The sequence below is a fragment of the Lunatimonas salinarum genome (genome assembly GCF_017811155.1).
Taxonomy (GTDB): Bacteria; Bacteroidota; Bacteroidia; order Cytophagales; family Cyclobacteriaceae; genus Lunatimonas; species Lunatimonas salinarum.
This window is the reverse complement of the sequence record NZ_JACVCV010000017.1, coordinates 1-94,554: the sequence shown is the minus strand read 5'-3', so window position 1 is coordinate 94,554 and position 94,554 is coordinate 1. Positions and strand designations below refer to the sequence as shown.

The window sequence follows — 94,554 nt, the reverse complement described above, 5'->3', positions numbered from 1 at the left end:
AAAGATCCAAACCCTTTACCGGAAAAAACAGATGGGGATGGGCGTTCGCTTACGTACCAATGCGGATGTAACAGCCCTTCTCGGTCATACCGTATTTCTTTTTGAAATAAGGTTTCTCGCTGCCACTGGCAACTATGATTTTGATGATGTCATGCCCATCTCGTTTTTCAGTCACAACATCAAACAGTCCCATGGCAGAAGGAGCGATGTTGTTTTTTATACGGTCTTTGATTTTTAGCATATCGCCATCTAAATATGATACACCAAGGGTATTCCCGTTTTTGTCAATACCGACATATACCAAGCCGCCCTCCGGATAGTTGAGAAAAGCTACCACTTCCTTCTCCAAATCCAATTCTTTGGTGAGTTCTGCTTTGTTGTATTCTATGCGGTTGGTTTCTGACATTATGCTATCTTTTCACCTGATTTAAATGACTATTTACTGAAGCTAAATTTCTGATATCCACCTTCGGTTCGAACTATCCGGAATTTCCGGACAGTTGCACTTTTCTCCAATTCACCCTCACTGTAGATATTGCTGATTTGCTCGCTGATGGTGCGTTTGTCCTTGCCAAACAATTGCCCCATCTGCGCCTGGGTAAGCCAAACGGTTTCTTCCTGCAAGCGAACATCTATTTTGATGTTGCGGAAGTGGGCGTATCCACCACATTAGATGGTGGCATTTGCTTTCTCCGTCTTTCCTTTACCCGCAGCCCGTTGGGCCTGCTTTGCAGTAGGCTAATCCCGGACTTACTGGGAAAGGATGCGGGCTTACCAAGTTCCGCTAGGATAACGGACGGGGTTAGGTCCTGCCTCTTTGCCGGGGGAATCGCAATCCATGTGGCAGGAACCGAAAAGCCTGCCAACTATACCCCTTACCGTTTTGGTCACAGCGTGTCAACGTCTTTCGCTGTCTACACGTCACGACATTTACAGGACAGTTCACCTATGTTGACCATACCCATGACTCCCCCGCACCTGACGTTGGTGCGCAACAGGTATTCTTCACAGAATCCCTTTACGGGCTATATTGTCAGGATAGCACCGCACAATCCCGTGGCCAGAAATGCACGTATCCATAGGCTACTTGTGATGGAACACAAGGTTTAATCGTTCATTGAACGTCAAACAGTTATCAAAGCGACTTCTTGTCGCATTCCGGTGGTCCCGAGGGTCGGGATAAATAGTGAGGGCCTCAACCTGCGCTTTTTAGCTCAGGTCGGGCTACTCGATTGGCAGCTGGCATTATTTTCGAGTAGGTTTGTCTGTCCACCATTTTTTCAAATTATCTTTAAAAATCAGTCTTTTGGGTACAGTTAAATCTTCATTTTCAGGTGTCCACTCTTTAGCCTCTTCAACAATAAAATCCTTAGTAATATCAATTGTGTTTTGATAAAAAACTGGTTCACGAATTGTTTTGAATACTTTCCAATATCCTCCTGCATCTCTTTCCTCTTGTTGTTCTACGTCATACCAATTCGTTTCTTCTATCCATCTTTCTGCTCGTCCAAAATGAGTTGCTATTACTTTTGTGCCAAAACCTTTGAGCCAATAATATGTTCGACTGAAATACATTGAATGTAAAAATTTTTCAAACAACCTTGGTCTAAAATAGTCGGAGCCTAATTCTTCTTTGAGTGGAATGACCCATAAAATTGCGACACCTCTTTTTGTGTATTCTTCAGTTCTTTTAGTTATTGTCTTTACATTCAAAAAACTACGTTGTACTTCAATTGCAATAGCTTTGCCGTTAATTCTTCCACTAATATCAGGAACTAAAGGTGCAAAACCTTTTTCTTTATTTTCTTTAATTGGTCTTTCAGCTTCCCATTTGCCTTCTGGAAATGCCTTTTGTAATTCTGTCAATATTTCTTGTTTACAGTCTTTGTGTAATTGAGATTCACTACTGCCAAATAAATTACTTAGTCTACCTTTATGTGCAAAATGGTCATTTTTATCAATACATTTTCTAACAATTACGTCTGACAGACATTCTGGACAGTAAAAAGGGCCATCTTTTTTATAGGCAAAGTCAGCGTGTATAGTTTTATTTCCTACTACTTGTTTTGCTGTACGTTCAACCAATCCACTACACATTGAAGAACGTATATCCCTTTTTATTTTCGGGTCGATATAACTGTTTTCATCTTTCATTGTTAGTTTGTTGTCATCTCTGTTATGCTTGCTGCCAACGGCTGGGGGTTTGACCAGTTTGGGTGAACGGAGCCGAGATTTCATCATGCGATACTGCGCCCCGCTGCGAGCCGACCCGAACGCCTAACCCATTCACCCCAAATTGGTTACACCCCTTGTGTGTGCCCGGCATGGGCATTTAGTATCGAAGATACCATAATATTCCAGAGGGTGCAATGCCTGTGCTGATTTCTCAGCATCCCTTATCCCGAAGATCGGGACAGGCTGTGCGGGGGTAACGCCCCGAAGCGTTAGTCCCGCTAAGGCGGGATTTCCACTTCGTTCCATCCGCTAGGATAACGGACGGGGTTAGGTCCTGCCTCTTTGCCGGGGAATCGAAATCCATGTGGCAGGAACCGAAAAGCCTGCCAACTATACCCCTTACCGTTTTGGTCACAGCGTGTCAACGTCTTTCGCTGTCTACACGTCACGACATTTACAGGACAGTTCACCTATGTTGACCATACCCATGACTCCCCCGCACCTGACGTTGGTGCGCAACAGGTATTCTTCACAGAATCCCTTTACGGGCTATATTGTCAGGATAGCACCGCACAATCCCGTGGCCAGAAATGCACGTATCCATAGGCTACTTGTGATGGAACACAAGGTTTAATCGTTCATTGAACGTCAAACAGTTATCAAAGCGACTTCTTGTCGCACTCCGGTGGTCCCGAGGGTCGGGATAAATAGTGAGAACCTCAACCTGAGCTAGTTAGCTCAGGTCGGGCCACTCGATTGGCGGCTGTTATTGTCTGTTTAAAGCTTCATCAACCAAAATTTCACTTGAGCGATTCATTAAAACTTCGTCACTGTCCCTAAATACGTTATAGTACAAATCTAAAATTAATGGACTTTTACCTCTATGTTCAAAAATTTCATCTTGCAGACGTCTTGAGTTAACCTTTAATAAGTCATCGGAATATTTGTTTTCTAACGCGTCATCCCATATTTGTCTAGAGTAACTCACAAGTTCATTTAGTCTGTTAGCTGCATCTATATTTTCATTGCATTGTTTGATACAAAACTGAAAGAACGGAACTAATCCTCCGGCAATTAATGTAATTTCAATTAATGATATATTCGAAATGTATCCCGCAGCCATCATAACCACAAAAACAATTAAACTAGTATATTTTAGGAAAGACGAATATCTTTCTCTAAGTTTTGAGTCCCACCAACAATTTGTTCTTTGGCAAAGAATTCTTGCAATTTTTATTGGTAGCTGTGAGACTTTCGGAGAGTACCAATCTTTAATTTTCTCAACGTTCGTAGCAATTTTTATGTGAGCATTATAATATAATAATACTTCTTCGACAGTAATATCGTCTACGGTTTTTAGGGGAGATTTTGGCAGCTGTAAAATATCACAGTCAAATAACTCTTGAATCTTTGCAGCTTTTGTTTTTCTTTTTTTAATTACCGGCTCAATGACTGAACTGTCAATTAAAAACGATGCTACACCAAAGATTGCTGCGATAACAGCAAATTCATTAAATATAAAAGCAAGCCCAGCTAAAACGACCGGAATAATAACTGTAAGCACAATCTGGAATCCATGCCATTTTTTAGCTGAAGAATACAATTCCCGCTGTGCGGCAAGTCTTTCTAGCTGCTTCTGGCTATTTTGTTCGCTAGCAATTTGATTCATCGATTTGGGAATTCATTGTTATAAAAAAGGTTCCACCAATAGAAGGCATCATCCACATTTGACTCTCTTTTTTCAACAGCTTTTTCAGCCCTTGTATAACCAGTTTTAACTTTTGATAATGCATTTTCTCTTTTCGCATCTGTTGAGCATGCCCTAACATACCCAGAAATACCCATAGGGTCTTGAATGCTCGGCAAGTCATTATCATAAAGAATTTTCATAACCCTCTTTACATCTATGTCGTAAACTATCGAGGATTCTCCTTCTGCATACTTGGTCGTTCGCAGTTCTAAATAGAAAGAGCTTATCGGAACATTGTTATAAAACTTCCATGCTTTTATTAATCGAATTAATGGCTTTAACTTACCACCCAATCGGTCATTCTCTCGCTTGACATATGCATTATGAGCACCTGGGCTAGACTGCATCCATCCTCCGTCACTATTTGGTATGTCATAAGAATATTTGTTTCCTACTGGAGTTGAGACAAGTCCATTTCTAGTGGCTGGAGTAACTTCTAATGTTTCCGAAGCATAATTACCAAAAGGAATTCTAACAGCAGGACTTCTAACTTCAATCCCTTCAGTTTTCCAAAATGTATTTTGTAATGCCTCCTTTACTTTTCTAAGAGTATATCCTGAATCAGTCCAAAATTCAGAAGAAGGACAAACTGCAAAATAGTCGGTGTCGCTATGATGTCTTACACCTGTTCCATTTCCAAAAGAACCCGTCTCGAAAAAGTTTGAACATTTGAAATTATTTATCATGCAACTGTTAACTGAATCTTTATGTGATTTGGCTTTGTCGTGTTCGGATGAGAGTGGAACGAGCCATGATAAAAAGGTATCGAATCCTTGGTCTAATGTTTTTGCCATAAGCTTATATTTTTGTCAGATAAAATAATTAGCAGATTTTTTGCCGATACATAATAGTGTGTCAAATTGTCAAAATATTAGTAACACTGGTAATTATAGGCTGCTGGTATAATAGCCGCTAACGTAAAGGGTTTTAAACGCAATCTAGCCAAAAAAAACAACTATTTGGGTTGCAGCTCCCTAGATTGCGGTTAAAACTTAGTTGGACGAAACCGGGGGCCTGTCTATGGGCATTTATGTTTCCCTTTTTGGGTCATTTTTGCGGTTTGGTGACCAAGACATCCGCATAGATTATTGAAACGCCCAGATCTCGGATATTTCCGGTTCGCTAAGGGCAGTCCTTTCCCATTAACGCTGATCCGGTTTCTTTTTTCCCATGTTTTCAAAGAACGTTTTTTCACGGGGCAGCTTCAGGGATCCCTGCCCTTTGTCGACATTTGGATAGTATGCCTGCATCTGATCCGATCTGAGCGCTTCATTCTAGACATAATGGCTCAGAAGGACCAATCTCGATTACGGGGAGTTACTTATTCGCCGCCCAGTTTTCCAGTTTCAGGTTTTCAAGGTGCCGGAAGTCTCTTAGGTTGTCGGTAACCTAGATCAATTCGATTGCGAGTGCCGTAATGCCAATCATCATATCAGATTCATCGTGCAGTGGTGTTACTTTTTTCGAAGCAGCACTTTATTGTCGACTGATTTAACTTTTAAAGGGAAATTCACGACATTCAGTAACCTATATTGAAACGTTTAAGAGAAAATTGGTTTCACTGACCAAAATATTTTGGAATTTATTTTTCAAGAAAGCTCTTTTTAGGTAATTTCAATGCAGTAACTATGTTAAACAGTAAACCTAGTCAAAATTAAAAACAAAAGGAAATTACCAAAAGTAGTAATGGCCGCGAGTGTGGCGGTGATGGGAATGGGTTTGTTTAGTAGCCTTCAAAACGAAGCACGCGCTACGGGTGGAGGTACTTATGGGGGAGTCTGCTGCCATTGGCTATACGAGCCATGCCGTCACCCAACCGGCATAATCTTTGCCGATTCAAGATGGTTTGGCGGGCATTCGACTTGTGATTCCGTGCACCCGTAATATTTTAATTCAATAAAAGCTTATTATTCGGTTCGAATGCAAAAAAAAGCGAAAAAGGTTTAATCCAGTTTTTTACTGGGTTACACATATTAGATATTTTATAAAGAATAGATACCTGTTCGCTTATTTACTTAGCTGCCACATGTTAACGAGTCATGGCATGATTGAAATATTGTCTTTTATCCCAATTAAAGGATGAGATAAAGTAAGTCATGCTATGACTTTGATCTTGATAGCAATTATTTGCTGTTGGTCAGGTATTTCTTGAGAATATTGAGTTTACTAAATTAGATATTTCTATGATTAAAATATTTACTCTTATACTGAATAAGGTATTATTATATGTGATTTTTTTAAGTATAATTATGTCATGTGGTTCGAACAATCAAGATATCTCAAACGAAACTTACCATATTAAAACTTTTAGCCCTAACGATATTCCTAAACCAATATCACTTAAGGGAAGGAAGTATTCCTTTACTCAACTATTGAATCCGAGACATATATTTTGGGAGGGAGATTTTTTGATTGTTGCTGAAAGAGGAAATGACACACTTTTACATGTTATTGATATTATTAATAATAAGTATATCAAACGAATAGGAGTAAATGGTATGGGTCCGGGAGAAATTACTATGGTTCATAGGATGCTAGACGAAGATATTCCAGGAGTTTTTTGGGCCTATGATGCTGAACAAAAACGAATTGCAAAATATAACGTATATGCGGATTCACCTATATCTGAGGATATTATTAATCAAACTAATGATTTTTTCCTCGCGGTAGAAATGGCTTGGGCTTCAGATTCTACGTTGATGACAGAAAGAACAGACCAAGATGAAAAATTTGTTGAATACAATCTTAGAGGAGAAGTTGTTCAAACTTATGGGTCATGGAGAGAAATGTACCCAGTAAAAGATATACCAGCGAGTGTTATTTCTTCTATTCATAGTGGTCACTTAATATCAAACCCAGAAAAAAGTAAGTTTGTGAAAGTTGGCTTAAAGCGAGATTACATAGAAATACTGGATAGGCATACAGGTAATATTATTTCAGTTAGGGGTCCGGTTCAATTTATGCCAGAATTCAAAATTGACTATACGCTAGGGTATCCAATGCCTGTCACTTCTACTCAAGATCCTCAATTTTATATCTCCCCTTCAGCAAAATCCAAATTTTTTTATACTATATATTCGGGAAAGACCATGCGTCAAACAATGGAGGCTCACCCTTATGAAAGGGTCTTGGTGTTTAGTTATGATGGTGAAGTTAAGCAAGCGTTTGATCTTGATCATGCGTTGTTGTCGTTTACAGTAGATGAGGAGAATAGGAAGTTTTATGGTATAACCTATGATTCTGATCCCAATATTGTCGTATTCGATTTTTAGCGGTAGACAACCTTAAACCATTTTACATTGTATTTCAGAAAATCTAGAATTAATCAATGAAAAATTTATAGGAGTTCAGGTTTGCTCTCTTCGAATAATAGCATTTTGGAAAAGTTTCCTTTCCGTTGAAGCTAGAAAGGGGACTTCATGAAGCTTTTTGTGGAGAATGGAAAAAATTAGTTATAAAAATAAATAATTAATGTAGGCGAACGTCGAAATATTTTCTAAAAAGTAGAGGGAAAAAAAATAAATGCGAACTAGGTGTAATAATAATGGGTAACATAAAAGTTTCAGTCATCATGCCCTGTTTTAATGCTGAAAATTATATAGTTGAGGCTATAAAAAGCATTCTTAGTCAAAAACTTCGGAATCTCGAATTGATCATTATTGACGACGGCTCCACGGACAAAACTGAAAGGTTAGTTCGAGCATTTTCCGACAAGCGAATCCGTTACCTGTGTCTTGAGAAAAACCGCGGCAATTACGTGGCCAGAAATATGGGACTTGATTTAGCTCAAGGGAAATATATTGCTATGGCGGATGCCGATGATATTTCCCTTCCGGATCGGATACAAACGCAATATGATTATTTGGAGGCAAATCCGAATATCGCTGCAGTAGGGAGCAGAATGGAGATCGTGGACCAGGATGGAAAGAGCATCCACATGACTGATGAACCATTGGAATATGATGAAATCAAAATTGCTTTTTTAAGGGACAATTGCCTAGCCCAGCCTACTTTGATGTTCAGGCGGAGCCTCCTAGAAGCAGGATACCGATATGATGAAAGCTTTCGCTAATGTGGGGATTATGATTTTGTACAAAGCATCATCCATTCCAATCATGTAGCAAATTTAGAATCAGTGTTGGTCAAATACCGGACACATCCCGCCCAAATTTCTTCATCAAAACGAGCATATCTTATTGAGCAGGGAAATCGAACGAGAATTAAACAGTTGATAGACTGGAACGTTGGTTTTTCAGAGCTTGAGAAAGAAATACATTTGAAGCTACTGCATGGAATTTATTTGGATGATACAGAACTGAAGCTGGCGGAAGCTTGGCTCAATAAATTATTGGAACACAACGAGATAACAGGGCATTACCATCAAGAATATTTTTACATCTATTGCCAAAAACTTGCCAGTGCAGCGGTTCAGAGAAAAGCCTTGGGAGCCTGGTCAATTGAAAGGGCGTTGCTGAATTTTATATTGAGTTCATTTCCGACAGCTAACGCTTTATTGGAATTTGGCTCTGGAAATGGTACGTCGGCTTTATTAAATCACCTGAGCGTGACCAGTATCGAGCATGATCCCTACTATTTAATACAAAGAGGACCAAATCATAATTGCATATTTGCTCCAATAGAAAATGGATGGTATCAAGGTACTGTGGTTAAAGAGGTGTTGGAAACTTCCAATTACGATCTGATTTTAGTAGATGGCCCTCCGGGAGACTTAAGAAAAGGGATTCTGGACTATGTCGGTCTTTTTGCCCAAATAGTCTGTCCCATCATTTTTGACGACGTCGATCGGCGGGACGATCGTGAAAATATGGAAAGGTTTTGCAAAGCTTTAGACAGGCGGTACAGCATTTTTATTGGAGATAAGAAGGCCTTCGCACTAACGTCAATTCAATGACGCAAAAAATTTTGCTATCCTAAATAATTTATTTTTTATTTGAATTTTATTTGAATTTTATTTTTATTGTGAATATTGATGGTTTGAATAAAATTTTTATCTTATGAAAACAGAAAGTCAAATTGTCCTAATACAAAATAGCGTCTATAGGAGGTTAGTTTTTGAAGATTTAATTTTTGTAGAAGTTACCGGCTATATGTTGACCTGTTGGTTAGAAGGAGGTGAAACGTATTTTATATGCCGATCCTTGAAATGTTTTAAAGAATCGCTCCCCTCTGAGTTTATCCAAATTAGCAGAGCTAAGATAGTTAATTTTGGAAAGGTCATCAAATTTGATAAAAAATCTAGGGTAATAACTTTAGCTGATAAGTCTAAGCATAAGGTGTCCGTGAGGCAGATTCCGATTGTTTTAAAAGCATTCAACGATTAATTTTAAGTTGTTTTTATTCTTTTATATACGTCCTATGGTCAATACCTTCTAATCCCCCTTCACCACCTCCACCAGTTCCACCCAGTGCCGGGCTTTTTTGCCGGTGAAGTGGTCGATCTGATGCCTGCAACTAAAGCCGCAGGCAGCCAAGGAATCTCCGGCTTCCAGCTTGCGTACGGCCGGAAAGAGGATCTCTTCCCCGATTTTTCGCGACAGCTCCAGATGCTCCGCTTCGTAGCCAAAGGATCCTGCCATGCCGCAGCAGCCCGAGGGGATTTCCATCACTTGATGGGCATTCCCCATCAGCTTTTTCATGCTCTGGGTGCCGTAGAGTGCCTTTTGGTGGCAGTGGCCGTGGATGACCATCCGCTTATCCTTGGGCTGTAGGCGGTGCTCCAGCCGACCGGCATCCTTTTCCCGCGCCAAGAACACATCGATCATCAGCACCTGGTTTTTTAGCTTTTGGGCAATCTCCGGGGAATCCACCAAGTCCGGGAAGTCGTCGTTGAAAGCCGAAGCACAACTGGGTTCGCAGACCACCACCGTAAGGCCACGATCCAGGTAGGGCAACAGTTGGCGGATGGTCTCGTTGCCCTGGGCCTTGGCCTCCCGGAGGAAGCCATGCGAGATTTTGGGCCGCTGGCAGCAGCCTACGTTGGCCAAGTGCACCCTGTAGCCGCAGTCGTTCAGGAGCTTCAGGGCCGATTTTCCGATCTCGGGTTCGTGGTAGTTCAGGTAAGTGTCTGCAAAGAGTACCACTTCCTTTTGTAGGTGGTCGGGCTGGGCCGCATTTCTGGCAAACCAGCGGTAAAAGGGCTCGGAAGCGTAGGCCGGCAGGGTGCGTTCGCTGGAAAAACCGGCCACCTTTTCCAGCGATTTGCGGAAGGGCTTGGAGGCTTGCAGGGCGTTGACGGCTTTGGCAAAGGGGCCTGAAAATAACCGGGCAGCCTTGGAGGAATCGCGTATCATGCGGTCCCGGCGGCTGGCACCGTTCTTATCGTAATATAGCTGCATGACATCGCTTTTCAGCTTGGCCATGTCCACGTTGCTGGGGCACTCTGATTTGCAGGCCTTGCAGGAAAGGCACAGAGAGAGGGTTTCCTGAAGGCGTTTGCTCGCAAGGCCATCCCTGTCGAGCTGACCGGACATGGCGAGGCGGAGGGCATTGGCCCGGCCCCGGGTGGAGTGCTCCTCGTCGCGGGTGGCCTTGAAACTGGGACACATAGTGCCGCCCAGCAATTTGCGGCATTCCCCCACACCGGTACACATATGCACGGCTTCTTCAAAGCTTTGTTCGCTGCGGTACTGGTAGCTGGCTTTGGGTACCTGGTCTCGGTATTGGGTTCCGTATCGCAGGTTGTGTTCGATGGTCTGGGCTTCCACGATCTTGCCGGGATTCATGCGGTTTTCAGGGTCAAAGAGCCGCTTTACTTGGATAAATGCCTTGTAGAGCCGCTTGCCAAAGAAGCGCTCGTTAAAGGCACTTCGGACGAGGCCGTCGCCGTGTTCCCCGCTCCAGGATCCACCGTATTCCAACACCAGGTTAAAGGTGTCTTCGGCAATGTTTTTGAGTCGTTCGATATCGTCCGCTTCCCGCAGATCCAAAATGGGCCGTACGTGGATCACCCCCACGCTCACATGGGCGTACATGGATACCGCTGCGCCGTGTTTTTCGCAGATCTGTAGTGTGCGGTCTATGTATTCCTTCAGCTTGTCCGTGGGGATGGCCGCGTCTTCGATAAAGGGCAGGGGTTTCTTTTTGCCCTTTATGCCCAGCATCAGGCCAAGGCCTTTTTTGCGCACGAGCCACACATCTTCGTAGGCCTCGCCTTGCGGAAATAGGGGATAAGCATAGCCCAGGCCTTTTTCCTGCAAGTCTTGAATCATCGCCATGGGACGCTGCATCACGTCTTCCATCGTGATGCCGTAAAACTCCACAATGAGGATGGCGGCCGGATTGCCGCTGATAAAGTGGCAGTGCCGTTTGGTGGTCAGGTTTTCCCGGCTCAGGTCTACCACGATCTTGTCCAGGATCTCCACCGCAGAGGGGTTGTAGCCAAGAATGGAGGTAACCGATCCGATGGCTTCCAGCAGGTCCGAAAAATGGATCACGCAGACGGACTTGTACTGGGGCAGGGGTTCCAGGTTTAGCTTGAGTTCCAGTGTGGTGGCCAGGGTGCCCTCGCTGCCGGTTACCAGCTTTGCTAGGTTCCATTGGTCGGTGTAGACAAATTCATCGAGGTTATAGCCGCCCACCCGGCGCATGACCTTGGGGAAGCGGGCCTTGATCTCTTCTTGATGTTTTTCAATCAGTTGCCCAAACTCCCGGTAGATCTGTCCTTCCCGGTCGTCCTTTGCGGCGCTCTCGCGGTATTCCTCTGGGCTCTTTTTTGTGAGGTGCATTTCCGTGCCGTCTGCCAGTACTACCCTTGCTTCGAGTACATGGTCTACGGTCTTGCCATACAGGATGCTCTTGGTGCCGGAGGAGTTGTTGCCGGTCATGCCTCCCACGTTGGCGCGGCTGGAGGTGGCCGGATCCACGGCGAAATGAAGGCCTAGGGGCGCAAGTTCGTCGTTGAGCACGTCGCGTACCTTTCCCGGTTGCACCCGCACCCAGCGCTCTTCCTGGTTGATTTCCAGGGTGGCATGCATGTACTTGGAAAAATCCAGCACCATGGATTTGCCCACGGTCTGCCCGGCCAAGCTGGTACCGCCTCCCCGGGGAAGGATGCACACACCGTGATCGGCAGCCAGCTTCAGGGCCGTTTTTACATCCTCCTCGTGTCGGGGCAATACCACAGCCAGTGGCCGGATCTGGTAGATGCTGGCATCGGTACTGTATATGCCCAGCGAATAGTCGTCGACGAGCACGTCGCCGGCAATATGTTCGGAAAGTGACTGGATAAAGGTGCTTTGTTCGGTAGCGGTATGGGACATGGCAATGGTTTTTGGGGTTATCGCATGGATGCCAAATATATTGTTTTTTGCCTGCGCTTTGCAAGGCTGATTGGTACAAAGGGTAGCAAATTCGGCAATTGGTGTAAAAAATGTTTGAAATGGCTGACACAAATTGTAATTTTCCCCATGCTTACTCGTATGGTTCGCAGCAAATAGACGTTTCATAAACCCAATGCACACGATGTTTGAAAAAGCTGACAAGAATGAAAGGAGAACCTTCCTGAAAACCACCGGTGCCGCTTTGGTCGGCAGTACCGTTATCCCCATGCCATTTGCCATTGCCAGCGGTATGGCTTCCCGCCGGGAGCCCTTGAAGGTGGGGCTGATTGGCTGCGGGGGCAGAGGTACCGGAGCGGCAGCCCAAGCCCTCAAGGCAGACAAAGATGCCGTGCTCACCTGTATGGCGGATGTTTTTGAAGATTACCTGGAGGAATCCTATCAGTCGCTGATGAAGGTCAACCCCACGCAGGTGAAGGTGGATAAGGCCCATAAATTCGTGGGATTTGACGCCTACCGCAAGGTGTTGGATTCTGGGGTGGATGTGGTGATTTTGACCACGCCGCCGGCTTTTCGGCCCAGCCATTTCAAGGAAGCGGTAGACGCGGGGAAACATGTCTTCTGTGAAAAACCGGTGGCCGTGGATGCCCCGGGCGTTCGGTTGGTTCTGGAGACGGCCAAAAAGGCCAAGGAAAAGAACTTATCGGTGGTGTCGGGCTTTACCTTCCGGTACGATTTTGCCAAGCGGGAACTGTTTGAGCGGATTAAGTCGGGTGCGATCGGAGAGGTGACCAATGTGTTTACAGCGCGAAATGGCGGGGGACTGTGGTACAAACCCCGGCAGGCCAACTGGACGGAAATGGAATACCAAATGCGCAATTGGTATTATTATGACTGGCTGTCCGGAGATTACATCGTGGAGATGATGGTCCACAGCCTGGACATGATGTCCTGGGCCTTTGGCGACAAGCTGCCGCTAAGTGCTACGGGCACCGGCGGCAGGCAGTCCCGCACCGAAGAAAACTTTGGCAATATTTACGACCATTTCGCCATCGAGTACGATTACGGCAACCACCTGAAAGGCGTACACTTCAGCAGGCAACAAAAAGGCTGCTCCAATACCAACAAGGTAGACATTTCCGGTACGGACGGATTTGCCGCCGTGGATATCGGAAAGCGGATCCATGCCACCTATGGCCGCAATAAATGGGATTACCAGGGAGAATACAACAACCCTTACGAGACCCAGCACGAGGACCTTTTTGCGGCGATTCGCTCCGGTAAGCCGCTGAATGAAGGTGAGCTCATGGCAAACAGCACGATGCTGGCCGTTCTGGGCCGCATGGTAGGCTACAGTGGGCAAACCATCACCTGGGAGGAAGCCATGAATTCCAACCAAGTACTTGGCCCCGACATGCAGGCTTATGCTTGGGATCTCAAGTGGCCGGTACCTCCCGTGGCGATTCCCGGAGTCACCAAAGTGGTTTAACTTTTCTTCACCCTATTACCTAAGATAATCCGAATGCACCTTCTGCAAAAAATTGCCCTAGGCACAGCGTTTTCCCTGATGCCCATTGGCCTTATGGCCCAAGAATACCTGTTTGAATTTGGCAAAGAACAAGGCCTAGAAGCGGTGATCAGTGGAAAGACCCCCTCCGAACAACCGATCAAATGGTTTAATGTGAATACCGAAAAAGAAACCTGGCGTTTCGAAGAAGATAAGCTGGTCTGCGAAGGGCTGCCTATAGGCGTGATCCGCTCGGAAAAGCAATACGAAAACTTTATCATGTACGTGGAGTGGAGCCATCAGGAACTGGGAGGCAACTCCGGAACCTTTGTGTGGAGCAGTGCCGTCCCCGGCAGCAACCGACTGCCCGATGGGGTGGAGGTGCAGATGCTGGAGCTGGATTGGGTAAACCAAAACAAGAACGATAAGGGCGAACTGCCCCCCATCGCGTATGTCCATGGAGAGCTCTTCGGCGTGGGTGGCGTGGAAACCGTTCCCGATAACCCCAGAGGCACGCGAAGTAAATCCATCGAAAACCGCTGCCTGCCCCGAGGGGAATGGAATACCTACGTGGTCGTCTGCGTGGACGGTGTGATCAAGCTGTCGGTCAACGGCAAGTTTGTGAACGGCATTTCCCAGTCCTCCCAGAAAAAGGGATACATCTGCTTGGAGTCCGAGGGTGCGCCCATCCATTTCCGCAACCTTACCGTTACGGAGCTCCCGCCCGGAGTCACCACCATGGACCAAATAGCACCCCTACTGCCCAACCATTAATCCGTGACCGCATTGATTTAATCCATTCTGAAATGAGTAGAGATCTTTCAAAAATACACGAGCTGATAGGCGATTTGTTTACCTGGCCTGAGCGGGAAAGCGACTGGGATGCCTTTCGTCTTTCCGAGGAGCAGGTAGCTTTCTTTAAGGAAAACGGTTACCTCCACAACGTCAAGCTGTTGGAGCAGTGGCAAGTAGACCGGTTGAATGAGGAGCTGGCGGAGTTTTTGGATAAGGACTACCCGGGCTCTGAGCTATTTTATGAATTTAAATCCAACGAGTCCAGTGATCCCAATACGGTACTTTTCCACTCCCTGGGACATTGGCGTATCAAGGAGGGTTTTCACGATATCCTCTGGAACCCCGCGTTTGTGATGGCCGCCAGTCAGCTGCTGGACGATAAGCCCGTGCGATTCTGGCACGACCAGTTGTTTTGTAAGCCCGCCAAGCATGGGGGTGTGGTAGCGTGGCACCAGGATTATTCCTACTGGACCCGTAGCGTACCCATGCAGCACCTGACCTGCTGGGTAGGCCTGGACGATGCCACGGTAGAAAATGGCTGTGTGCATTATATTCCAAAATCCCATACCTGGGGTCTACTGGACAAGCCCGAGCTGGCCGGTGAGATGGACGGCCTCATGGAGATGCTCACGCCGGAGCAGAAATCGTTGTTTCATCCCGTTCCGGTGGAAATGAAGGCAGGTTATGCCACCTTTCACCATCCATTGGCTATACACGGATCTTATGCCAATTATTCCGAACGGCCCAGAAGGGCCTTTGTAATCAACGTGTTTGCGGATGGCACCCGATCCAATACCGACGGCGTGCTGCTGGACGGCGTACCGGTGATACCTACCGGTGAAAAGTTGGAGGGGCAGTTCTTTCCGCTTCTCTTTGAACCATGAACTTTAGGGGATATGGCAATCGATTGATTGCGGGAGCGGTACTGGGCATATTGTTACTGGCCGTATATTTATTTTTGACGGTTGTTTCGGATGAGGCTTCCCTGCAAGGGGAAAAGGCTTTCATTCTTCCTGAGGGGTTCGAAATGACAGAGGCGGTCTTGCCCGGGCTGCTGAGCTACCCGATGTTTGCCAGTTTCGACGACAGCGGCAACTTGTTTGTATTTGAATCCAGCGGGCATACAGATGGTACCCAGGAAATTTTGGACCGCCCGGATTTCCGCATCTTGTTGCTTCGTGACCTGGACGGGGATGGGGTCTTTGACCACCGCACGGTCTATGCCGATAGCCTGCCCTTTCCCATGGGAGGCTCCTTTTTTCAGGGCAGCCTGTATGTCACTGCGGTTCCGGACCTGCTGAAGTTTACGGATAGAGACGGAGACGGAGTAGCAGAGGAAAAGGAAGTGCTGCTTTCCGGTTGGAAATTAAACCACAACGCGGCCATCCTTAGTGGCCCATTTATGGGGCCGGACGGGTGGCTGTATATGGCCGATGCCCGGAGGGGCTTTGATATCACTACCGACGAGGGCACACAGCTTTCGGGCAAGGGTGCGCGCATCTGGCGTTGTTTGCCGGATGGATCCCGGTTGGAATCCTTTTCGGGCGGCGGGTTTGACAATGCCGTTGAGCTGGCTTTTACCCCTTCCGGAGAGGTGTTTGGCACCATGACCTATTTTGTAGATCCGCAGGGCGGCTACCGCGATGCACTGATGCATTGGGTGGAAGGAGGGGTTTTTCCCAAGCCTAACTCGGTGATCGAGGAGGACGGGTTGGTCCTGACGGGAGATCTTATGCCCGTTATGTCTAAGATGGCGAGGGTTTCCCCCTCCGGACTGATGCGCTATGAGGGGGATTTCTGGGGGGAAGGCTTCGAGGACAACCTGTTTCATGCGCAGTTCAATACGGGCAGAATTGTACGCAGTGTGGTAGAAGAGACCGGAGCCAGCTTTGCAAGCAATGATACTTATTTTTTGGAATCCAAGGCGGCGGATTTTCACCCCACGGATGTGTTGCAGGATGGAGATGGCAGCCTCCTGGTAGTGAATACCGGCGGTTGGTTTATTGCGGGCTGTCCGCTGTCCCGCACGGCGAAACCGGACATACATGGGGGTATTTTTCGCATACGTAAGAAGACAACCCGACCGGTTTCCGATCCCTATGGCAACGAGCAGGCTTGGGATCAATCGGCTACCCCATCGCTGGTGGAGACACTTTCGGTTCCCGGTCCGTTTGTCCGAAAACGGGCCCAGGAAGCCATCCTGCAACAGGGTATAGCGGCCGCACCCCATTTGCAGGCCCAACTTACCACCCATTCTGATGCCGAGGTACGGACGCAGTTGGTTTTCCTTTTATATCGTTTGGGTGTGCTGGAGGGCCTGGATGTAGCGGCAAAAGACCCCTCAGCTTCGGTTCGCGCAGCATATGCGAGGGTGGCCGGACTTGTTCCTTGGACTCCTGCACAGGCAACTCTGGTGGGCCTTTTGGAGGATGCCTCCCTTTCCGTCGTAAGGCAGGCCGCTACCGCCTTGGGGCGGCTAGGCAGGGAAGGGGTATCCGCTGCGCTTCTTTCGGTACTCGAACGGAGTGAGGATCGCTATGTTCGGCATGCGGTCATCTTTTCCCTGTGGCAACTTGGGGAAGTGCCGGTTCTACGCGAAGCGCTGCGCCATGCCCATGCGGGTGTGCGCTCGGGTGCACTGATCGCACTGGAACAGGTACCCCAAGGTGCACTTACCCAGCCCGAGCTGCTGGCGTTTTTAACTAGTGAAGCGGAGGAGGACAGAAAGGCTGGACGTTGGGTATTGGGCAGGCATGCGGATTGGTCGGTGCTTGCCCTGCCCCTGTTTCGGCAGGTGACCACGGAAGGGTTGACGGAGTTGCAGGTGCTTTTTCGTGTATTCAGTGGTCAAGAGGTTTTTCAACGGGGTTTTGAACAGGTGCTGACGGGCGGTAAGGAGGATGAAGTGCGGCAATTGTACCTGGAGCTTTTGCAGGGAGCATCGGTAAGGCCCTTTCCCGAGCGCTGGAAGCCTATCTTGGGTCAGTGGATGCAAACGGGTTCGCCGGCCCTTCGCTCGCGTACACTTGATTTCATACTTACGGGTAGCCTAACCGGTATGGAAGGCTATCTACTGGATATGGCAGATCCCAAATCCCCCCTGTCGCTACGGGTAAGGGCACTTCATGCCTTGGCGCGGGAGGGCTACCGGCCGCCGGCAGATGAGCTGCGGGACTTGATGGACGGTCTCGTGCAGGAAGCAGAGGGAAAAGAAATGACCCAGGCAATCCAGCTTTTGGGCAGTATGGAGCTCGATGAAGCGTCCCTGCGACACCTTTCAGATGCCATCTTGCCCCGACTGGAGGACCGCTATGTGCCGTATATGCTTCCACTGTTCGAAGGGCAGGTCTCGAAGCAGCTTGGCGGCAGCCTACTTTCTTTCTTGGTTTCCAAACCCACCTTAATGGACAAGCTGTCCGAGGATCAGGTGGCGCAGCTGTTTTCGGGAGAATTACCGGGTCTTGAGGATCAGGTGGCTGGGTTGCTTTCCCAAATCCGCAGGCAACGGGAGGAACGACTGGCCCGCCTTCATGATTTGGAGGAGCGATTGATCTCTGGAGATGTGTTGGCTGGTAGGAACCTCTTTTACGGGGAGGCCGGCTGCGGGGATTGCCACGCCGTTTCGGGGGAGGGAGCGGTTTTTGGGCCGGATCTGAGCAATATCGGCGAGATCCGTTCTAGACACGACCTGCTGGAAGCCGTGGTATATCCCAGCGCGAGCTTTGCGAGGGAGTATGAGTCGGTGGAGGTGAGGACTGCTTCGGGTGCCTGGCTGGGTATCATCAAAGAAAGGGATGCCGGCGAACTGGTGCTGGAGATTGGCCCCGGGGTTTTTCGGCGTATCGCAGAGGAGTCTATCCTGGAGATCCGGGAGTCGGAGCAATCCCTGATGCCGGCCGGATGGGAGGAGCGCCTAAGCCTCGGTCAGATCAGCGACCTGATGGCTTTTCTACAGTCCCTTCCGGATGGGATTGGGGCTGTTCGTTAGAAAAAAAGGCAGCTTCATACCGACCAAGCGTGAAGGTACGAATTCCTTTTCGATGTATCCGTGGGTATTACTTTCCCAAGGCAGCTAAAGATATCACATTTATTCCATCAGGTCTTCTATAACTCATACCTGTACCTGTTGATTTAGAATTTCTGTTGTGCGTATTTAAGGATTTCTGTTGTGCAAAAATCAGGATCAGCGCATAACTATCGGATATGCTTAATCCTCTAAATCTAAGACTATCCTAATATTTTCTTTTACTCGTTCAGAGATTTCTTTTGGCAATTCTCCAATTTTTTTTATTAATCGTTTGTTGTCAATAGCTCTCAATTGATCAATCATTACATCGCAGTCTTCTTTGACTTTTGCGGTGCCTCGTTTTAAATGAACTCTTAGTATTTGGCTTTCAAGTTTGACGTTTGAGGTAATGGGACATATTAAAGTAGAGGGATGAATTGTATTCAAAATGTCTGTCTGAACTATTAATACAGGTCTCGTTTTGCCGGTTTCTGTACCAAACCTAGGATCGAGGTTTGCAAGCCAAATTTCATATTTCTTTGCTGCCATGTTCGTCTAGATTTTCGAATTCATGGAGAACCTTCATAGATTCTTCGCTAACGAGCTTTGACTCTGATACCAGCAAGTTGGAAATGATCTTTCTTTTTTGAATCCGATTATAGTAGTGTAGTGCCTCGTTGATATATCGATTTCTTGGCATTTTTATTTTTTCTAGTAATTGCTCGGTTTCTTCGTAAACGATATCGTCAAGCTTGAGTGATAGTGTTTTCATCTGTCTGTTATAGTATCCCATAAAAGTATATACTAAATAGGAAAATTCAAACTGATTTTTTTGGAATCTGTACGTTGGCATGACCGCTTTTTGGCAGGGGCTCTTGTGATTCGTTCCTGTGCTGTCCGGTTTAGCTATTTTCGTTGCTTACTCCTCCAACCGCTTATTATCGATGACCGTAAGTACACAGGAAAAGGCCAGATGAGGGTCTCCCTTTGCCGACAGAGTATGGTAAATTACCTGAAGGGATCGGTGGAAAATCTTTTGGGCGATGGTGGTACCCTGGTACTTGATGGTAACAGGTGAGTCCAGATCCAACATGCGATCGTTGAGGTAGATGTGTAGCCGACTGCTGTAGTTAGACAGGATGTTTACCTCGTTGCGGGAGGGATTGTATTCGGCGATGACCTCCCCGCCGGTTTCAATTAGCTCTTCCGGAACCCCCAACCAATAAAAGTCGGTGTGGTGCCTGTCATCCTGCTTCCATACTACCTTTTCGGGTACCGGGTTTCGGGTAAAGTCGGACATCCATGCCAGCGCGGAAGCATCCTGCAGTTGCATCCAATGGCCCTTGCCTTCGTGAAGTACCACTTGGTGGATATAGGTACCGGGGGCATTGCGCGCCAGGCTGTCCAGCAGCTGTTTCCATTCCTCCGCTTTTTTGTTTCGGTCATAGGCAGCATCCAGTGCCCCCATGTGTAGTGCAAAGGGCGTGTTTTTTAGCCCTAGCGGTGAGGTTTCGTTGGGGTGACCCGCCATCATGGATGCGGCGGCCCAGCGATCCGCCATGCGGGGAGCCAATTGATAGACGCCGTCACCGCCTGCGGAATATCCCAAGAGGTATACCCTGTTGGGATTTACCTTTTCCTTTACCACGGCAAGTTGTATCAGACGGGAGAAGAAGTCATCGATGTGTGCTTCATGCCAAAGGTTCCAGGTATTGGTAGGCGCACGCGGAGCCAGGTAGATGCCTTCCAGGCTGCCCATGGCCTCATCGTACAGGTGTTTTTGGTTTTTGTACTGACGGTCGTTGGTTTCCGGCCGAGTATTGCCGCCTCCGTGCATGGAGATAAATAGGCTTCGGCCTTCCTTTGGTACTTCTCCGAATGTTTGGTAAAAGAAGGGCATTTGAAGGCCTTGGTAGCTAAGCTCCCGGGACTCCCATTGATTTCCGAAATCGGAGAGGAGTTGGCGTTGTTTGTCCTGAAGCAGGAGGTCAATGCTAAATTCCGCCTCGGCCTTCGTCAGATGCTTTTGGGAGAATGCAAAGTTTTCGAGTGGTTCTCTTTCGTCAATTGAAACGGCCAGCCAATCTTCCAAACCCTGTCGGAGTTCCTGGGAGCTGGCTTGCTGTCCATGGCAGCCTACCAGCATAGCTACCACAAAAAGTGATCGTATGAAAAGATGCTTCATTATTTTAAAATATAAACTTAGTTGGTTTTGGTCTTCGTCGAGGCCGGTGCCTGTTTCTTTCAAGGTCTTTCCGAACGATTCAACATGTTGATGCCACTCCGGGAGGTTTGGCTTATTTCAGTGCATCCCATTCCTCTTTGCTCGCCCGGCTCTTTTGGTATTCCAGCATCATTTTCCAAGTACCGTCTTTTATCAACAGCCCATCAAAATGGATGTAATAGCCATTCTTTTCACCGTTCTGTTCAAACGAATAGTAGAAGATACCGGTTTCATACGCGGTAGTCGGATCCCCCAGCCTGCGGTTGAAACGGAATTCCACGGAAGATTTTCTCTTTCCTTCCCGCGTGTCATCAAATTCCTTCTTCCAGCCCGAAAGGGCGGTGGCAATCGGATAGGCTTTTTCGCCGATGCCCGACACCAGCGTGGCTTTTTCATGAAAAGTAGCCGCATAAGCCTCGAAGTCTCCTTCTGCGATCGTGCGTGAAACTTCCTTCCAAAACTGGTCAAGTTCAGCTATTCGGGGCTGATCTTGGTTGATGTTGCTTTGCGAAAACGCACCGAATGCATAGAGCAGCAAGGGTAGTAGGAGGGTGGTTTTTAGAGGGGTCATGAAGTTTAGGTTTGGTGATTTCATTTTAGGAATTCAAAAATCCTTGATTTGAAGATAGGGGAATCCAACGGATTATTTCCCATTATCATCAAATGATTTTTCGCATAGGGATGTGGAAAGCGATGTCTACCGGTAAACTAAGCTGGTATTTTGACGTGGTAAAGGTACTCACGGATGCCGAAAATTGGGTAGAAACTCTTTCCAATCTCTGCCATCGGTAAGCCACGGTAGGTTAAATATTGCGATCTTGCCGATCGTACTGGGGTGGCCTGCCCCCTCGTAAAAAAGATAAATAAGTCCTTCGCTAGCGGTGCCTTTCCTTCCGGCTGTTAAGGATGAATACGCAAATCCTCCTTCCTCGACCAATTTCTTTATCGGCCACGTGAATCCTCCATCAAAACTGACCCAAACGGTGCCACGAGTGCGGCCATCCGGGGAATCGATATTGCTAAAGAGCAGGATATCGTGCCCATCTATAGGCAGTCTCACCAGTCCGGCCATAAGGCCATAATCCCTGCTTTGGTCTCCGTCCGGTAGTTCCTCACTTACGGAAAGGTTCTCCCAGGTATCTCCTCCATCCTTACTCCACGCAATGTGGCGCATTCTGGGGTTTAATCGATCAGTAGCGAAGTGTCTCCGAGAATTATAGTAGATAGTCCCATCAGCCAGTTCCACCAAAGCAGCCTCTCCAGTTCCCTTGGCAGGGAACGGTTTGCTGGTTTGCCATGTCTTTCCACCATCATCGCTATACATTGCATTTGTATAGTGATCAGGCCAGAACTCTCGGTCATTGCCTCCGCCATAAAAGCGGGTGGGCCGGATCAATCTTCCTTTTTTTTCGCCATACTGTAAGGTAATTCCGTGTTCATTCATGTGCATGGAGGGAACGTTGCCCAAGTTATCGGGCAAAATGGTCGTCCTTTCCGCTTCCCACGTTTTCCCATTATCCCTACTTCGGTACATCAGTAAAGGAGAAATGGGATGGCTTTCTTCTACAAAGGCCAAAATATCCCCATTCGTTTCATCTACTATCACTCCTCCCCCATGAAAACCCGGAGTTGCAATGGTATTTACAGGATCCCAGGTTTTTCCTCCATCCTCGCTTCTCCGCACCTGATACTTCTTGTTTCCCCAAGTAGCGATGATGGAGCCATCTTGGGCGGTAACTACGTTTGGAAATCGCTCTGACGAAAAGATTTCATGCACCTCAAAAAACGCTTTTCCATCATTCCAAAAAGCGTTTTCGGCCTTTTGGCTACAGGATGCTCCTAGAAGAAATAGCAGTCCGAAAAGGAAACTTTGATTCATGTGTCTATAATTGTTTTTCAGCGGTAACAACTTGTTCCGGTTTTTTTTCCAACCAGCGAATGTTTATACAGTAGTCAGCTGCCTTCATGCCCTGTTGCTTAAACTCTTAATGGAAGGTACCATATTATTTCTTAAAAAAAAACAGGTGCACATGCATAATGTGGGGTGAGAAGGTAATCGATGCTAGAGAACGGAAAGCGGTTGGGTTTATCCGTTCTCAAATGCACGAAGTGATTGGAATGGGTTACTTTTTCCCCTATATTCACCCATTAAGAATGCATATTTCCCCTGTCTTCTGGCTTTTTGGGTTCTGCTTTACGGGATTTTGTTTGGAGGAATGTCTCGTAAGGTAGTAGAGAATCTAGGACACTATTTGAGGGAGTTATAAAAGCATGGGTGCTTTGATTATTCCCGCCATATGGGAAGGAATTAGGGGACTTTTGATTTGGGAGGCCAATATGCATTTGGATAATCGAACTTAATGTTATGCAACGAAGAAAGCTATTGAGACATGTTACCCTGCTAGGAGCGGGTAGCCTCTTAACACCAAGTTTATCACTAGGCGAACAAGTCGCTAGGAGGAAAAACAATCTAAAGCTAAGCCTAAATGCCTACTCATTCCACTCGTTGCTATCGACGGGAAAAATGAATTTGGATGACCTGTTCCGGTTTTGTTCGGAGGAGGGATTACCAGCGGTGGATCTAACAGCCTATTATATTCAAGGATATCCGGAGGTGCCAGATGATTCGGTTTTATACGGAATCAAACGTAAAGCCCATAGCTATGGATTGGCCATAAGCGGAACAGGAATACGAAATGACTTTACGTATGCAGATCGCGACAAACATCATGAGCAGATCATTTTTGTTAAGAAGTGGATTGTAGCCGCAGCAAAATTGGGAGCGCCCGTTTTGCGGGTATTTGCAGGCACGCAGCCCGTTGAACCATCGTTTCGGAAAAGGTTGTCCTCATGGATGGCGGTCAATTACATGTCCTGTACAGAAACGGGAGAGGCAAACGGTGTCATTGTTGCCCTGCAAAACCACGACGATTTTATACAGACAGCGGAGGAGGTGAACTGGTACATGGAAGTTGTTGATTCGCCGTGGTTTGGACTTGTATTGGATATTGGGAGTTATCCGCAGGACGATACGTATGAAGGTATCCAAAAAAACATTCGTTATGCGGTGAATTGGCAGCTGAAGGAAAATGTAAACCAAGGGGGAAAGCAGGTTCCTGTTGACCTACCTCGCTTATTTGAAATTATCGCACAGAGTAACTACCAAGGCTATTTGCCCATCGAAACCTTGGGGCCTGGTGATCCTTACCAAAAGGTCAGGAAATTTTTGGCCCAGGTAAGGAAGCACCTACCGGGAGTATAAGTCAAAAAAAGCGGCTGCCTAAAAACAAGCAGCCGCTTCAGGTCAAGCAACTTTTATAAACTCCGGATTTTTATACTCCGGTAATGCACTTCGTCAGAATGGTCCTGTAGGAGGATATAGCCATCCTCTGCAAGACCAAAGTTTTCGATGTTCTTGTATTTACTGCCGGCCACCAACTGCTTGAATTCCTCCGATCCACGAACGTATTCGAGCACTTTCAGGCCATTGATGAAATGTTCTACCCGATTGTCCGGATGAACCACCACCCGGCCTTTGTTCCACTCTCCAATGGGGCGGACAAAGCGAGCTTGTTTATTGGCGGTAATTAGGTCGTAGAGGGATGCCAATGTGCGGTTTCCGTCTATACCTTGTTTGGCATCGGGGTGTCGTTCATCGTCTAGCACTTGGTATTCCAAGCCCAAAGCGGAACCCACGTCTCCGTCCGATAGGGTGACAAAGTATTTCACACCGCTATTGGCACCTTCCGTCAGTTTGAAGTCAAAGGAAAGATCGAAGGCTTTAAATTTCTCTTCCGTGATGATGTCGCCAGGCCTTGGGTCGCCTTCTTTGGCCGCTTCAATGATCAGAACGCCATCACGAATACTCCAGCCTTGTTCAGGGAATGCTTTTTGCTTCGTTCCCCGCCAACCTTCACTGTTGGTGCCGTTAAACAGCAATCGCCACCCACCTTGTTTTTCGTGTTCGGTTAGTGTATTCGGTACGGTACTTACCACATACATATCCGCTTTCATGGCGGTGGGCTCCAGGTTTTCGGTTTTGATACGAATGTTGCGGAAGTAGGTTTTTCTGCCTGCATTGGCCGCATCACGGATACTGTGCACTTGAAGTCCGATAAATCCGGACTTATCCATTTCGTCTACCAAGTAGGCGACTTCTTGTCCATTTACCCACGTTTTGAGCTCGTTTCCGATAAACTCCACCCGGTATTTGTTGAACTCACCCAGTTTGAAGGCACTTCGTGCCGAAGGGTTTAGGGTAAGTGGGTATAGCCAGTTTCTTCGCGCCTCATCGTAGACTCCTCCCGACCAGGCACGTTCCTGAGGGTCACATTCCACTTGGTATCCGAAGACCCTGCCCTGACCATCTCTTAATTTGGGGTCGTGCTGGCCACGAACCATTACGCCGGAGTTGCTGGATTCATGTTCTACTTTGATTTCCAGTTCCAGAATAAAATCCTCGAATTTCTCCTCGGTTACCAAAAAGGTATTTGGCGTATTGGCAACGGCTGTGCCTACGATCTCACCGTTTTCTACGGTAAATTCTGCTTCCCCGTCCAGTCTGGTCCAACCATTGAGGGTTTTCCCATCGAAGAGGTCTCTCCAACCGTCAGAGGTTTCATTGGTGCCCGATCCACAGGCCGTTAGGATCATTCCAGCCACCAATAGACTAGGGAATAAATGTGTTTTCTTCATCATGCGAATTATTAACGTAATCATTTATAAGGTAAGTAATTGTTCATGTGTCTATATTTGATTCTTAGTGGTCACAACTTGTCGCTGCCTACTTGGACAAAGGTTGCATGTCTCATAGTCGTCCCATTCTGTGTCGGCTACGTCATGCCAGCCAGTCTGGTAGGCAGGCTCGATTTCAATAAATCGATTGGAAATGCCATTGACCGTTTATGCTTCTTGCCTTTTTAAAAAAGATTAGATGGACTCCAATAGCAACTTTTTGGTTGCCTTGATAGCCGCTTCGGCATCCATGGGCATTCCCAGTCCGCCTCCCCATTCAATTCCCACAAACCCTTCAAAGTTGAATGCCGCTACAATATTCATCATGCGCTTGAAGTCGATGGTTGTATCCTGTCCGTGGTGGTCAAATCCCATCGATTTGGCGCTAACTCCCTTGGCGTACGGCATCAGCTCCGCGGTACCGATATAGGGATCGTAGAAATTGCCACCCTCCAGGTCTGTCCGGAAGTTGCCAAAGTCCGGCAGTGTTCCACAATATTCATTCCCTACTTGGCGGATGACGTCCGCTAGCCATCGGCCATTGGAAGAGTATCCTCCGTGATTTTCTACGATGATGCTGATTTGGTTAGCAGCTCCGTATTCCACTAGTTTGGCGAGTCCATCGGCAAAATAGCCCATGGCATCCCGATAACTGGCATCTCCGTAGCCGGAGGCGTTTACCCGAATGGCATGACACCCGAGGTACTTTGCAGCATCTACCCATTTGTGGTGGTTTTGAGCGGCTGCATGACGAATACGCTCCTCCGGGCTGGCAAGCGCACCGTCTTGCCCCCACATGTCCACCATGATGAGCACGTTCCGAACACCTGCACCGTCACTGCGGGACTTGAGCTCCCGCAGGTAACCACTGTCGGTTTCCTTCCCTTTGAAAAAGCTGCTCACGTATTCCACTGCGTGGATATCAAACACTTTTTTAGTGGTTTCGGGAAAATCCAAGTTGGTGATCTTTCCGGAATTTAACCATTCCCGCAGCGACCATTCGGCCAGCGAGATGGTGTAAGGAGATTTCTTGGCAGCACTCGATTCGGCTCGGACGTTGGTCGAAACACTCGAAAATAAGGCCAATCCAAGGCTGGCTTTCAGCGAATCCTTGAAAAATTTTCTTCGTTGGGTCATTGCGCAATATTACGTTTGGTTAATTGAACAGACAAGATAAGAAAGATTCCTTAAATCAACCAAGGATTTCAGGCCCATCTAAAAGTTGGGCGGGTAAGACTACACTCAATAGTTTGCTACCCTGTGGAGGTTGTTCATAGAAAGTGTCCTATCTAATCTCAAATCTGTAGGACCCTAACAATTACCTGTGTTTATAACGAAAAAGGTGGCGTATTTATGCCTAACTTTGTTCCACTTGCCACGGGCTTGGAATTGTTACGGTATTTTTCCATTGCTCTTGCGGAGGATGGTTGGGTTGTTCACCGATGACTCATTTTGGTAGCTGGAAGAAATGCATTTTTCTTTTGGCCGTTATTGGATAGTTGCATGGTAGGATCATTTGATTTTTGGAAATTCTTGGCTGGGATAGGCTTGTTCTTGTGGGGAATGCATCAGTTGGAGCATGCCCTTCGGGAGTTGGTAGGCCGATCTTTTAGGGATTTGCTCCAACGTTTTACCAATAGACCTTGGAAGGGCATCGTGGTGGGAACGGTGATTACAGCCATTCTTCAAAGCAGTTCCTTGGTGACGTTGATGGTATTGGCGTTTTTAGGAGGCGGAATGATAAGTCTGAGCCATTCCTTGGGAGTTGTGCTGGGAGCGAATCTGGGTACTACGTTTACCGCTTGGATCGTGGCGACCTTGGGTTTTAAAGTAAGTGTCGCAGATTTTGCTTTTCCATTTTTGGCAATAGGAACCTTGACTTATTTATTTGTAAACAGCCGGCCGCTTTTACGAAATACCGGGGCATTTTTGGTAGGTTTTGGACTATTGTTCTTGGGGTTGGACTTTATGAAAGTGGCCATTGAGGCCGTGGCACAGCAGATTGATTTGTCGGACTACTTAGGCTTTGGATTGGGGGTGTTTTTGATTTTGGGTATTTTGGTCACGGGGTTGATACAGTCAAGTTCGGCTACGATCGTGATCGTCTTGAGCGCCATTAATGCGCAGGTCATAGATATTCAACATGCCATGGCGATGGTGATCGGGGCAAATATAGGAACCACGTTTACGTTAGTATTGGGTGCCTTAGGTGGGACAGCCGACAAGAAGCGGCTGGCATTGGCGAATTTCATTTTTAAATTCGTTGCAGGTATCCTGACCTTCTTCTTTATCGAAGAGATGGTGTCCATGGCCTTTCATACGTTCAAGGTAGAAGATCCGCTGATGGAATTGGTTCTTTTGAATACGTTGATAAACGTATTTGGAATCGTTATTTTCTACCCTTTTTTGGGGTTAATGGAACGCTGGCTCCGGGGTAAATTTATGCTGGACGAACCTCAAGGGTTTTCCACCTACATCAAAAATGTAAGCACAGAGGTACCCTCTGTAGGGATAATGGCATTGGAAAAGGAGGTAGCCTCGCTATTTAACCGCACCTTGAAATTTGTGAAAAAGCTTATTCTGAAACATCACCTTCCGGGGCGAAATACCTCTGTTTGGAAAAAGATCATCTACCAACCAAAAGATCTACTGGCTGATTATGATAGGCTTAAATCGTTGGAAGACGAACTGACAGGGTATGGCATTGGCTTACAGGAGCAAAACCTCTCTTCGGAGGAGGCGGTTCAGCTCACCCACTTGATGCACGCCACCCGGGAATTGGTTTATGGCGCCAAAGATTTCAAAGACATTGTGCACAATATTCAGCAAATGGAAGGTTCACAGGAGCTGCTCGTCATGGAACTGCACCAAAGCTTAAAGGATAAAATGCACGGGTATGCACAACAGCTCCATGAACTTTCCGAGGAGTATAGCGAACAGGAGCTGCTTAGCTTGTACAGGCAATTGGAGGAAGACCATGAGGCGATGATTGCCGAGCTCTATCATAAGTTACGTCAACAAAAGACGGATGTGTCGATATCAACCCTTTCGAATGTCATTAAGCAGTCTTTTTCGGGCGTAAAGCACTTGTGCAATGCCATAGATAACCGAAAGGGGATGTCAAGTGCCGCTGTTAATGAAAACATCCCGCTTGGATAGGAAGCGGGATGCGGGTTTTGCCTTATTCAAATTTAACACTCAACACCGGAATTTCGGTTTTGTAGAGAACCGTTTCGGTCACGCCTATTTGGTAGCTAGAGCTCGTGGCCCTTACGTTGGACGCGATGGCGATCAGCCCCGATTTTTGGCTTTCGGCAAAGGCGATGATTCCATTTTCGACCTCATGGTGGTTAAATACGTGTTTATGGATGACCAGGTCTTCTTGCCCGGTGGCATATTGCTTCATCTTGGACTCGGCCTGTATGCTGTCTACAAACCCGGAAGGCGTATTTACAAACAGAAAATGGAGCGAAGCACCAAGCATTTTGATCAACGGCTTCATCCGTACGAATGCTGGTTTACTCGCTTCGTTGAATAAGGAGGCGAAGGTCATTTTCTTTATAGCTCTGCCATCTATCGGTTTTTTTACGGCAAGCACCGGACATTCTGCCAGCCGCATGACTTTCTGCATGGTAGAACCTACAAATTTCCCTTCTTCGTATCCGATACCGTAGGCACCAATTACAATGAGGTCGGCAGCTTGTTTTTTGGCGATTTCCACTATAGACTGTGCCGGGATACCGATTTTCACGACTGCTTCCACCGGGTTTTGCGATAGCTTATGATCCAAGATAAATGCCTTGAGTTTGTCTTTTGCCTCTGCCTCGGTGTCCACAATGGCCGGATGCTTCGCCTTTTCACTCTCGGTAAGGTTTTCCCAGTCCAACGTGGTACTCACCACGTTTACGCAGGTAATAGAGGCATCGCCTTTTGCCGCTAATTTGGCGGCATTTTGGAATGCAATTTCAGCATATGGAGAGAAATCAACGGGAACAATGATACGTTTCATAGCTTTTTGGTTTATTTGGTTGCGTTAATTTATTTTTTTCTTCGAGCTAATGGACTTCGAGCCCAATCGCATCGGTCGATATTCAAAGAAACAAAATAATACCCTGAATAAACATGATGAAAATCATTCCAAATAGTGATTAAAATGGTTACCCTGAGCTAAGCGGGGAAAAAATATATTAGCTACCGCGTTCAACGAGGGAATTTAGGGCTTTAACGGCCGAATGCCGTGGCGGGATTTTTGACCAGTAGGAGTTCGCATTCAGATTCGGTGAACCCATTGGCAAGCAGTAAGGGGATGAATTGCTCGGATAGGGTAGTGAAGCCTCTGAAATCCCCCCCGTTTTCTTCTCCCGGCCGGTACCAGCCTGCGTCGTGGGATAGTAGGGTTCTTTCCAACACATCGTGTTTTTTCATGTTTTGAACCAAGGCGAGGTACTCCTTTAAGTTGCCCGGAGCGACACCGTCAAAACTTACCCAAGCACCTCGCTCAGCAGCAGCCACATGCATGGATTTATCCTTTTCGACTTGTGCATGAACCCAAACAAATGCTTTAGCCGGTATACCTGCCTCGCTTAATATAGCTAGTTGCTCAAATGCGGGCGTAGCCGGTCCCGTATGCGACACGATCAATAGGCCAGAGGCCTCATGGGTCTTTACGGCTGCACGTACCAATTTCTCATGGATAGCCGAAAGCGGGCCGGGATTTACACCAATTTTAATGAATCCGGGCTTGATTCCGGTACCGTCTATTCCTTCTTTCCATTCGGTAATCCACCGAGCTGCCAGCTCGTCCGCCGATTCGGTGAAGGCATATGCAGGGAGGTACTTGTTATCCACCGCGCCATAGAGTCCTGTATTGGTGATCAGCTGCACGCCGCTTGCGGCGGACAGTTCCCGAAGTAACACCGGATCTCTGCCCAAAAACGCCGGTGTGCATTCTACCATCGTGTGGATTCCAAGGGCTTTGACTTCCTTCAAAAAGGGGAGCACCCTGTGGATTACCTCCGATCGGTTCCAGCGATCCGGATGGTATTCCTTGGCTCCGATGAAATCAACCAAAAGGTGTTCGTGTATAAGCGTCTTTCCCATTTCACCGACCTGTAGCGGGCCATCCACGGTCTCCACAACGCTGGATTGATGGGGAGATAGGTGCGCCGACCAACAGGCCAAGAGGAAACTTAGGAATGGAAATAGTTGCACGATTTGGTTACTTTTTTGGCCAATGATAGGCAGCGAGGGCTGCTCCGATTATACCGGCGTCATTGCGTTTTTCCGCAACAAGAATGGGGACGTCAACGGTAATCTGATTTTCAAACAATTCCAGTTTTTTACTGGCGCCCCCTCCTAAGATAAACAAATCGGGGGAAAGAATCCGGTTGGTGTGCTTTAGAAATTTATTGAAACGTTTGCCCCAGGCTTTGTAGGTGAGGTTTTCGTTTTTTCTTGCGGAATCTGCGGCGTAGTATTCGATGATCTCGCCATTTTTATAAAACACCCTTCCCAATTCAAAATTGGGGATCAACTTGCCATCGTAAAAAACCCCCGTGCCCAACCCCGTGCCGATGGTAACGGTGATGACCAAGCCGTTTTTTCCCTTACCGGCACCGTAGGTCATCTCTGCCAATCCGGCGGCATCGGCATCATTGATGACGGTCACAGGAAGGCCGGTCTTTTCGGAAAAGAGGGCATCTACTTGGGTGCCTACCCAGCTCTTGTGGATATTACTCTTTGTGACCGACATGCCATTGTTTACCACGGTTGGGAATCCACACCCTATCGGGCCTGTCCATTGAAAGTGGTCTACCAGTTTTTTTACGGCTTCGGCGACATTTTCCGGTTTGGCAGGCTTGGGAGTGGGTACCCGAAACCTTTCTGCGGTGAGTTCTCCTGTCTCAATATTTACCGGAGCGCCTTTGATTCCCGAACCGCCAATGTCTATTCCTAATATCTCCATACCCTTTCTTTCCTTGTGCTTTTCGATCACAGGCACTTGATTTGATTATTTGTATACTAAGGTAATAAATAAATTCATCCCGTAGCGCTCTAGGAATGCGAATCTTTCGAATAAGATAGATGGGGCGATTCCCGAAAATAGTACCAGTACCGTTAATTTATCAAAAAAGGCGTGATTTTTGAGCGAAAAATAACTAAGATTACAGACAGAAGGTCAGTTTATCCAGCGTATAGGCTGCCCATAGCCGCTGCTAATTCAAGCAGTTTGAACCCAAAAACTTAACTAAAAATGAATAAAAACAGACGAGATTTTCTAAAAACAGCTTCTCTCATGTCGCTTTCGGGACTGCTTGCCACCGATGGGCTGTTTGCCAACGGGATGAAAGCAAAACCTAAATCGATAGGGCTTCAACTCTATTCACTTCGGGAAGACATCAAAGGAAATGTTCAGGGTGTCCTTGAATCGGTTGCTTCTATTGGTTTCAAGAAACTCGAAGCGGCCAATTATGACAACGGAACCATCTACGGCATGGCCCCAAGTGCTTTTAAAGACACCGTGAGTAGTTTGGGCATGGAGATGAGAAGTGCGCACGTAGGGGGACCCAGAGGCTATTCCAAAGAGACGCATAACGAAGCCATGGATTGGTGGAAAAAGGCAGCCGATGACCACGCAGAGGCAGGTGCCACGTATTTGATTAAACCTTCCATGCCTATTCCCAAAACCCTCGATGAATTACAGGTATGGTGTGATTATTACAATCAGATCGGAGAAGTTACCGGCGATAGGGGGTTGATGTTTGGATTTCACAATCATTCCCGTGAGTTTGAAAAGATAGAAGGACAGATCATGTTCGACTATATGCTTGACCATACCGATCCCAATTTATTTTGTATGGAATTGGACGTATACTGGTGTCAGGAGGGAGGGTATAATCCGGTAGACTACCTCAAAAAATATAAGGGACGGTTTCCGCTCCTACACATCAAAGATGAAAAGGAAATCGGACAAAGTGGAAAGATGGATTTCAAAGCTATCTTCAAAGCTGCCTATGCACAAGGAATGAAGGATTATTTTGTGGAGGTAGAGCGATATAATCATCCGCCCATGGAGAGTGTGCGGCAGAGCCATGATTATTTGGCCCAGGCTAACTTTGTGAAGTAGTTCGGTTAGCTTTCTCCAGTTGATCAAAAAAAAAGGCACCTTTGTTTATCAGAGGTGCCTTTTTTAGCTATTTGATTTCTTCCCGTCCGTCAGCATGGATGGCAAAACGTCCACGCTCCCTGGGGTGGGTATGCTCCTCGCTGGGCCAAGGCCAGCCGCCAAACTGGGTTCGCTGAAATTCATAGATAGCCTGCTGGATTTCTTGGTGACTATTCATCACGAAGGGACCATGCTGAACCACCTGCTCATTCAACGGTTTACCCTGAAGGAAGATAAAATGAGCCGTCTTGGTACCGTTTCGGATCGTTGTGGCCGCTTCCGGGGCTAAGTCTAGCGAATGTCTGGCGGGGATTCGTTTGCCATCCACTGTTACGGATTCGCCTGAGTAAAAGAAGAGGGTTCGGTTTATTTCTGTGGAACTCTCGGGAAGCGTAAATTCGGCACCTGCATCCATATGCACATGCCAAATCTGCACATCATTAGTGGGATCGGCAGCCCATGAGTCCGGTGCCGGGGCGGGTCCTTCTTGGTTATCAAACCGGCCGCTTATAACCTTGATGTAGGTAGCCCTACCAGAACTGTCGCGTTTCGTAACTACGGGGATGGTTTCGTTCCACATCATTTTGAAGTGGGCCGGCACTTGTTTGCTTTTTTGGGGTAAGTTTAGCCAGATCTGGAATAGTAGCAGTTCGTTTTCGGTGTCTTCTTTGAGTAATGGAAACATCTCGGAATGCATCACACCCCGACCGGCGGTCATCCACTGCACGTCCCCCTCACCAAAGCGACCAGCCGCACCCAAGGAATCCGAGTGGTCTACCAATCCTTTCTCAACGATGGTAACGGTTTCAAATCCTTTATGAGGATGGGAGGGAAATCCAGGGACTTTGGATCCGTGGTACATATTCCATCCGTCTTTTCCCTGAAAATCACGGCCAATCTGGCGCCCTTCCAGTGATGCGGCGGGGGCCATATGGCCGTTTCCTTGGGGGAAGATATCGTGGTGATAGGCACAAAACAAAAAGGGATCTTGGGTTACCCATTGGGACCCTAGCTGTCGTATCGTTTTTATACTCGTCATAGCAGGCAAAAGGTTAATTAATGTATATACATATAATAACCAAGTAGCTAATTTTAAGTTCCCTAGCGTGGAAAAAAAGTAAGCCTAGTTTACCCCTGTAAATTTGGAAAGGTATCTGCGATACACCACCTTACCCTGAAACAAGATGTCTGTAAAGGCATTGTAATTTTGCACGCCGTCGATTTTATCGGAAAGCGACATCAGCATACCACCTTCCAGTGAAATGTCCGAGTATAGGTCTAATCTATAACTGACACCACCTCTAACGGGAATATACACGGCGGGTCTAACCTTATTTTCCATGTACGTGCCTTCGTTTTTCAACATGGTTTCGCTGCTAATGGCCATCAAAAAGCCCAATCCTGCTCCCGCGTACAGGTTTACGCTATTTCGATAGGTGTGTCCCTCCTGCTTGAACAAGCTAAAGGTGGGCATGATGTCGGCGAAGATAATATTCGAAGTAGATTCGATGGCCTGATTTGCATCAGCCCATTCGTTAATGATCGAGCTGTTATAATAGGAAGCCTCCCGGCTTTTGTAGAATTGGTACCCTACCGTGGCACGTATATCCAATATGGGCTTGATACTTCGGCCGTAGCTGACAGAGAAGGCTGGACGTACATTGAAATCCAATCGTCCTAGTGCTCCGCCGTTATCGGCATAGACAAAAGAAGGGCCAAATCCTGCCTGCAGGTAATTTTCACGGGGTACCTTTTCTTTGTAAAAACTTTGCGCCTCGGCATTCATGCCGAAAAAAGCAAGAAATAGAATGGCCAATGCCATACCGATTAGCCTTTGATGTAAATTGGGACGTAGATTAGAAAGAGATGTCATTGATAGATTCAACATGTGTTTTGGTATTATTAACGGTGAGAACTTTCTTTTCTGATAAATTCATCGCTAACTTTCAGGCGAAATTATCTTGTTTTGTTTACAATTTTTATAATTTTAAGATTTTATTTTAAATCTATATAACAGCCAAATGAAAGGAATTATTTTAGCGGGAGGCTCAGGCACCCGTCTTTACCCGCTTACTATCGCGGTTAGTAAGCAATTGATGCCGGTCTATGATAAGCCGATGATCTACTATCCGCTTTCGGTATTAATGATGTCATTTATTCAGGACATCCTCATCATCTCTACACCGGAGGACATCGGTTCGTTTCAACGTTTGCTCGGTGATGGGTCACAAGTTGGATGCCGGTTTTCCTATGCGGTACAACCAAAGCCAGAGGGGCTAGCACAGGCGTTTATCATTGGTGAGGAGTTCATCGGAGATGACAAAGTCGCATTGATTCTCGGGGACAACATTTTTTATGGAACAGGCCTGCAGCCTACGTTGATCAAGCATACCGATCCGGATGGCGGTGTGGTATTTGCCTACCACGTAAATGATCCCGAGCGCTATGGCGTGGTGGAGTTTGACAAGGATCAAAAGGTGATCAGTATAGAGGAGAAGCCCGATAACCCAAAGTCGAACTACGCAGTTCCTGGCTTGTATTTTTACGACAACAGTGTGGTTGAAATAGCCAAGAATATCAAACCCAGTGTGAGAGGCGAGTTGGAAATTACCGACGTGAATAACGTTTATCTAAAAAGCGGAAAGCTAAATGTTGGGATTTTGAACAGGGGAACGGCCTGGCTGGATACAGGTACCCATCAGTCGCTGCTGCAGGCCGGGCAATTTGTTGAGGTTATAGAGGAACGACAGGGCCTTAAAATTGGCTGTATAGAGGAAATTGCTTATCGCAGTGGCTACATCAACGACGAACAGCTGTTAAAGCAGGCGGAGCGACTTGGTAAGAGTGGTTATGGCACGTATCTGAAGGGGCTAATAGGCACCCTGTAGGGTTTTTCGGACCAACTTCGTTTTTGTCGATTGAATTCATGGTTTAGTCTTTTCAAGCGGGCATTTGAACTACTAATTTTATCTACAGGGCGGTTTTTGCGTACTTTTACATAACAGTAAACACTGATAACTTTTCCATTACGATTATGAAATCAAACAGCTTTATATTACTGCTACTCGTCATGGTGGCCGTGCTAGGTTCCTGTGATATGCGTGAGGCCATCGACAATCCCCCGACAAATGAAATCAGGGACGGCTACTTAGGCCTTAATGTGCCAAGTGGATTTGACTTCGCAACGACGAAACAAGTAGATCTTACTATTTCCGCTAAAGGAATCGATGGATTGGCCATTCCGCAAGTTGTATACCGGATTTATGACGGCAATCCCAACCGGGAAGGGAAGCTAATGCAGCAGATTCGGTTAAATGAGCACGGAACCGCCCTAACTTCTCTCGAAATTCCAGGCCATATCAGCGAATTATGGCTTGTGAGTGATTACATCGGCGTAGAACCAATTGCAGTGGTACCGGCTACCGGACGGCAGGTTTCCTACTCGTTTGATGCCGCAAAGCCAAGCATTCTTCCCGAATCGTTTTATGAGACGGATGAATCTGTCAATGCTAGGGTGGCAACAGCGGATGACCTGGGAACACTTGGCACCTGGGGCGCACAAGGAAAGCCAGAGTACCTGGAATCGCCCGACAAAATTTCTGTACAACTGTTAAAAAATGTCAATGCCAGCTTACCAGAAAGAGCCGATGTAAGGGTACACAGTCCAGAGTTTCTAAATCAAAAATATTCCAGGGAATTGCACCTAGATGAAGACGCGGAGGTATGGATTACTTACGTGCATACCGGTGCAGGATACCGGAATGTGATCGGTTATTATTGGTACAAAGATGGCGAAAAACCCGAGACAGCGGCAGAAATCAAGAACCGAACCGTAATCTATCCGAATATACAGCAAGGTGTACTTACCTCAGGGGACAAGGTAAAACTTAGGGGTCCGATGAACGGAGCTTTCGAAAAAGGGACCAAAATTGGTTGGTTTTTGATCGCCGATGGATGGAGAGGAAGCGCGATTACCACCGGACGCTGGACGCTATATGCCGATCCTGATTTGAACAGTTCGGTGAAAGAAGCCCAATTGAGAGATCATATGGTGTTTTTGTACGATGCCACAGACCGAGTGTTGTTGATGGGCTGGGAGGATATCAAGCGCGATGAAAGTGGATGCGATCATGATTTCAATGATGTGGTATTCTATGCCTCTTGGAATCCGATCACCAGTGTGGATTTATCGGATTATGCTAAAATTGACGCGGATATCAAGGATAGGGACGGTGATGGGGTTTCTGATGAAACCGACGAGTATCCAGATGACGCGTCCCGTGCTTTTAATAATTATTCACCGGGGCAGGCTACGTTTGGAACCTTGCTTTTCGAAGACCTTTGGCCTAGTTATGGGGACTATGATTTAAATGACCTAGTGGTAGATTATCAGGTAAATGAAGTGTCCGATGCTCAAAACCTCATCAAGGAAATTAATTTCACGACCGTGATCCGGGCTACCGGGGCAGCGTTTAACAATGGGTTTGGCGTAGAATTGCCCGTACCTGCCGATAGAGTAGAATCGGTAAAGGGCTATCGGCATACGGCCGGGTATGTCAAAACGCTTCAAAATGGAGTAGAGGATGGTCAGCGTCTTACCACGGTGATAGTAGCCGATGATGTGAACCGAAATCTACCGGTCATGTCCAATGTATACCCAGAAAACCCAATCCATTCATTGGATACCATTCGTATCACCATCGTTTTTGACGAGGGGGTACGAAAATCAGACTTGGGTTCGGCCCCTTACAATCCGTTTATGATTGTCAAGCAGGATAGATCCAGAGAGGTACACTTAATGAACAAGAAGCCTACGGATCTGATGGACGTTTCGCTGCTCGGTTCGGGTGATGACGAGTCTGAACAAAGTCTAAACCGCTTTTTCGTCAGTAAGCGAGGCTTTAACTGGGCCCTTCATGTACCCAATAGCATAGGCTATGCCTCCGAAAAGGTGGATTTCACAAAAGCGTATTTGCGCTTCGGCGATTGGGTGAAATCCGGGGGGCAGCAACATGCCGACTGGTATCTAGATATTGGTAACCAAATTGACAAAGGATCTCTTTTTTAGCCCTTAACCAGTAATCCTAAAGTAAGAGGGCTTTTCCGCAAGGCGGGGAAGCCCTTTTTGCATTTCAGCCCTAACGCATTACCGGATGGGTTGGGGAAATACAGCGAGGCTTTCACAGCCGCTTTCCCCTACACTCTGCACGGCAAAGAAGTAATTGTCTTTGGAATAGGGAAGCCGAATAGACCTCTCGGAGGTGTAAAATTTCTTTTCCCACATCGCTGCGCTCGTTTCCCGCATCAATACATAATAGCCGGTGGCTGTGCCATTTTCCGGGGCGTTCCATTTAAGGAGCGTATGATTGATGTTTTCTATTGCCACCGCTTTTGGGCTTAGGTCGAGGGAAACGTTCTGTGGTATGGAAGGTGCCGAGGCCAGGTTTGCCAGCACGGCTACATTGACTGCGGTATTTTTTCGCAGGTATTCATAGTCAATATGCGTTGCTACGTCTCCGTACTTAGCTCCCCCTTCGGTACGAAGGTCTTGGTGTTGTTGGTAGTAGTTTTCATTGTATTCGCATAAGCGGATGGCGGTAAAACCCTGCCGGGAAAAGGGGGTGTGGTCTCCGCCTCGCATAAACCGATCATTTCGATAGACGAGCTTTATCTCCAATTGATCGACATAACGTTCCCCCACGTCTTTGATATAGCGGGCAAGCTGACGGGATTTGCTGTCATTTTCTCCATTTGTCGCTTTTCGGATGGCTTCCATCTGTTCAGTTTCTACCATGGGGATCCCTTCTGAAAATACCCGTAGCCGGGTATTGTCCCGTATTTCGGTTCCGTTGGAGGCACTGTTGCCGATCATGTCGTTGTTGAGCATAGCCACCAGATTCCAATTTTCTGCCTTTGCTTTTTTGGCTAGGTAATCCGCACCTAGGAGGCCTTGTTCCTCACCCGATACCAAGGCAAATACGATGGTGGCGGAAAAGGACTTTTGGCTTAATATTCTCGCCATCTCCAATACAGCCACCACCCCAGACCCGTCATCGTTGGCACCGGGAGAGTCGCTGTTTCTATTCATCACATCCGAGACGCGGGTGTCAATGTGCGCGCTCACCAGAAAGACCCGGTCGTCGGTCGGATCGCTGCCTTTTATAGTGGCCATGACGTTACCGGTACGGATATCCCTATCCACCCTGCGGCCATCGGCCTTTTCTGTGTAATAGTCAATTTCAGCGCAAAGCCTGCCGTCGGAATTTTCTGCAAACTGCCGAAATAATCCCAATGTATACTGTCTGGCAGCCTCAATACCGCGGTTTGGCTGGTCATCGCTGAGTGTATGTCGGGTGCCAAAGCTCACGAGGCTTTCCATGTAATTTTTTAGGTTGGAAACATTCACCTGATCAACCATCTCGGCGATTTCCGTACTTCGAGTGACGGTGGGTACCTGCGATTGCGCCCAAAAGGGCAAAAGAACCATTAAGAAAAGCATTGGTTTTTTCATGGTGTATATCGGCTAGTTGCGGAACAAAACCTTAGTGATTACCCAAAAGTAATGCCTTTGGGAGCTAAAAAGGAACGGTTTGTCAAATAATTCCGATTTTCACCTGAAGCAGGCAAATAAGGGTGTTAAAGGCAACACCACAACGCTGGGAGCTCTTGGCGTTTTTTTAACGGCCAACCCCCTGTTTGCAATGCCGCCTTTTGTTGGATTTTCGACTACCAACCGGGATTTTGTTCCAGGTTTGGATTCAACTGTATCTGATCTAACGGAACCGGAAACAAGTAGTTTCGTTGGCTCCATTGACGTAGATTGCCGGGGTCAGCAATTAGAAACCCCGCTGCGTTTAGCATGATATCAACACCCGGCGTCAATGCATTATTTGGAGGAGTGGATTCTTGCTCGGTTCCCAAGTATTTTACCCCCAGCAAATCTACCGGCAGGTGCGTTTCTGCCTCTTTCCACCGCCTTAAATCGTTTAATCTAAACCCTTCAAAGGCCAACTCGACTGTTCTTTCTCTTCGAATCTCTTCGAGCATGTCCAAGTTGTGACTACTTACCAGTGCATTTGTAAGGTGGGAGATGCCTACCCGGTCTCTCAGACGGTTGACGGTTCTGTTAAGATCGGCATCCGAGATGCTTCCATCCCGTTCATAAAGTGCTTCGGCCAGATTGAGAAGGACTTCTGCGTATCGAAATTCCATAAAATTGTAAAAACTCTGGCCCAATTGACTGGTTTGATTGGTAGACAGGTATTTTCGCATCATGTACCCCGTGCTGTAGTTTTCATTGCTGGAGCCGATGGGCGGATTGATCGTCAGGTCGCTTCCAATCCAATGGAAGCTTGAACCCGGCATAAATACCGTATTGGAAAATCTTGGATCCCGGTTTTGAAATTCAGCGTCTTTTTGCCCATATCCTTCAAATAGCGGTGAAATTTCGATAGGTAGTCCATCGGTACATAGATACAGATCTACCAGTTGTTTGGATGGGGAATTGATCCCCGAGTAAACCCACCTAGTTGTATTGTGGAACACGTTTAGGTTTTGATTAAAGCGTCGGGCAAGTATGGATTCCTGGCTGTCTTCGCCGGCCTCTAAGAAAAGGTTATAGTAGCTCTCCAGCGGTCCATCAGCAGTATACAGCTCGTATTCATTTGAAGAGATAATATTTTCGGCGGCTTCAATCGCACTTGATAAATAGGGGGTTGGATCCCCGGTGCTATGGTATTTTGCCCATGTCCCTTCAAATAGGGCTACTCTGGATTTCAGTGCCAGGGCAGCCCCTCTGCTTACCCTGCCTTTTTCGCCGGCCGAAATCTGACTTTCCAACGGAAGGTTTTCGATGGCCCAGTCCAGGTCTGAGAGGATAAAGTTTACCACTTCGGACCTGGGTGACCTAGGGGCATCTAACTCTTCCGAATCAATGTCTATGACACCGGTGATGAGTGGGACATTTCCAAATCTGGAAACTAGGTTAAAATAGGCGCGTGCACGGAAAAACCGGGCTTCAGCCGCATAGCGGGCGGTCTCATCCTGAATATCCAATGCAATCTCTTGGTTCTCGATCAACCTGGAGGTGGCCCGAACCATTTGGTAACTTCCATTCCAGCTGCCATCGCCTTGGGGTACTATCCAACTGCCATTGCTGATTGGGTTAGGAGAGTAGCCGACGGCAATATCCGAATCCTGATCTAAGAGGCCGTTGGCGTGTCCTGCGAGACTTGGGTAAAATGCGTTGGCCGCATTTTCGAAGTCCTTGGTGACCTTCCAAAAAGATCCATCTGAAATGGTATCCAGCGGGACCAGGTCTAAATCCTTTGTGCATCCTGCCAAAAGAAGAATAAATGCGACTATTGGTGTATATCGTTTCATCATTGGTTTCTTTTATATAATTAGAAATCTACTGTTAGACCGAGTGAATATCTTTTGGTAAACGGATAAAAGTTAGCGCTTCCGTTGGTGTTTTCGGGGTCATAGCCTCCATCTAACGCATCTATGGTGAATAAGTCCTCCCCGCTGAAAAACAATCTTATTCTGTCTACTCCGATTTTATCCGAAGCAAGGCTTGGTATAGTGTATCCTAAAGTAATGTTTTTTACCCGCATGTAGGCGCCGTTGATGCGTGTGTTTTGTGAGGTTTGAAAGTTCCAATAGCGTTGTCCACCTTTGGTTACTCGTGGATACTTGGCGTCCGGTCGCTCGGGAGACCACGTATTGTTGTAAAATCGACGGAGGGGTTGCCACCAGGGCTGCTCAAAAGGTAGCCTCCATTGATCGGTATAGAAAATGGTTCTTTCTGCAACACCCTGTAAGAACACGCTGAAATCAAATCCTTTGAACGACAGGTCCGTTCTGAATCCATAAGAATACCTTGGGGCATTGTCACCGTAGGATATAATATCCGCATCATCACCGTTTGCATCCAGCACAGAAATGATGCCGTCGCCATTCAAGTCTCTGTACCTTGCATCGCCCACTTGCAAATCAGCAGGAACACCCTCAAGTTGGCGGTAGGCCTGCAGTTCCTCCTCATTTTGCATTACTCCGTCGTATACATAACCAAAGTAAGTATTCAATGGATATCCTTCGCGGATGCCGTTTAGACCAAGGCCTACTGCATTCCTGCCATCTAAGTCGACCAGGGTATTCTGCGCATCGCTTAGCATGCCGGTTATGGCATAAGTGAATCCAGATCGGGTGGTATTGGTGTAGTTTAAGGTGAGCTCAAACCCCCTCGTTTCCAAAGAACCTATGTTCAATGCAGGAGCACTACCCCCAAGGACCGCAGGCAAGTTTACCCCAAGTAGCATGTCGTTATTTCGCTTGGTGAACAGGTCAAACTGTCCAGAAAGCTTCGAATTGAACAGGGCAAAGTCAATTCCAAAATTGGTCGTTTCAAGGTTTTCCCAAGTTCTCTGTGATGAGACAAGCCTCCGCTCCGAGGCAGCTTGCACCAGCGAGGTGCCTGCACCGAATGGATAATTCAAATTGTAAATATCAACCAACGGAATATAGTCGTATAAATTTCCCGTATTTAGGTTTTGGTTACCGGTAACTCCTCGGCTAAAGCGTAATTTCAAGTTGTCGAAAATGCCCAGGTTGTTGATAAAGGTTTCCTCTGAAAGGCGCCAGGCAAAGGCGGCACCTAGAAAGTCTCCCCATCTCTTCTCCGGTGAAAATACGGATGTTCCGTCTCTTCTGTAGTTAAATTCAGCTATATACTTTCCATCAAATATATAGGTAGCTCGCCCAAAAAGCGATCGGATAGCCCAATGGCTTCGGTTTTCACCAACTCGCGCTTCATCCGGATCCCCAAGACCCAATGTCGTGATAGCTGTTTGGCTAAAATCAAAAACGCTTGCATTAAACCCGCCAAACTCACTTTGTTCATGGCTGCTACCTGCCATGAAGTCAATGTTGTGCTTGCCAAAAATTTTGGAATAAGTTATATAGCCGGTGGTGTTTAAATAGTCGTTTTCCCAGAAACCTCTTCCGGCACTGTTTCGATTGATTCCGAATCCTGCAGGAGTATCATTGTAATTCCATAAGGGGATGATGTTGGTAAAGGAGCTGCTATTCCCCGTTGCCCGGTTGGTAGCAACCTGACCGTTTAGGTAGAAGTTGTCAAATAATTCGTATTGGCCTGTGATATTGACGCGAAATTCTTCGTCCAGCGATTTGCTAAGTCCCACCTCTTTGTCTAAAAATTGCCTGGGATTTTGAAATCCCCATTGGGTCAGGTATTGTCCGGATTCCGTACGCTCCGGTAGCCAAAGGTAGATTCTGTTCAATTGATCCAAGACCGTGCCGGATCCGATGGCTGGAGAATTTCGTTTTAAATTTGAATAGCTGATAATGGCGTCTACCTTGAACCTATCGGTGATGTCAAATCCGTAATTTAATCTCATGTTGATCCGTTGGGCATTGTCGTGGGCATTCTTGAAAATACCCTTTGTATCCACATATCCGAAGGATGCATTGTACCTAGAAGATTCTCCCCCTCCGGCGATACTGATATTGTGCAGTTGCTGGAGGCCTTGTCCAAATATGAGATTATCCCAATTAGGATTTTGATAGTTTAGAATGTTGACATTGTCGGCCAGGTATTCGGGTGCGGCCCCCGCATCTATCTTATTGTGAACATCCTGAATAGTGTTATTACCAATCTCAGGATAGAAAAATGTACCGTTGGCATTCGCATTCACGCTAGCTTCCCACTCCATTTCTACCCACTCCTTTACGCTAAGGCGCTCCAACAGATTCGAGGGGGTGTTGATGCTCATATTATTGGAATAGGTCACTTTAAGCGCCTGTGCATTTTTACCGGATTTAGAGGTGATCAGCACAACACCTCCTGCGGCTCTCGCTCCGTATATGGATGCGGCGGCATCTTTCAAGATACTTATCGATGCAATGTCATTGGGATTGATCTGGTTGATATCTCCTTCGACACCGTCTATGAGTATTAAAGGAGAATTTCCACCATTAATAGAGGTTAGTCCCCGAATATTGAGCCCATATCCTTCCTGACCGGGTTGCCCACTATTCCTGGTAATGGTGAGACCGGCTATGGCACCCTGCAAGCCATTTGCCAGGTTGGTTATAGGGCGGTCTTCCAGTATTTCGCCGGATATTTGTTTCACAGCACCTGCCAAGGTGCTTTTGTCCCTATTTCCATACCCGAGCACGACTACTTCCTCCAATCCCGCGGTGTTTTCCATCATTACTACCTTAAAGATGCTCCGGTTCCCTACATAAATCTCTTGTGACTCGAATCCTATATAGTGGACCACCAGGGTAGCGTTCTGGTCACTGACATTGATGGAAAATTTTCCATCTACGTCACTTTGGGTTCCATTGGAAGTCCCCTTTTCTACAATGCTTGCTCCCGGAAGAGGCATGTCGTTTTCATCTACGATTTCACCCCGGACCGTTACAGGTAACACTGCCTGCCACTCCCAATCGGGAACCCCGTTAATTCCGAATTCATATCTCAGAAATTCGTCAGGTGGAAGGTTGGTTGACGTCTCGGCAGTCGCCTTGGTGAGACCCAAGAGGATGATCAAAGCGAGCATCTTCGTTCTTAGACTTGTGATAGGGAACAGCTTAACTGATTTTTTCCCTAGGATCATTGTTTTTCTCCTATTCATGGCTTGGTTTTTTGATTCATTTCTTTTTTTGATGGTTTTAAAGCAGTTTTTATCCAAAGCAGGCATTCTACCCAAAGGACTAACAGCTGCAGGAAAGCGCTAGAACCTTGGGGGGTAGATGAAAATCACGCTACAGAATAGCGAGCCGCATCCTGTTGGAATTGAGAGTATTAAATTATAGGTCTTTGCTCGGTGTATCTACTAGTTTGATTTCCGATTATGATAGGATTTTTGCATACATTCCGTTATTCGAAAAAAATGAGGTATAATCAGTGGCCTTAATGCAGTGAAGCACCAATAATTTGAATGTAAGAACGCATAAAAGTTCGAGGGGTGCGATTCGGTGTTGGGGTATTCTAAATAAGAATTACCAGATGTGATAGGGGACCGTGTGCCCCTACTACCAGATGTTGTTCAATGTCTCCCGTTTTGGAGGGGCCTGCTATAAAAGTGCCAAAACCTGTTGGGAGCTGGTTCAGCATGCGGTAAGCATGATGCATGGTGGGTACGATTTTCGCTTTTGGCAAAATAAAAATGCCGTTTTCTACGATGAAGGGGAGTATCCTTAGGCCATTTATATTTTTGTCTTCCAGCCATATTGCTCCATTCTCAGCTACTCCCAGCTCAACCCTAACGATCGCAGTTTTTATTTTGGCCAGATTTTTTGGCGATTCACCAGCTACTGTATTTACATTGAGATCGGCGAATCCAGCACAATCGACAAAGGGGTTTCCATTGATTTCCCGACTGATTAATTCACCAATTTCCGCCTCGTTTTCCAATATGATCGATTTTCCACCATTTTCATCGAGGGCTGTCCGAAAGCGTTGAACGACGTCCTGATTGTTGTCCTCGAGAAATGGGGAGAGGTCAATGTTGGCATTCAGGTTTGGCTTGTTCTTCCGAACTTTATCCAAAATGGTCTTCCTACTAGTAGTCATTTATCTATATTTCTTTATCCATTCCTTAAAGCTCTGTTGGGGTATATCTGGCAACTCTCGGTGCCTACTCCAGGCATTTGTGACGATATGTATGAGTGACGTCGGAAGTATTCGTGCGATTTTTCTGGTTACAGAGCCGAAGAACCGGTATAATGTTGGATTTCTAAAAATCCACCCATTTGACTTCATAGCCATTTTTTTAACCATTTCGGGGTGGTTTTTCATGATCAACTGCCTCCACTTATAGAGCTGTGAATGGATGTCTATTTTCACAGGACAGACGTCTGTGCAGGACCCGCATAGGGTAGAAGCGAAGGGTAGCGACGAATACTTGGCCATGTCTTTATTGGGTTCCAGAATGGCTCCAATCGGTCCGGGAATCGTGCTTCCATAGCTGTGTCCACCACTACGGCGGTACACCGGACAGGTATTCATGCATGCCCCGCACCGTATGCACTTCAGGGAGTTTCTAAAATCATCACTTTTCAGCTGGTCAGCTCGTCCATTGTCCAAGATCACGACGTGCATTTCCTGTCCTTCCCGAGGTTTAAAAAAATGGGAGGAATAGGAAGTGATGGATTGGCCATTGGCACTTCTGGCCAATATCCGTAAAAAGACGCCTAAATGTTCGTTTTTCGGAATCAATTTTTCAATCCCCATACAGGCTATGTGCAGGGGGGCCAAGTGCACACCCATATCCGCATTTCCTTCGTTGGTGCAGACTACAAAACCACCTGATTCTGCGATTGCGAAATTTACCCCGGTGATGGCAGCACCTGCGTGCATAAATCGCTTCCTTAGATCATCACGCGCTGCTTTCACTAAGATTTCCGGATTACCGTGTGAAGGAGGTGTACCCATGGTCTGTTGAAAAAGTACATCCACCTCTTCCATCTTTTTATGGATCGCGGGAGCGGTAATGTGGCTTGGACTTTCCTTGGCTAGTTGGATAATACGTTCACCTAGGTCTGTATCTACTATTTCAAATCCGTGTTCCTCCAGGTAAGGGTTCAAATGGCACTCTTCCGTCAACATGGATTTGCTTTTGACAAGTTTTTTGACGTGGTGCCTTTCCAGTATTTCTTTGACAATCAAGTTATGCTCGCTTGCATCAACGGCCCAGTGTACGTGAATTCCGTTGGCTTCGGCAGCTTTTTCAAATTGGGTGAGATATTTGTCCAAGTGGTTCAGCACATCCATTTTGATGTTTGATGCGGTATCCCTTAGTGCTTGCCATTGGGAAATCGGATGAACGCCCTTATCCCTGTTTTTGCGTAGATGCCAAATGGCCTTGTCGTGCCAGTTGACATGGGCTTCATCACGGTTAAATGCCTCAGCGGCTTTTGCATGGTCTAACATGAGCTATTCAGGATTTCTGCAATGTGTTTGATTGCTATGGGTAGCTTATTTCGTCTTATAATGCCTTCTAAATGCATCAGGCAGGACATATCGGTACTGGTGATGACTTCCACATCGTGATCTAAAAAATCGTTTATCCTATCTTTTCCCATTTTGACCGAAATGGCTTGTTCCAAAACTGCAAATGTCCCCCCAAAGCCGCAGCATTCATCTCTTCTGGTAGTAGATGCGAGCTCTATCCCTTTTACTTTTTGTAGTATTTCTTCTACGATCGATCGGGGCATGTCTGACAACTCCGTGCAGGTTCCTAATCTCAATCCCCTCAGTCCATGGCAGCTGTGATGTACCCCAACCTTTTTGGGATAAATTGCCCCCAATTCCGGGTTTCCGAGTATGTTGAAAATAAAATCGCAAAGCTCATAGGTTTTGCTTCGAACCTGCCTGGCCAGATAGTCCTGAGGAATGATGTCAAAATGATTTCGAACATGGTAAACACAGCTTCCGGACGGAGAAACCACGTAATCATAATCTTTGAAGTTTTTTAAAAACAACTTATAGGTGTCTTTTGAGTATTCCTCAAACCCTGTATTGGCCATGGGCTGACCGCAGCAAGTTTGCTCCGGAGGGTAGTACACGTCGATACCCAATTTTTCCAAAAGCTCCAAAGTAGCTACAGCTACCTGAGGATAAAATTGGTCCATATAACACGGTATGAAAAGGGCTACTTTCAAATGGGTTGCTTTAATTGATGATACTTTTTATGGAAGTTTCCCAGCACTGGACAGATAGCATTTTTCTACCACAACCATCGTGTGGATGGCATCTTCTACTGAGTTGATGTACTGGAAGGACGAATCTTCCAGCTTGCACATGAGCCCGGTCATCGGGCCAATAAAGGCATCCGGAAACCATGAACCCTTACAGGGATGGGATTGCCAGCCCTGATCGTCGTCAAGAGAAATGTACTCAAAGGCATCGGGCAAACCCTTTGGATAGTTTAAGTTGAGCCCTGCGGTGATCTTGATTGCACCACGGGTACCTTCAAATTTGAAAAAGGATTCCTGGTGCTTGGTTCCGAAGTCATGGCCATGATTGGTATTGATGTTTGCTCTGATGTATTCTCCGTAGTCCAATATGATGGAAGACCTGGTATTGGCCAACCGAGGCATGTTTGGGTGTTTCGTAGTCTTTGCCATCACCCTATTTGGGTTGCCCAAAAAATACCTGATCATGTCTATGTAGTGGATGCTGTTGTAGAGGATTTCCATTCGGGGAATGTCAAACAGAAAATCCCATAGGTGCCAAGGAGTCAGGGTATTTACCCGCACATCAATATCGTGCAAATCACCTATAGTCCCTTGGTCTATGAGCTGCTTGGCCATCAGGATGTACGGCGCATGGCGCAACTGAAAATTGATTCCGGCTATCAACCCATTTTTTCGGCATAGCTGTAAAATTTCCTGTGCCTCGCCTATGGTTTCCCCCATAGGTTTCTGAATCAGCACGCCGGATCCGTGAGGTAGTTTTTCAAGTACGTTAATGATAGTAGATGCAGGAAGCGCAATATCATAGACGCATTGGTTTTCTAGACCCAAACGAAGCAAGTCGTCCAATGAAGTGCACACATTCGGTATATTATACTGGGTTGCCAACTTTCCCGCTTTTTCGGGAAGCCTGTCATAAATACCCAAAACCTCAAATCCCGCTTTGCGATACGCCGGGAGATGGGCATCTGCCACAATTCCGCCAGCGCCTATGATTACAATGGGCTTTTTGTTCTTTGGGAGTACCGGAGCTTGATTGAAATCCATTTTCGTTACATCGTTTTTTAAGATTGTAGAAATGCGTGTCTTTTAGTCGTGGTGGAACACTTCCTCCATACTGGCCCACCATTCGCCGTCAGTGCGGGTAGAAAGGGGTTCTTGGCAGGGATCCGTCAGTTTCCACCAGGCCTGTGTCACGGAGTCTTGGGCCATCTCGGCCATATCTGCTTCGAAATCATTGCCTGTGTATTCGAAATAGCTAAAGAGGTACCCATCTTTGTAGTAGATGGAATAATTGCGGATGTTGCTTTTTGTAATTTGTGCAAGGACGCCCGGCCAAGGATCTGCATGCAGTTCTTTGTATTCGGCTAATTTTTCCGGTTTTACTTTAATCACAGATCCATATCGTTTGAATGTCAACGTATCTGCTGATCGTGGTTCCTCTGAAATGGATTTCGGTTCATCTGGCGCACAAGCAAGTAAGAAAATCATTGAGTAGCACGCTGCTGCAAATTGTATCGTTTTCGTTACGTTCATGTGATTTATCCAATTGTTGTGTATATCAATATCAATAATAGCATAAGTACTATGGTAAGTAGGATCGGGGTGTTCCGCTTTTCCAGTGGCTCCTTTTTTAGGATAGCGAAGGGACTTTCTAGGGTATAGTTGCTGATGTTTGGATAATCTGGGGCCGGAGTAGCTAGGCTGACAGCGAAGTAAATCACTGAACAGGCTACAAATAACCACCATGCTTGCATCATAAAAGATATGCCCATGCCTTCTGTGATCATTTTTGCGTCTCCAAAAACCGGAAAATCAACCAAGAAGGCAAAAAGACCCAGGAGAAAGCCTCCTGCAAAGGTGGCCAAGGCACCTTGGTGGTTACCTCGTCTCCAAAATATCCCCCAAATGAATACGGTGGTTATGGGTGGGGAAATAACAGTCAACAAAACATTTATGGCTTCAAATATACTGTTGAATCGTGCAATGAGTGGTGACCAGGAAATCGCAATGACCATGACAATCACCGCGGTGACCCTTCCGATAAGGATTTGTTTGCTTTCGGAGATATCAGGATGATTCACCTTGGCAATATCAATGGAAACCAGCGTTCCTGCACTATTCAGTGCTGCGGCAATGGTACTCATGAGTGCTGCCAAGAGTGCCGCGGCCATTAACCCTTTCAGCCCAACCGGCAGCAGATGGGTTATCAGTACCGGAAAAGTATCGTTGGGATCGGTGATGACGTCGCGGAACAGTACATATCCCAATACTCCAGGTAATATAAACAGAAAGATCGGGAGGACTTTGATAAAGGCAGCGAATAGCGGTCCAATTTTAGCATCTTGAAGGCTTTCTGCCCCAAGTACACGCTGCACGATAGTTTGATCGGCGCACCAGTACCATATTCCAATCACCGGATATCCCAAAAATAATGCCTGCCAAGTTAGTCCAGAGGGATTCGATTTGGTAGGGATAAGGTTCAATTGCTCTGGTTTGGCGGCATTTACCAGTTCGCTCCAGCTAGTAATGCCGTGTGCAGGCAGCGCCCATACCCCGAATAAGCTGAGGGTAATAGCTCCTGCAATTAGAATGACGGTTTGGATGGTCTCTGTGATAACCACGGACTGCAACCCTCCCACTACGGTGTAGATGGTAGTGATGAGAGAAATGGTCAGGATAGAGGCATATACATTCAATCCAAAAAAGTGCTCGAAAACCACGGCACCAGCATACAAACTGACCCCAATATGCATAAACAAAGCACCCAACAACGCCAGCACGGCCATGAAACTCCGAACGGTTGCGTTGTACCTTTTCTCCAGAAATTCCGGAAGCGTGGCTATTTTGTTTTTGAAATAGAAGGGCGCAAAAATCAAGCTCAACATGATTAAGGTCACAATAGCGAGCAGTTCAAAATTTCCCCAAACCAATCCATCCCGAAAGCCAGAGGCGGCTAGACCGACCAAATGGACGGTAGAGATGTTTGAAGCAAATAACGCCGCCCCGATGACCGGCCACTTTAGGGTGCGACCCGCCAGAAAATAACCATCAGCCCCGTTATTATTACTTCGGGATACCCAAACTCCAATAACGAGTATAGCTATCAAATAGACCGCTATGATCGAAATATCGATGGTACTTATACTGGTCATAGGTTACACGGTTTTTCCATTTCGTTTTAGGTTTATAGGCAATTTGCAATTACGGCAAGTGGTCACTGAACCCGTATTTCATCAATAGCCATGTAACTGGTTTGTCCTGCCAAATGGTGTGAAGCAGGAATGGGAGACACGGATTTGATGGAGATCTTTAGAAATTTTACGCTCGAGGCTTGCAAAGAAATTGCGTAAGGAATTTTGTTCCTTCCCTGAACAGTAGCCAGGGGGTTTTCCATTTTTCCCAATGGTGTATATTCCTTACCATCTAGCGAACCCCATACTTCCACCTCGGCTGGGGGGTAAATACCTGAAATGGTATAACGTAATGCATCAAATGAAATCTCGGTTACATCTGTGGGTATTCCGAATTCAATGAGTATCGCAGAGTCGTTGGCAATCGCCTGCCAATTTGGATCTTCTTGTGCCAATTTTGCATAGTTCAAGTCGGTCAATTTTGGAGTCTCTCTAATTTTCGTTCCCGCAATTACCTGGGTTTTTTGGTTCGCTGCCTGATGAATTGGGAAATATATAATTGAGAGATTACCCAAGGGCCTATCCCCTCTAAAGGCCTGCGCCCGGACTTCTGCACTTTCCTGGATGGAAAATTTCCCATTATACTTGGTCGATTTGTTACTTGGATCGGTGCCATCCAAGGTGTACCTGATATCTAGATCTTCTACTTCGGTTTTAAGGGCGATTTCAATTTTTCCATCTGTAGCCTGATGATCTATCCACGGACTGATGGCACTTTTGGCATAACGGATATTTTGAGCGTCTAGCCTTTTGAACTGCGTGAAGAGACGTTCGGAAAAGTCCCCCCAGTCTTTGTTGGAAGGTTGGGTCCAGGCCGTTTCGGCGACTGCATAGAGCCTTGGAAAGGTCATGTAGGTCAACTTCCCCCAGTCGCTGATGGATTCTGTCCACATATTGCCCTGTACACCTTTCACTAGTTTTGACTCTTCTTCGGACAAGCCTTGGGGTACTACCGGGTTGCTGTATGCCGTTGAGAGTAGCAGTTCTGAATATCCCAAATTGGGTTCCAGATCCGGATGCCCTTGTTTTAAATCTAAATAACAAAAGGAATTAGGTGTCATGATCACCTCATGGCCCATTTTCACCGATTGAATGCCTCCAGCTTCACCCCTCCAGCTCATGACGGTGGCATTTGGGGCCAGGCCTCCTTCTAATATCTCATCCCAGCCAACCATTTTACGGCCCGCACGATTTATGATTTGCTCTAGGCGTCTGATGAAATAGCTCTGGAGTTCATGCTCATCTTTCAGTCCATTTTCCTTGATGGCCCGTTGTGCATGTGGGTCTATTCTCCACTGATCTTTGTTACATTCGTCGCCTCCTATGTGGATGTATTCAAATGGGAACAACTCCATGACCTCGTTGAGCATTTTCTCCGCAAAGAGGTAGGTTTCTTCTTTTCCGGGATTAAGTGTATTGTTTTTGACCACCCCTCCGGTGGCTACGTACTGTTCGCTGTCTACACAGCCCAGTTCCGGATAGGAGGCTACGATCGCCTGGGAATGTCCCGGCATATCGATCTCGGGAAGCACTTCAATGTAGCGTTCCTTCGCATAGGCGACTATTTCTTTGATGTCTTCTTGGGTATAGAATCCACCATAGGTAGCTTCTTCGCCTGGTTGTTGTTTTGGCCTTCCAAACCAGTTAGAGATAGTTTCATCAGTCACATTATGATCAACTCTCCAGGCGCCTACTTCCGTTAATTTGGGATAGGATTTGATTTCCACCCGCCATCCTTGGTCGTCGGTAAGGTGCCAATGAAACCTGTTCAGCTTGGACTCGGCCATGAAATCCAACACATTGAGCACTTGTTCTTTTTCAAAGAAGTGCCTTGACACATCAAGCATATATCCCCTCCATTCAAAGCGCGGTTCGTCAACAATATCCACTGCTGGTATTCCCCAGCGGACGTTGGTTTGTTTTTCTTCGAGGTAAAACGCAGTGGGCAGGAGTTGCCTTAAGCTTTGAAGGGCGTAAAAGAAGCCGGCTGCAGTAGCGGCATTTATCCGGATTTGCTCTTTGGTTACCTTAAGTTTATACCCCTCTGGTTTTAAAGAGCTATCGGTCACGAATACCACATCTCCCGTTTCTGCGTAGGTAATCCGGGGCTTCCAGTTCGCCACTTTTTCAAATTCACTGAAAAAATGATCTGCAATGGCCTCTTGTTTCTCATTTCCAACAGCAATCCGAGTGTTCTTATCGATTTCGAAAAAGCCGTCACCCAATTCCACTTTTTGTGGCTTAGGGATAATGGCTACCTCACCAACGGCGATCTCTCTCTCCGAACAGGAAGCCAACGAAATCAAAAACAGGAAACCAACGAAGAGAGTATTTTTTTTATTCATCTGTTTATAATTTGTTTTTTAGCGGTCAGATGGAATCTCGCATGGTTTCCCCGATAGCTATCGGGGCATCCCACTGTGTGACGGGTACGTAATGCTCGATTTCATGTTAAGGTAATTGATTGGATTACGTTCCCTTTTTGAGCGTTGAAGGTAGACTTTCGCTTACCCAAATTCCTTAATTGCACGGTAAATTTGGGTGTTGAAGAGCGCCTTTTCTCAAATCTTAACATCAAAATTAGGCGATTGCTGTCTGGAGATCTACTAGATTATTTTCAAAAAGCTGTATTTTTTTTGCATTCGTCCTGCCTAATTTTGGGTAATTTGCTAAATAGTGTATAGTTTGTTACTTTAACAGGTTCATTTTTCTAACCAAATTCAATAGGGGCAATGAAAGCACAATTAATTGGTAGATACATCAACGGAAACCAATCCGTAACTATCCAACACTATTCGTCACGGAACTTTTTAAAGATATGGCATTATCATCCTGAATATGAGTTGGATATAATACTTACCAGCAAGGGGACCAGATTTGTAGGAGATAGTGTGGATAAATTTATGCCTGGGGATATTGTCTTGTTGGGACAGAATCTACCTCACCTATGGCTTAATAACAATGCCTATTTTGAAGAGGGTTCCGCCTTGACTGCAGAAGCCATAGTCATACATTTCGGAGAGAAGTTTGTTTCCGGATTAGGCTTTATTCCCGAATTGGCAAAAATCCTTACGCTGATTACGAAGGCAGATTGTGGCATTGCATTCCGCGGCGCGGCCAATGAGGGGATAATTCAATCTGCAAAGGAAATGATAAAGTCATCCGGTCACCAAAAGGTGTTGTTTTTGATGGATATTTTGGCAAGGTTGAGTATTGTTGAAGAACACAGCCTGCTGTCAAGTCCGGGGTTTGTGAATTCGTTTTCTCAGATGTCAAAAAATCGGATGGGGCCTGTATATGACTTTGTGATCAGTAATTTTAAGCAAGAGATAAGGTTGGATACGGTCGCTGCGATTGCCAATATGAATTCCTCCTCTTTTAGTAGGTATTTTTCCCATTGCCACAAAAAATCCTTTACCCAATTCGTCAATGAAATCAGGGTAGGATACGCCTGTAAGTTGCTGATTGAAGATCATTATAATATCTCCCAAGTATGCTTTGAATCGGGATTCAACAATATATCAAATTTTAACCGAGTCTTTAAATCCTTAAAGAAAAGTACGCCATCTGAATATTTAAAGTTGCACTCGCTTAAGTAGCAAAATGAGTATGGAAGAGTGTCAATTTGGGTTGTCATGATTAAAAAACCATCCTTCTATTTGGTAAAAAATACCTGGTTTTTATAAAATCAAAGCTGAATTGCAAAAATAGTATCATATTTTGAAATTAGCTGATTAGAATCCTAGTACTGCTCATCCTATCTTGCATGCTTAACATACTAGTTATGCAAATGACTGTCGGATTTTGGGGTATTTTTATCGTTTTTCTTGTTGGTGCCTGTGCTAAACAAAGCGATCACAACGAAGATTTTAGGCTGGTTGTTGCTGGGAAGCCCTCAGCCACCATCATTGTATCTGCCAATCCGACTCCAGCCGTCCATTTGGCGGCGTTGGAACTGCAGCATCATGTAGAACGGATCTCGGGTGCGCGTTTACCGATCACATCGGAAGTTGATCAGGTGAAGGGATTCAAAATCCATATTGGCAAAACCGAATATTCCGATCAAAAAGGGATACATGACGGAGATTTTGGCGAACAAGAGTATTTAATCCTGTTTGATGAGGAAAATTTGCTATTATATGGTCGGGATTGGCTTCCCACTCCAGAGAATCGGGCAGAGAATGGGGTGGATATCCTCGCGATTTCCCTGAAGGATACCAGAGATCTCATTGACTATCACATGGCGATTAATGCCGGCAGTGAGGGGCCTTTGCAGATTGAGTTACCCGGCTTTTACGACCCTCAGGGAAGCCTTTATGCTACCTACGATTTTTTGGAAACGGCACTAGGTATCCGTTGGTACGGTCCGTCAGATTTTAACGTAGTGTACGACAAATCGGCGAATTTGTCCGTGAAACCTGAAAGCATGCGCAGAGAGCCTCAAATGAAATACCGGTATAGTACTGAAGTGGACGGCCCCATGATTTTGGCGCAGTATGGATACCCGAGTAAGGATGCCCTCGCTTTGTTCTATCGAAGAATGCGCAGAGGAGGCGAAAAGTGGGGGGCAAACCATACGTTGTCAAGTTTCCAAGATCGATTTCTGATTCCTGAGAGTGAACTATTCGAAGGACTACAGGAGGAGATTTTTGCTAAAAATCGCAGTGGTGGTCCTCATTCCCGGCAGCTTTGTTATACCAATGAATCCTTGGTCGATCAGTTGATTGAAGATGCGCGCGATTATTTTGACGGCGACGGAAGCAAAGGCCTGCAAATTGCGATAGGGGATTATTTTGCCATTCTGCCTTTGGACAACAATCAGTGGTGCCTTTGTGACCAATGCCAAGCCGTACTTTCGAGGGACTTCGAAAAGTTTACAGGGAATCATTTTAGCTCGGGAAAAGCCAGTAATTACATCTTTGGAATGATCAATCAGGTGGCCAAAGGGTTACAGGAAACCCATCCTGAAAAGAAAATTGCTACCCTGGCCTATCATGATAATAGTTACTATCCGGATCAGGTAGTGCTAGAACCAAATATTTCCGTTTCCCCTTGCCTTCACAATAGAAATTTTATGTCTCCCGAACTCAAAAGACATGAAATGGAATGGTACCGGGACTGGGTGGACAATGCCAAGGCGCCCGTTTATTTATGGAATTATAGTACTTTTCCTACCGAGAGAGGTGCTTTGGGCATTGGGAGTTATGACGGAGGTGGGCCTTGGAATGTTTTTCCCGGATTTAGTGCTCAGATTCAACACGAGTTAATAGACATGTACCATAAGGATGGTATTCGGGGTATTTTCCTCTGTGGCACCGGCGAGCAATTGGATTTTTATTTGGCCATGAAGCATTATGACGACCCCGATTTGGACTTGGATATTGCTTTAGATGAATTTTTTAATAGGTACTTTGGAGCAGCCGGAGAGCCAATGAGAAGATTCCACGACAAAGTGGAACAGGTATACAACGATTACTCCCGATATCCGGATCGGGTCAAGGGGGAGAACCATTTTCATCAGGATGAAGAACTGGCTTGGCAGTATCTCGGAACGGAAATAGTGATGCAGGAGCTTGAGAAGTGCATTCAGGAGGCCAAAAACGCCGCTCTGTCCCCCGTTGAACAGGTTCGTTTAGATACTTGGGTGGCAGGTGTTTGGGAGTATATGAAAAAAGGAAGAGCTGATTATCTCCAAAAAGTTGCCGGCAGTTAGTTTTTCCGATTGTTTGAGTGTAATATAAAAGTAAAATAAACCTACATATGATAACTATTAGAACACGCTTGGCCTTGCTATTTTTGGTAATAAATGTTTCATTCAGCGCCAATGCCCAGGAAAAGCTAAGAAGATCACAGAGTTTCTTTGGGTTTCATTTTGATTTTCATGCGACCGAAAAGGATAAGGATCTTGGAAAATTTTTTGATACGGGCTTATTGGATGAATTCCTCGAACGCACGAGACCGGATTACATCCAAGTGGACAGTAAAGGTCATCCAGGATACTCCAGCTATCCCACTAATGTAGGCTATTCAACCAACAGTTTTGTAAATGATCCCCTTAAAATCTGGAGAGAAGTCACCGATAAGCACAATCTGCCTCTGTATGTGCATTATTCTGGATTATGGGATGATAAGGCGATTGCACAAAACCCGGATTGGGGCCGGATTCATGCAGATGGTACGAAGGACAAAACCTATGCGGCCTATTTCAGCGATTACTCAAATAAGTTCTTGATTCCTCAAATCAAGGAAATGATAGATGAATACAGTATAGACGGTGTCTGGATTGATGGGGATTGTTGGTCTACGGGGCCCGACTACTCACCTGAACTGGTCAAGGGATTTTTAAAAGAAACCGGTTTGAAGGCAGTTCCCAAATCACCGGAAGAGGAGCACTACAAAAAATGGTTGGATTATAATCGGTCTGCCTATAGAAAATACGTAAACAACTACGTGACGGCGTTGCATGACCACGATCCTGATTTTCAGGTCGCCAGTAATTGGGCCTATTCCTCCATGATGCCTGAGCGAGTGGATGTTGGCGTGGATTTTCTCTCCGGAGATGTGTCGGGGCAAAATGGCATGTACAGTGCAGCTTTTCAGGCCCGATGCTTGGCATTGCAGGGCAAACCTTGGGATCTCATGGCTTGGGGCTTTGTAGCCATCGATTTTATGGGAGGCATTCATAGTCCCAAATCCTTGGTTCAATTGAAACAGGAAGCTTCTGAGGTTATGGCAATGGGCGGTGGTTTCCAGGTATATTTCCAGCAGAATAGGGATGCTTCCTTTCAGACCTTGGATGTGGAGGCTCTTGCTGATCTCGCCAGCTTTTGCAGAGCGAGGCAGCCTTTCAGTCAGCATAGCGAAACGATTCCGCAAATAGGCCTATGGTATTCCTTGGAAGGCTGGAAACAAAGTTATGATGGAGTTTATGGGTGGTCTTCCAATATGGAAGGCCTGACAAGTGCCTTTATGGATGGGCAGCATTCCATTGAAATACTGATGGATCACCACATGGAGGAGCGGTTGGAGCAATATCACACCATCGTCATACCGGAATGGAGCAGTTTTGACGAAGAGATCAAAGGAAGGTTGTTAAATCATGTGGAGAATGGAGGGAATTTATTTGTGATCGGAGCAAAGGCGGTTAGGGCATTTAGGAATGAATTGCAGGTAGATTTTATCGGTGCAGATTCCACTGCCCAGTTTAATATTGGAGACAGAGAGTTAGGCGGCATCGCTGGTTTAAGGACTCAATGGCAACCAGTTGCTCCTAGATCCGGGACAGAGACCATTGGCCATATATATCAACAAAGGGACTATCGATTTCCATCCGATTATCCGGTTGCTACCATCAATGCATATGGAAAAGGCAAAATCGCTGGGATCTACATGGATATGTCCACTCCGTACGCTACCTATCGCAACCCGGTATTCAACAACCTGATCAACGATGTAATGGAGCGACTGGTGTCCAACCCTACGCTTAAAGTGGAAGGCTCTGAGAAAGTCCACGTAGTTTTGGGGAAAAAGGACGAAGCTACCCTCATACATCTCATCAATTCGGACGGTGAACATTTCAATAAAAGTGTGCTTGCCTACAATGAACTTCGACCCACGCCACCATTACAGGTAACTCTAAATGTGGCTCAGAAGCCAAAGCAAGTAACCCTACGCCCCGACAATCAAACCTTGCCGTTTAATTATGAGGACAATACCTTGGTGATTCAGGCCCCTGGTATCGATGTATATGGAATCGTTGAAGTAGTTTATTAAACTCACCAGTCACCGTAGAGGGGGTGTTTCTGAAAAAACCAAGGCTCAAATAGGCAGGGGGGAATCTCCAGATCCCCTGACAATTGAAGCTGGGTTATCATTTCTCCGGTTTCGCCGACCAAGAGAAATCCCTGACTGTTTGGAAAAATAGATCTTGCGTAGGTGTGGCTGAGCCCAACCGGTGTCGTTTTTTGGAACCAATAGCTCCATTTTTTTGTGGGAGTTGCCGCTACGAAAAATCCAAGTTTTTCATAGTCTGCAGCACCTAACAAAAGTGGGGTTCCCGATGGTGTCACTATCAGATCAGAAAGGTGAGGATTAAGTCGGTGGAATTTGTCCGTGTGATCACCAAATGGTCCTATCAGAAAATTTTCGGCCACTACCTTTTGGTGGGGCGCCGCAACGCCATTTCTATCAACGATGGAATAGAGCCACTTCACCTTCTCATTAGCTGCGTAGGTGTAGGCCACTGCCAATCTTCCGTCCGGAGTTTCCCGTATCAGCGGAGGGATATATGATTCCTCAAGGCTTAATTGCCAATCCAGCTTGCCATCAGCGTCTACAAACCCAAGAAAAGGATTGTTGGTCTCTTCTTCGTCAAAAGTAATCCAAAAGCCGCCGGAAGCATGAGGGATAGCAGATCGGATGCTAAGTGGTACTTTTATTTGCTTCAACACAAGGCCATTTAGGTCGAAGGACACTAGTCCGGATATATTTGGTTGATCTGTAATCGTGACAAAGGCAAATTGCTTATTTATTTGGGAATAATGGGTGCTTAACCTAGTTTCAGCATGGCTAAGCTTTGCCTTTTTTAAGAGGTTTCCGGCGTTATCCATCGTTAGGATAATGCTGTTTATTTCGCCCTGATCCTGTAGGGAGCCTATACAGATCAATTCGGAGCCTTCCGTTACAACATATTCGATCATACCAAACCCCAGGTTTTTTACCCAATCCACGGAGCCGTCTGATGCCAGCTTCGTTATTTCAAATTTGGGCGCCTCGCCAAGTTTGGGAGTGCTCCAACAGATCAACTCATCGTTTCCAAGTAGGGAGTAATTATAATAGAAATGATCAGGCAGCTCAAATACCCTTTTTGAGCCTTTGATGGCTGTGTTGAAATACTTGAGCGCTATTTTTTTCGTACGAGAGGTCCTTGAATCAGTTTTTAACGTAGCCGTTACCGAGATTTCTTGATTCATGGTGATGTCAGCCGGCGCGTAGTAAGTTCCACCGTCATCGATTCTACCTAAGTTTGCCGGGTTAATCGTGAACGAAAAATCGGACGAGGAAAGGGGAGTGATTCCTTGGATTTCACTAGAGATGATGTCGTCATAGGCATAAACGGTGAATTGGCTGGTTTGGCCGTCACATAGCACGTCTTTTGCGGATACCAATACTATTCCACCATTGTATTTGGGCAAATCGTATTTTTCGTGGCAGGACAGGGGACAAATCGCAAGCCCAACAAAAAGCAAAATGTAGGAGCAGTTTTTCACGGCATACTTAATTTGTTGAAAATTAGGTAGTCGTGAGCGGAATCAAAAAAATCTATCCTTCAATAAAAATTGATTTCTGCCAATGAGTAAAATAATTTTTGCATTTTCTGCGGCAGGTATCTTAATCCATAGACGGAGCAGAAATTTTTCAGCCAGGGAATTGTGGTTTGCTTCAATCACTGAATGCCTTTGACACTATGCTTGCAGTCGTCGAAACAAAAATTTATAGAGAAAACCAGGGGCCGGATCGGCGTTTCCAACGTTTTTTTTAGAACAGGAAAAAGGCTATCTTTAAACATATAAAATCCTGATTTCAATGACAATGGAAGTATTAAAGCGGTTGATCAGTGTGGATGAATACCACAAAATGGCTGAGATTGGAATACTCAAGCCCGATGACCGTTTAGAACTGATAAACGGTGAAATATTTGAAATGACCCCTATCGGAAGTAAACATGCCGCAATTGTAGATCATTTAGCAATGAAAATGAATCAACTACTGTCAGGACAGGTTATCGTCAGAATTCAAAATCCGTTAAGATTGGGAGTAACGAATGAACCGGAGCCCGATATTAGTATCTTAACCTATCGATCAGATTTTTATGCTTCCGCACACCCCGTACCTGCCGATGTGCTTGCAATCATCGAAGTTTCAAATGCCTCTATCAAGTTTGATAGAGAAGTAAAAGCTCCGCTCTATGCCATTCACGGCATCCCGGAATATTGGATTATAGATTTGGAAAACAATCGTGTAGAGGTTTTTTCAAATGTAAAAGAAGGGACGTACTCGAAAACCAAGCTATACCTGCCGGGGGAGGAAATTAGCCTGATTGATAAAAAATTTGCGGTGAATGATGTGTTTATTTTAGGCTAGTGGCGTTCGGAGATTTACCGCGTGTTTTCCGCTCTACATAGAAATTAATTTCGATTCCAATCTGTTTTTTTTTCTACAGCAGGTACCCTACACCCTAGACAGGGAGGGGATTTTTTCCGCCCTGTCTAGGGTTTTCTGCCTCAGGGAATGCTTTTCACCCACACATTGCAATACCCTTCTGGAAGTTCCAGCACCACCTTCAGGTTTTGGTATTCGGTGCCAAGATCCAGGGTGGCAGAGGTATCCTTTAAGTCTACCTCACCCACTAGCCGGTAAATGTCTGAATTTCCGAAACGGAACTGATTCCCAGCGGTGACCCAGACTTTGGCGCGACCTTCGGTGTCGTATGCGTGCCAATTGAGCTGAAGTAAGTTGCCTTTTAATGATCCGCTAAGCCGATCTGCATGGGGTGTGCCCAGCAGGGAGATACCGTCTATCTCCATGGCTTGATTTTTGGGAATTGGTATGCCCATAAAGTCTGCCATCGTGGGCAGCAGATCGACTACACCGGGAATGGACCCCGCCCTATCATTTAGCGGTTGGCTGGAGACGATCCACGTAGCCCGCTCCGCGTCGGATTGCCCCCCATGATTGAAGCCGCCCTCTGCCCGTCCGTGATCGGTTGTGATTAACAGAAGCCATTCTTCGCCATAGCGCTTTTCCCGTTCTTGGATCGCCGACCAGATTTGGCCTACTTGCTTGTCCGCTTCCTGTATGGCATGATCCATTTGCTGACTTGCTCCGTAGCGGTGCCCCATGTCGTCTGTATACTGCAGGTATACCCAGGACAGGTCGGGGCCTTTTTCGAGGACGTCTTTGGCTGCATAGGCGGCTACCATTTTGTCTATTTCGTGGATGTAATTGCTCTGATCGTCGTGGGGAAAGCCCAACGTGTCGATTTCCAATCCATCAAAATGGTAATCCAGCTGCAGGTGGCCGGTTTCTGGCAGGTTTTCGCCTACTAATTTGGTCCTGTTGTCCAGCCAGGTAGAGTAGACAGCGGTCTTTTTGTGTGGGTAGGCCGTTTTGAAAAACCTAAAGACGGTCCAATAATGATAGTTGGGCTGGCGTATACTGTTGCCTTTTACATTGTGTTTGTTGTACCAAACGCCGGTCAGTAGGCTGTTGTATCCGACTGCCGAGATGGTAGGAGTCTCAGAGTAACCTCCTCGCATGCCGCCTACGTGGGAATGGAGATAGGCTCCCTTTCGGCTAATTTCATCGATTGCAGGGGTAGGGTTTTTCTCTAGCAACTCGCGTTGGATACCGTCCAAGATGATAAATAGTGTTTTCCTTTCTTGCGCAAAGGATGAGACATGTATCGTGCTCAACAGCACAACGAAAAATAGAAGGGAAAAAGGACGCTTCATATGTTTATAATTGTTTTTTCCATGGTGGTACTTTCTGCCTGTTGTAAGGCAGACATGATCCGGGTATCAAATTTCAATAAAAAACACCTCTTCCAACCAGTTGCGGAAGAGGTGTCGTTCAGGTGATGTTTATTCCCAACCGAACCGCTGTTCCAAGTTGCTGTTAAGGGTGACTTGAGAAAATGGTATAGGACGGTAATAGTATTTGGGATCAATGAATTGCCTTGGTGTTACTTCTGTCACCAAAGGACCTCCGTTGACACCATTCTTTAGGTAGACCGTGACGTTGTCTGCAAATTCGCCCGCTCGATAGTAGACCAACAGCATTCCCAGTGCATTACGTTCCTTTTCTGGATCCGGCGGAATGTTTTGGTCTCGTCCGATCAGGATAATGTCTTCGTGACCGTCGCCAGTCAAGTCGTATTTTCCGAGTCCTGGGAAATACATGCCTTCTGGAATGCGTTCCAAAACCTTTCCCGCCCCCCAGCGCATCAGGTCGTCGAAACGGTACCCTTCCAGTGCAAATTCTACCCTACGCTCTCTTCGGATTTCCAATAGCACTCCGGTATAGGACCCCGTGACAGCAGGGTATTTTTCCATTAAAAAGGGATCTGGGTTGTTGTTAGCCTGTGTCAGCTGCAAGGAAGGTAGCCCCGCACGGTTTCGGATGAGGTTTACCGACAAATCAAGGTCTGCTTGGGTAATTTCACCGAGTTCGGCTTTTGCCTCCGCAAAAGTCAATAGAGCCTCTGCATACCGGTACACCGGAAAGTCCAACCCCCCGATAGCGATGTTGTCGGTCGTATTGTTATATCCCTTTTGTTGGAAATAACCAGTAAAGTTTCTATTCATTAGCGGAATAAAGGGACTAGGTTCTGGCTGCCTTACCCATCCGGGATAAACCAATGTTTGAGAAAGGCGGGGATCGCGGTTTGTGAATTCCTCCACATATTGCATGTTTTGGTAATTGGGATTGTCCGTAAACCGGGTGCCATCGACCATTAAGTAAGTCTGAACTAAATCTCTGGAAGGGGATTGTTCATAAGTGCCAAATACGGTGAAGTTTATATTGCTGTTCCGATCTTTATTGATATCATATGGGTTTACCAAGATCACCTCGGTGTTGCCAATGAGGTCTTGGCTCTTGAACAAGGCTCCGTAATCCGTGTGAGGATTCCCGGTGGCATGCAACGAGAATTTCCCCGAATTCATGATTTCTGTTGCCAGGTCCTTTGCTTTCGTTAAAAATCCGGAGGCGGTCTGTTGTAGATTCAATTCTGGGTGATATTTGCGAAAGGTTCCCTCGTAGAGTGCTGTGCGCGCATAGAAGATTTTTACCGCCCACTTTCCAGGAGTCCCGGTGGGCACTTCTTCCCGCACGTGATTGGATGCAAACTCCAGGTCTTCCATCACCCGTTCCATCACATATTCTCGAGGGTCTTGGGGTTTGTACAGGTCTTCATCGGCTGGGTTTAATAGGTTACCGTACCATGGCACGTCTGAAAAGCGCTTCACCATGCCTATATAGAAAACCGCCCGATAGTACCTGGCCAATCCCTCATAATGATTTTTGGCCTCTGGAGTGGCGTTGGCACCCACCATGTTATCCAAAAAATAGTTTATATTTCTTAGTCTAGTCCAGTTCCACCCTCCGGTAATATTTTGAGAATTTGGGGAGCCCGTCATGATGGTCTTGATTTCAATCGCGGCGGTAGTGGCAAGGTTGTCACTGTTTTGGTCGGCTTGATACTGACCCACTCCGGGGAGTTCCAATAGCCCGTTTACGTAAAGCCTTAGGTCTTCTTCTGATTTGAAGAACTCTTCCGGTGCGATGGAAGTTTGTGGGTATCTGTCCATAAATTCTTCGTTACAGGCAGACACCATGAGGGCAAGAAAGCTAATGATGATATATTTTTTCATGATTAAAACCGGTTTAAAGATCAATATTTACACCTGCTGAATACCTGCGTTGGAAGGGGTAGGCCCAGCCATACCCATCGTTTACAGCTTCTGGGTCCACAAAATTCTTGATAGCGGAAAACTCGAACAGGTTTTCGCCCGTCACAAATACCCTTATCCGAGAGGCTTTGATTTTTCGGGTCACTTCCATGGGCAGTGTGTAGCCGATGGATAGGTTTTTTATTCGCAGGTAGGCAGCATTCAGTAAATATTGGGTTTGAGGAATGTCCAGACCTGCGCCATAGTTGGCGTCCGCCAGCCAGGATTGCAGCACGGGATAGGTAGAATCCAAATTTACATCGGCCAGTCCCGCATCTAAATAAGACTGGGAGTGTCTTGCCCGCATGGCATCTGAGTCGGCTTCGCCCCGGTAGAAATCCAGGTTCCACGGGTAGATATTAGCATAGGGTTGCTGATAGGGCCCCCAAAACAAATAGTGTCTGGGGTAATAATCTTGTCTTCCTATTCCTTGGATAAAAACGGAAAGGTCAAAACCTTTCCAAGAAGCATCCATGTTCGCACCGAATTGATACCTGGGTCGGCTGTTTCCGATGATGCTCAAATCTCTAGGGTCTTCTTCTGTTTGGCCTCTTTCAATACGGCCGTCATCGTTCAGGTCTCTGTATTTGGGCCATCCAGGTACGATATCCAATGCGCCCCAAGGTATGATGGCCGACTGGTTTAGTTGGCTAATTTCGTCTTCGTTCCGGAAATAGCCATCGTTTGTCAAGCCCCAGATTTCACCTATCTCCTGTCCTACGCGGTAGTTTGAAAACAACCTTTGTTCATTTTCAAACCGGGTAATCCAAGAGCGAGAATCCGATACAAAAACCTTGGAGTTAAATTGGATGGGGTCACTTCCAGTTGCAAATTGTGTGCGGTAGGATAGGGTTATTTCCCAGCCTTTTGTTTGGAGATCGGCGGCATTTTGCTGCGGAGGCGAAGTCCCCAATACCCCAGGAAGTTCCACCGGGTTTGTCAGCATGTCTTTGGTGTTACGTACGAAATAGTCGAATGATGCGAAAAACTTATCCTGCCAAAGTCCTAGATCTACACCAAAATTGGAGGTAATTACCCGTTCCCAAGTATAAAAATTGGGATCCACGGCCAAGGGTGGTGCCGATGTGATCACCAGTTGCCGGTCTCCATTAATCAAATAGCTGGAAAGTCCGGTAGGCAAGGCCTGAATAAAGCCAAAATTAGACACGTTTTGGTTGCCAAGGCTTCCATAGGAGGTTCTAAATTTCAGCGTGGGCGAAAGGTCCGTGTTTTGACCAGGGAAGAACGATTCGTCACTGACGATCCAAGATCCTGAAATTGACGGGAAAAAGCCCCAGCGGTTGCTGGAGGGGAATCTGGAAGAGCCATCGTATCTGCCGTTGAACTCCACGATATATTTATTGTTCAGCGTATAGTTTGCCCTTCCAAATAAGCTTTGGGTGGCATAGGAACTGTATCCCGGAGTTATAAACTGATCGCCAGTAGTGAGTCCGAGGTAGGGCAGGGAAGATGAAATCAACACCCTTCGTTCGGATTGTACAGAGCTATAGGTGTAACTTTCTTGATTGTACCCGCCTAGGAGGCTAATGGTGTGGCTTCCGAAGGTTTTGTTGTAATTGGCATACAAGTCAAAAATGGTGTTTTGCAGGGTGCCATTTCTTTCAGCCACCAATCCGTCACCGCCTTCGGTTCGGACATCCTCAGGGCCAAAACCTATATCAAATTTCCTTCTGTCCCAAGCGTATTTCCACTGCTCCCTTTTGAAGCTGGCGTTTCCAGTGATGGTCAGGCCACCATTTAGCAGGGTGCCCGTAGCCCGGATAATATTATGGAAACCGAACATATCCTCCCGATTTCGGCCTCCGTCATTCAAGCGAGCAGCTAATCTACCAGCATCTGTATTTGCCCAAGTACCATCGGGGTTTTCGGCAACTTCAATTGGCGTTAGGTAGTAAATATCGGTAATATTTGCCGCAGGATCTCCGCGTTCCGTTTGATATAAGTTCAGGTTGTTGTCCAGTTTTAACCATTTTTTCGGACTGGCACTAACCCTTGCCCGCAACGAATAGCGATCCCAGTAGTCTGGTACCAGCTTATTTAAGCCATTTTCTCGGGTGTAGTCTCCGGAGAGGTAGTAATTAATGGGCAGGTCGTTGGCATTCGCACTGCCGCTGATCGCAAGGCTTTGATTGGTGGAAAAACTGGATGCATTGAAAAAATAATCATACCAATCGTAGTTCCCCATATACGCCCATCGATTTGGGTTATTGGGATCGGTCCGAACGTCTTCTATAGATGGATCTTCAGAGCGCTCCTTGGCCCACTGGTAATGGGCATCATTGAAATTAATGTAGTTCCAAGGGGTATTGCTTGTCGCTTGATCCATCACTCGAGAGTAGATATAGGGATCGGTAATCGGACGGGGAAGCACAGTGGGCTTTCCCCAGGTGAAATTGCTGTTATAGCTGATGGTTTGTTTGGATCCACCGGTTTTGGTAGTGATGAGGATGACGCCAAAGGCTGCTCTAGCTCCATAAATGGCAGCAGAGGCGGCATCCCGTAGCACGGAGAAGGACTCGATATCTGAGGGATTCAATCTGAGAAGGTCCTCATAGGCCCCTGCCACACCGTCAATAACAATTAGTGGACCGCCTCCATTGATGGAAGTGAAGCCTCGGATGTTGATGTCCGGCACAGAACCGGGCCGCCCACCTGAATAGGTGATGTTTAGTCCAGGACTCGCTCCTTGCAATCCTTGCATGACGTTTGCCACCGGTCTATTGACCAATTGCTCGCCTCCGATTTGATCTACCGCTCCCGTGAGGTTGATTTTTTTCTGGGTACCGTATCCCACCACCACGACTTGCTCCAAGAGTGTTTCTTCCAGTGTCATGGTGACGTCCAGGTTGCTTCTTCCGGCCACTTTTATGGTTTGGGTTTCAAAGCCTATAAACGAAAAAACCAGCTCTACATCGCTTGAGCTGGTTTGAATGGTATACCTTCCATCAATGTCGGTAATGGCGACATTGGATGCATTGCGCTCATAAACGGAGACGCCAGGAAGGGGTAGGTTCTCCGCTTGATCTTTTACGATGCCGCTGACAGTGTGCTGGGCATACAAATTCATGGTCCCAATCAAAATAAAAAAGGCTACCCAGATCAGGATTGCCAAATAGTTTCTTTGAGACTTGGGTAAAGTTGTTTCCATAAGATAGCGTTTATTGATTTTCGTGCAAGTTAGTTGCTGGGTATTACTTCAAAATGAAGGGTATATTAAGAAATGTTTATTGAATGTTCATTCAATATTAAATAAAAGTTTTTTATTCGAGAAATATATTTTTATTTTTTTAAATTTGTTTTTGATACTGTTTGATGATTGACCTGTTGAGTATGAAGAATTCTATTAGGGCGGCGAGGGAATCGGAAATTGTAGAGGGTTTTTATAAACTGGCACAGGAGGTGGGGCTCGAAAATGCTTCCATCGCTAAGATTGCCAAGCGATTGGAGATCCCTCCTAGCTTAATCATGCACTATTTCCCTACCAAGGATATACTGATCCAAGAGTTGATTACATTTATTTTAGAACATTACCAACTAATCTACGAGCCCATCTTGACCCAATTGAGTACCTCCAAAAGCTTGGATGTCGACAATTTGGTAGAGCGGTTGTTTTCAAGAGAGTGGAATCTACTTTTTGATGATGGCGTATTTTACAGTTGTTATGCGCTCACCTTTCGCAATCCTACCATTCGAGAGGCCTACAAAGATCTTCATGGGGCACTTCGCCGAACCTTGGATGAGATTTTGCAGCAGGATCCGGTACTAGGAAAGGGCGATACAGAACGACTTGCCGAACAGATTTTTGTTGTAGTGGAAGGTGCCTATTACTACCTCGGAATGATTGATGATCGGGTAGAATATGCGACGAAGCTGGAGTTTTTCAAACAGCAGGTAATTGATCTGTTAAAGGTGGTTAGTGTTGGAGAATAGTGAGCTGCTATAGGTAGATTTTACGTATCAGGATTCCTTGGGGATCAGGGCTAATTTATAAACAGTTACTTGTCCAGCGCCATCCGACCTTTGGTAGGCGGTGTTTTTCAAGCCATAAATATACGAGTCCGTACTTTTGAAATGGATGATTTCTGAGACCTCTTGGGGGATTTCTATTTCATTGGACCACCCGTTTTTGTGGCTGAAAAATTTCAGCAGGTTACGTTGTAGGGATTTTAAGAGCCGGGGATCTGCCATCGGCTGCCTATCGACCTCCTCCTTCTCCAACCCTTCTCCATAGGTGACTGCAAATCCTCCATCAAATCCAAACAGACCGTCAATCACTGCCGGATACACACCGTCCATATTTCCCAGTGGAATGGGATTCGGAGTGACCTGTATAAATTTTTTGGCCTCAAGCGGGATAGATTGGAGCGGGAAATCCCCATTCTCCAACTGATAAATATGGATGACAGGCTCATTGTCTAATACAAAATACAACTCCTCTTCGAAAATGGACACCAAAATATAAGGGGTGTCATGGTAGGTGTCTTCTTGGAACTTGCTTTCGATGGCCAGTTTATAAACCGGATTTATAGTTTCCGTGCGAAGGTTGATACGTTCGAGTAGGTAGTTGTTTTTGAAATAGTTTTTTTCATACGGATTGGCGCCGTTTCTTCCCGGAAAGTATACAAAGACCTCATTTTCTTTGGACGCCATACTTTTGACGTTGCTTCGCATAGCCGGTAAGGTGGACTGAAAAGGCATTAGGATTTTGCGAGAAAGCGTAAGCGTACTGTCCAAGAGTCCGATTTCGCCGTTTAGGGACTGCAATAGTAATGAACCGTCGGGCCGATACAGCATTCCTACAATGTATCCCAACGCATTTGGCCCTTCCTCTTCGATCAAGGTAGTACGCAGGATGTTTCCTGTAGTATCAAACTCGGTAAGGGACACGTCTTTAAAATGGTAGAAAACACCCTTTTGCCCATTAAAAGCCACCCCGTGGACTTCCTTGCCAAAATCCACGGAAAACGAGTCAATTTTAATCAATTCCCAGCCTGCGTTGGGTTCGTCAACTGGGGAATACGACGAACAGGATACCACCAAAAAGGTGGAAAGAAATACGATAAAAAGGTGGGTAATTTCTTTTGTATGCATGCGCAAAAATACACTTTGCCCAAGCAGCAATCAAAGTGATAGAACAGGAAATTGTCTTCAAAAATTTACTAGATGTCCTCGTACCACTTTTCCTCAAATGTGTACGCACTTTGAACCTCTGATCTCAATACCCTGTATACCATCCAAAGTACAAGGATCGGGCTCGCTGAAAACATAAAAAGTATAATGGCCGTGTTCAAATTGACAAATATCGCAGTCAGGTAAATGAGTAGAAAACCGGTGACGGCATATACAGGAAATAGGAAGGAATTCATGGCTTTTTTTGATATTAAAAACCCTTATCCTTTGTAATTGTTTCCTTTATCATGCTCTTTTTAGTTACCTTTGTCGTAGATTCAACATGAATCCAATGGGGTATTTGTCACTTTGTAGAAAGGATCGTCATGCTTACGAGGACTAGTTCTTTGATCCGAATTGGGTTTTTGGTGTTTTGTGTTTTTGGGATTTTTCAAGTAAGCGCACGACAGCAGGAGGAACTCTACCCTTTGTCTCCCGTAGTTTCCGCCAGTTCAGTACACCAATCCGCCCTTCCAGGTTTGGCGACGGACGGGAATCTCCATACGAATTGGACCTCAGAAAACCCCCTGCCGGACCGTTACCTGGCGCAGGCACATCAGAATATTTTATTGGGAATACCTCTCGTGTCAGATGCGGCATTGAATTTGGCTGCGGCCACGGATGGAAATCTTCAAACAGCATCTTCTGCCATTCAACCGGTAAATGGGATGGCGAGGGTCAGCCTTAGTTTTTCTACACCTACCACTGTTCATTCCATCGGTGTTCGACTGGGTGGACTGAAGCAGCCGGTGACTCTGCGGTTGCAGTTGATAGGGGGTGATGTTCATGACATGACTTATCCCTTAAGCGCCAATTATCAGCATCTTCGCTTTACACCTGACCCTACTCAAATAAGCGGGATAGAGTTGATCAGCCCCGGGAGTTTTTTTATCTATGAGTTGGGTGCGACCCAAGTTCCTTTCCGGGAGTTTTTGACGTTTGACTTTCAGGAGGCCCATTGGATTAAGGAAATTCACACCAAGCACTGGGCGGGAAGTGGGAATGCAGTTAAATCCACCTTGTATGCCGGAAACCATCCGGACAGCCTGGTGTGGATTGCGGATTTGAATCCAGAATCTATTGACGTGACTAAAACCGTGCTGGAAAGCGCCGTTTGGAGCAGGTATCTCCGCCTAGAACATACCCTTTCCGTCGAAAATTACCGCAAGGTATCGGTATTTGAATTGACTGCCTTTGCCGAGACGCGGGAGCCGGAAACGCCGCCTGTTCAGCCTACGAACTGGGATCCAGATGCGGGTATACACGCCCCATTATCCAAAGGAGCTACGGCTTTGGCCAGTTCGTCTGTGTCCAACCCAGTTCATCAGCCGTTGGCAATACTGGATAATAATTTCGCAACTTCCTGGGTTTCCGACAATCCTTTACCCGATAGGTATTTGGCAAATCCCGATCAAAATGTCTTGTTGGGCCGTACGGGTATAGCCTCCAATTCGGTTTCCGTGACAAATGCCACCGATGGTGTGTTGGGAAATTTCACCCCGCTGATTCAAGGTACCTTGACAGCCCCTGCCTATTATCGCCTTGAATTGGAAGCGGTACCCATCCGACGCTTAAACCTAAGAGTCGGTTCCGGTTTGTCGTCTCCGCTGACTATCCAGGTCAGCAATGCACAAGGACAGATACACGAGTTTTCTCATCCCGCATGGACAAATGCCAACCTCCGCCATGTGGTAGAAATGGATTCGGTCACTGAGATTCTCGTGACCGGTTGGGCGGCATTTGCGATACAGGAAATCGGAGCCTATTCGAAGCCACTCACTGAGCATGTCACCGTAGATTTGGGGGAGATTCGGCAGGTTTCTTGGATCCGTACCAGGCATTGGAATGGTAGTAACAATTCTCTCCGTGCCCGTTTGCTGGCGGGACCTAGCCTGGAAGAGCTTACCTTGTTGGAAGAATTGGATCCTACCCGTCTCGATCAACAACAGGTTTATCTGGAAAGTCCCATATCCGCGAGGTTCGTTCGGGTGGAACACGATTTGGTGGATCAGGATTTCAAAAAGGCGACTGTGCAGGAAATTACCGTATACGACCGCTTTGGTACCTATGGGCCACCCCCACAGCCAAAGCCGCAGCAACGGAGTTTTGCGGAGTTATTTGGGTTAAATACCGTTTGGGCTTGGGGCACCAATAAGATACCCAGCTTACAGGGTTCGGATGAGGGTGCTCAGAAGTTTATTCGTGCCGCTTCGCAAGCGAGAAACTACCACAACATACACTGGGATACGACAGACCCTGATATCGTTCCTTCCTATAGTCCGGATAACCTCAACGTACACATGCAGTGGACACAGTGGCACCGGGAGTACCGGGACTGGAAAGACAAGGGGTTTGAGGTGGATGTGACCTATACCTTTGACCGTTTTTCTGAATCTGACTGGAGCTCACCATACGAATCGGCATGGGCGTTGGGGCAGGCCTTTGGAAAGGTGTATGGGCCGCGCAATTTGAATTTGGTTCGATCGGTAGAAATCGGTAACGAACCATGGAATTACAGCGACTCTACTTACATCCGGATATTGGAAGGGATGGCCAAAGGACTGAAGGAAGCGGATCCCGAATTGGTCGTTCTCCCGGCAGCACTTCAGGCGGCAGGGTGGGAGGCAGGCAACACCGGGGTCGGAAAAAACTACATGGGCTTTAAGCTAAGCGAGGCTGCTGCGTCCTACCTGGACGGGATAAACCTGCACGTTTACTCTTATGCGCGGGATGAAGCAGGTTTGCGAATTGCGGTACACCCGGAGCATCCGGAATCCTCCATGAGAGCGGTGTTTGCCGGCCTTCGGTTTCGGGATCATAATATGCCCGGGAAAGAGGTGCATGTTACCGAATGGGGCTGGGATGCTTCCAGTGCCAACGAGCAGGCAGTGAACACGGAGGCAGTCAGTGAGATGTCCCAGGCAGTTTATGCGCTCAGGGGGTTGTTTTGGCTTAGCCGTATGGGGGTAGATAGGGCGCACTGGTATTTTTATGCCAACGTGGATGTGGCAACTGGCAAGGCACCGCTCAACTACGACCGCTCGGGATTGACAGAGTCTCGACTGTTTAATTTTAGGGAAAAGCGCGCCTTTACGGCAGTGGAGTCGATGCAAAACCTTATGGGGGACTTGTTTTTTGATGGCATTATCCAAGAAAATGAGCAGGCATATATTTACGCCTTGCGGAATGCAAATGGAGAGCGGTCCCACTTAATAGCATGGAGGCCGGTGGTCGGAGAAGATTCCCTTTCAGTAAATGTGCCCTTATTTTATCCAGGAAACCTAGAGCGGGCTTGGTACCTCTCTGGATTGAAGCCGGACGGGGAAAGCGTACACATTCAGCAGGAGAATGGGCAATGGATGCTGCCGCTTTCTTCCATTCCTCTATTGATTCGCGCAAGCGATGAGGAACTCAACACGCCCGGCGCACATCCTCTCAAGCTTTGGGCCGAAGTAGAGAAGGATGAGATATCCCTTACACTAGCAGTAGGCAGTCCTTTGGAAGGTGGCGTTATCCCGCAGCTATGGTTAGATCAAAAGAGGGTTGAAAGGCCCGTAAAATGGGTTCAGACGGAGGAGTCGGTTTGGAGGGCTCGTATACCAAAAATGTCTCCGGGAAGCTATGTTTTTAGTGCTTCTACGGGGTACGGTACGGAGTCCAATTCGGTTACGGCATCGGTACGTCCTTGGTGTAGTTTGCACCCAAATCCCGTGTCCGAAAAGACGATTCTACAGCTTTCCCACCCCTTTGACGAGCCAAGTATCGTTCGTATTATCGGGCCCGATGGACAGGTACATAGAGAGTTTGAGCTGCCGGCCTATAGGCAGGAGTTAGCACTTCAGCTCGCTGGTCTCAGAAATGGACTATACATGGTCAGGTTGATCAACGGTTCCTTTCACAGCCAGACGAAACTTCTAAAGCAGTAGGGGCTGTACACCCAAAAGTCCGCAGCCATGTATATTGACTAAAGGGAAGTGCATTTCGCTAACGAAAAAAGTGCATCACCGCTTGCTTATCGTTGCGTAGTTGGGAGGTTAGTTGTTCCAGGTTATCAAACTTCTGTTCTTCGCGGAGGTACCGGTGGAAGCGGATTTCCAGTTGCTCACCGTATAGGTCTCCTTCAAAGCCAATAAGGTGTGCCTCGACGGTCTTGTTGGCCCCTTGCAAGGTGGGGCGGTTGCCGATGTTCAACATGGCGGGGTATTGCTTATCTCTGTATTTGGCACTTACCACGTAGGCGCCGTCTTTAGGGATCAGCTTGTGTTCCTCGTCCACGTGGAGGTTGGCGGTGGGGAAGCCGATTTTCCGGCCGAGTTGGTTTCCTTTTACTACACGGCCCGTTAGTCCATACGGTCTGCCCAGAAAGTTACTAGCGGTTTCCAGGTCACCGGCTTCAAGTGCCTGTCGGATTTTGGTACTGCTTATTCCTATTTGGTCGATATCAGCCCGTGGAATCTCTTCCAGTTCAAAGCCAAAGCGGTGCTGGTTGGATTGCAGGTAATCGAAGCCTCCTTCCCGTCCTTTTCCAAACCGGTGATCATAGCCAATCACCAGTTTACTTGTACGTAACTTTTTGATAAGGATGTCTTGGATAAATTCCTCGGAGCTCGTAGCAGCAAAGCTTTTCGTAAAGGGGATGCTGACCAAGTGGTCTATCCCAAACTGCGCAATGAGATCTTGCTTTTCTGCTTGGGTAGAAAGTAGTTTGATCTGATGGTCATTAGGCTTTAGGACCATGCGAGGGTGCGGCCAAAAGGTAAGCAATACCGATTCCCCCCCTGACTCCTGGGCTATTTGTCGGATCCGATAGAGAATCTTTTGGTGGCCAAGGTGCACCCCGTCAAAGGTGCCGATCGTCACCACAGGATGTAACATGGTTGGAAGCTGGGCTAAATCCTTATGGATTTTCATGCTGCGCTTGTTTCAATTTTTCGATCAGTTCGGGTAGGTTTTCTGCATCCTTCAATTGGAAATCGCCGATTCTCGTTCTGACCAGCCTGGATAAGTAGGCGCCCACACCCAATAATTCGCCAAAATCGCGGGCCAGGCTTCGTATATAGGTGCCTTTTGAACATACTATACGAAAGTGCACCTCCGGTAGGGATATGGCAGTTATCTCAAATTCAAGTACCGTTACGGGCCTAGGATCAATAACCAAGGCCTGCCCACTTCTTGCAGAAAGGTAGGCTCTTTTTCCATCTTTTTTTATGGCGGAGTGTATGGGAGGAATCTGCATTAGGTCTCCCGTAAGCTTTCTGCTAGCCTCCAGCAGCTGAACATCTTCAAGATGGAAAGGATCTGCGACGTCTACGATTTCTTGCTCCAAATCAAATGACTCGGTCGTCTTTCCGAGCACAAAGGTGCCTTCGTATTCTTTTTCCTGGCTTTGAAAGCGGTCAATTTGTTTCGTCATTTTTCCAGCACATACGATCAAAAGTCCGGTTGCCAAAGGATCCAAGGTACCAGCGTGCCCCACTTTTTTAATTTTTAGGGCATTGCGTACTTTTTTGACCACATCAAAGGAAGTCCAAGTATAAGGTTTATCGATTAAATAGACGGTTCCCTCAGCAGATATCATGTCATTAGCCCACCTAGGATCGCAATCAAGCCTACCACGACGCAATAAACGGCAAAGATGGTAAGTTTACTTTTTTTGACCAGTTGAATCATCCAAGAACAGGCAAAAAGCCCTGCTAGAAACGCCGCAGCAAAGGCGGCAGCCATCACTCCAAAATTCTCGTTTTCATAGGTTAATGCCCCATCCAATATGTCTTTCCCGATCTTTCCAATAATCAGGGGTAATACCATCAAAAAAGAAAAACGGGCAGCTTTTTCTTTGTCAATACCCAGCAATACCGAGGTGGATATGGTTGCTCCGGACCTTGAAATACCAGGCAGCATGGCAACTGCCTGCGCAAGTCCTACGATCACTGCCTGTCCCGTAGAAACCGGTTTCCCGGTACTCTTGGCTTTGTCAGCCAAAAACAGGAGCATAGCGGTAACCAGCAGCATGCTGCCCACGAGGACGATTTTTCCTCCAAACAACTGTTCGAGCTCTTGTTCGAAAAACAACCCGATGATTACGGCGGGAATCATGGAAAGGATGATCTTCAGTGAAAATTGGGTTTCTTCATTCCATTGAAACCTCAGCAGTCCTTGAAGAATTCTCCCAATGTCTTTTCGAAACACCACGATGGTACTCAGGGCCGTGGCAAAGTGTACGACTACTGTAAATAGAAGGCTTTCTTCAGGCAATGAGGTACTTCCCAACAATACAGCGGCGATTTCCAAGTGTCCACTGGAGGAAACCGGCAAAAATTCGGTTAACCCTTGAACAATCCCCAGGATGATGGCTTCGAATGTGGTCATTAATTAGTGTTTGGATTGGTGAAAAATGGCGTAAAACTGAAACATGAATCCGGCCAAAGTGACGATGGGGCCTAGGGTAAGCCCCATGAAACCAAATCCATGTGGTTCACCGTCCAGACCTATGATCGTGAAACCTGCAATTATCAAGGCTAGGCCAATGAGCATCAACTGATAGTTTTTGCGTTTAAAAGGAAAAGAGCTTTTCATTTTTTAGTTTTTGAGTTAATGCAGTTATCCGCCTTCACTTTCGTTTCACCTTATTGAATCGGAAACCATTCATTTGTTTATAATTTCTTCTGGCTTCTCGTTATTTCAGCAGCTTCGGTTCATTCAATAAAGGTCATCCAGCGACATGTTTAGGTATTTGTTTACGGATTTTAACGTACTTAGTAGCGAAAGGATGGCTCCTAGAATGATGAGCCCGGAAAAAAGTAGCAGTAGCCATTCCAAATTATAAAGTAAGTTAAATCCTTCGATCATTTGCCGGCCATACTCCATGAGGCCAAATAACATTGCTGAAGCCAATAATCCTCCTAACGCCCCAAAGAAAAACGACCGCCTAAGGAAAGGTTTGCGGATAAATCCCTTCGTAGCGCCGACCAATTGCATGCTCCGGATTAAAAACCGCTGGGAAAACAAGGCCAGTCGTATGGTATTGTTGATCAGAATGACGACGGTAATTAGTAGGATAAGCACAAAGGCACCCAAAATCATGCTAACTTTTACCAGGTTTTTGTTGATGGATTCTACCAGATCCTGCATGTAGGATACTTCGAAAATCCCTTCCATAAGCTGCAGTTCCCGAACGAGATCCTCCAGCTGATCCGCCGATTGATAGGATTCTTCTACCGAAAAGGTGAAGGTGTCTCTTAGCGGATTCTCATTTAGAAACTGGGTAAAATCTTCTCCTATTTCAGAAGTAAATACCCTGGCGGCCTCTTCCTTAGAGATATAGGAAAACCGCTTCTCTCCATCTTTTTCCAAGATATAGGGCTTGGATCGGATCGTGTTTTCAAGTTTTTTGATATCCGATTCGGATAGGTTCTTGTTCAAAAACACCTGTATCTCGATATTTTCCCGAATTAGGGAGGTGAGGGCCTTGGCTTGTAACAGGATCAGCCCCACCAAGCCAGTAATAAACAGCGAAAGGGTGATACTAAAGAGTACGCTTCCGAATTTATAGCTGCCCAAGTTTGTCTTTTTGCGCTTAGCCTTTACCATGTTGTGTTCCAGATTAGCGTCAAAATTAACCAGAGGAAGCTACTAAACCAACCTTATCTACCAAATTCATGGGAATTACTTTGGTTGGTGTTACGAGGAATATCCGATCTTCCTTTTCAGGTTGGATATTGAATAATCCGGTGAACGCACCAAAGGAAGGCAGTATAATTGTATTCCTGCGAAAGAGGAAGCAGGGCATTTTCAGGCGTTGCCTACCTTTGCCTCGAAGGGTGATTCCGGGATGAATATGTCCGCAGACCTGCAATAGTTGACTAGGCACACCTGCCAGCGGCTCGTGGCAAAGCAACAAGTTTTTCAGCCGAAAAGGTGCCTCCCATACCTGCAGTTCAGAAGAGGTGTACGCCGATTCAGGAAGTACATCATGGTTGCCTTTGATCAAATGAAAGGATGTTGCTGCAAACTGACGCAGAAAGGATTGCAAGGCCTCCCATTGCTCGTTCCATTCGCTATGGAATAGGTCCCCCAAGAAAAAGACCTGCTTGGGCTGGTACCTGCTTAATAGGCCGCGTAAGATGCGGTAGTCTTTTTCGTGAACCGATTCATTGACGGGAATGCCGGCTCTTCGGAAATGTCCGGCCTTTCCAAAATGCGTATCCGACAATAGAAGTGTGTGTAAGGAGGCTATCCACACCGCTTTTTCTTGGAGCAACTCCAAGGTGATATCTGCAATTTGTAGCTGCATGCTATTGCGTTCAGAAGCTTCAGTTGATGGCGTGAAACTACGAAAACTTTACAGGATAACCCCTCACAAGCCTCTGGAATTGACATAAATTAACGATGGGGCAACCTTTCGGGTATGTTCGTACGCCTTTCGTGTAGTTTCGCGCCTTTTTGGCAAACGGTGGTTGAAAATTCGAAAAAGATTAGATAGCTTGTATTCGGTTATTCTTTTCATTAAATGATTCAAACAGTATGTTATCACCCCAAAATGTTTCATTTGTCCGAAATACCGGCGTTTACCGGCTTGTAAGATCCTGTGCGTTCTTATTGGTATTGTTAGTCTTAGGGGCTTTTTCAGAGCCGCAGTCAGTACCCGGATCCGATCCTGTACTGAATGAAATTAGGATTCTGCGACAGCAGGCAATCCCCATGCGGGATGGAACCATCTTGTATGCAGATTTGTATATGCCCAAAAAGCCCGGCAAATACCCCGTTATCGTAACCCGTACGCCCTATGGGTTGCAGCGGGAAAATGTCCATCACGAGCGCATGACCAAGTTTGCCCAGCGAGGGTACGTGGCGATCGTCCAAGACGTGAGAGGTAGGTACGAGAGCGAGGGTAAATGGGAGCCCTTTAGGGATGAAGCGAACGACGGGTACGACACGATTGAGTGGATCGCCAAGCAGGCTTTTTCCAATGGCAAAATCGCCATGCAGGGAGGATCCTATCTGGGACATAATCAATGGGCGGCAGCAAGTCAGTCCCCCCCGAGCTTAGATGCGATCTTTCCTTCCGTTGCGTCTACAAATATATATGCTAATTGGATTACCATGGGCGGTGCGAATCGCCTCAGTTTCAACTATGGCTGGGGTGTGGTGCGCATGCCTAACCGTATTATGTTGCCCCAATACTGGCATACTGCATCTTATACCCCTGAGGAACTTAGGTATGAAAATATCCTGATGCACCTACCATTGAAAGATGGCGACTTGCAAAGTGCCGGCTATGCGGTTCAGCATTATCGTGACTGGCTGACCCACGAGAGCTACGACGCTTATTGGAAATCGATCAGCGATGAGGAGCGTTTTGAAAAGGTCATGGTGCCTGCATACAATACGGGAGGGTGGTTTGATATTTTCTTGATGGGCACGTTGAATGGGTATACGGGCATGAAGCAACGCGGTGGCACACCGGAAGCCCGAAAGGGAACCAAGTTGCTGGTAGGCCCTTGGGGGCACGGGCCGGGCACAAAGTTCGGGGATTTGGATTTTGGCGCACACGCCTTCGTGGATCTGTATGAAGAAGAGCTTCGCTACTATGACTACCATCTAAAGGGTATTCAAAACGGTATAGATACCGAAAAGCCAGTACGGATTTTTTATATGGGAGAGAATCAGTGGCGGCATGAGGACGATTGGCCAATTCCAGGCACAAATTACAGGGAATTGTACCTGACCGGAGATAGCCCTGCAAACACACTGAGGGGAGGAGGAAAATTGAGCTTTGAAAAGCCGTCTCGCTCTGGTATAGATACCTACATATACGATCCAAACCAACCCGTGATGACTTATGGAGGCAACAACTGCTGCGGTACGCCTACGGTGGCCGGGCCGAAAGATCAACGGGACATCGAAAGACGAAACGACGTGTTGGTCTACACTTCCGAATACTTGAGCGAGCCCCTAGCCGTGGCAGGCCCCATTAAGATGAAGCTGCATGCCGCGACTGACGGTCCAGACACCGATTGGATGATAAAGTTGATCGATGTATACCCCGATGGTAGCGCATACCCGGTATCTGAGGGCATTCTCCGGGCCAAGTTCAAAGACGGCTTGGATAAAATCAACTTGCTTACTCCCAATCAGGTGTATGAATTTGAAATTGAAATGATGGGTACCGCAAATGTGTTTCAGCCGGGTCACCGGATACGGGTGGATATTACGTCCAGCAATTTCCCACAATTTGACCGCAACCCTAATACCGGTAAACCCTTAGGTTCCGACGCAGAAACGCGGGTAGCACAGCAGACCATTCACCACGGAGGCCCACGACCCAGCCATATCGTGTTGCCAATCGTGAAAGGGTTTGACTGAATTTTTTCTTTTGGAAGATCGGATAATGCCACCTAGTCGGTTTATTCGGTTTGGAGGTTTTATTAATAAAAAGGGCTGTTTCTTTTATTAGAAGCAGCCCTTTTTACGTTGTATTTCTAGACGTTTTTCAGCCTTTCCCAGTCCCAATCATTGTTTATTTGGGAAATTGCATGGTGTGCCGTAAGGTCAAATTGGCAGGGAACCACAGATACGTAATTGTTGGCGATGGCCCACTCGTCATTATCCTCGCCTTTATCGAAATTGACAAAATTTCCCGCCATCCAGAAGTATTTGCGGCCATTGGGATCATAGCGTTCGTCGAAGTCCTCCTGCCATTTGGCTCGGGCCTGCCTACAGATTTTAATTCCTCTCAGCGGTTCGTTTCGTTTGGGGGGGAAATTGACGTTTAGGGCTACACCTTTTGGAATGCCATTTTGCAAAACTTGCTCTGAGATCGTCCTTACATAATCTTCTACATGGGAAAAATCTGCTTTGGAACTATAGTCGCATAAGCTAAAACCAATAGAAGGCAATCCCTCGATAGCGCCTTCTATCGCTGCAGACATGGTTCCCGAGTAGAGTACACTGATGGAGGTATTGCTTCCGTGATTTATTCCGCTTACCACTAGGTCTGGTTTTTTTTCTTTCAACACATAGTGCTTGGCTAGTTTCACACAGTCGGCAGGTGTGCCGCTGGATTTGTACGCTACCACGTCGTGAAAAATCTCTTCTTCCGAGAGTCGAAGGGTGTTTCCAATGGTGATGGCGTGCCCCATCCCTGATTGCGGGCTATCCGGCGCCACTACCACCACTTCACCGAGGTCTTTCATGATGTCTACCAGCACACGGATTCCTCTAGAGGTTATGCCATCGTCATTGGAAACTAAAATAAGGGGTTTGTCCATTTATGAGTTTGGTTTTTTGAGTTGGTTGTAGTAAGCGGTAATTCGTAGTAAATCTCCCCGCTTATCGTGCGAAAGCCGGTTTTTTCGCATATACAGCTTCACTTCCGAGGAGCGGTCATCCATTAATTCGAACAAATCCCGCTTCTTTTGACTGTATTTTTGTATCCCGCTTTCTGCAAGGAAATAATAATCGAAGGCAAGTCGGTCAAATCCCATCATGGGTGGTCCCCACATCGGGCCCATGTACATGCCCCGCATACCCATGCCATTCATGCCCCGGTTATCTACGGTAATGTATTCCCGGCACAAAAGGGTTACTTCTTCTCCCTCTACGAGCAGTTCAAAGAACATGGGAACCTTGTAATCCGAAGTGGACGCATAGGGGAGGGAGTAAAATACCCGGATTCCTCCGTAGTATTCATCAAAAATCTCAAAGCGTGTTACCGATACCGCGTTGAAAGTCTCGACTGATTCAGTAGCGACTGTCACCACGTTGTTGTCTAGGTCATATTTTACTTTACCCTCTACCAGGGCACCGTTTTCCAGAAAGACTTTTCCATTGTGCCATACTTGGGAGGGAAACTCCTGTGCGTGTACATCGACCATCCATATCAGGCCAATGAGCCATGCAAATACGATTTTGTTCATCATGTAGTCACTTTATTTGGTCTCTGGTACTAGTACGGAAAAATTCAGCCAAATGTTGAAAGATGCTTTTTATTTTCCGCCGGCGTCTGCGGTGCCTCCATTGGGGTTTGACAAAGCTAAGCTGGCATCCAAGCCCTTTGGCGACCGCTTGACATCAGTCCTGTTCGAATTACCAGTTAAACAGTAAGCTGCCTACTAGTTACTATTTGGGGTATGGATGCTTAGAATTTGGTGTTATCCCTTCGGAGGATGGTATGCCCCATTTTATCCTTTTTGGTTTGCAGATAGCGCTCGTTGTGGGGGTTGGGGTTGATTTCCAACGGTACGGTGTCCACAATTTCCAATCCATACCCGAGCAATCCCGCTCGTTTGGTGGGATTATTGGAGATAAGGCGGATCTTGGAGATTCCCAAGTCCCGGAGAATCTGCGCTCCCACGCCATAGTCTCTTTTGTCCATTGGAAATCCCAGTGCTAGGTTTGCCTGCACCGTGTCCATTCCCTCTTCCTGTAATTTGTAAGCTTTAAGTTTATTGACCAGTCCAATGCCGCGCCCTTCTTGGTTCATATACAGCACCACACCCTTCCCTTCTTTCTCTACGATTTCCATGGCTTTGTGAAGCTGCGGACCGCAGTCGCATCGGCAGGATCCAAAGATATCTCCGGTCACACAGGAGGAATGCACACGTACCATTACCTCTTCGTCTTTTTCCCACTTGCCTTTGATCAATGCCATGTGTATTTCCTTTGTATTGGTTTGTTCATAGGCAATCAATTCAAAGTTTCCCCAAGCTGTTGGCATATCTACTCCGATTTCTCTCCGGATCAAGGATTCGTTTTTAAGGCGGTAGGCAATCAGGTCCTTGATAGAGATCAATTTAAGGTCGAATTTCCGAGCTACTTCGACCAGATCTGGCAGACGCGCCATGGTCCCATCCTCATTCATAATCTCGACCAGTACGCCCGCAGGCTTCAGTCCCGCAAGCCTGGCCAGGTCAATGGCCGCTTCGGTATGTCCCGTTCTCCTAAGAACACCTCCTCTCTTGGCCTTGAGCGGGAAAATGTGCCCGGGCTTTCCCAGTTCAGAGGGCTGAATGCTGGGGTCCACTAGCGCACGTATCGTTTTAGCGCGGTCGCTGGCAGAAATACCGGTGGTACATCCATGACCTATTAAGTCCACAGAAACCGTAAACGGAGTCTCAAATACAGCGGTATTTGACGTGACCATCATTTCAAGGCCCAGCTCGTCACAGCGGTCTTCGATCAGCGGCGCACATATCAGGCCCCGCCCATGGGTAGCCATAAAATTGATGATTTCCGGTGTTACCTTTTCGGCCGCACAAATAAAATCTCCTTCGTTTTCTCGATCTTCGTCGTCTACCACGATGACCACCCTCCCTTCTCGGATGGCCTCTATTGCTTGTGCTATTGGATCTAGTGTTATTTCTTCGTTCATTTTCTATAATCTTGTATCAGGTGCCGTTGGCAATTCCGCAGCGCAGTATGGTGCCACAATCCTGTATCTTACTTCGTCTTAATACCCCGACAACCCCCTTGCTGCGAGAAGCTGATTTTGGCGTAAATTAACGACTAATCATCGGGAGTTTTACACACACATTACATTTAGTGAGAAATAACAGTTCCCAGCTGCTGGTCTATTTCCACTTGGTATCGTTTGATTTCCATGTAAACCTGCTGTAAATCTGCGATCTCAGCGTCTTGTGAGAGTTTGATCTTGTCCAGCAGTTCGTGTAGCATTTTTTTCAATACCCTCTTTTTCAATCTTAAAACACTGTCATAGATGGTTTTGGCCAGATTGTCCGCCTCCCTTGCGGTGAATATCTGATGCCTGCTTTCCCATAAGGAAGACAACTCGTATTTTTGGGTGATCATGTCGATTAGCTCCTTTTTCAGCTCGCTATCAGAAGTCTTTAAGAAATACTCTGCAGTAGGCACAATGCCCTTGCTTAATGCCTCCCGATAGCGTTCAAACAGGTTCTTGAAAACGGGCGTTTCAAATTGCAGTTCGCCGGTTTCTTCAATAAGGTATTCGCATACATGTAGCTCTTCCCCGATCTTTTCTACCCCATAGTTTATCAGCAGCCGCAATACTTCGCGTTCCTGAGACATCAATTGTTTCTGCTCAGACTGCCTGTTGTCCAAAGGCGCTACAGGAAGCAGCTCTTCGGTAAATTGGGGTGATCGCTCCTCTGGGAAAGTGCTGTTTCGCTCTTTGGGTTTTAAGCTTGCCTTGTTGAGCTCTATCAAGATTAGATCCTCCTCCAGGTCCATCAGCAGCGAAGCTTCTTTTACATAGAAGTTTCGAAGGATTGGATCCGGGATTTTGGCAATACTTTGTACGATCTGCCGGACGGTTTCTGCTTTTTTGATCGGATCTGATTTGCCCTCATTCAAGGAAAGCCCGATCTTGAATTTGATGAAATCTTGGGTATTTGTAGTCAGGTATTCGCTAAAGGCTTCGGCGCCTACCTTTTGTGCATAGCTGTCGGGATCTTCTCCGTCCGGAAACACCACGGCTTTTACATGGAGTCCGCCCTCCAATAACATATCTATTCCCCGCAGGGAGGCTTTGATGCCAGCTGCGTCCCCGTCATATAGCACCGTGACATGGTCGGTGAAACGCTTGATTAACTTGATCTGACTTTCTGTCAACGAGGTACCCGAAGAGGCCACCACATTTTCAATTCCAGCCAAATGCAGGGATAGCACATCTGTGTAGCCCTCAACCAGGTAGCAGTTGTCCTTGGCTTTGATAGCCTGCTTGGCCTGGAAAATACCGTACAGCGTGTCACTCTTATGATATACCTCCGTTTCTGGAGAGTTGATATATTTGGGTTGGTTTTTATCTTTCTTGAGCGTGCGCGCTCCAAAGGCGATCGCTTTCCCTCCCACATTGTGGACGGTAAACATCACCCGGCCTCTAAAGCGGTCGTAATAATTGCCGGGTTGGTTTTCCCGCTCTAGTACCAGACCTGCTTTCAAAAGTTCCTCTGGGGTAAAACCTGCGGTCTTTGCGGCTTTGAGCAAGTGATCCCAGCTTTCTATGGAGTAACCTAGGTCAAACTTGGAGATGATCTGCTGGTTGAATCCGCGTTCGCGAAAGTAGCTCAGGCCGATGGATCTGCCTTCTTCGGTCTCTAGATTGAGTGAAAAATGTTCTTTGGCATAATTTAGGATGACATACTGCCGCTCTTTCTCACTGAGGGCTTTGATTTGTTCAGGGCTTTGGTTTTTCTCTTCTTCGATCTCTATCCCATATTTTTGGGCCAGGTGGCGAATGGCCTCGGTAAATCCAATCCCCTCGATGTCCATGACAAATTGGATTGAATCCCCTGCTTTTCCGCAGCCAAAACACTTGTATATTTGTTTGCTGGGGGAGACAGAGAAGGAAGGGCTTTTTTCGTTATGAAAGGGACAGCAGGCCCAGAGGTTTTGACCCTTTTTCTTCAGCTGCACATAGTCGCCGACTACTTCCTCGATGTCTGCCCGCTCGCGTACGGATTCGGTGGTGTGATTACTGACACTCATTTAGTAACGTCCCTGATAAGCGGTAAAGATACACATTTTATTCTCGAATAGAAGGGGGAAATGGCACTGTTCAATAGGCAAGTGAACCTGAAGGGTTGGGCACTGCTAACGTATGAACTCTTCAGCTTGCCGCAAACTAAATGACCTCAATAAGGTTAGTTATCGGGAGAAAGGCTTGTCGCCGACACGGCAATTTTAAGTTTCTTAAGCGCTTACGTTGGACAAATCTTTTGCAAAATTTGCGCGAACGCCAAAAAAGGAAGGGTTATGGCAAAAAATTTTATTTAGAGGGTTATTCAGACTAAATTGCAAAAAATTTCGTAAATCAAACATGGTTCTTTCAGAAGAGAATATATTGAAAGTATTGTCTAAAGTACAGGATCCCGATTTAAAGCGGGATTTGGTGACTTTGGGTATGATTCAAGATTTATCCGTTACTGACGGAGCAGTCTCCTTCAAGGTGGTTTTGACCACACCTGCGTGTCCGCTAAAGGAAATGATCAAGAACGACTGCGTGCAAGCATTGGAGAATGCCTTCGGGGATTTGCCGGGGTTGAATATACACATGACGTCCCAAGTTACCACCACAAGAAACAACACCCCGTTGCTTCCTGGTGTAAAGAATATTGTTGCAGTTGCCTCAGGAAAGGGAGGTGTCGGTAAATCAACTTGTGCCGCAAATTTAGCGGTTGCATTGTCCCTGTCGGGTGCCAAAGTAGGGCTGATCGATGCCGATATTTTTGGGCCATCCGTGCCTACCATGTTTAACGTGGAGGGTGAACAGCCGATGGTAAAGCAGGAAGAAGGGAAGAACATCATCATTCCGATAGAGCAATACGGGGTGAAGCTGATGTCTATCGGATTTTTGACGCCGGCAGACAGTGCGGTAGTTTGGCGGGGGCCTATGGCTAGTTCAGCGCTGAAACAGTTTATAGGTGATGTAGCCTGGGGAGAATTAGATTATTTGTTGCTCGATTTGCCACCGGGTACTTCTGATATTCACCTGACGATGGTTCAGACTGTTCCGGTGACCGGAGCGGTAATCGTAACCACACCTCAAAAGGTAGCTCTGGCAGATGCTACCAAAGGGCTTACCATGTTTCAGCAACCCCAGATAAACGTTCCTGTATTAGGTGTTATCGAAAATATGGCCTACTTTACACCGGAAGAATTGCCTGATAATAAGTACTATCTCTTCGGAAAGGATGGGGGCAAGAAACTTGCCCAGCGGTTTAACGTTCCATTCTTGGGCGAAGTACCCATTGTGCAGGGCATTCGGGAGAGCGGAGACAGTGGATTCCCCGCCGTGTTAAAAGAAGGCGTAACCGCCGGGGCATTTCATGCGTTGGCTGAAAATGTCGCCCGGCAGATCGCCATCCGCAATGCGGAGAAAAGCAAAACGGAGATAGTACAGATAAAGGGTTAATAAGATGTTAGATCAATTTAAAGCACAGATAGAGGTCGCACTCGATACCATCAGGCCCTACCTAGAGGCTGATGGTGGCAATGTAAAGGTGGTGGACCTTACGGAGGATATGGTGCTAAAGCTGGAGTTAATGGGTACGTGTAGTTCTTGCCCCATGTCGGCGATGACGCTCAAGGCCGGGGTTGAAGAGGCCATCAAAAAAGCGATTCCTGAGATAGTCAAAGTAGAAGCGGTAAATGTTGAAGTGGCTTAACCTTCCCACCCGGCATTTACATGTATTCACCATCGCATTGCGACTTTGCGTTCTGCTGGTTGTTGGGTTGTTTTTTTCTTCGAGGGGATTTGCACAAGGTTCAACAGGTCTGGGTGTGCTGCATGTGCACGACGAAAAGTGCGGAGCAGTTTTTATGGAGCAGCTTCAGGAAAGGGAGCTCGGTGTATTTGGTTCCAAGGAGTACTTTGAATCATGGCTAAGCAGGCGTAAGCAGGAATTGAAACAACAAGGTTCCTTGCAACGTCAAATGAATGAAGTTCGGCGAATTCCGGTAGTGGTGCACGTGATCCATACCGGTACACCGGTAGGGGTGGGGGCAAATATCCCCGAAGAGCAGATTCTTTCGCAAATAGCGATTTTAAATCAAGATTTCAGAAGACTTAATCCAGATGCAGTGAATACTCCAGAGGAGTTTCGCAATGTGGCTGGTGATGCGGGTATTGAGTTTGTTCTTGCCCGCCAGGATCCTAGCGGAATGCCTACCAATGGCATTAACCGAGTGCAGGGAAGCAGGGAGACCTATCCTCTTGGGTTTAATGCGCAAATCAGTGAGCTTGCCTACTGGCCTGCTGAGGATTACCTGAACCTTTGGGTCTTGCCCCTACAGGCTCCCAATATTGGTTATGCTTCCTTTCCGGTAGCCAGCAATCTACCGGGATTGGATTTCCCCCCCCCTTCCCGTTTGACGGATGGAGTTACGATAGATTACCGGTATTTTGGTGAGGGGGGAAATGCCGTTCCCTCCTCTAGAGGGCGCACCGCTACCCATGAAGTGGGGCATTTTCTAGGGCTAAGGCATATTTGGGGAGATGGTCCCTGTGGTGTGGATGATTTTGTAGGCGATACGCCAGAACAGGGATTTTTTACTGTTGGATGCCCACCACACCCCCGTTCCAGCTGCGGTTCGGTGGATATGATCCAGAATTTCATGGACTACACCTCGGATGTATGTATGAACCTGTTTACCCTTGGGCAAATCGAGCGGATGAACACCGTACTTGCCTCCAGCCCCAGACGAATTTCGCTTCTTAGCAGTAGGGGCTTGGAAGATCCCACGTTGTTGGTAAACAACTTGAGGTTGGATAAAATCGTTGATCCTTATCGATTTGTGTGCACGGGAGACGTAATCCCTCGGATATTGATTACCAATGTCGGTGCAAATTCCGTTGAAAGCGCGGAAGTTCAGATCCGCTTGAACGACCAAACCGTGCAAACCCGCTCCTTTTCGTTGGACCTGCCGGTAGGAGCAAGCGACACGCTTAGTTTTGACCCAATGGCTTTGACCGCTGAGGTCAATTTCTTTGAAGCGCAAATTCTAACCGTCAACGGTGGGCAGGATGAAGACCCTTTTAACAATTACTTGAATTCATCCCCCGTTTTTGCGTCATTTACCGAGTTGCCTTTTTACCAAGCGAGACAGGGCATTGAACGTTGGGATATCTATAACCCGGACAACCTGGTGACGTGGGAGCGTATAGAGCTGCCCCTTGATGGGGTTAGCGAATCCCTTATTTACTTGAACGGATACAACTACAACCTGCAGGGAGAGATCGATTACTTTGTCAGTCCCACTTTCAGTCTACAGGATGTAAGCAATGCGCAGCTTTCCTTTGATCTGGCCTTTTCGCCCTTTGACAGTGAGCAATTTCAAGAAGGTTTGATGGTGGCCGTTTCTTTAGACTGCGGCAATACGTTTCAGGCCATGGATTACCTGTATACCAAGCGAGATGACTCCCTCGCCACGCAGCCGCGTACGTTTAGCGAATTTTTCCCCGACAGCCATGGTCAGTTTAGGAAGGAAGTGGTTAACCTAAGTGCGTATGCCGGACATGATCAGGTCAGGGTGGCACTCATATCGAGTAATGGGTTTGGGAATAACATATTTGTAAAAAATCTGGTCATTGAGGATAATGAGGTCTATCGGTACGATTTTGAGTTGGCCCAAAAGAGTAGTCCTTTGCCGGTTACGGCAGGGCTTCAAGACCGGGACGAAGTATTGGTAAGCAATACGGGCAATCTCCCTATTGACGGTTTCTTGGTGGACGTCTTCATGCAGGGTCGGGTGGCAGATATGACCACCTTGCTGATTAGGGACTTTGCATTGGGCGTAGGTGAGACCAAGGCATTGCAGCTGCCTGATCTATTCCGATTTGGGCAAAACCGAATAGATTACCGCATATACCAGCCGAATTTTGACCAGAATGGTGGAAATTACAGCTCCCTGCGCTGGCATATTTTCCAGGACAGCAGTAGGATTCAGATTCCTTGGAGGCAGGACTTTGACCAGTCAGAAGCCTTGGGTTCTTGGCTTAGGATTAATCCGGAGCGGAATTTTTCTTCTTGGCGGGTGTTTTTGGGCGAGGGAGAAAACAGCTACTTGGGATTGACCATGATAGAAGAAGGGGACTCATATTGGTTTGCGTCGCCGCTCTTTGATCTGGGCGGGACGGATCGGGCCAGTCTGTTCTTTGGTTGGAGTGGTGGAGGGTTTTCAAGTACGTCAGACCTTTCTTTTGATCTGCTTGTGAGCACCGATGGTGGGGTTACGGCGGATACCGTGTGGAGTAGGCAAGGGGCAGGGCTGAACAGTAGTGAACGTGCGCAACCGCCCAATCAGACAAATCCAAGTCCTTTTGAGCGGGAATTTGTGAATTTGTCAGCTTATGCGGGTGAAGACAACGTCCGACTATTTTTCCGGGTGAGCAATCAGGGAGCACCCGGTGCCGTCCTGTTTCTGGATGATTTGGAGTTGTTTCTGTCGGACAATCCCCAGCCTGTAGATCCGGGATTGAACAATACCGTTTTATATCCCAATCCGGCGTCTGACCGGTTTCATTTGGCGTTTAATTTTGCCGAATTTGAAAGCGTTCGCGTGCAAGTGATCTCTCCTTCTGGACAGGTGGTGCTTGATCAGGAAAAACCACAGACCTTAAATCAAACCTATACATTTGACACGGTTAAGTTTGCGAAGGGACTGTATATTGTGCAGATCAGCAGCCGGTTTTTTACCGAGACTAGGAGGTTGATTGTCCGTTGATTTGCATAAATTAACGGGAATTATGCTAATTCATATCAAAACCACTCGCATTGGAATCACTTTTGATGGACACTCAGTATTCACTTGCACCTAAAATTGGTTAGTTTTACGTGTTTATTATTGTTTATATAAGACCATTATGGAAGGATTTATAAAAGGATTGAAGAAACTGGGAACCCACATCCTAATCATGATTGGGATTCTGTTCCTTATGTTATTCGTCTTCTTTAATATCTATTTACCGGGCTATACCAATCACGGCGAATCGGTTACTGTTCCCGATTTGGAGGGTATTCACTATTCGGAGCTAGCTAACTTTCTGTTGGCCAGAGATCTACGGTACGAAGTGACTCCCGATAGCGGCTTTGTAGCGGAGGTATCGCCACTATCTGTACTCAAGCAAAACCCCAAACCGGGTGCCAAGGTCAAGCAAAACCGCAAAATCTACGTTACGCTGAATGCTGAAAATCCGCCGTTGATCAAAATGCCGGGATTGGTAAATACGCAGCTGAAGAACGCCCAGGAAGTACTCGCAAATTACGGCCTGGTACGTGGAGAAATAATTTACGTGCCCGACATCGGTATCAATGTTGTGCTGGAGCAAAAGTACCGAGGGCGTGATATTGAGGAAGGTTTTGAGATACCCAAGGGTTCCCAAATTGACCTGGTCGTGGGAGATGGCTACGGTAATCAGAGCTTCGAGATGCCCAATCTAATCGGCCTGGATGACGTGGAGGCTGAGTTTTTGATTTTAGGTTCCGGTCTTCGAATGGGAAATGTGAATTACGTAAAAACCGATACGGTGCCCAAGGGAACCGTGGTTAGGCAGCTTCCTCCGGATGGCATCATGGCCAAGACCGGTGAACGGGTGGATATTTGGGTGTCGGAATTATTGGATGAGAGCCAGTTCTAAATGAATGCCCTGGGAACCATAATGTCCTGCATGGCTTTTTGCCTTTTTGCGGGGTTCATTACGCCTGCCTTTAGCCAATTTCAGCAGCTTCCGTTGGTTCCAAGTCCCCACCATTACGATAAAACTCCAGCCGACTACAATGCCCGATTGGCGGAAGAGCTGCTTACCCTCCCCTTTTGGGACGATTTTTCTACCGACTCCCTAAATACGAGTCTTTGGGAAGCCCGAGGGGTTAGCTGGTCTAATTCCATCGGAGTGGATCCGCCCTCATTGGGCATGGTTTATCTGGATGGTGTTGATGACTTGGGCAATCCCTACTCAAGAGAACGGTTAACCAACGGCGAAGGAGATCGGCTGGCCTCCCTTGCCATAGATCTCGCTAGCCTTACACCCGACGAGCAGCAAACGGTGTTCCTTAGCTTTTTTTGGCAGGCGGGTGGAAAAGGAGAAGTCCCCGATGAGACCGATCAGCTGGAGTTACATTTTTTAAACGAAGCGGGAGAATGGGTGGTTGTTTGGGAACAGGCAGGTGGAGATCAATTGAGTCGAGACACGTTTGAACAGGTAATCTTACAAGTGGAACCTGAGTTTTTGCATGCCGGTTTCCGTTTTCGCTTCCAAACCATTGGACGGCTTTCAGGGCCTTTTGATACATGGGTATTGGATTATGTATACCTTCATAAAAACCGCAATCCATCCGATATCTTTTACGAGGATCGGGCGCTCACCTTGCTTCCCAACAGTCCCTTGGGACGGTATACAGCCTACCCCGTGTTTTGGCTCGGTCAACTCGGCGTTGGGGAAGAGCTTCGATTGGAAAGCCAGTTTAACAACTTAAGTAATCGATTTCGGGCCATGGAATTTACCGTTGATTTGCGTGACGCCGATACGGGCGCATCGATTCAACTGATCAATGCCAATACCCCCCTTATCCCAGTACCCTTGGCACGAGAACGACGAAACTTTTTCAGCAGCCCCATGGGCGAACTGAGTGAGTTACCCAATGAGGGGTTTGATTTGGAAACCTTGCTGTATCTTTCTACAGGAGATCAACTGAAGGTATCCCAATTGGTGGGGCAGGATACGCTCTTTGAATCCGCCATCGATTTTCGTTTAAATGACACGATTCGTACCATCACGCCGTTGCGGGATTTTATGGCCTATGACGATGGATCTGCGGAATACGCTGCGGGAATCAACCAAACCTCCGGTATGCTGGCAATACGATACGAAGCGCCTGAACAGGTCTATTTGACCGGTGTAAGCATTAACTTTGCCAATTATTTGCAGCGGGGCAATGCGTTGGAGCTAATGGTTTGGGACTCCCTGACCCGCAACGGGATATATCGTAAGGAAGTATTGATACCCGATTTTGATGAGTTCGGTGATTTTGCATATTTCCCCATAGATACCAATATTTCCGTTTCCGGGTCTTTCTTTGTGGGATTTACCCAGTTTACCAATGATTTTATCTATGTAGGACTTGACAAAAGCACGGACTCTTCAGAGGAGGTTTTTTTCAATGTCTACGGAGAATGGGAGCAAAATGAGACCGTTTCAGGGAGCCTGATGATACGGCCCCATCTGTCGCTAACGCCTCCTATGGAGGTAAGTTTACCGGAGTCGGATGCCGGTTTATCACTGTATCCCAATCCCGCCTATTCTGAAAATGTGGTTTTGACCGGGCCGGCAGATCGGATTATGGTTTTTGATTTTCAGGGAAAGGAAATTAATGTGCCTATTGAAAGTACGGAACAGGGTAATTTGATTAATTTTACCAATCGACAAAAAGGACTTTATCTGGTGAGGGTACTTGCTGGAAATAAGTGGAAGGCTATAAGATTAATTATCAAGTAACGCATGGAAGATATAACTGTAGGTGAATTAAAAGAGCGATTGGCTCGTAATGAAGATTTCCTTTTTATTGACGTGAGGGAAGAATATGAGTATGAAGACGATAACTTGGGTGCATGGAACATTCCCCTGGGGGAGCTTCCGGACAAATTGGACGAGCTGGAAGAATACAAGTCCAAGGAAATAGTCATTCATTGCCGATCCGGTGCTCGCAGTGGCAATGCAAAGCACTTTATGGCCTCAAAGGGCTTTGATAAAGTACGCAATGTGTTGGGAGGTATCCTTGCATACCGCGCATTGGAAGAGGAGGAGTAATTCTCCTTTCTTTTTTTAGTCAATAATGAATGGTTGCGGGATAAAGCAAAAGACGAATAGCAAAATAGCTACCCAACCTACTATTTTTTGTGTGGGACTTAGTGGCCGATTGTCTACTACTGCTGGGTGCTGAATCCCGAGAACCCTCCCCACCAGGAAGGCAAAAAACAGCCACCCGCTATAACCTTCTAGCGTTGGGAAGAAGCTGATGAGGGAATATTGCAGGGCAACGATCAGCAAGGCAACCATCAGCTTGTTAATCATTGTCAGTCCAGATTTCGAGTAACAAATAAACACGAATCCCACGTAAAGTGGCAGGGCAATCAGCAGGTAACTGAAATCTTCGAAAGGAGAAACCACTCCCAGCCCGGCAAAGAAGATGAATATGGTATAAGCGGAAAGAGAGATGGCTTTATGGTGTTTGGGGAATAATCCGAAAATGACGTGACCACCATCCAACTGTCCGATTGGGAGAAGGTTGAGAGCCGTAAAAAACAGGGCGAGATACCCTGCGAAGAGGTAGGGGTAGTGGATCACTTCAGACATATTGGGCATCCGTTCCGGGTCTGCCAATGTCTGCTCCAAGATCCAAAAGAGCAGGTTGTAACCCAGTTTCAGGTCCATTACACCTTCTTGTTTTTCCGGATCATAATCCGGATCCAGGTATTCAGGATGTATTTCATAGATAAAATCGGCCTCGGGAAGGTGGGTAAATCCATAGATCAATACGCCTATCGCCAAGATAAATCCGGCTAGCGGTCCGGCGACACCGATATCGAAAAACTTTCTCCGGCTGCTAACCAGACTTTTCATTTGAATAACTGCCCCGAACGTACCGATCGATGGTGCCCCGATAAATCCCAACCATCCGGGGATAAAGTAAGGCAGTGACGCCTTCACCCGGTGGTGTATGGAAGCGAAGAGGTGACCGAGTTCATGAACCAATAAGATTCCGATAAAGGGTACAGAAAACGCCATCGCCCGAAGAAAATATTCCCAGGTTAGTGGACTTTCCTTCGATAATATGCTTCTGCCAAACAGCCATTCCCCACCGGCCAAGGTAGTGGCAATCAGGGTAAGGACAAACAATAGGCCGTGTTTGGCATATGTTCTTGGTCTATACATGCGCAAAAAACTCGATCAATGCCTTGGGATGATTCACATGATGGGTCTGGATTCCAACACTTTTGGCGCCCTCTAGGTTTGATTCCAGGTCGTCAAAAAAGAGAAATTCTTCCGGTCTTCCGCCCACTGTCGCTACTACGGTCTGATAGATTGCTGGGTCGGGCTTGCGAAGGCCCATCTCGTGGCTTAAGAAAAGCCGATCGAACAATTCCGCCCACTGGCTTCCAAGTTTGTCGGCAAACGCCTTTTCGACGACCTTGAAGTGGATGGAGTTGGTGTTGCTGAGCATGTAAATTTGATAGCTGTTTTTCAGCTTTTTGAGCAGGTCGAGACGTTCCTGTGGGATATCCACCAACAGTGCGTTCCAAACATCGTCGATCCATGCATCATCCCAGTTCTGTGCAAAGTAGTCTCTCACCCCATCCCGGAATGTTGCTTCGCTGATTTTGCCCATCTCCAGTTGGTAGTGGATATCAGACACCATGAAGTCCTTTACACATTCGTGGGCAGTTGGGGGCAGTGTCTCGTATAATTTATTGAAAGTGAGGGAATAATCTATATCGTAAATTACATTTCCTAAATCAAAGATTAAAAATTTAATATCTTTCATATTTTTCATGCCGAATGGAGTTGTGAAATTAAATCCAAATATGTAACATTGCAGTCCCAAAAGCAAGGTGTTACTGGGGGATATCTTTTAAAAATGGTATGTTCTCCCGGTAAATGTTGGTAATCAGATTATTAGTACTTCTGATTTGCCTGATGTGTATAGGAACAGGAGGTTACCAAAAAAGCTAAGATTAATTTGGGCCTATAGCTCAGTTGGTTAGAGCTTCTGACTCCCCCGAAAGCGTTCGGGGCAGGAGGTCACTG

The 94,554-nt window shown here is 46.7% G+C and carries 74 protein-coding genes; 28 read left to right on the top strand and 46 right to left on the bottom strand.

The window, feature by feature from the left end; translation table 11 throughout:
* Positions 1 to 49: 49 nt before the first annotated feature.
* Both IAQ59_RS18075 and IAQ59_RS18070 read right to left on the bottom strand, forming a co-directional pair.
* Positions 50 to 406 (bottom strand): AlbA family DNA-binding domain-containing protein, encoded by a 357-nt coding sequence (locus IAQ59_RS18075; RefSeq protein WP_209332250.1) that lies wholly within the window; start codon positions 404 to 406, stop codon positions 50 to 52.
* A 29-nt stretch (positions 407 to 435) separates the two neighbouring features.
* Complete coding sequence (locus tag IAQ59_RS18070; protein ID WP_245189692.1) at positions 436 to 588, bottom strand: virulence RhuM family protein; 153 nt, start codon at positions 586 to 588, stop codon at positions 436 to 438.
* On the opposite strand from IAQ59_RS18070, the gene IAQ59_RS18065 reads away from it, so the two are divergent.
* Positions 580 to 1,110, top strand: a complete 531-nt coding sequence (locus IAQ59_RS18065) for a hypothetical protein (protein WP_209332249.1) — start codon at positions 580 to 582, stop codon at positions 1,108 to 1,110. The genes IAQ59_RS18070 and IAQ59_RS18065 overlap by 9 nt on opposite strands.
* Before the next feature lie 135 nt (positions 1,111 to 1,245).
* On the opposite strand, the gene IAQ59_RS18060 is transcribed toward IAQ59_RS18065, so the two are convergent.
* On the bottom strand, positions 1,246 to 2,154 hold the full coding sequence (locus tag IAQ59_RS18060) for a competence protein CoiA family protein (RefSeq protein ID WP_209332248.1): 909 nt from the start codon (positions 2,152 to 2,154) through the stop codon (positions 1,246 to 1,248).
* A 385-nt stretch (positions 2,155 to 2,539) separates the two neighbouring features.
* Here IAQ59_RS18060 and IAQ59_RS18055 point away from each other — a divergent pair, with 385 nt between their 5' ends.
* Entirely contained in the window at positions 2,540 to 2,809 is a 270-nt protein-coding gene (locus IAQ59_RS18055; RefSeq protein WP_209332247.1) for a hypothetical protein, read from the top strand.
* A 132-nt stretch (positions 2,810 to 2,941) separates the two neighbouring features.
* Here IAQ59_RS18055 and IAQ59_RS18050 read toward each other — a convergent pair whose 3' ends face one another.
* Together IAQ59_RS18050 and IAQ59_RS18045 are read right to left on the bottom strand one after the other, a co-directional pair.
* Positions 2,942 to 3,844 (bottom strand): S-4TM family putative pore-forming effector, encoded by a 903-nt coding sequence (locus IAQ59_RS18050; RefSeq protein WP_209332246.1) that lies wholly within the window; start codon positions 3,842 to 3,844, stop codon positions 2,942 to 2,944.
* Positions 3,841 to 4,719, bottom strand: coding sequence for a nucleotidyltransferase domain-containing protein (locus IAQ59_RS18045; RefSeq protein WP_209332245.1), 879 nt, complete (start codon positions 4,717 to 4,719; stop codon positions 3,841 to 3,843). Before IAQ59_RS18045 ends, IAQ59_RS18050 begins: the two co-directional genes overlap by 4 nt.
* Before the next feature lie 1,389 nt (positions 4,720 to 6,108).
* On the opposite strand from IAQ59_RS18045, the gene IAQ59_RS18040 reads away from it, so the two are divergent.
* The 4 genes from IAQ59_RS18040 (at position 6,109) to IAQ59_RS18025 (ending at position 9,267) form a co-directional block, all read left to right on the top strand.
* Positions 6,109 to 7,197: a BF3164 family lipoprotein gene (locus IAQ59_RS18040; protein WP_209332244.1), complete on the top strand. Its 1,089-nt coding sequence runs from the start codon at positions 6,109 to 6,111 to the stop codon at positions 7,195 to 7,197.
* Positions 7,198 to 7,469: 272 nt separating this feature from the next.
* The gene (locus tag IAQ59_RS18035; RefSeq protein ID WP_209332243.1) at positions 7,470 to 7,997 is read left to right on the top strand and encodes a glycosyltransferase family 2 protein; all 528 of its coding nucleotides are present in this window, start codon (positions 7,470 to 7,472) and stop codon (positions 7,995 to 7,997) included.
* A 156-nt stretch (positions 7,998 to 8,153) separates the two neighbouring features.
* Positions 8,154 to 8,837, top strand: coding sequence for a hypothetical protein (locus tag IAQ59_RS18030; RefSeq protein ID WP_209332242.1), 684 nt, complete (start codon positions 8,154 to 8,156; stop codon positions 8,835 to 8,837).
* A gap of 103 nt (positions 8,838 to 8,940) precedes the next feature.
* Positions 8,941 to 9,267: a LytTR family DNA-binding domain-containing protein gene (locus IAQ59_RS18025; RefSeq protein ID WP_209332241.1), complete on the top strand. Its 327-nt coding sequence runs from the start codon at positions 8,941 to 8,943 to the stop codon at positions 9,265 to 9,267.
* A gap of 48 nt (positions 9,268 to 9,315) precedes the next feature.
* Here the strand turns inward: IAQ59_RS18025 and IAQ59_RS18020 are convergent, their stop codons facing one another.
* Positions 9,316 to 12,390, bottom strand: a complete 3,075-nt coding sequence (locus IAQ59_RS18020; RefSeq protein WP_245189691.1) for an FAD-binding and (Fe-S)-binding domain-containing protein — start codon at positions 12,388 to 12,390, stop codon at positions 9,316 to 9,318.
* Between the two features lie 16 nt (positions 12,391 to 12,406).
* Here IAQ59_RS18020 and IAQ59_RS18015 point away from each other — a divergent pair, with 16 nt between their 5' ends.
* From IAQ59_RS18015 to IAQ59_RS18000, 4 genes are read left to right on the top strand one after another with little or no spacing between them, the layout of a single operon-like run.
* The gene (locus IAQ59_RS18015; protein ID WP_209332240.1) at positions 12,407 to 13,711 is read left to right on the top strand and encodes a Gfo/Idh/MocA family protein; all 1,305 of its coding nucleotides are present in this window, start codon (positions 12,407 to 12,409) and stop codon (positions 13,709 to 13,711) included.
* 33 nt (positions 13,712 to 13,744) lie between these two features.
* Positions 13,745 to 14,503, top strand: coding sequence for a 3-keto-disaccharide hydrolase (locus tag IAQ59_RS18010; protein WP_209332239.1), 759 nt, complete (start codon positions 13,745 to 13,747; stop codon positions 14,501 to 14,503).
* A 32-nt stretch (positions 14,504 to 14,535) separates the two neighbouring features.
* The gene (locus IAQ59_RS18005) at positions 14,536 to 15,408 is read left to right on the top strand and encodes a phytanoyl-CoA dioxygenase family protein (RefSeq protein ID WP_209332238.1); all 873 of its coding nucleotides are present in this window, start codon (positions 14,536 to 14,538) and stop codon (positions 15,406 to 15,408) included.
* Entirely contained in the window at positions 15,405 to 18,512 is a 3,108-nt protein-coding gene (locus IAQ59_RS18000) for a PVC-type heme-binding CxxCH protein (protein ID WP_209332237.1), read from the top strand. The genes IAQ59_RS18005 and IAQ59_RS18000 overlap by 4 nt, the downstream gene beginning before the upstream one ends.
* Before the next feature lie 219 nt (positions 18,513 to 18,731).
* Here IAQ59_RS18000 and IAQ59_RS17995 read toward each other — a convergent pair whose 3' ends face one another.
* The 5 genes from IAQ59_RS17995 to IAQ59_RS17975 all read right to left on the bottom strand — a co-directional run bounded on the left by IAQ59_RS17995 (position 18,732) and on the right by IAQ59_RS17975 (position 22,633).
* On the bottom strand, positions 18,732 to 19,079 hold the full coding sequence (locus IAQ59_RS17995) for a type II toxin-antitoxin system PemK/MazF family toxin (protein ID WP_209332236.1): 348 nt from the start codon (positions 19,077 to 19,079) through the stop codon (positions 18,732 to 18,734).
* Positions 19,060 to 19,302 carry a hypothetical protein gene (locus tag IAQ59_RS17990; RefSeq protein WP_209332235.1) on the bottom strand — a complete coding sequence of 81 codons (243 nt, stop codon included), beginning with the start codon at positions 19,300 to 19,302 and terminating at the stop codon, positions 19,060 to 19,062. The genes IAQ59_RS17995 and IAQ59_RS17990 overlap by 20 nt, the downstream gene beginning before the upstream one ends.
* Positions 19,303 to 19,449: 147 nt before the next feature.
* Entirely contained in the window at positions 19,450 to 20,715 is a 1,266-nt protein-coding gene (locus IAQ59_RS17985) for an alpha/beta hydrolase family protein (protein WP_209332234.1), read from the bottom strand.
* A gap of 112 nt (positions 20,716 to 20,827) precedes the next feature.
* Positions 20,828 to 21,325: a nuclear transport factor 2 family protein gene (locus tag IAQ59_RS17980; protein WP_209332233.1), complete on the bottom strand. Its 498-nt coding sequence runs from the start codon at positions 21,323 to 21,325 to the stop codon at positions 20,828 to 20,830.
* Between the two features lie 168 nt (positions 21,326 to 21,493).
* Complete coding sequence (locus IAQ59_RS17975; protein WP_209332232.1) at positions 21,494 to 22,633, bottom strand: sialidase family protein; 1,140 nt, start codon at positions 22,631 to 22,633, stop codon at positions 21,494 to 21,496.
* A gap of 486 nt (positions 22,634 to 23,119) precedes the next feature.
* Here IAQ59_RS17975 and IAQ59_RS17970 point away from each other — a divergent pair, with 486 nt between their 5' ends.
* A complete protein-coding gene (locus IAQ59_RS17970) occupies positions 23,120 to 24,016 on the top strand; it encodes a sugar phosphate isomerase/epimerase family protein (RefSeq protein ID WP_209332231.1) in 897 nt (298 codons plus the stop codon).
* A gap of 53 nt (positions 24,017 to 24,069) precedes the next feature.
* On the opposite strand, the gene IAQ59_RS17965 is transcribed toward IAQ59_RS17970, so the two are convergent.
* Positions 24,070 to 25,449 carry a 3-keto-disaccharide hydrolase gene (locus IAQ59_RS17965; RefSeq protein ID WP_209332254.1) on the bottom strand — a complete coding sequence of 460 codons (1,380 nt, stop codon included), beginning with the start codon at positions 25,447 to 25,449 and terminating at the stop codon, positions 24,070 to 24,072.
* Positions 25,450 to 25,683: 234 nt separating this feature from the next.
* Complete coding sequence (locus tag IAQ59_RS17960) at positions 25,684 to 26,625, bottom strand: sugar phosphate isomerase/epimerase family protein (RefSeq protein ID WP_209332230.1); 942 nt, start codon at positions 26,623 to 26,625, stop codon at positions 25,684 to 25,686.
* Between the two features lie 366 nt (positions 26,626 to 26,991).
* Between IAQ59_RS17960 and IAQ59_RS17955 the strand changes: the two genes are divergently transcribed.
* Positions 26,992 to 28,647 (top strand): Na/Pi cotransporter family protein, encoded by a 1,656-nt coding sequence (locus tag IAQ59_RS17955; protein WP_209332229.1) that lies wholly within the window; start codon positions 26,992 to 26,994, stop codon positions 28,645 to 28,647.
* Between the two features lie 22 nt (positions 28,648 to 28,669).
* On the opposite strand, the gene IAQ59_RS17950 is transcribed toward IAQ59_RS17955, so the two are convergent.
* From IAQ59_RS17950 to ppgK, 3 genes are all read right to left on the bottom strand, one after another.
* A complete protein-coding gene (locus IAQ59_RS17950; protein WP_209332228.1) occupies positions 28,670 to 29,497 on the bottom strand; it encodes a universal stress protein in 828 nt (275 codons plus the stop codon).
* 212 nt (positions 29,498 to 29,709) lie between these two features.
* Positions 29,710 to 30,699 (bottom strand): phosphotriesterase family protein, encoded by a 990-nt coding sequence (locus IAQ59_RS17945; protein ID WP_342450728.1) that lies wholly within the window; start codon positions 30,697 to 30,699, stop codon positions 29,710 to 29,712.
* A 7-nt stretch (positions 30,700 to 30,706) separates the two neighbouring features.
* Positions 30,707 to 31,483: a polyphosphate--glucose phosphotransferase gene (ppgK, locus tag IAQ59_RS17940; RefSeq protein WP_342450727.1), complete on the bottom strand. Its 777-nt coding sequence runs from the start codon at positions 31,481 to 31,483 to the stop codon at positions 30,707 to 30,709.
* A gap of 258 nt (positions 31,484 to 31,741) precedes the next feature.
* Here ppgK and IAQ59_RS17935 point away from each other — a divergent pair, with 258 nt between their 5' ends.
* Positions 31,742 to 32,614, top strand: coding sequence for a sugar phosphate isomerase/epimerase family protein (locus IAQ59_RS17935; protein ID WP_209332227.1), 873 nt, complete (start codon positions 31,742 to 31,744; stop codon positions 32,612 to 32,614).
* 67 nt (positions 32,615 to 32,681) lie between these two features.
* On the opposite strand, the gene IAQ59_RS17930 is transcribed toward IAQ59_RS17935, so the two are convergent.
* Together IAQ59_RS17930 and IAQ59_RS17925 are read right to left on the bottom strand one after the other, a co-directional pair.
* The gene (locus IAQ59_RS17930; RefSeq protein WP_209332226.1) at positions 32,682 to 33,692 is read right to left on the bottom strand and encodes a pirin family protein; all 1,011 of its coding nucleotides are present in this window, start codon (positions 33,690 to 33,692) and stop codon (positions 32,682 to 32,684) included.
* A gap of 84 nt (positions 33,693 to 33,776) precedes the next feature.
* Positions 33,777 to 34,541, bottom strand: a complete 765-nt coding sequence (locus IAQ59_RS17925; RefSeq protein ID WP_209332225.1) for a hypothetical protein — start codon at positions 34,539 to 34,541, stop codon at positions 33,777 to 33,779.
* Between the two features lie 133 nt (positions 34,542 to 34,674).
* Here IAQ59_RS17925 and rfbA point away from each other — a divergent pair, with 133 nt between their 5' ends.
* Together rfbA and IAQ59_RS17915 are read left to right on the top strand one after the other, a co-directional pair.
* Positions 34,675 to 35,541: a glucose-1-phosphate thymidylyltransferase RfbA gene (gene rfbA, locus IAQ59_RS17920; RefSeq protein WP_209332224.1), complete on the top strand. Its 867-nt coding sequence runs from the start codon at positions 34,675 to 34,677 to the stop codon at positions 35,539 to 35,541.
* A gap of 146 nt (positions 35,542 to 35,687) precedes the next feature.
* Positions 35,688 to 37,721 (top strand): LruC domain-containing protein, encoded by a 2,034-nt coding sequence (locus IAQ59_RS17915; protein WP_209332223.1) that lies wholly within the window; start codon positions 35,688 to 35,690, stop codon positions 37,719 to 37,721.
* 78 nt (positions 37,722 to 37,799) lie between these two features.
* On the opposite strand, the gene IAQ59_RS17910 is transcribed toward IAQ59_RS17915, so the two are convergent.
* The 10 genes from IAQ59_RS17910 to IAQ59_RS17865 all read right to left on the bottom strand — a co-directional run bounded on the left by IAQ59_RS17910 (position 37,800) and on the right by IAQ59_RS17865 (position 52,916).
* Positions 37,800 to 39,164, bottom strand: coding sequence for a M20/M25/M40 family metallo-hydrolase (locus IAQ59_RS17910; RefSeq protein ID WP_209332222.1), 1,365 nt, complete (start codon positions 39,162 to 39,164; stop codon positions 37,800 to 37,802).
* Positions 39,165 to 39,379: 215 nt separating this feature from the next.
* On the bottom strand, positions 39,380 to 41,038 hold the full coding sequence (locus tag IAQ59_RS17905; RefSeq protein WP_209332221.1) for a RagB/SusD family nutrient uptake outer membrane protein: 1,659 nt from the start codon (positions 41,036 to 41,038) through the stop codon (positions 39,380 to 39,382).
* Between the two features lie 17 nt (positions 41,039 to 41,055).
* Positions 41,056 to 44,313 (bottom strand): SusC/RagA family TonB-linked outer membrane protein, encoded by a 3,258-nt coding sequence (locus IAQ59_RS17900; RefSeq protein ID WP_209332220.1) that lies wholly within the window; start codon positions 44,311 to 44,313, stop codon positions 41,056 to 41,058.
* 356 nt (positions 44,314 to 44,669) lie between these two features.
* Positions 44,670 to 45,254: a LutC/YkgG family protein gene (locus IAQ59_RS17895; protein ID WP_209332219.1), complete on the bottom strand. Its 585-nt coding sequence runs from the start codon at positions 45,252 to 45,254 to the stop codon at positions 44,670 to 44,672.
* Entirely contained in the window at positions 45,255 to 46,613 is a 1,359-nt protein-coding gene (locus IAQ59_RS17890) for a lactate utilization protein B (RefSeq protein WP_209332218.1), read from the bottom strand.
* Positions 46,607 to 47,344, bottom strand: a complete 738-nt coding sequence (locus tag IAQ59_RS17885) for a (Fe-S)-binding protein (protein WP_209332217.1) — start codon at positions 47,342 to 47,344, stop codon at positions 46,607 to 46,609. The genes IAQ59_RS17890 and IAQ59_RS17885 overlap by 7 nt, the downstream gene beginning before the upstream one ends.
* A 27-nt stretch (positions 47,345 to 47,371) precedes the next feature.
* On the bottom strand, positions 47,372 to 48,424 hold the full coding sequence (locus IAQ59_RS17880; RefSeq protein WP_209332216.1) for a Gfo/Idh/MocA family protein: 1,053 nt from the start codon (positions 48,422 to 48,424) through the stop codon (positions 47,372 to 47,374).
* 42 nt (positions 48,425 to 48,466) lie between these two features.
* Entirely contained in the window at positions 48,467 to 48,913 is a 447-nt protein-coding gene (locus tag IAQ59_RS17875) for an L-rhamnose mutarotase (protein WP_209332215.1), read from the bottom strand.
* Between the two features lie 5 nt (positions 48,914 to 48,918).
* A complete protein-coding gene (locus IAQ59_RS17870; protein ID WP_209332214.1) occupies positions 48,919 to 50,532 on the bottom strand; it encodes a sodium:solute symporter family transporter in 1,614 nt (537 codons plus the stop codon).
* A gap of 62 nt (positions 50,533 to 50,594) precedes the next feature.
* On the bottom strand, positions 50,595 to 52,916 hold the full coding sequence (locus IAQ59_RS17865) for a beta-N-acetylhexosaminidase (RefSeq protein ID WP_209332213.1): 2,322 nt from the start codon (positions 52,914 to 52,916) through the stop codon (positions 50,595 to 50,597).
* Positions 52,917 to 53,303: 387 nt separating this feature from the next.
* Between IAQ59_RS17865 and IAQ59_RS17860 the strand changes: the two genes are divergently transcribed.
* The 3 genes from IAQ59_RS17860 to IAQ59_RS17850 all read left to right on the top strand — a co-directional run bounded on the left by IAQ59_RS17860 (position 53,304) and on the right by IAQ59_RS17850 (position 58,344).
* Entirely contained in the window at positions 53,304 to 54,170 is an 867-nt protein-coding gene (locus IAQ59_RS17860) for an AraC family transcriptional regulator (RefSeq protein WP_209332212.1), read from the top strand.
* 185 nt (positions 54,171 to 54,355) lie between these two features.
* Positions 54,356 to 56,284 (top strand): DUF4838 domain-containing protein, encoded by a 1,929-nt coding sequence (locus IAQ59_RS17855; RefSeq protein ID WP_209332211.1) that lies wholly within the window; start codon positions 54,356 to 54,358, stop codon positions 56,282 to 56,284.
* Positions 56,285 to 56,331: 47 nt separating this feature from the next.
* Positions 56,332 to 58,344 (top strand): alpha-L-fucosidase, encoded by a 2,013-nt coding sequence (locus IAQ59_RS17850; protein ID WP_209332210.1) that lies wholly within the window; start codon positions 56,332 to 56,334, stop codon positions 58,342 to 58,344.
* 2 nt (positions 58,345 to 58,346) lie between these two features.
* Here the strand turns inward: IAQ59_RS17850 and IAQ59_RS17845 are convergent, their stop codons facing one another.
* A complete protein-coding gene (locus IAQ59_RS17845) occupies positions 58,347 to 59,840 on the bottom strand; it encodes a hypothetical protein (RefSeq protein WP_209332209.1) in 1,494 nt (497 codons plus the stop codon).
* Between the two features lie 316 nt (positions 59,841 to 60,156).
* Here IAQ59_RS17845 and IAQ59_RS17840 point away from each other — a divergent pair, with 316 nt between their 5' ends.
* Positions 60,157 to 60,714 carry a Uma2 family endonuclease gene (locus IAQ59_RS17840; RefSeq protein WP_209332208.1) on the top strand — a complete coding sequence of 186 codons (558 nt, stop codon included), beginning with the start codon at positions 60,157 to 60,159 and terminating at the stop codon, positions 60,712 to 60,714.
* 140 nt (positions 60,715 to 60,854) lie between these two features.
* Here IAQ59_RS17840 and IAQ59_RS17835 read toward each other — a convergent pair whose 3' ends face one another.
* The 3 genes from IAQ59_RS17835 to IAQ59_RS17825 all read right to left on the bottom strand — a co-directional run bounded on the left by IAQ59_RS17835 (position 60,855) and on the right by IAQ59_RS17825 (position 67,251).
* On the bottom strand, positions 60,855 to 62,084 hold the full coding sequence (locus IAQ59_RS17835) for an alkaline phosphatase family protein (protein WP_209332207.1): 1,230 nt from the start codon (positions 62,082 to 62,084) through the stop codon (positions 60,855 to 60,857).
* A 129-nt stretch (positions 62,085 to 62,213) separates the two neighbouring features.
* Positions 62,214 to 64,004, bottom strand: coding sequence for a RagB/SusD family nutrient uptake outer membrane protein (locus IAQ59_RS17830; RefSeq protein WP_209332206.1), 1,791 nt, complete (start codon positions 64,002 to 64,004; stop codon positions 62,214 to 62,216).
* 13 nt (positions 64,005 to 64,017) lie between these two features.
* Positions 64,018 to 67,251: a SusC/RagA family TonB-linked outer membrane protein gene (locus IAQ59_RS17825; RefSeq protein WP_209332205.1), complete on the bottom strand. Its 3,234-nt coding sequence runs from the start codon at positions 67,249 to 67,251 to the stop codon at positions 64,018 to 64,020.
* A 182-nt stretch (positions 67,252 to 67,433) separates the two neighbouring features.
* Here IAQ59_RS17825 and IAQ59_RS17820 point away from each other — a divergent pair, with 182 nt between their 5' ends.
* Positions 67,434 to 68,033, top strand: a complete 600-nt coding sequence (locus IAQ59_RS17820; RefSeq protein ID WP_209332204.1) for a TetR family transcriptional regulator — start codon at positions 67,434 to 67,436, stop codon at positions 68,031 to 68,033.
* 27 nt (positions 68,034 to 68,060) lie between these two features.
* Here the strand turns inward: IAQ59_RS17820 and IAQ59_RS17815 are convergent, their stop codons facing one another.
* Positions 68,061 to 69,194 carry a hypothetical protein gene (locus tag IAQ59_RS17815; RefSeq protein WP_209332203.1) on the bottom strand — a complete coding sequence of 378 codons (1,134 nt, stop codon included), beginning with the start codon at positions 69,192 to 69,194 and terminating at the stop codon, positions 68,061 to 68,063.
* Positions 69,195 to 69,262: 68 nt separating this feature from the next.
* A complete protein-coding gene (locus tag IAQ59_RS17810; RefSeq protein WP_209332202.1) occupies positions 69,263 to 69,469 on the bottom strand; it encodes a hypothetical protein in 207 nt (68 codons plus the stop codon).
* A gap of 129 nt (positions 69,470 to 69,598) precedes the next feature.
* On the opposite strand from IAQ59_RS17810, the gene IAQ59_RS17805 reads away from it, so the two are divergent.
* A complete protein-coding gene (locus IAQ59_RS17805) occupies positions 69,599 to 73,198 on the top strand; it encodes a T9SS type A sorting domain-containing protein (RefSeq protein WP_209332201.1) in 3,600 nt (1,199 codons plus the stop codon).
* Between the two features lie 58 nt (positions 73,199 to 73,256).
* Here IAQ59_RS17805 and IAQ59_RS17800 read toward each other — a convergent pair whose 3' ends face one another.
* The 6 genes from IAQ59_RS17800 to pdeM form a co-directional block, all read right to left on the bottom strand.
* A complete protein-coding gene (locus IAQ59_RS17800; protein ID WP_209332200.1) occupies positions 73,257 to 74,183 on the bottom strand; it encodes a bifunctional riboflavin kinase/FAD synthetase in 927 nt (308 codons plus the stop codon).
* Positions 74,170 to 74,850, bottom strand: a complete 681-nt coding sequence (gene truB, locus IAQ59_RS17795) for a tRNA pseudouridine(55) synthase TruB (protein WP_209332199.1) — start codon at positions 74,848 to 74,850, stop codon at positions 74,170 to 74,172. The genes IAQ59_RS17800 and truB overlap by 14 nt, the downstream gene beginning before the upstream one ends.
* Entirely contained in the window at positions 74,847 to 75,641 is a 795-nt protein-coding gene (locus tag IAQ59_RS17790; RefSeq protein WP_209332198.1) for an undecaprenyl-diphosphate phosphatase, read from the bottom strand. Before IAQ59_RS17790 ends, truB begins: the two co-directional genes overlap by 4 nt.
* A gap of 3 nt (positions 75,642 to 75,644) precedes the next feature.
* The gene (locus tag IAQ59_RS17785; protein WP_209332197.1) at positions 75,645 to 75,848 is read right to left on the bottom strand and encodes a DUF3098 domain-containing protein; all 204 of its coding nucleotides are present in this window, start codon (positions 75,846 to 75,848) and stop codon (positions 75,645 to 75,647) included.
* A 123-nt stretch (positions 75,849 to 75,971) separates the two neighbouring features.
* A complete protein-coding gene (locus tag IAQ59_RS17780) occupies positions 75,972 to 76,862 on the bottom strand; it encodes a cell division protein FtsX (RefSeq protein ID WP_209332196.1) in 891 nt (296 codons plus the stop codon).
* A gap of 25 nt (positions 76,863 to 76,887) precedes the next feature.
* Positions 76,888 to 77,565, bottom strand: coding sequence for a ligase-associated DNA damage response endonuclease PdeM (gene pdeM, locus IAQ59_RS17775; protein ID WP_209332195.1), 678 nt, complete (start codon positions 77,563 to 77,565; stop codon positions 76,888 to 76,890).
* Positions 77,566 to 77,795: 230 nt separating this feature from the next.
* Here pdeM and IAQ59_RS17770 point away from each other — a divergent pair, with 230 nt between their 5' ends.
* Positions 77,796 to 79,637 carry a CocE/NonD family hydrolase gene (locus IAQ59_RS17770; protein WP_209332194.1) on the top strand — a complete coding sequence of 614 codons (1,842 nt, stop codon included), beginning with the start codon at positions 77,796 to 77,798 and terminating at the stop codon, positions 79,635 to 79,637.
* 116 nt (positions 79,638 to 79,753) lie between these two features.
* Here the strand turns inward: IAQ59_RS17770 and surE are convergent, their stop codons facing one another.
* The 4 genes from surE to dnaG form a co-directional block, all read right to left on the bottom strand.
* On the bottom strand, positions 79,754 to 80,542 hold the full coding sequence (gene surE, locus IAQ59_RS17765; RefSeq protein WP_209332193.1) for a 5'/3'-nucleotidase SurE: 789 nt from the start codon (positions 80,540 to 80,542) through the stop codon (positions 79,754 to 79,756).
* Entirely contained in the window at positions 80,543 to 81,193 is a 651-nt protein-coding gene (locus IAQ59_RS17760; protein ID WP_342450726.1) for a hypothetical protein, read from the bottom strand.
* 218 nt (positions 81,194 to 81,411) lie between these two features.
* Positions 81,412 to 82,644: a bifunctional 3,4-dihydroxy-2-butanone-4-phosphate synthase/GTP cyclohydrolase II gene (locus IAQ59_RS17755; RefSeq protein WP_209332192.1), complete on the bottom strand. Its 1,233-nt coding sequence runs from the start codon at positions 82,642 to 82,644 to the stop codon at positions 81,412 to 81,414.
* 167 nt (positions 82,645 to 82,811) lie between these two features.
* Positions 82,812 to 84,737 (bottom strand): DNA primase, encoded by a 1,926-nt coding sequence (dnaG, locus tag IAQ59_RS17750; protein ID WP_209332191.1) that lies wholly within the window; start codon positions 84,735 to 84,737, stop codon positions 82,812 to 82,814.
* A gap of 331 nt (positions 84,738 to 85,068) precedes the next feature.
* Between dnaG and IAQ59_RS17745 the strand changes: the two genes are divergently transcribed.
* From IAQ59_RS17745 to IAQ59_RS17720, 6 genes are all read left to right on the top strand, one after another.
* The gene (locus IAQ59_RS17745) at positions 85,069 to 86,163 is read left to right on the top strand and encodes an Mrp/NBP35 family ATP-binding protein (RefSeq protein WP_209332190.1); all 1,095 of its coding nucleotides are present in this window, start codon (positions 85,069 to 85,071) and stop codon (positions 86,161 to 86,163) included.
* A gap of 4 nt (positions 86,164 to 86,167) precedes the next feature.
* Positions 86,168 to 86,416 (top strand): NifU family protein, encoded by a 249-nt coding sequence (locus IAQ59_RS17740; protein ID WP_209332189.1) that lies wholly within the window; start codon positions 86,168 to 86,170, stop codon positions 86,414 to 86,416.
* Positions 86,400 to 89,474 carry a M43 family zinc metalloprotease gene (locus tag IAQ59_RS17735; protein ID WP_209332188.1) on the top strand — a complete coding sequence of 1,025 codons (3,075 nt, stop codon included), beginning with the start codon at positions 86,400 to 86,402 and terminating at the stop codon, positions 89,472 to 89,474. Before IAQ59_RS17740 ends, IAQ59_RS17735 begins: the two co-directional genes overlap by 17 nt.
* Positions 89,475 to 89,613: 139 nt before the next feature.
* On the top strand, positions 89,614 to 90,387 hold the full coding sequence (locus IAQ59_RS17730) for a PASTA domain-containing protein (RefSeq protein ID WP_209332187.1): 774 nt from the start codon (positions 89,614 to 89,616) through the stop codon (positions 90,385 to 90,387).
* 30 nt (positions 90,388 to 90,417) lie between these two features.
* Positions 90,418 to 92,244: a T9SS type A sorting domain-containing protein gene (locus IAQ59_RS17725; RefSeq protein ID WP_209332186.1), complete on the top strand. Its 1,827-nt coding sequence runs from the start codon at positions 90,418 to 90,420 to the stop codon at positions 92,242 to 92,244.
* 3 nt (positions 92,245 to 92,247) lie between these two features.
* Positions 92,248 to 92,556, top strand: coding sequence for a rhodanese-like domain-containing protein (locus tag IAQ59_RS17720; protein ID WP_209332185.1), 309 nt, complete (start codon positions 92,248 to 92,250; stop codon positions 92,554 to 92,556).
* 15 nt (positions 92,557 to 92,571) lie between these two features.
* Here the strand turns inward: IAQ59_RS17720 and IAQ59_RS17715 are convergent, their stop codons facing one another.
* Positions 92,572 to 93,681: a site-2 protease family protein gene (locus IAQ59_RS17715; protein WP_209332184.1), complete on the bottom strand. Its 1,110-nt coding sequence runs from the start codon at positions 93,679 to 93,681 to the stop codon at positions 92,572 to 92,574.
* Positions 93,674 to 94,291 (bottom strand): HAD family hydrolase, encoded by a 618-nt coding sequence (locus tag IAQ59_RS17710; RefSeq protein ID WP_209332183.1) that lies wholly within the window; start codon positions 94,289 to 94,291, stop codon positions 93,674 to 93,676. The genes IAQ59_RS17715 and IAQ59_RS17710 overlap by 8 nt, the downstream gene beginning before the upstream one ends.
* Positions 94,292 to 94,554: the final 263 nt, after the last annotated feature.

Coding starts and splice junctions, on each gene's coding strand:
- IAQ59_RS18075 (WP_209332250.1), bottom strand. CDS start 406: ATGTCAGAAACCAACCGCATAGAATACAACAAAGCAGAACTCACCAAA.
- IAQ59_RS18070 (WP_245189692.1), bottom strand. CDS start 588: ATGGGGCAATTGTTTGGCAAGGACAAACGCACCATCAGCGAGCAAATC.
- IAQ59_RS18060 (WP_209332248.1), bottom strand. CDS start 2,154: ATGAAAGATGAAAACAGTTATATCGACCCGAAAATAAAAAGGGATATA.
- IAQ59_RS18050 (WP_209332246.1), bottom strand. CDS start 3,844: ATGAATCAAATTGCTAGCGAACAAAATAGCCAGAAGCAGCTAGAAAGA.
- IAQ59_RS18045 (WP_209332245.1), bottom strand. CDS start 4,719: ATGGCAAAAACATTAGACCAAGGATTCGATACCTTTTTATCATGGCTC.
- IAQ59_RS18040 (WP_209332244.1), top strand. CDS start 6,109: ATGATTAAAATATTTACTCTTATACTGAATAAGGTATTATTATATGTG.
- IAQ59_RS18035 (WP_209332243.1), top strand. CDS start 7,470: ATGGGTAACATAAAAGTTTCAGTCATCATGCCCTGTTTTAATGCTGAA.
- IAQ59_RS18025 (WP_209332241.1), top strand. CDS start 8,941: ATGAAAACAGAAAGTCAAATTGTCCTAATACAAAATAGCGTCTATAGG.
- IAQ59_RS18020 (WP_245189691.1), bottom strand. CDS start 12,390: ATGAAACGTCTATTTGCTGCGAACCATACGAGTAAGCATGGGGAAAAT.
- IAQ59_RS18015 (WP_209332240.1), top strand. CDS start 12,407: ATGTTTGAAAAAGCTGACAAGAATGAAAGGAGAACCTTCCTGAAAACC.
- IAQ59_RS18010 (WP_209332239.1), top strand. CDS start 13,745: ATGCACCTTCTGCAAAAAATTGCCCTAGGCACAGCGTTTTCCCTGATG.
- IAQ59_RS18005 (WP_209332238.1), top strand. CDS start 14,536: ATGAGTAGAGATCTTTCAAAAATACACGAGCTGATAGGCGATTTGTTT.
- IAQ59_RS18000 (WP_209332237.1), top strand. CDS start 15,405: ATGAACTTTAGGGGATATGGCAATCGATTGATTGCGGGAGCGGTACTG.
- IAQ59_RS17995 (WP_209332236.1), bottom strand. CDS start 19,079: ATGGCAGCAAAGAAATATGAAATTTGGCTTGCAAACCTCGATCCTAGG.
- IAQ59_RS17990 (WP_209332235.1), bottom strand. CDS start 19,302: ATGAAAACACTATCACTCAAGCTTGACGATATCGTTTACGAAGAAACC.
- IAQ59_RS17985 (WP_209332234.1), bottom strand. CDS start 20,715: ATGAAGCATCTTTTCATACGATCACTTTTTGTGGTAGCTATGCTGGTA.
- IAQ59_RS17980 (WP_209332233.1), bottom strand. CDS start 21,325: ATGACCCCTCTAAAAACCACCCTCCTACTACCCTTGCTGCTCTATGCA.
- IAQ59_RS17975 (WP_209332232.1), bottom strand. CDS start 22,633: ATGAATCAAAGTTTCCTTTTCGGACTGCTATTTCTTCTAGGAGCATCC.
- IAQ59_RS17970 (WP_209332231.1), top strand. CDS start 23,120: ATGCAACGAAGAAAGCTATTGAGACATGTTACCCTGCTAGGAGCGGGT.
- IAQ59_RS17965 (WP_209332254.1), bottom strand. CDS start 25,449: ATGAAGAAAACACATTTATTCCCTAGTCTATTGGTGGCTGGAATGATC.
- IAQ59_RS17960 (WP_209332230.1), bottom strand. CDS start 26,625: ATGACCCAACGAAGAAAATTTTTCAAGGATTCGCTGAAAGCCAGCCTT.
- IAQ59_RS17955 (WP_209332229.1), top strand. CDS start 26,992: ATGGTAGGATCATTTGATTTTTGGAAATTCTTGGCTGGGATAGGCTTG.
- IAQ59_RS17950 (WP_209332228.1), bottom strand. CDS start 29,497: ATGAAACGTATCATTGTTCCCGTTGATTTCTCTCCATATGCTGAAATT.
- IAQ59_RS17935 (WP_209332227.1), top strand. CDS start 31,742: ATGAATAAAAACAGACGAGATTTTCTAAAAACAGCTTCTCTCATGTCG.
- IAQ59_RS17930 (WP_209332226.1), bottom strand. CDS start 33,692: ATGACGAGTATAAAAACGATACGACAGCTAGGGTCCCAATGGGTAACC.
- IAQ59_RS17925 (WP_209332225.1), bottom strand. CDS start 34,541: ATGTTGAATCTATCAATGACATCTCTTTCTAATCTACGTCCCAATTTA.
- rfbA (WP_209332224.1), top strand. CDS start 34,675: ATGAAAGGAATTATTTTAGCGGGAGGCTCAGGCACCCGTCTTTACCCG.
- IAQ59_RS17915 (WP_209332223.1), top strand. CDS start 35,688: ATGAAATCAAACAGCTTTATATTACTGCTACTCGTCATGGTGGCCGTG.
- IAQ59_RS17910 (WP_209332222.1), bottom strand. CDS start 39,164: ATGAAAAAACCAATGCTTTTCTTAATGGTTCTTTTGCCCTTTTGGGCG.
- IAQ59_RS17905 (WP_209332221.1), bottom strand. CDS start 41,038: ATGATGAAACGATATACACCAATAGTCGCATTTATTCTTCTTTTGGCA.
- IAQ59_RS17900 (WP_209332220.1), bottom strand. CDS start 44,313: ATGAATAGGAGAAAAACAATGATCCTAGGGAAAAAATCAGTTAAGCTG.
- IAQ59_RS17895 (WP_209332219.1), bottom strand. CDS start 45,254: ATGACTACTAGTAGGAAGACCATTTTGGATAAAGTTCGGAAGAACAAG.
- IAQ59_RS17890 (WP_209332218.1), bottom strand. CDS start 46,613: ATGTTAGACCATGCAAAAGCCGCTGAGGCATTTAACCGTGATGAAGCC.
- IAQ59_RS17880 (WP_209332216.1), bottom strand. CDS start 48,424: ATGGATTTCAATCAAGCTCCGGTACTCCCAAAGAACAAAAAGCCCATT.
- IAQ59_RS17875 (WP_209332215.1), bottom strand. CDS start 48,913: ATGAACGTAACGAAAACGATACAATTTGCAGCAGCGTGCTACTCAATG.
- IAQ59_RS17870 (WP_209332214.1), bottom strand. CDS start 50,532: ATGACCAGTATAAGTACCATCGATATTTCGATCATAGCGGTCTATTTG.
- IAQ59_RS17865 (WP_209332213.1), bottom strand. CDS start 52,916: ATGAATAAAAAAAATACTCTCTTCGTTGGTTTCCTGTTTTTGATTTCG.
- IAQ59_RS17860 (WP_209332212.1), top strand. CDS start 53,304: ATGAAAGCACAATTAATTGGTAGATACATCAACGGAAACCAATCCGTA.
- IAQ59_RS17855 (WP_209332211.1), top strand. CDS start 54,356: ATGCAAATGACTGTCGGATTTTGGGGTATTTTTATCGTTTTTCTTGTT.
- IAQ59_RS17850 (WP_209332210.1), top strand. CDS start 56,332: ATGATAACTATTAGAACACGCTTGGCCTTGCTATTTTTGGTAATAAAT.
- IAQ59_RS17840 (WP_209332208.1), top strand. CDS start 60,157: ATGACAATGGAAGTATTAAAGCGGTTGATCAGTGTGGATGAATACCAC.
- IAQ59_RS17835 (WP_209332207.1), bottom strand. CDS start 62,084: ATGAAGCGTCCTTTTTCCCTTCTATTTTTCGTTGTGCTGTTGAGCACG.
- IAQ59_RS17830 (WP_209332206.1), bottom strand. CDS start 64,004: ATGAAAAAATATATCATCATTAGCTTTCTTGCCCTCATGGTGTCTGCC.
- IAQ59_RS17825 (WP_209332205.1), bottom strand. CDS start 67,251: ATGGAAACAACTTTACCCAAGTCTCAAAGAAACTATTTGGCAATCCTG.
- IAQ59_RS17820 (WP_209332204.1), top strand. CDS start 67,434: ATGAAGAATTCTATTAGGGCGGCGAGGGAATCGGAAATTGTAGAGGGT.
- IAQ59_RS17815 (WP_209332203.1), bottom strand. CDS start 69,194: ATGCATACAAAAGAAATTACCCACCTTTTTATCGTATTTCTTTCCACC.
- IAQ59_RS17810 (WP_209332202.1), bottom strand. CDS start 69,469: ATGAATTCCTTCCTATTTCCTGTATATGCCGTCACCGGTTTTCTACTC.
- IAQ59_RS17805 (WP_209332201.1), top strand. CDS start 69,599: ATGCTTACGAGGACTAGTTCTTTGATCCGAATTGGGTTTTTGGTGTTT.
- IAQ59_RS17800 (WP_209332200.1), bottom strand. CDS start 74,183: ATGAAAATCCATAAGGATTTAGCCCAGCTTCCAACCATGTTACATCCT.
- truB (WP_209332199.1), bottom strand. CDS start 74,850: ATGATATCTGCTGAGGGAACCGTCTATTTAATCGATAAACCTTATACT.
- IAQ59_RS17790 (WP_209332198.1), bottom strand. CDS start 75,641: ATGACCACATTCGAAGCCATCATCCTGGGGATTGTTCAAGGGTTAACC.
- IAQ59_RS17785 (WP_209332197.1), bottom strand. CDS start 75,848: ATGAAAAGCTCTTTTCCTTTTAAACGCAAAAACTATCAGTTGATGCTC.
- IAQ59_RS17780 (WP_209332196.1), bottom strand. CDS start 76,862: ATGGTAAAGGCTAAGCGCAAAAAGACAAACTTGGGCAGCTATAAATTC.
- pdeM (WP_209332195.1), bottom strand. CDS start 77,565: ATGCAGCTACAAATTGCAGATATCACCTTGGAGTTGCTCCAAGAAAAA.
- IAQ59_RS17770 (WP_209332194.1), top strand. CDS start 77,796: ATGTTATCACCCCAAAATGTTTCATTTGTCCGAAATACCGGCGTTTAC.
- surE (WP_209332193.1), bottom strand. CDS start 80,542: ATGGACAAACCCCTTATTTTAGTTTCCAATGACGATGGCATAACCTCT.
- IAQ59_RS17760 (WP_342450726.1), bottom strand. CDS start 81,193: ATGATGAACAAAATCGTATTTGCATGGCTCATTGGCCTGATATGGATG.
- IAQ59_RS17755 (WP_209332192.1), bottom strand. CDS start 82,644: ATGAACGAAGAAATAACACTAGATCCAATAGCACAAGCAATAGAGGCC.
- dnaG (WP_209332191.1), bottom strand. CDS start 84,737: ATGAGTGTCAGTAATCACACCACCGAATCCGTACGCGAGCGGGCAGAC.
- IAQ59_RS17745 (WP_209332190.1), top strand. CDS start 85,069: ATGGTTCTTTCAGAAGAGAATATATTGAAAGTATTGTCTAAAGTACAG.
- IAQ59_RS17740 (WP_209332189.1), top strand. CDS start 86,168: ATGTTAGATCAATTTAAAGCACAGATAGAGGTCGCACTCGATACCATC.
- IAQ59_RS17735 (WP_209332188.1), top strand. CDS start 86,400: ATGTTGAAGTGGCTTAACCTTCCCACCCGGCATTTACATGTATTCACC.
- IAQ59_RS17730 (WP_209332187.1), top strand. CDS start 89,614: ATGGAAGGATTTATAAAAGGATTGAAGAAACTGGGAACCCACATCCTA.
- IAQ59_RS17725 (WP_209332186.1), top strand. CDS start 90,418: ATGGCTTTTTGCCTTTTTGCGGGGTTCATTACGCCTGCCTTTAGCCAA.
- IAQ59_RS17720 (WP_209332185.1), top strand. CDS start 92,248: ATGGAAGATATAACTGTAGGTGAATTAAAAGAGCGATTGGCTCGTAAT.
- IAQ59_RS17715 (WP_209332184.1), bottom strand. CDS start 93,681: ATGTATAGACCAAGAACATATGCCAAACACGGCCTATTGTTTGTCCTT.
- IAQ59_RS17710 (WP_209332183.1), bottom strand. CDS start 94,291: ATGAAAGATATTAAATTTTTAATCTTTGATTTAGGAAATGTAATTTAC.